73 protein-coding genes and 16 pseudogenes are annotated in these 88728 nt (G+C 68.6%); 42 read left to right on the forward strand and 47 right to left on the reverse strand.

Annotated features, from left to right (window positions below):
- From IE318_RS32200 to IE318_RS32210, 3 genes are all read right to left on the reverse strand, one after another.
- Nucleotides 1-81, reverse strand: an 81-nt coding sequence (locus IE318_RS32200; RefSeq protein ID WP_189906131.1) for a helix-turn-helix domain-containing protein, incomplete at its 3' end; no start/stop codon positions are given.
- A gap of 580 nt (nucleotides 82-661) precedes the next feature.
- Nucleotides 662-1105 (reverse strand): Rrf2 family transcriptional regulator, encoded by a 444-nt coding sequence (locus tag IE318_RS32205; RefSeq protein ID WP_189906027.1) that lies wholly within the window; start codon nucleotides 1103-1105, stop codon nucleotides 662-664.
- Between the two features lie 268 nt (nucleotides 1106-1373).
- A complete protein-coding gene (locus tag IE318_RS32210; protein ID WP_189906029.1) occupies nucleotides 1374-2288 on the reverse strand; it encodes an MBL fold metallo-hydrolase in 915 nt (304 codons plus the stop codon).
- Nucleotides 2289-2447: 159 nt separating this feature from the next.
- On the opposite strand from IE318_RS32210, the gene IE318_RS32215 reads away from it, so the two are divergent.
- The 3 genes from IE318_RS32215 to IE318_RS32225 all read left to right on the forward strand — a co-directional run bounded on the left by IE318_RS32215 (nucleotide 2448) and on the right by IE318_RS32225 (nucleotide 4898).
- The gene (locus tag IE318_RS32215; RefSeq protein WP_189906031.1) at nucleotides 2448-2657 is read left to right on the forward strand and encodes a hypothetical protein; all 210 of its coding nucleotides are present in this window, start codon (nucleotides 2448-2450) and stop codon (nucleotides 2655-2657) included.
- Nucleotides 2644-4035, forward strand: a complete 1392-nt coding sequence (locus IE318_RS32220) for an amidase (RefSeq protein ID WP_189906033.1) — start codon at nucleotides 2644-2646, stop codon at nucleotides 4033-4035. Before IE318_RS32215 ends, IE318_RS32220 begins: the two co-directional genes overlap by 14 nt.
- 299 nt (nucleotides 4036-4334) lie before the next feature.
- Nucleotides 4335-4898, forward strand: coding sequence for a TetR/AcrR family transcriptional regulator (locus IE318_RS32225; RefSeq protein ID WP_189906035.1), 564 nt, complete (start codon nucleotides 4335-4337; stop codon nucleotides 4896-4898).
- Between the two features lie 21 nt (nucleotides 4899-4919).
- On the opposite strand, the gene IE318_RS32230 is transcribed toward IE318_RS32225, so the two are convergent.
- Nucleotides 4920-5153 (reverse strand): hypothetical protein, encoded by a 234-nt coding sequence (locus IE318_RS32230; RefSeq protein WP_229903881.1) that lies wholly within the window; start codon nucleotides 5151-5153, stop codon nucleotides 4920-4922.
- Nucleotides 5137-5748, reverse strand: a complete 612-nt coding sequence (locus IE318_RS32235) for a TetR/AcrR family transcriptional regulator (RefSeq protein WP_189906133.1) — start codon at nucleotides 5746-5748, stop codon at nucleotides 5137-5139. The genes IE318_RS32230 and IE318_RS32235 overlap by 17 nt, the downstream gene beginning before the upstream one ends.
- A gap of 136 nt (nucleotides 5749-5884) precedes the next feature.
- On the opposite strand from IE318_RS32235, the gene IE318_RS32240 reads away from it, so the two are divergent.
- The 4 genes from IE318_RS32240 to IE318_RS32255 all read left to right on the forward strand — a co-directional run bounded on the left by IE318_RS32240 (nucleotide 5885) and on the right by IE318_RS32255 (nucleotide 8676).
- Entirely contained in the window at nucleotides 5885-6208 is a 324-nt protein-coding gene (locus tag IE318_RS32240; protein WP_189906037.1) for a hypothetical protein, read from the forward strand.
- Nucleotides 6209-6281: 73 nt separating this feature from the next.
- Nucleotides 6282-7238: an alpha/beta fold hydrolase gene (locus IE318_RS32245; RefSeq protein ID WP_189906039.1), complete on the forward strand. Its 957-nt coding sequence runs from the start codon at nucleotides 6282-6284 to the stop codon at nucleotides 7236-7238.
- Nucleotides 7239-7559: 321 nt separating this feature from the next.
- Entirely contained in the window at nucleotides 7560-7880 is a 321-nt protein-coding gene (locus IE318_RS46660) for a SpoIIE family protein phosphatase (RefSeq protein ID WP_189906041.1), read from the forward strand.
- Between the two features lie 451 nt (nucleotides 7881-8331).
- Nucleotides 8332-8676, forward strand: a complete 345-nt coding sequence (locus IE318_RS32255) for a DUF3040 domain-containing protein (RefSeq protein WP_229903883.1) — start codon at nucleotides 8332-8334, stop codon at nucleotides 8674-8676.
- 72 nt (nucleotides 8677-8748) lie between these two features.
- Here the strand turns inward: IE318_RS32255 and IE318_RS32260 are convergent, their stop codons facing one another.
- The 3 genes from IE318_RS32260 to IE318_RS32270 form a co-directional block, all read right to left on the reverse strand.
- Nucleotides 8749-10008, reverse strand: coding sequence for a cation:proton antiporter (locus tag IE318_RS32260; RefSeq protein WP_229903884.1), 1260 nt, complete (start codon nucleotides 10006-10008; stop codon nucleotides 8749-8751).
- 5 nt (nucleotides 10009-10013) lie between these two features.
- Nucleotides 10014-10484, reverse strand: coding sequence for a cation:proton antiporter regulatory subunit (locus IE318_RS32265; RefSeq protein WP_189906043.1), 471 nt, complete (start codon nucleotides 10482-10484; stop codon nucleotides 10014-10016).
- Between the two features lie 494 nt (nucleotides 10485-10978).
- Nucleotides 10979-11575: a TetR/AcrR family transcriptional regulator gene (locus tag IE318_RS32270; RefSeq protein WP_189906045.1), complete on the reverse strand. Its 597-nt coding sequence runs from the start codon at nucleotides 11573-11575 to the stop codon at nucleotides 10979-10981.
- Nucleotides 11576-11715: 140 nt separating this feature from the next.
- Between IE318_RS32270 and IE318_RS32275 the strand changes: the two genes are divergently transcribed.
- On the forward strand, nucleotides 11716-12768 hold the full coding sequence (locus IE318_RS32275) for a zinc-binding alcohol dehydrogenase family protein (protein ID WP_229903885.1): 1053 nt from the start codon (nucleotides 11716-11718) through the stop codon (nucleotides 12766-12768).
- Between the two features lie 100 nt (nucleotides 12769-12868).
- Here IE318_RS32275 and IE318_RS32280 read toward each other — a convergent pair.
- The 3 genes and pseudogenes from IE318_RS32280 to IE318_RS32290 form a co-directional block, all read right to left on the reverse strand.
- Nucleotides 12869-13615: pseudogene (locus tag IE318_RS32280) on the reverse strand (class I SAM-dependent methyltransferase); the annotation flags it as partial.
- A 72-nt stretch (nucleotides 13616-13687) separates the two neighbouring features.
- Nucleotides 13688-14131, reverse strand: coding sequence for a hypothetical protein (locus tag IE318_RS32285; protein ID WP_229903887.1), 444 nt, complete (start codon nucleotides 14129-14131; stop codon nucleotides 13688-13690).
- Nucleotides 14132-14755: 624 nt separating this feature from the next.
- A pseudogene (locus IE318_RS32290) lies at nucleotides 14756-14944 on the reverse strand (hypothetical protein); the annotation flags it as partial.
- A 440-nt stretch (nucleotides 14945-15384) separates the two neighbouring features.
- Between IE318_RS32290 and IE318_RS32295 the strand changes: the two are divergent.
- Together IE318_RS32295 and IE318_RS32300 are read left to right on the forward strand one after the other, a co-directional pair.
- Nucleotides 15385-15783 carry a MarR family winged helix-turn-helix transcriptional regulator gene (locus tag IE318_RS32295; protein ID WP_229903888.1) on the forward strand — a complete coding sequence of 133 codons (399 nt, stop codon included), beginning with the start codon at nucleotides 15385-15387 and terminating at the stop codon, nucleotides 15781-15783.
- Nucleotides 15784-15832: 49 nt separating this feature from the next.
- Complete coding sequence (locus IE318_RS32300) at nucleotides 15833-17254, forward strand: MFS transporter (protein ID WP_189906049.1); 1422 nt, start codon at nucleotides 15833-15835, stop codon at nucleotides 17252-17254.
- 22 nt (nucleotides 17255-17276) lie between these two features.
- Here the strand turns inward: IE318_RS32300 and IE318_RS45430 are convergent.
- The 5 genes and pseudogenes from IE318_RS45430 to IE318_RS32330 form a co-directional block, all read right to left on the reverse strand.
- Nucleotides 17277-18000 (reverse strand): annotated as a pseudogene (locus IE318_RS45430) (helix-turn-helix domain-containing protein); the annotation flags it as partial.
- Nucleotides 18000-18959 (reverse strand): annotated as a pseudogene (locus tag IE318_RS46880) (IS481 family transposase). The pseudogenes IE318_RS45430 and IE318_RS46880, both read right to left, overlap by 1 nt.
- Before the next feature lie 617 nt (nucleotides 18960-19576).
- Nucleotides 19577-19976 (reverse strand): annotated as a pseudogene (locus tag IE318_RS32320) (transposase); the annotation flags it as partial.
- Between the two features lie 80 nt (nucleotides 19977-20056).
- Nucleotides 20057-21622, reverse strand: a complete 1566-nt coding sequence (locus tag IE318_RS32325; RefSeq protein ID WP_189906052.1) for an amidase — start codon at nucleotides 21620-21622, stop codon at nucleotides 20057-20059.
- Entirely contained in the window at nucleotides 21622-21903 is a 282-nt protein-coding gene (locus IE318_RS32330) for a hypothetical protein (protein WP_189906054.1), read from the reverse strand. The genes IE318_RS32325 and IE318_RS32330 overlap by 1 nt, the downstream gene beginning before the upstream one ends.
- A gap of 595 nt (nucleotides 21904-22498) precedes the next feature.
- Here IE318_RS32330 and IE318_RS46670 point away from each other — a divergent pair.
- The 3 genes and pseudogenes from IE318_RS46670 to IE318_RS32345 form a co-directional block, all read left to right on the forward strand.
- Nucleotides 22499-22663: pseudogene (locus IE318_RS46670) on the forward strand (transposase); the annotation flags it as partial.
- 11 nt (nucleotides 22664-22674) lie between these two features.
- Nucleotides 22675-23175: pseudogene (locus IE318_RS32340) on the forward strand (transposase); the annotation flags it as partial.
- Between the two features lie 264 nt (nucleotides 23176-23439).
- On the forward strand, nucleotides 23440-24285 hold the full coding sequence (locus tag IE318_RS32345) for a menaquinone biosynthetic enzyme MqnA/MqnD family protein (RefSeq protein ID WP_189906058.1): 846 nt from the start codon (nucleotides 23440-23442) through the stop codon (nucleotides 24283-24285).
- Nucleotides 24286-24748: 463 nt separating this feature from the next.
- Here the strand turns inward: IE318_RS32345 and IE318_RS46675 are convergent.
- From IE318_RS46675 to IE318_RS46680, 3 genes and pseudogenes are all read right to left on the reverse strand, one after another.
- Nucleotides 24749-24835 (reverse strand): annotated as a pseudogene (locus IE318_RS46675) (IS5/IS1182 family transposase); the annotation flags it as partial.
- Between the two features lie 92 nt (nucleotides 24836-24927).
- On the reverse strand, nucleotides 24928-26109 hold the full coding sequence (locus IE318_RS32350; protein ID WP_189906060.1) for a PucR family transcriptional regulator: 1182 nt from the start codon (nucleotides 26107-26109) through the stop codon (nucleotides 24928-24930).
- A 58-nt stretch (nucleotides 26110-26167) separates the two neighbouring features.
- The gene (locus IE318_RS46680) at nucleotides 26168-26476 is read right to left on the reverse strand and encodes a hypothetical protein (RefSeq protein ID WP_189906062.1); all 309 of its coding nucleotides are present in this window, start codon (nucleotides 26474-26476) and stop codon (nucleotides 26168-26170) included.
- Nucleotides 26477-26780: 304 nt separating this feature from the next.
- Between IE318_RS46680 and IE318_RS32360 the strand changes: the two genes are divergently transcribed.
- Nucleotides 26781-27563, forward strand: a complete 783-nt coding sequence (locus IE318_RS32360) for a FadR/GntR family transcriptional regulator (RefSeq protein ID WP_030181674.1) — start codon at nucleotides 26781-26783, stop codon at nucleotides 27561-27563.
- Here the strand turns inward: IE318_RS32360 and IE318_RS32365 are convergent.
- The 8 genes from IE318_RS32365 to IE318_RS32400 all read right to left on the reverse strand — a co-directional run bounded on the left by IE318_RS32365 (nucleotide 27548) and on the right by IE318_RS32400 (nucleotide 35882).
- Complete coding sequence (locus tag IE318_RS32365; RefSeq protein WP_189906064.1) at nucleotides 27548-28384, reverse strand: amidohydrolase family protein; 837 nt, start codon at nucleotides 28382-28384, stop codon at nucleotides 27548-27550. The two genes, IE318_RS32360 and IE318_RS32365, sit on opposite strands and share 16 nt — an antisense overlap.
- Entirely contained in the window at nucleotides 28381-28719 is a 339-nt protein-coding gene (locus tag IE318_RS32370) for an L-rhamnose mutarotase (protein WP_189906065.1), read from the reverse strand. The genes IE318_RS32365 and IE318_RS32370 overlap by 4 nt, the downstream gene beginning before the upstream one ends.
- On the reverse strand, nucleotides 28716-29897 hold the full coding sequence (locus IE318_RS32375) for a mandelate racemase/muconate lactonizing enzyme family protein (RefSeq protein WP_189906067.1): 1182 nt from the start codon (nucleotides 29895-29897) through the stop codon (nucleotides 28716-28718). Before IE318_RS32375 ends, IE318_RS32370 begins: the two co-directional genes overlap by 4 nt.
- A gap of 31 nt (nucleotides 29898-29928) precedes the next feature.
- Entirely contained in the window at nucleotides 29929-30831 is a 903-nt protein-coding gene (locus IE318_RS32380; protein WP_229903890.1) for a carbohydrate ABC transporter permease, read from the reverse strand.
- A gap of 2 nt (nucleotides 30832-30833) precedes the next feature.
- Nucleotides 30834-31787 carry a carbohydrate ABC transporter permease gene (locus tag IE318_RS32385; RefSeq protein ID WP_189906071.1) on the reverse strand — a complete coding sequence of 318 codons (954 nt, stop codon included), beginning with the start codon at nucleotides 31785-31787 and terminating at the stop codon, nucleotides 30834-30836.
- 1 nt (nucleotide 31788) lies between these two features.
- The gene (locus IE318_RS32390) at nucleotides 31789-33159 is read right to left on the reverse strand and encodes an ABC transporter substrate-binding protein (RefSeq protein WP_189906073.1); all 1371 of its coding nucleotides are present in this window, start codon (nucleotides 33157-33159) and stop codon (nucleotides 31789-31791) included.
- Nucleotides 33160-34104: 945 nt separating this feature from the next.
- The gene (locus IE318_RS32395) at nucleotides 34105-34866 is read right to left on the reverse strand and encodes an SDR family oxidoreductase (RefSeq protein WP_189906075.1); all 762 of its coding nucleotides are present in this window, start codon (nucleotides 34864-34866) and stop codon (nucleotides 34105-34107) included.
- Nucleotides 34863-35882, reverse strand: coding sequence for a (R,R)-butanediol dehydrogenase (locus tag IE318_RS32400; protein WP_030181650.1), 1020 nt, complete (start codon nucleotides 35880-35882; stop codon nucleotides 34863-34865). Before IE318_RS32400 ends, IE318_RS32395 begins: the two co-directional genes overlap by 4 nt.
- A gap of 141 nt (nucleotides 35883-36023) precedes the next feature.
- Here IE318_RS32400 and IE318_RS32405 point away from each other — a divergent pair, with 141 nt between their 5' ends.
- From IE318_RS32405 to tpg, 3 genes and pseudogenes are all read left to right on the forward strand, one after another.
- Nucleotides 36024-37019, forward strand: a complete 996-nt coding sequence (locus IE318_RS32405) for an aldo/keto reductase (RefSeq protein ID WP_189906143.1) — start codon at nucleotides 36024-36026, stop codon at nucleotides 37017-37019.
- A gap of 356 nt (nucleotides 37020-37375) precedes the next feature.
- The gene (locus tag IE318_RS32410) at nucleotides 37376-39787 is read left to right on the forward strand and encodes a right-handed parallel beta-helix repeat-containing protein (protein ID WP_189906077.1); all 2412 of its coding nucleotides are present in this window, start codon (nucleotides 37376-37378) and stop codon (nucleotides 39785-39787) included.
- A gap of 231 nt (nucleotides 39788-40018) precedes the next feature.
- A pseudogene (gene tpg / locus IE318_RS32415) lies at nucleotides 40019-40381 on the forward strand (telomere-protecting terminal protein Tpg); the annotation flags it as partial.
- Between the two features lie 376 nt (nucleotides 40382-40757).
- On the opposite strand, the gene IE318_RS32420 reads toward tpg, so the two are convergent.
- The gene (locus IE318_RS32420; protein ID WP_189906079.1) at nucleotides 40758-41306 is read right to left on the reverse strand and encodes a GNAT family N-acetyltransferase; all 549 of its coding nucleotides are present in this window, start codon (nucleotides 41304-41306) and stop codon (nucleotides 40758-40760) included.
- Nucleotides 41307-41364: 58 nt separating this feature from the next.
- On the opposite strand from IE318_RS32420, the gene IE318_RS32425 reads away from it, so the two are divergent.
- On the forward strand, nucleotides 41365-41508 hold the full coding sequence (locus tag IE318_RS32425; RefSeq protein WP_189906081.1) for a hypothetical protein: 144 nt from the start codon (nucleotides 41365-41367) through the stop codon (nucleotides 41506-41508).
- Nucleotides 41509-41598: 90 nt separating this feature from the next.
- On the opposite strand, the gene IE318_RS32430 is transcribed toward IE318_RS32425, so the two are convergent.
- Both IE318_RS32430 and IE318_RS32435 read right to left on the reverse strand, forming a co-directional pair.
- Complete coding sequence (locus IE318_RS32430; protein ID WP_229903892.1) at nucleotides 41599-42300, reverse strand: hypothetical protein; 702 nt, start codon at nucleotides 42298-42300, stop codon at nucleotides 41599-41601.
- Between the two features lie 449 nt (nucleotides 42301-42749).
- A complete protein-coding gene (locus tag IE318_RS32435) occupies nucleotides 42750-43388 on the reverse strand; it encodes a hypothetical protein (RefSeq protein ID WP_189906083.1) in 639 nt (212 codons plus the stop codon).
- Nucleotides 43389-43974: 586 nt separating this feature from the next.
- Here IE318_RS32435 and IE318_RS32440 point away from each other — a divergent pair.
- The 4 genes and pseudogenes from IE318_RS32440 to IE318_RS32455 all read left to right on the forward strand — a co-directional run bounded on the left by IE318_RS32440 (nucleotide 43975) and on the right by IE318_RS32455 (nucleotide 47074).
- Nucleotides 43975-44331 carry a hypothetical protein gene (locus IE318_RS32440; protein WP_189906084.1) on the forward strand — a complete coding sequence of 119 codons (357 nt, stop codon included), beginning with the start codon at nucleotides 43975-43977 and terminating at the stop codon, nucleotides 44329-44331.
- A gap of 675 nt (nucleotides 44332-45006) precedes the next feature.
- Complete coding sequence (locus IE318_RS32445; RefSeq protein ID WP_189906086.1) at nucleotides 45007-45759, forward strand: PLP-dependent aminotransferase family protein; 753 nt, start codon at nucleotides 45007-45009, stop codon at nucleotides 45757-45759.
- Nucleotides 45747-46148, forward strand: coding sequence for a pyridoxal-dependent decarboxylase (locus IE318_RS32450; RefSeq protein ID WP_189906088.1), 402 nt, complete (start codon nucleotides 45747-45749; stop codon nucleotides 46146-46148). Before IE318_RS32445 ends, IE318_RS32450 begins: the two co-directional genes overlap by 13 nt.
- Before the next feature lie 102 nt (nucleotides 46149-46250).
- Nucleotides 46251-47074 (forward strand): annotated as a pseudogene (locus IE318_RS32455) (HARBI1 family protein).
- 696 nt (nucleotides 47075-47770) lie between these two features.
- Here the strand turns inward: IE318_RS32455 and IE318_RS32460 are convergent.
- Complete coding sequence (locus IE318_RS32460; protein ID WP_229903894.1) at nucleotides 47771-47941, reverse strand: integrase core domain-containing protein; 171 nt, start codon at nucleotides 47939-47941, stop codon at nucleotides 47771-47773.
- A 467-nt stretch (nucleotides 47942-48408) separates the two neighbouring features.
- On the opposite strand from IE318_RS32460, the gene IE318_RS32465 reads away from it, so the two are divergent.
- From IE318_RS32465 to IE318_RS32475, 3 genes are all read left to right on the forward strand, one after another.
- Nucleotides 48409-52182 (forward strand): S8 family peptidase, encoded by a 3774-nt coding sequence (locus IE318_RS32465; RefSeq protein ID WP_189906090.1) that lies wholly within the window; start codon nucleotides 48409-48411, stop codon nucleotides 52180-52182.
- Between the two features lie 108 nt (nucleotides 52183-52290).
- Nucleotides 52291-53295, forward strand: a complete 1005-nt coding sequence (locus tag IE318_RS32470) for a helix-turn-helix transcriptional regulator (RefSeq protein WP_189906092.1) — start codon at nucleotides 52291-52293, stop codon at nucleotides 53293-53295.
- A 410-nt stretch (nucleotides 53296-53705) separates the two neighbouring features.
- Nucleotides 53706-57413, forward strand: coding sequence for a S8 family peptidase (locus IE318_RS32475; protein ID WP_229903895.1), 3708 nt, complete (start codon nucleotides 53706-53708; stop codon nucleotides 57411-57413).
- Between the two features lie 116 nt (nucleotides 57414-57529).
- Here the strand turns inward: IE318_RS32475 and IE318_RS32480 are convergent, their stop codons facing one another.
- Nucleotides 57530-57862 carry a nitronate monooxygenase family protein gene (locus IE318_RS32480; RefSeq protein ID WP_229903896.1) on the reverse strand — a complete coding sequence of 111 codons (333 nt, stop codon included), beginning with the start codon at nucleotides 57860-57862 and terminating at the stop codon, nucleotides 57530-57532.
- Between the two features lie 366 nt (nucleotides 57863-58228).
- On the opposite strand from IE318_RS32480, the gene IE318_RS45460 reads away from it, so the two are divergent.
- From IE318_RS45460 to IE318_RS32500, 4 genes are all read left to right on the forward strand, one after another.
- Complete coding sequence (locus IE318_RS45460; RefSeq protein WP_229903897.1) at nucleotides 58229-58471, forward strand: hypothetical protein; 243 nt, start codon at nucleotides 58229-58231, stop codon at nucleotides 58469-58471.
- A 561-nt stretch (nucleotides 58472-59032) separates the two neighbouring features.
- Nucleotides 59033-59677, forward strand: a complete 645-nt coding sequence (locus IE318_RS32490; protein ID WP_189906095.1) for a GntR family transcriptional regulator — start codon at nucleotides 59033-59035, stop codon at nucleotides 59675-59677.
- Nucleotides 59678-59727: 50 nt separating this feature from the next.
- The gene (locus IE318_RS32495) at nucleotides 59728-60627 is read left to right on the forward strand and encodes an isocitrate lyase/PEP mutase family protein (RefSeq protein WP_229903898.1); all 900 of its coding nucleotides are present in this window, start codon (nucleotides 59728-59730) and stop codon (nucleotides 60625-60627) included.
- 36 nt (nucleotides 60628-60663) lie between these two features.
- The gene (locus IE318_RS32500; RefSeq protein ID WP_229903899.1) at nucleotides 60664-62040 is read left to right on the forward strand and encodes an amidohydrolase family protein; all 1377 of its coding nucleotides are present in this window, start codon (nucleotides 60664-60666) and stop codon (nucleotides 62038-62040) included.
- A gap of 72 nt (nucleotides 62041-62112) precedes the next feature.
- On the opposite strand, the gene IE318_RS32505 is transcribed toward IE318_RS32500, so the two are convergent.
- The 3 genes from IE318_RS32505 to IE318_RS32510 all read right to left on the reverse strand — a co-directional run bounded on the left by IE318_RS32505 (nucleotide 62113) and on the right by IE318_RS32510 (nucleotide 64272).
- Entirely contained in the window at nucleotides 62113-63102 is a 990-nt protein-coding gene (locus IE318_RS32505) for an MFS transporter (RefSeq protein ID WP_268256764.1), read from the reverse strand.
- Nucleotides 62997-63341 carry an MFS transporter gene (locus IE318_RS46190; RefSeq protein ID WP_268256765.1) on the reverse strand — a complete coding sequence of 115 codons (345 nt, stop codon included), beginning with the start codon at nucleotides 63339-63341 and terminating at the stop codon, nucleotides 62997-62999. The genes IE318_RS32505 and IE318_RS46190 overlap by 106 nt, the downstream gene beginning before the upstream one ends.
- Nucleotides 63342-63459: 118 nt before the next feature.
- A complete protein-coding gene (locus tag IE318_RS32510) occupies nucleotides 63460-64272 on the reverse strand; it encodes an AraC family transcriptional regulator (protein ID WP_189906155.1) in 813 nt (270 codons plus the stop codon).
- Nucleotides 64273-64527: 255 nt separating this feature from the next.
- Between IE318_RS32510 and IE318_RS32515 the strand changes: the two genes are divergently transcribed.
- The 4 genes from IE318_RS32515 to IE318_RS32530 all read left to right on the forward strand — a co-directional run bounded on the left by IE318_RS32515 (nucleotide 64528) and on the right by IE318_RS32530 (nucleotide 68788).
- Nucleotides 64528-65610, forward strand: coding sequence for an aldo/keto reductase (locus IE318_RS32515; RefSeq protein ID WP_189906097.1), 1083 nt, complete (start codon nucleotides 64528-64530; stop codon nucleotides 65608-65610).
- Nucleotides 65611-66236: 626 nt separating this feature from the next.
- The gene (locus tag IE318_RS32520) at nucleotides 66237-67592 is read left to right on the forward strand and encodes a mycothione reductase (protein ID WP_189906099.1); all 1356 of its coding nucleotides are present in this window, start codon (nucleotides 66237-66239) and stop codon (nucleotides 67590-67592) included.
- Nucleotides 67593-67706: 114 nt separating this feature from the next.
- A complete protein-coding gene (locus tag IE318_RS32525; RefSeq protein WP_189906101.1) occupies nucleotides 67707-68144 on the forward strand; it encodes a hypothetical protein in 438 nt (145 codons plus the stop codon).
- 308 nt (nucleotides 68145-68452) lie between these two features.
- Nucleotides 68453-68788, forward strand: a complete 336-nt coding sequence (locus IE318_RS32530; protein WP_189906103.1) for an adenine nucleotide alpha hydrolase family protein — start codon at nucleotides 68453-68455, stop codon at nucleotides 68786-68788.
- A 203-nt stretch (nucleotides 68789-68991) separates the two neighbouring features.
- Here the strand turns inward: IE318_RS32530 and IE318_RS32535 are convergent, their stop codons facing one another.
- A complete protein-coding gene (locus IE318_RS32535) occupies nucleotides 68992-69687 on the reverse strand; it encodes a hypothetical protein (protein ID WP_229903901.1) in 696 nt (231 codons plus the stop codon).
- 170 nt (nucleotides 69688-69857) lie between these two features.
- On the opposite strand from IE318_RS32535, the pseudogene IE318_RS32540 reads away from it, so the two are divergent.
- From IE318_RS32540 to IE318_RS32555, 4 genes and pseudogenes are all read left to right on the forward strand, one after another.
- Nucleotides 69858-71081, forward strand: a pseudogene (locus tag IE318_RS32540) (IS701 family transposase).
- 45 nt (nucleotides 71082-71126) lie between these two features.
- Nucleotides 71127-72071, forward strand: a complete 945-nt coding sequence (locus IE318_RS32545; protein WP_189906105.1) for a restriction endonuclease fold toxin-2 domain-containing protein — start codon at nucleotides 71127-71129, stop codon at nucleotides 72069-72071.
- Between the two features lie 11 nt (nucleotides 72072-72082).
- Nucleotides 72083-72538 carry a hypothetical protein gene (locus tag IE318_RS32550; RefSeq protein ID WP_189906107.1) on the forward strand — a complete coding sequence of 152 codons (456 nt, stop codon included), beginning with the start codon at nucleotides 72083-72085 and terminating at the stop codon, nucleotides 72536-72538.
- 155 nt (nucleotides 72539-72693) lie between these two features.
- Nucleotides 72694-72849, forward strand: a complete 156-nt coding sequence (locus IE318_RS32555; RefSeq protein WP_189906109.1) for a hypothetical protein — start codon at nucleotides 72694-72696, stop codon at nucleotides 72847-72849.
- Between the two features lie 72 nt (nucleotides 72850-72921).
- On the opposite strand, the gene IE318_RS32560 is transcribed toward IE318_RS32555, so the two are convergent.
- The 3 genes from IE318_RS32560 to mmsA all read right to left on the reverse strand — a co-directional run bounded on the left by IE318_RS32560 (nucleotide 72922) and on the right by mmsA (nucleotide 77066).
- Nucleotides 72922-74031, reverse strand: a complete 1110-nt coding sequence (locus IE318_RS32560) for a substrate-binding domain-containing protein (RefSeq protein WP_189906111.1) — start codon at nucleotides 74029-74031, stop codon at nucleotides 72922-72924.
- Between the two features lie 189 nt (nucleotides 74032-74220).
- Nucleotides 74221-75519: a multiple monosaccharide ABC transporter permease gene (gene mmsB, locus IE318_RS32565; RefSeq protein WP_189906113.1), complete on the reverse strand. Its 1299-nt coding sequence runs from the start codon at nucleotides 75517-75519 to the stop codon at nucleotides 74221-74223.
- Entirely contained in the window at nucleotides 75516-77066 is a 1551-nt protein-coding gene (gene mmsA / locus IE318_RS32570) for a multiple monosaccharide ABC transporter ATP-binding protein (RefSeq protein ID WP_189906116.1), read from the reverse strand. The genes mmsB and mmsA overlap by 4 nt, the downstream gene beginning before the upstream one ends.
- Nucleotides 77067-77279: 213 nt before the next feature.
- On the opposite strand from mmsA, the gene IE318_RS32575 reads away from it, so the two are divergent.
- The gene (locus tag IE318_RS32575; RefSeq protein WP_189906117.1) at nucleotides 77280-78548 is read left to right on the forward strand and encodes an ROK family transcriptional regulator; all 1269 of its coding nucleotides are present in this window, start codon (nucleotides 77280-77282) and stop codon (nucleotides 78546-78548) included.
- A 1579-nt stretch (nucleotides 78549-80127) separates the two neighbouring features.
- On the opposite strand, the gene IE318_RS32580 is transcribed toward IE318_RS32575, so the two are convergent.
- Nucleotides 80128-80889 (reverse strand): globin domain-containing protein, encoded by a 762-nt coding sequence (locus tag IE318_RS32580; protein WP_189906119.1) that lies wholly within the window; start codon nucleotides 80887-80889, stop codon nucleotides 80128-80130.
- A 73-nt stretch (nucleotides 80890-80962) separates the two neighbouring features.
- Here IE318_RS32580 and IE318_RS32585 point away from each other — a divergent pair, with 73 nt between their 5' ends.
- Entirely contained in the window at nucleotides 80963-81328 is a 366-nt protein-coding gene (locus IE318_RS32585; RefSeq protein WP_030187041.1) for a winged helix-turn-helix transcriptional regulator, read from the forward strand.
- Between the two features lie 569 nt (nucleotides 81329-81897).
- A pseudogene (locus IE318_RS32590) lies at nucleotides 81898-82086 on the forward strand (transcriptional regulator); the annotation flags it as partial.
- Here the strand turns inward: IE318_RS32590 and IE318_RS32595 are convergent.
- The 6 genes and pseudogenes from IE318_RS32595 to IE318_RS32615 all read right to left on the reverse strand — a co-directional run bounded on the left by IE318_RS32595 (nucleotide 82076) and on the right by IE318_RS32615 (nucleotide 86231).
- Nucleotides 82076-82495: a hypothetical protein gene (locus IE318_RS32595; RefSeq protein ID WP_189906121.1), complete on the reverse strand. Its 420-nt coding sequence runs from the start codon at nucleotides 82493-82495 to the stop codon at nucleotides 82076-82078. The pseudogene IE318_RS32590 and the gene IE318_RS32595 overlap by 11 nt on opposite strands.
- A gap of 145 nt (nucleotides 82496-82640) precedes the next feature.
- Nucleotides 82641-83035, reverse strand: a pseudogene (locus tag IE318_RS32600) (transposase family protein); the annotation flags it as partial.
- 208 nt (nucleotides 83036-83243) lie between these two features.
- Nucleotides 83244-83461, reverse strand: a pseudogene (locus tag IE318_RS46685) (IS5/IS1182 family transposase); the annotation flags it as partial.
- Nucleotides 83462-83502: 41 nt separating this feature from the next.
- Nucleotides 83503-84141 (reverse strand): HAD family hydrolase, encoded by a 639-nt coding sequence (locus tag IE318_RS32605; protein ID WP_189906123.1) that lies wholly within the window; start codon nucleotides 84139-84141, stop codon nucleotides 83503-83505.
- Between the two features lie 141 nt (nucleotides 84142-84282).
- Nucleotides 84283-85183 (reverse strand): annotated as a pseudogene (locus IE318_RS32610) (GNAT family N-acetyltransferase).
- 592 nt (nucleotides 85184-85775) lie between these two features.
- Nucleotides 85776-86231: an Lrp/AsnC family transcriptional regulator gene (locus IE318_RS32615; RefSeq protein WP_189906125.1), complete on the reverse strand. Its 456-nt coding sequence runs from the start codon at nucleotides 86229-86231 to the stop codon at nucleotides 85776-85778.
- 123 nt (nucleotides 86232-86354) lie between these two features.
- Between IE318_RS32615 and IE318_RS32620 the strand changes: the two are divergent.
- Nucleotides 86355-86903 (forward strand): annotated as a pseudogene (locus IE318_RS32620) (RBBP9/YdeN family alpha/beta hydrolase).
- Between the two features lie 466 nt (nucleotides 86904-87369).
- Here the strand turns inward: IE318_RS32620 and IE318_RS32625 are convergent.
- Nucleotides 87370-88023, reverse strand: coding sequence for a helix-turn-helix domain-containing protein (locus IE318_RS32625; protein WP_189906127.1), 654 nt, complete (start codon nucleotides 88021-88023; stop codon nucleotides 87370-87372).
- Between the two features lie 140 nt (nucleotides 88024-88163).
- Between IE318_RS32625 and IE318_RS32630 the strand changes: the two genes are divergently transcribed.
- Nucleotides 88164-88728: alpha/beta fold hydrolase (locus IE318_RS32630; RefSeq protein WP_189906129.1), on the forward strand; the 565-nt coding region annotated here is incomplete at its 3' end.

Below are 88728 nucleotides of genomic sequence, written 5' to 3' on the forward strand. Positions count from 1 at the left end.
GAACGTGCGCGACAGCTCGGCTGCCTGCGCATCGGTCGGATAGAAGCGGTACTTGAACGCCCGCTTCACGCCAGTGGCCATGGCTCACACACTAGTACAGCAACTTGTGACCATGCTCAGGTAGTTGATGGTGCCGCCGATCCGCCCGGAGGGCGAATCGGCTTTCCCTGCCCTGCTCCGCAGGAGTCCGTTTCCTCCCCCGCCTGAAGGCGGGGGTATCCACGGAGGAATTCCGATGAGTGTCGATCAGGCCCGGCATGACCCATCCTTCGGCCGCATCCACCTCTTGTCTGCCCCTGAGCGGCCCGGCCGAGACGGACGCGATCTGTCCGCCGCTGATGGCGACGTCGTACAGACCGGCGAGCGCCTGGCGGCCGTCGAAGACATGTGCGCGCCTGATCACGAGGTCGTAGGTCGCAGGGCCGCGAGCCTGGGTGCTCGCAGTTGTCTCGGATTCCTGGGACACCGCTCTCACTCCTGGTGCCGTTCTGGGTAGGTGTTCGGGCCGTGGTGCACGGGGCTGGATCGTGGGGCCCCGGACATCGGGAGCCGGGTGGGTCCGGAGTTTCCACCCCAGACCCCCGCGGAACTGACTGTAACTGAGCCAGTTACAGTTAAGTTGTGCGTCATTGACGCCGGGTGGGCATCCGGCACCGCTTGATCAGTGAATCCTCGGCTCGCCGTCGGAGGCCAGTATCCGCTGCAGCAGGTCGGCGATCGTCGTCCTGCCGAGCTGTTCCTCCAGAGCTCGTTCCGCGCTCCGGAACTCCGCGTCGAGCAGGTCGCCGATGTTGCGTCCGACCTCGCACGCCCGGCTGGGCGGATGGGTGTGCCGCGAGAAGACCTGGCCCTCCTCGACGGCGGCGTACGCGTCATAGAGCGTGATGTCCCGCGGGCTGCGAGCGAGGGACCAGCCGCCCCCCCGACCCTCGGTGGACCAGATCAGGTGAGCGTCTCGCAAGTGTCCGAGGATGCGCCGCACGAGGACTGGATTGCTGTCAAGGCTGTCCGCGATCTCCGTGGAAGTCAACGGGCCCCCACGCCGGTGCGCCAGCATCGCAAGCGCGTGAATCGCCACCGCGCTCCTGCTGCTGAGCCCCGCCAACTCCTGCTCCTGCCGTCGCCGCCGATGAACTGAAACCAGGCTAGTTGCAGTTTAATCGATGGTCAACCGAGCTGTCGTAGACCTCAGTTCGAGCAGGTCGGATGCGGGGTGACGACGGCCTGGGCCTGTGCGGTCGCGGTGTGGTGCAGGCCGGGGCGCAGGAAGCGGAGCCCTGTCAGGGACGGTTCGGCCCGGACCCGGTACGACTGGGCCGGAGGTTCGGGTCGACACGGAAGCGCCGTCCTGGCACGGCTCTGACGGTCGCCGGTCAGTGCGAGTCGGCGGGGACGGGTGAAAGCCGGTAGGCGTCGTGATCGGTGACGACGCGGCCGGCCGTGGGCGGTGCGAAGTGGGTGCCCAGGACGAGCGTGTCCGTGTCGGCGAGTGAGCTGAGGAGCGTGCGGCGCGTGGTCTCGGACTGTTCGGGGTCGATGTCGACGCAGGCGCCGATGGCGGGGTGAGCGAGCTGGACGGGGTGGTGGATGCAGTCGCCGGTGATCAGTGCCGTCCGGCCGTGGCTGGTCAGCTTGACGGCGACGTGGCCGGGGGTGTGGCCGGGGGTGGGGAGCAGGCGTAGGCCCGGGGCGACGTCGACGCCCTCGGCGGGGACGTCGACGAGGTCGAGCAGCCCCGCCTGCTCGACGGGGATCACGGAGTCCCGGAACATCTGCTCGCGTGCCTCTTCCATGTCGTACCCGGCCCAGAATTCCCGCTCGGTTCGGGAGGTCAGGTAACGGGCGTGGGGGAAGGTGGGTACCCAGTCGCCGTCCGTCTTCCGTGTGTTCCAGCCGACGTGGTCGGCGTGCAGGTGGGTGAGGATCACCAGGTCGACCGAGTCCTGGGGGAATCCGGCGGCGGTGAGGTCCCGGAGGTAGTCGGTGTCCAGGTCGTGCCAGGCGGGGTTGGCGCGTTCCTTGGCGTTGCCGATGCCGGTGTCGACCAGGATGCGCAGGCCGCCGAGGGTGAACGCGAAGCTGTGGCTGTCGATGCGGAGGGTGCCCTGCTCGTCGGCGAAGTGGGGGTGCAGCCAGTCGTGTGCGGCGACGAGGTCCGGGGTGGCGTCGGGCAGCAGCCACGGTCCGGTGGCGGGCGGCAGGAGGGTCTCGTCGATGCGGTGGACGGTGACGTCGCCCACGGTCCAGGAGTGAGCGGCGGTCGGGTCGGTGGCCGGCGTAGTGCTCATGATCGTTCTGTCCTTCTGGTCTCGTCACGGAAGGTCGTCGTGTGCCTAAAGCTATTGGTTTGCTTTAAAGCACCGTAGGCGCCTACAGTGAATTAACGCAAACCCTTAGCTTTTGTGCGCGTGTGCTTCGCCGCTCCCGCCCGAGAAGAAGGAAGTCCCATGTCCGCCGAAGAGCTCACCCCGTCCGAAGCGGCCCGCTGGGCCGCCCGTGGCGGGCTCCTGCTGCCGGCCGACCGCCACGCCGCGATCGCGGCCACCGCCAACCACATCCATTCCGTCGTCGCGGTCCTGCGGGAGCTGAACCTGGGGGACACCCCGCCCGCCCCCGCCTACCGCGCGAGCCAGGAGAGGCGCGATGCAACCGTATGAACTGTCCCTGACCGAAGCCGCCGACGCGATCCGGGCCCGGCAGCTGTCTCCCGTCGAGCTGGCGGACTCCGTCCTTGAGCGCATCGCACAGACGGAGCCGCACCTTCATGCCTACGCCACCGTCACCGCCGAGCGCACCCGCAGGGCCGCGCGTGAAGGCGAACACGACATCGCGGCCGGCCGCTATCGCGGTCCGCTGCACGGCATTCCCATGGGCGTCAAAGATCTGATCGACGTCGCCGGCGTGGCGACAACGGCCGGCTCCCGGGTCCGCGCCGACCATCGCGCGCAGACCGACAGCACGGTCGCCGCGCGGCTGACGCGGGCCGGTGCGGTCCTGCTGGGCAAGACGCATACGCACGAGTTCGCCTATGGCCTGACCACCCCGCAGACCCGCAACGCCTGGGACACGGGCCGGGTCGCCGGCGGCTCCAGCGGCGGATCCGCCGTCGCCGTCGCAGCGGGCATGGCCACCTTCGCCCTGGGCACCGACACCGGCGGATCCATCAGGGTGCCCTCCGCGCTCAACGGGGTGGTCGGCCTCAAGCCGACCTACGGCCTCCTCCCGCGCCACGGCGTCACGTCCCTGTCCTGGTCACTGGACCACGTCGGCCCGATCACCCGCACCGTGGAGGACGCGGCCCTGGTCCTGACCGCCCTGGCCGGACACGACCCCCGCGATCCCGCCTCCCTGACCGCACCCGCCATCGACTACCGGCCGCCCGCGGCCGTGGACCTGAAGGGGCTGCGGATCGGCGTGCCGCGCAACTACTACTTCGACCACATCGCCCCCGAGATCGAAGCCGCGGTCCGGCATGCCATCGACCAGCTTCAAGCCCTCGGCGCACGGCTCGTCGAGGTCGAGATCCCCATGACGCGCTACGTCCAGGCCACCCAGTGGGGTCTGATGGTGCCCGAGGCCACCGCCTACCACGCGGACACCCTGCGCACGGTCCCCGAGCTCTACGAGGCCGATGTTCGTATCCTCCTCGAGGCCGGCGAACTGATGACCGCCGGGGACTACCTGCGCGCCCAGCGCTCCCGGACCCTCATGCGCCAGGAATGGGCCCGCATGCTCGAGGACGTCGACTTGATCGCCGCCCCCACCGTCCCGGCCACCGCCGTCAGGGTCGGCCAGGAGACGATCACGTGGGCCGACGGCTCTGTCGAGGGCGTCTCCGACGCCTACGTACGCCTGTCGGCCCCCGCCAACATCACCGGGGTACCGTCCCTCTCCCTGCCCGTCGGTCACGACACGGCGGGCCTGCCGATCGGCATGCAACTGCTCGGGCGACCGCTCGAAGAGAGCGTGCTCCTGCGGGTCGGCCACGCCTATGAGCAGACCCAGCCCGTCCGTGACCTCGCACGCGCGACGTGAGCGAATGACGTACCCGGCAGCGCCGCTCCGGCAGGGTCGATGCCTGACGGCTCGGACGCAGCCGTCGGGCACTCGCCCGCTCCCGATGACAGAGCCTGTGCGGGCGTTCCCCAAGGGTGCCCGAGCCGTGACGGGGTCAGGGGCGATGGAGCCGACAGAGGCCTTGCCCGTTGCCGGCGTGCACCGAGGCGGCGCCGAAGCAAACGACGCGCGGCGAGAAGGCCATCGGAGGGCGGCCCGTTGGTCGCACAGCAGCGTACGGCCGCCAGACGCAATGATTTCGCTTTAAGATGGGCTCCATGAGCAGGCAGATGGTACGCCCCGGGGGTCGCAGCGCCCGGGTGCAGGCGTCGGTGCACGCCGCCGTACGCGAACTCGCCTCGGAGGTGGGCCGGGACGCGCTGACGGTGCCGATGATCGCCTTGCGCGCAGGCGTGACACCATCGACCATCTACCGCCGCTGGGGGGATCTGCAGGAGCTGTTGTCGGACGTGGCGGTCGAGCGTCTGCGCCCTGAGACCGCGCCCAGGGATCACGGCGCTCTGCCACTCGACCTGATGGTCTGGGCCGAGCAGTTCCTCGACGAAATGTCCTCTCCCACCGGCCGCGCCTACGTCCGTGACGCCCTGCTCGGCGACCCTGACGGTGGCAACGCCGGCCAGTGCTCCGCCTACGCCGCCGAACAGATCGACGTCATCCTCACCCGCGCGACCGGACGCGGGGAGAAGACACCCGACGTCGAGACGGTCATGGACCACGTCGTCGCCCCCCTGATGTACCGCATCCTCTTCCGCCCGGACGGACTTGACGCCGCGTACGCGCGTCGGCTCGTGACAGCGCTCCTCGGCGCGACCGGCCGATGACGGGGGAGGGGCAGTACGGAGTCAGCGGCGGTCGGCCGTAACGTCGACGGAGGCGATGCGCGCCAGGGGGTGTCGCTTGCCGGTCAGCATCGCGTCGAACCGCTTGTCGCCGGTGAGGTGGCGCCGGAAGACGGCGTCGATGTAGGCCGTGGCTACCTGGCGTTGGCCGGCTTCGGTCACCACCCACCGCTGGGACAATCGCCCAAACCAGGCCCCCTTGCGGCGGAGCCGGTGCCCGTCAGCCTCGGGCTGCATCCACCGATGCTGCCCGGGTGAGGGTGTCCGCCACCGTCGTGCATGCGAGCCGGGCCACGGAGCGCAGTTCGGCGTCCGAAGTACCGGCGCGGCTCAGTACGGCCAGCGACTGGTTGACGGCGACGACGAATGTGGCGAGTTCGTCGAGCGTTCGGGTGTCGGCCGAGGAGTCCGCCAGTGCCGTGCGGATCCGTTGGCGCTGCAGGTCGAGCAGGCCTCGCACCTGAGTGCTGTTTTCCTCCCTCAGAGTCGGTGACTGCGCCGCGGACTGTGCGATGAGGCATCCCACAGGGACCGACGGGTCGGCGATGCGGCTCAGGACGACGTCGAAGAATGCCTCGACCGCACGTACCGGATCACCGGCGTGTGCCGTCAGTGCCTGCTCGTACTGCGCGCCGTAGATCGACGCGTAGCGATCGAGGCACCGGCGGAAGAGGGCGTCCTTGTTGCCGAAGGCGCCGTAGAGGGAGCCGCGGCCGAGACCGGTGGCGGAGCCGAGGGCATCGAGGGAGGCGTCCGCGTATCCACGCTGCCAGAACACTCGCATGGCCTGGTCCACGGCCGCATCGACGTCGAACTGCTTCCGGCCGGACATGGCGTGCACCTCCAGTTTCATGACCCCGCTGTGAGCCTACCTGCATCTTGGATCGATCGGTCAGATTATCTTTGACCGATCGATCCAAGATGGCTAGCGTGAGGGACGTCGGTTCGCCCACACGAAAGGCCGCACGATGATCAACGACATCGCCCCGGACGGCCGCACGCATGTCGTCCCGCCCGTCGACGGGCGCCGGGCGCGCGCAGGGTTCTGGCTCGTGGCCGCGGTGTACACCCTCGGCGGCGTCGGGGTCGCCCAGCGGCTCGCCGATCCGCGGCGCAGGGCGGATCTGCTCTCCACGTACTTCCTGTTCGCCTACACGGGCACGATCGTGCCCACGCTGGCCCTCGGGCTCCTCGACCAGATGATCAACCAGGACGTCGCAACCCTGCTCCTCGCCGTCACCGTCGTAGCGACAACCCTCGCCGGCGCACTGAGCCGCCCCGCCACCACCTGAGCGAGAGCCGTGTCGCGTGGCTGCGCTCCCTCCTGCCCACTCCATGAAATCCCGTCAACCACTGCCGCAAAGGATGATCGTGAGTCTGTCGTCAACCCACCTGCCCACGCCCGAAGGCCCCGGTTCCGTCTCCGGAGCGCCCGGCCTCCCGGCCCGATTCACCGACAGCTTCACCAGCCAGTACATCGATACCGGCGAGCTGCGCCTGCACGCCGTGACCGGCGGCGAAGGACCCGCGTTGTTGTTGCTGGCCGGCTGGCCTCAGACGTGGTACGCCTGGCGCCTGCTGATGCCCGCGCTGGCCCGGGACTTCACCGTCGTCGCGGTCGATCCGCGCGGTGTCGGGCTGTCCGACAAACCCCTGGACGGGTACGACACCGGCACGCTCGCAGGCGACATGGTGGCGCTGATGGACGCGCTCGGGCATCAGCGCTTCGCCATGGTCGGTCATGACGTCGGGATGTGGACCGGCTATGCCCTGGCCGCTGATCATCCTGACCGGTTGGTCCGCCTGGCCGTCGCCGAGGCCGCGATCCCGGGACTTTCCCCGACACCGCCTCTTTTCGGCAGCCAGGAGGCCAATGACCGCCTCTGGCACTTCGCCTTCAACCGCCTCACCGGCGTCAACGAGCAATTGGTCAGCGGACGGGAACGTCTCTACTTCGGCCATCAGTTCGCCACGAAATCCGCGAAGGCACTGCCCGACTACGCCGTCCAGCACTACGTCGACATCATCGCCGCCGACCCGGAAGCCCTGCGATCCAGCTTCGAGTTCTACCGCGCACTCGATACGACCATCGCGCAGAACCACAAGCGCAAGACCCGACGGCTGTCCCTGCCCGTTCTGGCGATCGGGGGAGCGGAGAACCTGGGCGCATCGGTCGGCGCAACGATGAAGCTTGCCGCCGACGATGTGGAGAGCGTTGTCCTCCCCGAGTGCGGCCACTACCCCGCCGAGGAAGCCCCAGATGCGATGCTGTCGGCGCTTACCGCGTTCCTGGCGCCCTACCGTGATAAGCCGACCGCATAGGTGGGTGCTCAACTGTTGAGCGGATGCGCCTGTCCGATCAGTGATCACTGATGCCATGTGGGACCGGATCCCGCCGCTGATGCCGGCCGATCCGGTCCTGGGCGCCGGGCTCGGCCTGTTCCCGACTGCCCGCGAACTGAGGCCCTGAAACAGCAGCTGGGCCGCGCGTACGGGCGTCCCGGAGCTCACCAGTTGACGTCGCCCCGACCCCGGAACCGACGCTCCTGGCGTACCGAACCCCTACATGCCGAAAACGAGCTCAGCCGTGGGGTGACTGATGTTCGTGCGCTGCACGTCGCTCAGCGGCGCCGACTTGGGGAAGTGGAGTGTGCCTTTGCTGTCTGCTCGTGGGGCGGTCTTGCTGCGCAACGGCCACGTCCGCACCCTGGAAGCGAGCAGTCCCGGAATCCCGCTGGGCATCACCGCACCTCGGAGGACCAGTACAGGGTCGAGACCTTCGTCTTCGAAACCGGCGACATCCTGCTCCTCTACACCGGCGGCGTCATAGAGCCTCCCGACCCGCACGGTACCTTCTACCCGCTCACCAAATGGATCGCGGCCTGGGACGGCGCAGGCGGCCCCGAACACCTCGTCCGCTGCGACGGGCCCGCACCCGGCACGACCGGGGAGCCGGTGTCGTGAGCCGGCCCCTGTCTGTCCGCCTCGAGCACGGCCGCCTGCGGATCCGCCGACACTGACGCGGCAGCCGCACCCAGCACCACGCTTGCGCACAGCGTCCTGTGCAGGGTCACATCCCCCGCAGTCGCCTCCGGCGAGTCCAGCCCGTCCTGTCTCCGGCCGTACGCACCCTGGTCGAGCCGGTGACCCACTGCGGCATGACAGCCCGGCCGTCGCGTACGAGCGCGCCCGACCGTCCCGAGCGACCCCGGTCAACCCGCCGGTCCCACAGGCGCAGGGACCAGGGTTCGCCCGGCGCCGAGACTGGACGACCGGGGGACCGCACGAGCTTGCGACGAGCAGCGCTACGGGGATGCCACCTACATGGCCAAGGATGAAGTGTTCGACACCTACGCCGACTGCAATGAACTGGGTTACTTGACGTCGACTTCCATGTCTTCCGGCGGGAAATGACGTGCCTGACCCTGGACGACTACGCCCCGCCGCCGCGTGCGGAGAGGAGCGCGCCACGCCCACAACCGATGACAACCTGCTCGGCGCGATCGCGGCTCGCGTGTACCAGGACGATCCCCGGTTCGCCCGCGCCCTCCGGGTCCGCCGCTCCTGCCCGTCACGCGAATACCGGCGCACCGGGCCCTGGCTGGTGCTCGCCCTCGTCCTTGGTGCGCTGGGCACCGGTGCCACCCGGGCCCACAGGCTGCCGATCGTCACCGGTATGGTCCTGGCGGGTATGGCGGGGGAGCGGTGCGTTCCCCAGCGCACCGCGCGCAGACAGCGGGTTCGCCCGCCCCGTTCCTGATCTCGACGGTCCACCGGGCGGCCGCGGCGCGGTGGACGGCCAGCCGTCCCAATCATGCCCGGCCGACCGCACTCATTTCCGGCTGACCGTGTCCTGGCCGACCGCCGTCTCCTGCGGTCCGGAGTTCCGTGCCGCGCCCTCGGCCGGTGCGCCGCCGGTCGGGGCGGCCTTGCCGAACAGGCCCGTCAGGCGGCGGGCCACCGGTTCGGTGAAGCGGGCGGTGAGCGGGCCGAGGATGACGAGGATCAGCACGTACGCCGTGGCCAGCGGGCCCAGGGACGGCTCGATCCCGGCGGTGACGGCGAGCCCGGCGATGACGATGGAGAACTCGCCCCGGGCCACCAGCGTGCCGCCCGCACGCCAGCGTCCCCTGACGGAGATACCGGCCCGCCCGGCAGCCCAGTACCCGGTGGCGATCTTGGTCAGCGCGGTGACGACGGCCAGGGCGAGCGCGGGCAGCAGCACCGGCGGAATGCTCTGCGGGTCGGTGTGCAGTCCGAAGAACACGAAGAACACCGCGGCGAACAGGTCACGCAGCGGAGCCAGCAGATTGTGCGCGCCCTCAGCCACCTCGCCCGACAGGGCGATGCCGACCAGGAACGCGCCCACGGCCGCCGAGACCTGCAACTGCTGCGCGAGCCCCGCGACCAGCAGGGTCAGGCCCAGGACTACCAGCAGCAGCTTCTCGGGATCGTCGCTGGAGACGAAGCGCGAGATGTGCCGGCCGAACCGCACCGCCACCAGCAGCACCAGCGCGGCGACCCCCAGGGCGATGGCCAGCGTGACACTGCCGGCTGCCAGCCCCGCGCCGGCCAGCAGCGCAGTGATGATCGGCAGGTACACGGCCATGGACAGGTCCTCGAGGACGAGAATGCTGAGGATCACCGGCGTCTCCCGGTTGCCCAGCCGCCCCAGATCGCCCAGGACCTTGGCGATCACACCGGACGAGGAGATCCAGGTCACCCCTGCCAGGACGACCGCCGCCACGGGCCCCCAGCCGAGCAGCAGCGCCATCGCGGCGCCGGGCAGGGCGTTGAGCGCGGCGTCGACGAGCCCCGCCGGGTACTGGGTCTTGAGGTTGGAGACCAGGTCACTGGCGGTGTACTCCAGCCCCAGCATGAGCAGCAGCAGGATCACGCCGATCTCGGCGCCGATGGCGACGAACTCCTCACTGGTGTTCAGCGGGAGCAGTCCGCCCTGACCGAAGGCGAGTCCGGCCAGGAGATACAGAGGGATGGGTGAGAACTGGAAGCGCCCGGCGAACCGGCCCAGCAGCCCCAGGCCGAGGATGATCGCACCGAACTCGATCAGGAAGACCGCAGACGAATGCACGCGTATCACTCCCGTCCGAGTATCGCCGCGGCGGCATCGGCGCCCTCGCGCGTGCCGATCACGATCAGCGTGTCCCCGCCGGCCAGCCGGAGGTCGGGGCCGGGCGACGGGATCGCCTCGGCACGCCGCAGCACCGCCACGATCGACACACCGGTCTCAGTGCGCATCCGGGTCTCGCCCAGGAGCCGCCCGTTCCAGTACGAGGTCGCCGACAGTTCGATGCGTTCCGCCACCAGCCCCAACTCGGTCGTCGACAGCAGGTTGGGGCTGTGATGGGCCGGCATGAGCGCGTCGATGACCGCAGCCGCCTCCCCGGCGGTCAGGCGCACCGACAAGGCGCAGGCGTCCGGATCGTCCACGCGGTACGCGCTCAGGGTCCGCGATCCGTCCCGGTGCGCGACCACGGACAGACGGCGCTGTTCTCGCGTGCTGAGGTCGTAGCGGACCCCGATTCCCGGCAACGGCGTACCACTCATGCGCGCAGCGCCCACGGCTGTTCTCCCTGTCCGACTTGACGGTTTCTTTACGCAACGTTTAATGGCACCCTATCGAGTTGTGCGGACCCGCATGCACTTGGGACGGTGTCAGCTCCGTCTCAGTGCCTGACGCGGCTGGGGGACACGGCCACCCGACCGTGAGCGACGCCCGCCGTGTACGGGCGCGCCATCTGACGCCGCACGTTGTGCTCGATCATCCGGTTGCTCTGCAGGCACCGGCGATACCGCTCAGCGCCTTCCCACGGAAACTCGTTCCGGCTCGGCGTGTGCACCAATCTGCTCCACGGCGGTCTGGGTAGCGGAGTCGTACGTCATCGAGGCGGTCAGGGGATGGCACCCGCTGTCACAGACGGCGAGCGAGCAGTCCTCGCCGACCTGCATCGGCGTGGTGATGTCCTTCAGAGCGGCCTCCAGCGGTCCGCGGCCCCCCGCCTCCTCAATGCCCGATGCGGTGTCAGGTGAAGCGAACGCAGCTAGCGTTCGGCCGAAGCTCCGGAGAGGAAGAGGGTGATCGCGTCGTCGATGAGCGCCTCGCTCTGGGGCGTTGTGATCCGCCGGGACGTGACGAGCGCCGCGATGCCCTGAACGGTCGCGGACAGCAGCAGGGTGAGCCGTCCCACGTCGCATGCGTCGTACGCGCCCGCTTCGACACCAGCGTTCATGATCTCGGCCATGGTGGCGAACAGGCGCTCGGAGGCGCTTCGTACGGCCTCCGAGGGCCCGTCCTCGACCTTCGCCGTGAACATCAGGTCGAGCAAGGCCGGCTCGCGTACGGCGAACCGCACGTAGGCGGAGGCCGCCGCGCGCAGGGTGCGCGCGTGGTCTTCCCGCGCACGGGAAGCGGCCTCGCGGATCTCGTCGGCGAGCCGGACGAAGCCCCGCTCCGCCAGCGCGTCGAGCAGAGCGTTGCGGTCGGCGAAGTGACTGCGAGGGGCTCCATGGCTGACACCCGCCTCGCGCGCCAGTTCGCGCAGGGACAACGCGTCGATGCCACGCTCCCGAAGCACCGCCTCCGCTCGTTCGAGCAGCACGGCACGGAGATTGCCGTGATGGAAAGGCCGATGAGACATGACTTCATCCTACCTGGAACTAGACGTTGACTAGTTTCTAGACACTGCCTAGTCTCTGGATGTCGGACACGTTCGATTCCACGGCTGCGGCGTGTGCGACCAGCCAGCGATCTCGACATGCAAGGGAGAGAGGCTCGTAGATGATGTCCCGTCAGAACACCGCACTTTGGCTGCCGAAGCCAGGCGCCCGCTTCGAGGTGGGGCCCGCGCCCTACACGTCCCCGGCGGCGAACGAGGTCGTCGTTCGAGTGCGGGCGGTCGCCGTGAATCCCATCGACGGCTTACCGGGCTTCCTGTACCGCCTGGCCCTGCCCTGGCTGACCTTTCCGGCCGTCGTGGGATCGGACGTCGCCGGAGAGGTCGTCGAGGTGGGTGCGGACGTAACCCGGCTGCAACCGGGCGATCGCGTCCTCGGGCACGCGTTCGGGGTCGACAAGTCCCAGAATCGAGCTGCTGAGAGCGCCTTCCAGCATTACGTCGTGCTCATGCAGCACATGGTCTCCCCCCTCCCCGACTCGCTGACCTTCGCTGAGGCGGCCGTGCTCCCGCTGGCGCTGTCGACCGCCGCGACCGGCATGTTCCAGCAGGACCATCTCGGCCTTGCGATGCCCGGCGCCGAGCCCGCCGACCGCGGGGAGACGGTGCTCGTATGGGGTGGCTCGACGAGCGTCGGAAGCAACGCTATCCAACTCGCCCGCAACGCCGACTACCAGGTCGTGGCCACCGCGTCACCGCACAACTTCGACCATGTCCGCTCGCTGGGCGCAGTCCATGTCGTCGACCGCAGCAGTCCCACCGTCGTCGAGGAGATCCTGGAACGGATCGCCGGCAGTCCGCTCGCGGGCACACTCGCGATCGGATCCGGGTCGCTCCTGAAGGCGATCGCGATCGCGGCTCGCACACCGGGCGGCAAGCGGATCGCCTCCACACAGCCCGCGCTGTTCACGCACATCATGCGACGGCGCGCGCGGCGGCACGGCGTACGGGTGAGCAGCATCTGGGGCGGCACCCTGAAGGACAACGAGGTCGGACCGGCGATCTACACCGGCTTCCTGCCGACTGCACTCGCCACCGGCGCCTACCGGCCCGCACCGGAGGCGACCATCATCGGCCACGGCCTCGCCCACATCCCCGACGCCCTGCGGGAACTCAAAAGCGGCGTCTCCGCCAAGAAGCTGGTCGTCACCCTCTGAGTCCTGGTACCCACCCGGTGACACCGAGGGCCAGGCTGAGTCCACGAGGTGCTCCGGCAGTACCGCGGCGCCGTTCGGTCCGCATCGGTGCCGGCAGCGGTCAGCCCGGCGAGTACCACCGGCTGACCGCCACTTCGACCTGGACCATCACCTGGCAGGTCACCGGCGCTTGTGCCGACTCGGGCAGTTCACCGAGACCCGCGTCGGCACCGTGGGCGTGCGGGTGGGTGGAGCCCAGGCCCTCGACGGACCCCGGCGTTCTGATCTCCGCGATCACCGATGGGCTCTGGCTCGTCACGATCTGGCCGATCGTCGCCACTTCGGCGGCCGGTCCGCTCCGCCACTCCTCAAGCGTCGTCCGATGACCCCAGGACAGGGTGTCGCAGATGACTTCCTTCAGACCCGCCTCACTGGGCAACGCGGCGAGGCCCTGTTGAATACGCGGGAAGTCGTCTTCGGGAGCGAGAGCGGGCAGGTGAACGGGACGGGTGACGCCCGCCGCCTGGACGGCCCTGCCCAACAGGGCCTGCCCGGGGGCCGCGGGAACCGTCCAGATGGTGACGGCTGTCCACCCGCCAGGACGTGTGACGCGCCGCATCTCTCGCAGGGCATCCCGGGGCTGTCCGACATGGTTGAGAACGAAGTTGCCGCCAACGGCATCGAACTGCTCGTCGGCGAAGGGCAGGCGGAGCAGAGCGGCAGGCCGTACGTCAGCTTCCGGAGCCGCCAGCGCGGCCCGGGCGACCATGCCGGGTGCGGCATCCACCGCCGTCACCTTCACTCCCCGCTCACAGGCAACTGCGGCGGCAGTGCCGGTGCTCGTCCCCACGTCGAGGATCCGCGTACTTTCTTTATGCCGGGCCTCCCCCCAATCGACCGACGACCTGACGGTCGCCGGGCCCTCGGCAAACCGCCCTTGTCAGGCAGACGGCACGGCCGTCTCGGGCTTGTCGGCCATCCCGGCGACCGCGCGATGCAAGGGGAGCACGGACGCGACGACGAACACTCCGAAGATCGTGAGGGGCACCAGCCGCATCAGCTGCGAGGGATCGTCGTGAAGCCAGTGCCGGTTGCCCCACCAGTTACCGCACATGTCCAGCACCATCACGGCACCCGCCAGCCAGATCCCTTCTCGCCGCGCGAGTCCCACCAGCACGATGACCAGCGGATCGAGGACCACCAGGCTGACGAAGAACACCTGCAAGGGCACCTGCGGGAACATCGCATAGGCGTGGACACCGTCACGGGCCACATCGAGAACGTGGGTGCGAGTCCCCACAAGAAAACCGATCAAGTACACCGCGAGAGCCCACCTCGCCCACACCGGCTGCCTGCCCCACCGTTCCCGCAGCTTGACCCCCACCGGGCCAGCCTAGACGAGCCCGCGCATCTCGAAGGCAGAGACGGACAGCATCGGCGCAATCAAAGATCCACGGCCGGGTCTCACGCATGCTCGTGCTCGTCACTTTTGGCTCTGTCCGCAGTTCCGTGAATCTCCAGGTCCGCGAGGGGAACGAGGGATCGTTTCGGCAGAGTGTCTCCTGCCATGGCGAGCAAGACGGTCGAGGCTGTGCTGTTTCCCGGGATCGATGTGCGAGTGGAGCGCGTCAGCGACTCCTCCGACGTCCTGGTGGTGGAGGCGGTGTCCACCGCTCACCCGGGCCGATGCCCGGACTGCCGGAAACAGGCGAGGCGCGTACACAGCACATATCAACGTGCCCTAGATGAAAGGCCGTTGGGATCCCGTCGGGCCATGGTCCGGCTGCGGGTCCACCGGTACTTCTGCGACCGGAAGAGCTGTTCCCGCAAGACGTTCGTCGAGCAGGTGCCGGGCCTGTCCGAGCGGCACCGCCGTTCCAGCACCGGGCTGACAGGATGGCTGCGGTCGATCGCGATCGAACTCGGCGGACGTCCGGCCGCGCGGTTGTGCCGCCGCCTGCGGCTGGTCGCGGGCCGGACCCGGCTGCTCAGGCTGCGTACTGGGTGTGACCGCGGCCTGGACGTCGCGGGCGAGGTCACGCCAGGCACGCCACGCGGTCTCGTACGTTTCGTTCTGCTGCTCGCTCCATGGCTCGCGGGTGGGCGGCCCGTACTGGTCGCGGAGCTGCTCGACCTTCGCCTGCGCTGCGTCTGCTGCCCTTTGCATCTCCACGAGTTCGTCGAAGGTGTGTGCCACCCGCGGATCTCAAGCGGGCGGCCCGACGAGCCGACCATCCGAGTTACCGTCCGATCGGGCAGAGCCGCTGACCGTCTCGGGTGAGTCGTCGACCAGGGCCGATACGAAGATCACGACTGTGGTCCCTGCAAGACGGACACCGGGGTCACCGCCGGCGACAGGAACTGACCGGCCCGGCCCTGCTCGCCGCCGGTGCCCAGGCGAAGTCCTGGCCGGCCGTCTCCGCCTCCTGAGCCCGCAGGTGACCTGGGTGGTCGGTGAGTACACAGCGCCCTGGCCCACCCGACCACCCGCTCGGCGGCGACGCCGCCTTCTACTGGAAGGCTAGCCTTGCAAACCTCATCTTACAAGGTTAACCTTCCAATATGGCTTCACGAGCATCGGACGACCGCACCGAAACCCTTGAGCCGCACCCCGCACTGATCGGGGTTGCCACGCGGTTGCGGATCAGCATCGGCACGTTCAGGCGCCGCAGCCACGAAGCGCTCAGCGAGGGAGATTTGACGGGCCCGCAGCTGACGGCCCTCTCGCGGCTCGAGCGGCTGGGTGCGGTCACCACTGCGGAACTGGCCAGGCGTGAGCAGATCACTCCCCAGGCGATGGGCGCCACCGTCGCGGTCCTGGAAGGCCGTGGGCTGGTGGCCCGTACCGCTGATCCCGCTGACGGGCGTCGCTGGCTGCTCACGGTCACCGACGCCGGCCGGTCCGTGCTGAGTTCCGAACGCAGCGCCGTCGCCGACCGGATGGTTGCGGCGATGGCGACGTCCTTCACGTCCGAAGAGATCGCGACTCTCGACGCGGCGGCGCCGCTGATCGAGCGGCTGGCCGACCTGTTCTGACCAGCGCCCGTGATCATCGAGCCTCACCCCGAGGAGCAAGGGGCGTGCCATGAATGAGCCGGAGTCCGACGTCGTCGCAAGCGCCCGGAGCGAGGCGGGCGGTGCCGCGCGTCCATTCTCCTGGCGGTTCACTGCGCCGTTGTTGATCGGCTCTGCGCTGAACCCGATCAACAGCTCACTGATCGCTACCGCGCTGGTACCGATCGCCGCCGGCCTGCACGTCCGCGTCGGGCAGACCACAGCCCTGGTGACCGCACTGTATCTGGCCAGCGCCATCGCCCAGCCCACGGCCGGCAAGGCCGCCCAGGTGTTCGGTCCGCGACGGGTCTTTCTGACCGGGAGCGTGCTGGTGGCAGCCGGCGGCACGGTGGGCGGCCTCGCGCAGGATCTGATCACCCTGCTCATCAGCAGAGTCCTGATCGGTCTCGGTACCTCCTGCGCATACCCGACAGCGATGCTGCTAATCCGCCGCCGAGCCCACGACGCCGGTCTCGACGAACCGCCCGGCAACGTCCTCGGCGCACTACAGATAGCCGGCACCGCCACAGCGTCGCTGGGACTGCCCGTCGGCGGCGTCCTGGTCGGCGCCCTGACCTGGCGATCGGTGTTCTTCCTGAACGTGCCGGTAGCACTGATCGCCCTCACCGCGACACTGGCCTGGATCCCCCGTGACAACCCCGTCGGCCGCGACCACACCTTCCGTGGCATCGCCTCCGCCCTCGACGTGACGGGCATCCTCGGTTTCGGCACGACGATGACCGCGCTGCTGGTGTTCCTCTACGACCTGCCCGTCGAGCACTGGTACCTGCTGGGCATCGCGGCGGCAGCGGGAGCGGCGCTCGCCCTCTGGGAGTTGCGTGCAGCCGCCCCATTCCTCGACGTGCGCCTGCTCGCGGCCAACCGGGCTCTGACCCGCACCTATCTGCGTTTCGGCCTGGCGATGCTGTGCGTCTACATCGTGCTCTACGGGCTCACGCAATGGGCAGAGGCCGCACGTGGCCTGTCCGAGAGCGCATCCGGGCTGCTCCTGCTGCCCATGACCCTGGTGTCCGCGGTGGTCATCTCGCCGGTGTCGCGGCGCAATCTCATACGAGGACCACTGATCGCCGCCGCGCTGATGTGCGTGGCGGGTTCGGCGGGCGTTCTCCTGTTGACCTCGTCGACCTGGATCGGCCTGTTCGTCGCCATCACCGTTGTGTTCGGCATCTCGATGGGCGCCGCTTCAGCCGGCAACCAGACCGCCCTGTACGACCAGGCTCCCGCTCAACAACTCGGCAGCGCCTCGGGTCTGCTGCGCACCTTCGTGTACATGGGCTCGATCGCCTCCTCGGCCATCACCGGCATCGTGTTCCACACCCACGTCACCGACCACGGCCTCCACCAGATCGCCTGGATCATGGTCGGCATCAGCGCCGCCCTGATCATCATGACGATTGCCGATCGCTCGCTATCCCTGCGCCCCCGACGCTGACACCGGCCACTTACGGGCTTTTGGTGGGTGGGCGCGGCTTGGTCAGCCGCTGGGTGATGCCGTTCTCCCGGCAGATGCGCTCGAAGAGCACCTCCACCGGCTGGGGGCGAGTATGCCGGCCGGTGAACTGCTTGCCGTTGTCCGTCAGCACCTCGAAGGGCACCCCGTAGCGGCGCATCGCGGCGGTGAAGGCCGAGCACACCGCGCGGGCACTGGGCACGGCCACGACGGAAGCGATCACGATGAACCGGGAGTGGTCGTCGATGCCGGTGACCATCTTGCACTCCCGCCCGTCGGCCAGCGGAACCCCGCCGACCAGGTCCATCTGCCACAGGTGCATGGGCGCCTCACGCTGCCACCAGCGGTACTTGCGCGGATGCTGCTGTTCCTGGGCGCGGACCAGGCCGTTGCGGGACAGCACCCGGTGGACCGTGGCCCGTGACGGCGCCGACTCCATCCCGCGGCCGGCGAGTTCGTGGGCGATCCGGCGGGCACCCACCGCGGATGGCGGCGGCGCAGCTCGCAGATCTCGGCCTGTACCTCGGGGACAGGCGCGTGGGGCTGTTCCGGGGGCGTCGGGAGCGGTCCAGCAGACCGGGCATGCCCTCCTGCTCGAACCTCCTTCGCCAGCTGTGCAGGGTCTGACGCGAGGTGCCGTACCGGGCGGCGACCTCACCGATCGGAAACCCGCCGAGCACCTCGCGGACGGCCCGGTAGCGGTACTTGTGCCACTGACGATCACCGATTACGCCTGGGCCGCGGTCTTCTGCTTGAGGCGTTCGTAGGGCGTCTGGCCGCCGAGGCCGCCGTGGGGGCGATGGTAGTTGTAGTAGTCCTCCCACTCGCGCAACTTGTCGTTGAAGACCTCGGCATCGTCGATGATGACGCCGTCGAGGAGCCGTAGAACTCCTCAGCGTCGATGCGGTGGGAGCGTTCGACTTTCCCGTTCAGCCGCGGTGTGCGGGGCTTGATGTACGTGTGGGCGATGCCCTTGTCGAGCACGTGCCAATGGAAGGCGGATTGGAATTCGGCGCCGCTATCGGTCTGGATGACCTCGACCTGAAACGGCAGGCGCTGCAGCACGTAGTCGAGGAACTGGATGGCGGTGGCCTGGTTGAGCGTCGGGTAGATCCGTAGGACGCGTAGGCGGGTGCAGTCGTCGATCGCGGTGAACTGGAAGTACTTGTTGCGGCCGCCGCGTCGGCCTTGGGGCATCGAGGCGAGCGGCTCGATGAACCCCACGTCGATCTGCACCCGGTGCCCGGGCAGCTGCTTCTCGTACCGCTTCCATCTGCGGTCGTGGCGCTTGTAGCGCTGCGAGGCCGGCAGGCGGCCCATGTCCAGGCGATTCAGGATGCGCCAGACGCCCGACTTGCTGATGGTGACGTCGTGCTACCGCTTGAGGTACATGGCGATCTTCTCGGGGCCGAAGTGGTAGTTCTGCCGGAGGTAGATGATCTTCCCGACTATTTCGACGTGGGTCTCGTTCGGGGAGGTCTTCGGTGCCTTGGACCGGGTGCGCAGTCCCTCAACACCCTCGGCCTGGTAGCGGCGGTACCAGGTGTAGTACGCCTGCCGGCTGATCCCGAAGTACCGGCAGGACATTGCGACGTTCCACGGTGACCTTTTCGACGTGGCGTATGACGGCCAGGCGCCGCTTGGCCTCACGGTCAAGCGGCGGGGTGGTGGGAGTGGACTTCGGCATGTGGATCTCCGTAGTGATCGGAGACCCAGGTGTCAACGATGATCGTCAGTTTTAGACCGACAATGGGAGACCCGACCGCCCGGCTCGGGACGCACACGAGCGGGCCGTACAGCCTCCCCCCGGTAGAGGCCCGAAACCCATGATCGCGCGCAAGATGAAAGGGCACGTCACGGGCCATGCGAACCGAATGCGTCACCCGCGTCACGTGGCTTGTCGGACCGAAATCCAAGATCGCGCGAAACGAACACTATCGTTGCAGCTCACGGGGCCATCAGAGGTGGTAAGGTCCGAGCCCAACGCCCGACCCTGAGGGCATAGCAACAACGTGCCGAAGCACTCAGGCATGTTGTGGTTTTCGTCCGAGCCCAACGCCCGACCCTTGAGAGCATAGCAACGACCTCGCGACTCCTCCCTCCGCGCATTCGGCCGAGGCCAAGGCCCGATCACGAGGCCGTAGCAACGGGGTCGGTGCAGGAGCGACCAGCTGCTTGGCCAAGCGCACGGCGGAGTCGCTTGCTGTTGTCTGCGGCGAATTTCACTCCGCCGCCGGAGGTTGCGCATGGGCTGTCTGCTCTACCGCGCCGCGGATGAGGCCGCGCTGCTCGCTCTCGCCGTGGGGTCAGGCCTTTCGCGGACAGGGACAGCACCATCTCGTCGACGCCAGCGAGACGCTTCTGGCGCGCTTCTTGACCATCATCGGCTCGAAGGTCCGGCCCGGTCCCGGGGCACCTCGGTCTCGACGGTGCCGATGTCGGTGGTCACGGTCTTGGCCCGGTGGCCGTTGCGGTAGTTCTCCCGCCGCCCGTCCTCGGCACGCTCGCCGTTCTCGTGGCCCAGGTGGTCGGTGATCTCGCCCTCCAGGGCGGACTCCAGCAGCTTCTTGGTCAGCTGCTGCAGCAGACCGCCCTCACCGGCCAGCTTCATCCCGCCGTCCTTCGCGCGGGCCACCAGCTGCTGGATCAGGGCGTCGTCCACGGGCACCTCCTGGGCCTGGGTGTCACTCCCCACGTCATTCATCAACTGTCGCTCGGGAGTTACACCAGTCACCGTACAGACCCCCTCGCGGAAGAGGACGCATCGTGGAGTCGGCGGCCGGCTCACGAGGAGGCGGCCGCCGCCTCCTCGGCCGAGAGCCGAGGGCGCTCGATCCCTGCCGACTTCAACAAGGACCGCGCGGTCGTCGGATCGTCCGGTCGCCGCGTGTGCCAGTCGGTGACCGCTTGATACGCGGCGGCCACCTCCAGCAGCCGGTCCTCCTCGTACGGTTGGCCGCCCAGGATCGTCCCGACGGGCACCCCCTCCGCGTCGAAGCCGATGGGGAAGGCGATCTCGGGTAGGCCGAGGATGTCGAACGGCACCGGACCGGTCTGCAACAGAACGTCGCAGCGGCCCATGACGACGTCCAGGACCTCGCGCAGCAGATGGTTCTTGGCACGCTGGGCCGTGATCCACTCGTCGCCGGAGAGCATCAGGCCCTGAAGCCAGCTCAGCAGCGACACACCGAATTTTGTCGGGTCGGTGCGCAACCAGTGCCGGAACGGCTCAGTGCGTTCGGCGAGTCGCGCGGCGTTGAACGTGCCGGTCAGCAGGGTCCAGTCGTCGGGATACGTGATGTCCACGAGCGTGACGCCCGGGATCGCGTCGAGCCGGCCCAGCAGGGCGGTGCGCAGGGCCTTCTGCGCGGCCAGGAAGTCGGACGGTACACCGATCCGGGTGGCCCGGCGCATCCGGACCGCCCCGCCGCGCGACACGACGGGCGTCGCGGCCCGGACGAGATCGGGCACCGCGGGAAGTCCCAGCGTGCGCGGGTCGCGCAGGTCGGGACCGGCCATGACCTGGAGCATGAGGGCCGCGTCCATGGCGTCGCGGGCGAGCGGACCGGAGTGGTCACGTGTGAAGGAGAGCGGGATGACACCGTGGATGGAGACCCGGCCCATGGTCGGCTTCAACCCGGTCAGGTTCTGCTGGTTGGAGGGCAGCACGATGGAGCCACCGGTCTGGGTTCCGATCGAGGAGGCCGCCATGCGCGCGGCCACCGAGCAGGCGGGACCCGTCGAGGAGCCGCCCGGGTCGACGCTCGGGTCCTGGGGCGTCCAGGCGTTGACCGTGGTCACGGTCCCGTTGGGCTTCGTGGCCCGAGTGGTGGCGAGCGGCCCCATCTGCCCCTTGCCCAGCACGATCCCGCCGGCCGCCTTCAGCCGGGCGACGGCGGTGGCGTCCTCGTTCGGGACGAAGTCCTCGAAGATGAGGGAGTTGCAGCGCGTCGGTACGTCCTGGGTGAAGTAGTTGTCCTTGATGCAGAGGGGGATGCCGCGCAGTACTCCGCGCGCTCCCTGGCCACGGTCCGACTTCCGTGCCGCCACGAGCGCCGCCTCGCCGGTCACCTCCGCATACGCCTGATACGTGCCGTCGTACCGCTCGATCCGGTCAAGGTACGCCTCCGTGAGGGTGGTCGAGGTGAGCTTTCCGCGCCGCATCAGCACGACGGCCTCGGCGAGGGTGGCCTCGGAGGGGTCGTCCAGGGCTGCCTGGCGTACGTCGATGTCCGGCACGCGGGGTGCCGACGTCGACGCGCTCGCGGGGGTCGCCATCGGCAGGGCGACGCCGCTCGCTACCGCCGCCGAACTCGCCAAAAACACACGTCGGTTGAGAGATCTGCTCATCAGGCGTCCGCCTTCCCCGTCCACGCCTCCGTGATGGAGGGGTACATGAGAGGAGGCGAAGCCTGTTGTGCGTCGGCGGGAGTCTCTGCGGGCGGAGCCCACCCGGATATCGCTCCCGGCGTGGATGCCACGAACGACCTCAGGGAGACGACCACTTGGCTCCTCGTGGGCACACCGGTGTCGGCGTCGAACACTTCCGGCAGCAGGGAGAGATCGAAACCCGCCAAGGCAAGGCGAGTCATTACGTACGCGTCCAGTTGCTCGGCGGTGGGCTCGCTCAAGAAGGCCTCCATGATCGGAAGACGGGGCACGTGGGACTTCATCACCCGGACGTGAAACTCCCATTGCGGCCGTGCTTCACTGGAGTTACCGCACCAAGCTCCGCCGAGACCTGCCACCGGATTGTCGCGCGTGGGCCCGTGACTGAGACGCCTCGGGCTGCTCGTGCGGACGTTCTGAGCCGCCCCGAGTTCGACAGGGATCCCTGGCGAGGCAGCCCGCGGTGGGAGACCGGCCTGGGCGGGACAGGCAAATCCCGCCTCGTCGCCGAGGTCCTGCACCGCCTCACCACAGACCCCGGCAACCAGCGGCCGTGGAGCGGAGGCTTCCTCGCCGACCACCCCAGCCACACCAACTACCAGGTCGGGCGACGAGCCGGTCACGGACGACGAGGCAGTTATCCGTCGTCGCGGAAGAGTCGGGTCAGGCCACTTGGATGGAAGCAGAGTCTGGTTGGGGCAAGCCCTCGACCCAATTCGCGTGAGCCGGTAGCCGGGCTGGCCACGCCGGGCGGAGGGGGGCGAGGCGCTTGACCCCGGATCTTGGACACCCGAGACACTTGGATCTTGAGTTCAAGAGAACGGATGTCCCGTGGTCATGAAGCACTATCCGCCGGAGTTCAAGGCGGACGCGGTCGCGTTGTACGAGTCGCGGCCGGAGACGACGATCAGGTCGGTCGCCGCTGATCTGGGGGTGAACCCGGAGACGTTGCGGAACTGGGTCCGGGCGGCCGGAGCGAGCCGGCCACGGGGACGCCGGGCGGAGGCGCCTGCCGAGCCGCCCACGCCGCTGGAGGCGGAGAACGCGGCCCTGCGCAAGAAGGCAACGGCCGCAAGCGGCACCTGGTCGTGGACACCAAGGGCCTGCCGCTGTTCGTCATGGTCACCCCGGCCGACATGACCGACCGCAACGCGGCCAAGGAAGTGCTGTTCCGGCTGCGGCTGATGCACCCCGAGTTCACTATCGTCTGGGCAGACCCCGCTTATGCCGGACAGCTCGTGACCTGGGCGAAGACTTACCTGAACCTGACGCTCAAGACCGTCAGCCGCCTCAAGGACGCCTCCGGGTTCGTCGTGCTGCCCCGGCGCTGGGTCGTCGAACGCTCCCACGCCTGGGTCATGCACGCCTGCCGGCACGCACGCGACTACGAACGGCTCATCCAGCACTCGGAATCACCCATCACCTGGGCGGCCATCACCCTGATGACCAGGCGGATCACCCGGCGATCCTCCCGCAGGAACGGACAATCCGCCTCCCGCGAAGCTAGCCGGGACTGATCATTTCCATGGGCAGGAGCATCACCTCCGCTCTGCCGCGGCCCGGGACGCCAACTGTCCCACCGCTGGCCACGGACTGTTTGCGGCGTCACCTGTCCGGAACGCCCCCTCCCCCAGGAATGCCACGATCAGGCGGGCGTCGCCCTGCCCACAGCGCTGCGGCCCTCGGCCACACGACGGTCCAGCACGTGCGGGGCACTGGCAGCCGGGGGGCAGGAAGACGGCCGCGGGGCGTTCAGAGCGGGACTTAAGATGATCTGCATGACGTCCTCCAGCCAGATCCGTCAACCGACGAGGCGACCGCGGGTCGGGCGCAGTGCATTCCTGACATGCACCCCCCTGTACTGGGGCTTGGCGCGGAGCACCGCCCTGTTGGACATCGACCTTGTCCAGGACACACCCGACCGGCTGACGGGACGGTTGCTCTCCGGCGACCTGGACGTCACCTCGATCTCATTGGTCGAGTATCTGCGGCACAGCGATGACCTCGTGATGCTGCCCGACATCGCCGTCGGAAGTGACGGGCCGATCCAGTCCTGCGCGATCGTCACGAAAGTGCCGCTGAGCGCGCTGGATTGCCGCACGGTCGCACTCGCAACGACCAGTCCCACCTCCGCACAGATGGCCCGGCTGCTGTTGGAGCAGCACTACGGGGTCACTCCGAGGTATGTGACGCGGCCGCCTGATCTTGAGGTCATGCTGGATTCTGCCGATGCCGCCGTTGTGACCGGGGACGCCGCCCTGGCGGCGACGATGAACCGGCCCGTCTCTCCCGGTGTTCGGGCGTACGACCTGGGTGAGCTGTGGAGACGCTGGTCAGGGCTGCCTTTCGTACTGGCCGTGTGGGCGGTACGGAAGGAGACAGCGGGGCGGCAGCCGGACATCGTCGGCATGGTGCACCGCAGTCTGCTGGCCGCGCGCGGCCTCGCGCGGAGTGAGTCCCGCGAGCTTGCCGACCGGGCGGCCGTCTGGGAGCCCTTCACCGCCCCGATGCTGCAGGACTTCTTCACCCGGACTCTCGCCTTCTCCCTCGGGAAGCGCGAACGGCTGGGGCTGAGCGAATTCGCGCGCCGTTCGGGATATGTCACGGCTACTCTCCCCTCTTAGCTCAGCCTGGGCCTCGGAAAGCATTCCAAGGGCAGGAGCATCACCTCGGCCCTGCCGCGGCACGGGAGACCGAGGCAGGGCGTCAACTGCTGGAGCGGGTGGCCCCCGGCCATGTCGAGACCGTATGACAAGCGGTCTTCGACGCTTGACGCCCGATCAAGTGCGCCAGTTCGCGGAGGTCGGCGAGGCGATCAACATCTGCCGACATTCACATATCTGCCGTCGCCGTGGACCTCTGACGTCGTGCAGCTTCATTGGACACCAGTATCACCACGTGTCGCCGGGGAAGATGTGCCGACGGCAGGGCGGGAAACGCAGCCACATCGTCTGCCGGACAGTCGGCGTGGTGAAGTGAGGGGCTCCTCGGAAGGGGGACTTGGTGTCCAGGTGTGTCCCTTCGGCGGCCTCAGCCCCTGGCCTGCCTCGTCCTCGAAGCAGATGTGGATGGCGTCCCTTGACGTGTGACATGCTCGACCAGCTCATGCGGGACGTCGGGCGTGGCACGATACGGGACCGAGCGAGGCTCCTCGGACGAAGCTGGTGCGTAGAGAACACCACCGCAACGACCAGGAGCCTCGCCTCGTCACACCACCCCGCTGACCTGCACCATCACCCGTGCAGGGCAGGATGAAAACGGTTCACTCAGAGCGTCGGCAGGCCGAGCGCGATGATGGTGGACGACAGTCCTTGCCAGGTGCGTACGTCCCAATCGGTGATTTGCTGCCAGCGCTGCAGGCGGTACTTCACGGTGTTCGGATGCACGTGCAGGACGCGGGCGGTCGCGGTGAGTGAGAAGCCGTTCTCGGCGAACTTGAGCACTGTCTCTGCCAGGTCAGGGTGTTGTTGCGCGGCCTGTCGGCGCGGCTCGAGCAGCACCGCGAAGCGCTGTGCGGTGGGCGCCAAGGTGGCGAGCAGCCAGTGGTCGGCAAAGGATTTCACCTGTCCCGGATCCGCTAGCGACAGCGCCGCTCTCGCGTCCGCCATGCTCATCGCGGCGCCGGCGAGCCCGGTCCGCGGCAGGCCGATGCCGAAGCTCGCATCAGGGTTCTGCCGCTGGGCCGCTTCGACCACGGCCTGCGACGAGATGCCCTGGACCAGGGCGATCATGAGGTTGCCGCGGGTCGCGCAGCGCAGCGTGCCCGGCCATCGGTGGTGCCGCAGATCCATCATGCGCTCGTCGGGCCAGTCCTCGGCCGGTGAGCACAGCGCCTGGAACTCGCCGGCCGGGTCGAAGGTGAGGGCGGCAGCCAGTTGCTCGAGGTCGACACCTGCGGGCGCGGCGGAGGCAAGGCCGTCGAGGAACTGGTGGGTCAGCCGCAGGAGCGTGGCATCGGCGGCGCGGACGGCGACGCCGTACGCCTCGGCGGCCGCGCTGCTGGAATGCTGCACCCACGTCCAGACCATCCCGACGATCGAGACGAGTTGCGCGCCGGCCCGGGTGTCGTGCGACTGCGCGCGGGCGAGCAGTACGTTCCACATCTCGCGATAGCCGACGTGGTAGGCCTCGACGAGGGCGTGCAGCGGCAAGCCGGTGGCCGCGCGTTCGGCTCCGAGGGCAAGCGCGGCCTCGACCTCTTCGCGGGTGGGCGAGCGGCGTGCGGCCAAGCCGGTCAGCAGTCCCTGGTAGTGGCGGGTGACGTCGCGTTCCTGCTGCTCGCGGTCCACGATCTGATAGCTCGGGACCTCGAGCCGTATGCGGTTCACGATCTTCGGGATCACCGTGGGCAGTTCTGCGGCGAGTGATTCGCAGAGTTCGACGACGGGCTGCCACACCGCGTCGGTGTCGGCCTGCGCCCCGCCCCCTTCGGTCACGGACTCCACCATCGCCCCTCCCGATGTGGCGCGCCAACGCGGGCGGGCCTAGTCGGTGACCTTGAGTCGGTCACCCGGGAAGGTACGTCATCCGTATTCCGCGAGGCACCCCGCCCCAGGCCGATCGACAGGTCTTGAGCATTGCTCGGCATCCAACTGGGCCAAGCCGTACCCGGGTCGCGGCGTCGAGGGCGACCACGCGGTTCTGGCCGTTGACGGCGGCGTACATGGTGGAGCCGTCGGCCGAGAAGCCGGCCGCGACCGACAGCGCCTGGTGGCCGCCGCTCGCCGCGATCGTGATGTCCTGCGGGTTGGACAGCGTGCCGTCCGCGTTCACGGCGAACTTGGTGCAGCCGTTGCCCCGGCCCAGCCAGAGCACTTGCCGTCGGGCGAGTACACGGGACCTTCCTGGCCCACGTCGCGGCGCTGATTCTCAGCTCGTCGGCCGCGTTGGTGCCGATGCGCTGGACCACCTTCGAGGACTTCAGGCCCACGATGACAAGCGCCGCGTCACCGTCGGTGACCGAGGCCGCCATGAAGGCGCCGTCGGGGCTGTCCGTGGACGACATGATCTTGCCGTTGTCGATGACCCGGCGGTCACCTGTATGGGGCGAGCGTCGACGACGTGTCGTGAGCCAGGAACCTCTTCGACAGCGGATTGCTTGCGCGATAAGGTCATACGTATGGCAACCGAGTCGCAATCCGCAACCCGTCTGATCCCGCGACGCCTGCCTGCCAGCCGTTTGGGTGTTGCAGTCGTTTCCGAGCTCGTCGACCTCATTGTGACGGGCCAGTTGAAGGAAGGCGAGTTGCTGCCCCCGGAGGGTCCGCTGAGCGAACACTTCGGCGTGAGTCGCACGGTGCTGCGTGAATCGGTGAAGCGGCTCGAGGAGAAGGGCCTTGTGATCGTTTCCCAGGGTCGAGGCACCCAGGTGCGGGCGCCGGGCTACTGGAACATGCTCGATCCGGTGGTGCTGTCCGCGTTGATCGACAACGATGAGACGCTCGGTGTCCTTGACGAGCTGACGATCGTGCGGGCGAGCCTCGAGTCGGCGATGGCGGGCGCGGTTGCCGGTTCTCGCAGCGCAGATGAGTTGAGGAGGCTGGAGAACGCGTTGACCGCGATGCGTGAAAGCGAGTCCGAGACGGACTCCTTCCGGCAGGCGGATGTGGTGTTCCACTACGCGCTCATGGAGATCTCCGGCAACCGGCTGGCGGAGAACATCGCCAAGCATCTGTACAAGCGGGCCGTGGAGTCCAGCCGCTACCAGGGCATCAACCCCCCTGACGCGGTCGAGCTGACGCTGCAGGAACACGCGGCGATCCTGGATGCCATCTCCAGGAAGGACGTCGCCGCCGCTCAGAAGGCGATGCACGATCACATCCACGTCTCGTGGGAGCGCCGCCGGCTGCCCGACCACGCGCCGAGGGCGCGCGGCCGGGCGCTCGATCAGGACAGCGAGTAGACGTCGGCGGCGTTGCCGCCGAACACCCGCGCGCGTTCCGAGGGGGAAAGCCCCTCCAGCAGCGTCTCCAGAGCGGACTTCCAGGGCGCCGCTCCGCCGCCCAGTTCGGCCAGCGGCCAGTCGGAGCCGTAGAGCAGACGGTCGGCGCCGAAGTGTCCCAGAGCGATCATCACCGGGGCGGCGAGATCGTCCGCGCGCCATGATCCGGGGGCGAGGCCCGACGTGAGTCCCGAGACCTTCGCGACGACATTCGGCTGCCGCGCGAGCTCCCGCAGTCGCGCCGTCCATGTTGTCCTGTCTTGCCCGGGTCCGGGCGGACCGCCCAGGTGATCGAGCACGAAGCGGAGGCCGCTGTGGCGCGCGGCCAGACGCGTCGCCTGCGGGAGCTGCCACTCACGCACGACGAGGTCGAAGCAGAGGCCCTCCCGCTCGAGGACGGCGAGGCCCGCACCGATCTCCTTGCGCGTCATCCACTCCGGGTCCGGGTCGATGTGGACCAGATGCCGCACCCCGACGACGGGGACAGCGGCGTTCTCGCGGATCCGGTCGAGCTGGGGTCCGACCTCCGCCGCGAGATCGACCCACGCGACGAGGCCGGCGACGGCTGGCGAGTCCAGCCCGGCGAGCCGGATGCTCTCGTCGAGGCTGTTGCTCGACTGCACCACCACGGCACCGTCGAGACCGGTCGAGTCCAGCATCGCGCTCAGATCGGGGGCGCCGAAGTCGCGGGCGATCGGCGCCATGGTCTCCGGGTCGATCCAGTCCTGCGGGTCCACGGCCCGGTTCCACAGGTGCACGTGGGCGTCGATGCCGGCATTCATGCGAGGTGCCACACTTCGTCGATGGGCTGCCACAGCGCCCCGGGATCACGCTCCTCCGCGATTCTCACCTGGCACGGGTCGGTGTGCGTCCACCATTCCTGCGAATCCGGGTCCTCGGCGATCCGCCGCATGTCCGCCTCGTGATCGTCGCCGACGTACTCGTAGTAGGCGAAAAGGATGTCGCCGAAGATGAAGATGCTGTAGTTGCGCACGTTGCACTCGGTGAGCTTGCGCTCGACGCTCGGCCAGACGGCACGGTGCAGCGCCAGGTACTCCTCGCGCTTGTCGGGCCGCACACCTACGACGAAGGCCCTGCGCTCGGGTCGACGGGTCATCGGGTTCGGCCTCCGCGGTGCGTCGGGTCGTCGATCACGTCTGGTTCGGCCACCAGCCGCAGGGCGGCGCGTTCGGGCCGGATGTGCGGTCCGGTCGCCGCGGGCCGGGGCGCAGCGGCGTCGGCCGGTGACATCTGGGACTCGTCGACGACGATCCCGATGCCTGGGCGATCGCCCAGGACGATGCCTCCGTCGTCGAACTGCTGGTCGACGTCGAGACCGACGGGGAAGTGAAGGTCCTGGACTTCGAAGGTCAGCAGGTTCGGTACGGCGGCGGCGGCGTGCGCCACCGGGTTCGCGTTGTACGCCACGGGGCTCACCGGCAGGTCGTGGGCGTGCGCGAGCGTCGCGACGCGGAGGAGGTGGGTGATCCCCCACACGTTGCCGACCTGCACGATGTCGACCGCGTTGGCGTCGAGCAGAGGGCGGTACTGCTCCAGCCCGGTCAGGTTCTCGCCGCTTGCGATCGCCGCCCGCACCTTCCCGCGCAGCGCGGCCATTCCGGCCGCATCCCATCGGCGCAGCGGTTCCTCCACCCAGGTGAGGTCCATGCGCTCTTCGATGGCCGCGACATACCGGGCCGCCTGGGCGTGGTTCCACGACTCGTTGGCGTCGAACATGAGCGCCGGCCGGCGGGAGTTGCGGCTGAGGACGTCGCGCATGATCTCCAGCCGGGGCAGGTCGCGGTCGAGGTCGCGGCCGCCCTTGAGCTTGCCGGCCTTGAACCCTCGGTCCGCGAACCGGCCGTAGAGGACGGCGAGGTCCTCGTCGGTCAGGCCGTACTCGAGACCGGACGCATACCCAGGGACGAAGCGCTCGCGGGCCCCGAGGGTCCGCCAGAGCGGCTCGTCGGCAGCCTTGGCCTTGATGTCCCAGAGGGCCATGTCGACGGCGCCGATGGTGCCGAAGGTGGATCCCGAGTGACCGGCCTTGAACACCCAGTCGAGCATGCGGTCGTAGAGCGCCATGACCGAGCGCGGGTCGTCGCCCTCGATCGCGGGGAAGACACGGGCGATGTCGGCATGGGCCCCGAGGCCCACTCCCTCGATTCCGCTGTCGGTCTCGATGATGAGGACAGGGACCGGCGTGGCGTGGCCGGGCTGGACGCCGTTGACGTCCCCGGTGATTCTGCCCCAGTCGTGAACGGTGTTCAGACTGCGGTACCCGGTGATCTTCATCGGCGATGGTTCTCCTTGCAAGTGCGAGTGGTCATTCCTTGGTTCCTCCGGCTGTCATGCCTGCGACCAGGAATCGCTGGGAGAACAGGAAGACGACCAGGACGGGCAGGATCGACACGATCGTCCCCAGCGCCAAGGTGGGCAGCTGGACGGAGTCGGATCCCGCGGAGCTGGGATTGAAGGCCGGGGTTGACGCCAGGAGCGAGGTGAGCCCGACCTGGATCGGATAGCCGTCGCTCGAAGGCAGCATCACGAACGGGAGGAAGAAGTTGTTCCAGTTCTGTACGAAGCTGAAGAACGCCACCAGGGCGACGATCGGGGCGGCCAGCGGAAGGGCGACCCGGGTGAAGACCTGGAACCCGTTGCAGCCGTCGATGCGCGCGGCGGCGAGGATGTCGCGAGGGATGCTGGTCGAGAAGTAGATGTAGGTGAGATAGACGCCGAACGGGAAGAACGACATGGGCAGGATCACCGACAGCGGGCTCCCGATCAGGCCGACGCTGTTCAGTTCGAGGAAGATGGGCAGCACCAGTGCGGTGTTGGGGATCAGCATGACGACGAGCGTCAGCACCAGCAGCGCCTGCCGAAGCCTGAACTCCGTGAGCGCGAGGGCGTAGCCGGCGGGGATGCTCACGACAAGCGTGATCACCAGAGCGCCGATCGCGTACAGCGCGGAGTTCCCGATCCAGGTCGTCACCGCACCGTCCTGGAAGTCGAACAGCTGGTGCCAGTTGGCGACGAGGTCCGACCACGACCCGAGCGAGAACGGGTCCGCGACGACGAGAGACTTCGAGGACTTCCCGACCGCGAGGAGCAGCCAGACGATCGGGACGGCGAAGAACAGGACGAAGACGGCGAGGAGGACGCCTACGATGGACCGGCCGCTCCACCCGCTGAGGCTCGGCCGGCGGCGTGCGGCGGAGAGTGCTGCCATGGTCATTCCTTCTCGAACAGGCCGCCGCGGGTCACGAACACCCAGGACAGCAGGAGTGCGACGACCAGCAGGATCAGCGAGATCGCGGCCGCGCCGTTGAAGTCGTTCTGCTGGAAGGCGTACTGGTAGGCCAACTGGTTGAGCGAGTAGTCGTTCGGCACCACCGCGTTGCTGGCCTGGCTGAGCAGTTGCGGTTCGACGAACAGCTGGGTGCCGGCCGCAAGTGACATGACGCCCATGTATGCGACCCACTTGCGCAGCATCGGAAGCTGGATCCGCAGCGCGATCTGGACGGCGTTCGCACCGTCGATGCGTGCGGCCTCGATCACCTCGGTGCTGATGTTGTTGAGGGCGCCGTGCATGATGAGGATCCATCCGCCGGCTCCGGTCCAGAACGCGATGATCGCGAAGATCGCCGGAAGGTGGCCGGGCTGGATCACCTGCACGAAGCTGTCGAACCCCATGGCCTTGAGCAGACCGCTGACCGGGCTCGCTGTCGGATCGAGGACGAAGAGCCACAACAGGACGCTGGACGCGCCCGCGAGCGCGCCGGGCAGGTAGTAGACGAAGCGCAGGGTCGTGCTCACCCATCGCACGCCGATGGCGTGGACCACCAGAGCCAGGCCGACGACGAACACGACCAGGCCGAGGAGCCAGATGATGAGATAGGTGGTCACGTGGAACACGGCCGGCCAGAACCGGAAGTCGCCGACGACCGTGGTGAAGTTGTCGATGCCCGCGAATCCGCCGTCGGCGTTCGTGAAGGCCAGGACCACGGCGTAGAGCGACGGCGCGATCCCGAAGACGACGGTGAGCAACGTGTAGGGCGAGACGAAGAGATAGCCGATCGGACTGCGAGCGGAGGCGCGGCCGGCCGCCCGGCCGCTGCCCCGGCCCGGCCGCCGACGCCCGGAGGCGTCAGCGGCCGGCCGGCCACTCGGAGGAGCCAGGGTCATGTCAGTTCACCTTGTATCCGTTGACCTTGGCCTGGTTCTCGATGGCCGTCTGCCAGGTCGGCAGCAGGTCCACGATCGACTTGCCGCCGGTGATCCCCGGGGTGATGGTCTTGGCCCAGATCGCCTCCTGGCTGAACATGGGGTAGCCCCAGCCGTCCCAGACCTGCGACGCCGCGGTCACCACCGGCTGCAGCGAGGTGGCGTAGTACTTGCTCGCCTCCTGCTTGGCGACCCACTTCTGTGCGGCGGGCGCGTACGCCGGGTAACCCGGTGCGACGTCGACCTGGTACTCGTCGGCGGTGGTGACGAACTGGACGAACTTCTCAGCGGCCTTCAGGTTCTTCGAATGGCTGGAGACGAACCAGGTTCCGCCACCCACGTTGCCCGTCACCGGCCCGCTCTCGCCCTTCCACGGCAGCGGCGCGGCGACGCCGAGCTGGCCGGCCGGCACGTTGAGCGACTGGGGGTTGTTGAAGATCGCGCCGGCGTACCAGGCCGGACCCGGCATCATCAGCACCTTGCCCGAGTACTTCTTCAGGAACTCGGGGGTGAACACGCTGACCGTCGGAACGGTTCCGTTGTCACGGAGGGCGTCGAGCAGCGAGGCCGCCCGCTTGCACTCGGTCGAGTCGGTCTTCACGGTGAGGGACTTGGGGCCGGGCACGTCATTGGCCTGGCACTTGCTCCCCCACATGAACACCTCGGGCGTCCAGGCGTCGCCGGCCGTTCCGATGATGTAGCCGGGGTGCTCCTTGGCGACCTTCTCCCCGAGCGCCTGGTACTCCTCCCACGTGGTGGGGACGGCGTAGCCGAACTTGTCCAGCAGGGACTTGTTGTACCAGAGCACCGCCTGGGCGAGGTCGTTGCGCAGGCAGTACACGTGGCCGTCCACCGTGCAGGGGTTGAGCGAGCCTTCGGTGAAGTTGCCGAGCGTGTCCTTGGGGACGAGGCCCTTGTCCAGCACGGCCGCGAACGCCTGCTTGCCGCCGCTCTTCTGGCTGGCCCATGCCGCGTCGTTGTTCTGGCTGGAGAAGACGACGTCGGGCCAGCCGCTGCCGGCGCGGTCGAAGAGCTGCATCTTCGTCCGGAAGGAGTTGGACCCGTTGGCCGACCCGTCGTAGGTGACGACCTTGATCTTGGTGTTCGGGTTCGCCCTCTGGAACGCCTTCGCGGCGGCCTGCCGGTCCGCGTCCACCCAGACGGTGATCGTCGAGGAGGCCTCCTGCTTGGCCTCGGGAAAGCCGTACGCGCCGTTCGCCGCGGTGCCCCCGCCGCCGCAACCGGAGAGGGCGAGGAGCGCCGTCGCGGCGCCTATGACGGCGGCGGTCGACGTTTTACGGCGCGAGCGCACCGCAGTGTGGATTCCGGCCATGAGATGTCCTTGTCTTGTCGACTTCGTTGACGACTCCGCGCCAGGACTGTAGGGCATACGTATGATGTTTGTCATCACCTTGAGTGGCCGTTGCTGTTCCGATTTGACGGGTACGTCGAACGGCGGGCCGGTGCGGGTGGTCGCCGTCGCCCGCGGGCGTGAGGGTAGGGTCCATTGGCAGTTGGGGGCGTGAGCCGACTTGGCTCCAGGAGACCCTCTCGCCGCGTCCTACGTGCTCACAGCGGTGGAGCTCAACTCGGCCGCGTCGAAGGGGTGGTTCAGTCGCCCCCTGTCCGGGACGCGGCCCCGGGCCTGCGGACCGCGTCCGCCGGTCCGCCTCGGGCAGGCGGGCGGGGGACCGGCCGGTGTCCGCCCGGTTGCACGATCAGGGCGGGGCAGCGGAGGCCCGCTCCCACCGGGCGATGCCGGGCGCGATCCGCACAGCGGCGTCAAGTGCGGGCGGCACCCGTCGATTTTCGGCCGTAGGGCGGGGTCTGGGTGTTCCTCCGCGGCGGCCACCGGGTGACCGAGGAGTTTTACGACTGGGCTGCGCGCAGCGATCCGCGCGGGCGTGTCAGCCTCTTTGTCCGCCTGACGCCGACGGCGGTCCCGCCGGCGAAGCCCTGCGCGAGCGTGGGCCGGCCCGGCACGACGTCCGTGCCGAACACGGCGAACCGGATCCGGTGACGTGGCGCTTCCAGAGCGGTGGAACCTCGCTCTCGTGGTGTGGGGTGCGCAACGAGCCGCCGCCCGGGGCCGTCGGCTCCGACGCGTCCTGCCCCGGCCGCCTCGATGCCGAGGCGGCCGGGACCCAGGTCAACGGTGCTGTCCGTGCACCGGCCGCACCGCCGGCGTCGGCCGACTCGTGGAGGTCGCCGACGCCGGCGGCGCGAACCGGTCCCGTCGACCCCGGGGGTTGGCACGTGCCCGTCCGTCAGGCAGCCCTCATCGGCCGAGCCAGCCACCGTCGACGGGCAGAACCGTTCCGGAGACATAGCGCGCGGCGTCCGACGCCAGGAAGACGGCAGCTCCCGCGATGTCCTCCGCCGTTCCCCACCGCCCTGCCGGTATCCGCTCGAGGATCGCGCGGGACCGGTCGGGGTCGTCCTGGAGGGCCTGGGTGTTGTCCGTCGCGATGTAGCCCGGGGCGATGCCGTTCACCGTCACGCCGTGTCCGGCCCACTCGTTCGACAGTGCGCGGACCAGGCCCGCCACGCCGGACTTGGCGGCCGCGTAGCCGGGCACGTTGATCCCGCCCTGGAACGACAGCAGGGAGGCGGTGAAGACGATGCGTCCGTGCCGTGCCTCCAGCATCCGTCGCCCGAGAACCTGGCTGAGCACGAACGTGCTCGTGAGGTCGACTTCGAGCACCTCGTCGAACCACTCCACGGGGTGCTCGGCGGCCGGAGCGCGGCGGATGGTCCCGGCGTTGTTGACCAGGATGTCCACCGGGCGGTCGCCCGCGGCGAGTTGCTCGGCGAACCGGGTCACCTGCCCCCGGTCCGCGAAGTCGACGCGGTGTCCCGAGAACGCGCGGCCGAGCCGGCGCACGCGGTCGCCGATCGCCGATGACTCCGGATCGAGGGTGGCGGAGACCCCGACGATGTCGGCACCGGCAGCGGCCAGGGCCTCGGCTACGGCGAATCCGATGCCGCGCTTGGCGCCCGTCACGACAGCGAGGCGCCCGGTCAGGTCGAACGGGTTCATGACGCGCTCACCTCGACGAGCAGCTTCATCGCCTGCCCGGCCTCGAGGACGCCGAAGGCCGACTGGACCTCGGTCAGGGGCACGATGCGCGTGATGAGCTTCTCGGCCGGGATGGCGCCCTCGGCCAGGAGCTCGATGGCGCGCTCGAAGTCGTGGCGCTGGTAGACCCGTGCACCGAGCAACCTCAGCTCCCGCCAGAACACGCGGTGCAGGTCGACGGGGCGCGGTTGCGGGTGGATGGCCACCACCACGAGGGTGCCGCGGACCCTGGCCAGGCTGGTCGCGCCGAGCACGGCGGCGGCCGAGCCGGAGACCTCGAACACGACGTCCGCTCCGGCGCCGTCCGTCCACTCCGCCACCCAGGCAACCTGGTCGACCGACGAGGGGTCCAGGGTCGTCAGCCCCATCTCCTCGGCGGCGGCCCGCCGGGTGGGGTCGATCTCGGCGACCACGACCTCGGCACCGGACGCGGCGGCGACGGTGGCGATGAGAACACCGATGGGGCCCGCACCGATGACGACCGCCTTGTCGCCCGCGGCAAGTTCGGAACGCCGTACGTCGTGAACCGCCACCGCGACGGGCTCCACCAGCGCGGCGTCCCGCAGCGGGATCTCCGAGGGCAGCCGCACGAGTGTCCACGCCGGTACGTTCCAGAACTCCTGAAGGGCTCCGGGGCTGTCGATGCCGATGAAGTCCAGGTTCTGGCAGATGTGCTCGTTCCCCGCACGGCAGGCCGGACACGTGCCGTCCCAGGCCAGCGGCATGACGGTCACGGCGTCACCCACCGACCAGCCCTCCACGCCGGCGCCCAGGGCGACGACCGTGCCCGACATCTCGTGCCCGATCGTCGCCGGCTTGCTGACCCGGCCGTCCATGTCCCCATGGAACACGTGGAGATCTGTGCCGCAGATGCCGACGTAGGCCACGGCGACCCGGACCTCGCCCGGACCCGGCTCGGCCGGTTCCCGCTCCTCTACCGCCATTGTGCGCGCGCCTGTGTAACTTGCCGCCAACATACCGATCGGCTCCTCCTCGCTATGTCGCGGGCCGTTCCGGCCCACAGCCCGCGCAGCCTAGCAGCAAACATCATACGTATGCTCTAGTGATTACACTCCTCCCTCGTGACCAGCAATCCACCGCCACGCGACCACACATCCATGGAACGGACGCTGCCGACCCGGGGACTGCGCACCGGGCACCAGCTCACGGAGTTGGGCCTGGGCGCCGCCCAGTTCGGCAACCTGTTCACCGAGACGACCGACGACGAGTCGTGTCGCGCCGTCAGGGCGGCGGCCGAGGAGGGGATCCGCTACTTCGACACCGCGCCGCACTACGGCCTCGGGCTGTCCGAACGCCGCCTGGGGGACGCCCTTGGCGCGACCGCCCTGCGAGGTGCGGTCCTCTCCTCGAAGGCCGGGCGCCTGCTCGTGGACAGCCCGCAGACGAGTCACCTGCTCGACGACGACGGGTTCGTCGTGCCGGCCGCGAAGAGACGGGTCTGGGACTTCAGCCGCGACGGGATCCTCCGTTCCGTGGAGGAGTCGCTGGAGCGGCTCGGGACGGACCGGCTCGACATCGCCTATCTGCACGATCCGGACGACCACTGGGGGCCGGCGTCGTCGAGCGGGATCGCCGCCCTGGCCGAACTCCGGGACCAGGGCGTCGTCGGCGCCATCGGCGCCGGCATGAACCAGGCGGCGATGCTCGCCGAGTTCGTGAGGCGCACCGACGTCGATGTGGTGATGGTCGCGGGGCGGTTCACCCTTCTCGATCAGTCGGCGCTGGACGAACTGCTGCCCGTCGCCGCCGCCCGCGGTGTCGGCGTCGTCGCCGCGGCGGTCTACAACTCCGGCTTGCTGAGCACCAGGTCCGTGGACGGCTCGGCGACCTACGACTACGGGGCGGCGCCGCGGGCCGTCGTCGAACGCGCCGCCCGCATCGCCGCCGTCTGCGAGCGGCACGGCGTCGAGCTCCCCGCCGCCGCCGTCCAGTACCCGTTGCGCCATCCCGCGGTCGCCTCGGTGGTGACGGGGATGCGCACCGAGGAGCACGTGCGCAGCAATGTCGCTCGGTACCGGGCGGAGATCCCGGCGGCGCTGTGGGAGGAGCTGCACGTCACAGGTCTCGTCCCGGACCCGGTCCGGACGGTCTAGTCCTCCGGGATTCCAAGTCATACGTCACATGAATCTTGTCGCAAACATCATACGTATGCTAACCCTGTGTCGGGCATCAACGCCCCTATCACAGGAAGCGATCGAACATGACATCGACGTCAGACTCGACACGCTCGGTGAGCAGACGACGGAGGCTCAGAGCCGGCGCCCTCGCGGCGCTCGGCGCCTGCGCCGTCGTCGCATCAGCGCTCACTCCCCTGCAGGCGCAAGCCGCGCCTCGGACGGTGTACTTCGCGGCCCCGGACGGTAAGGACTCCGGACACTGCAGTCAGTCGCAGCCGTGCTCGCTCGAGCGGGCTCAGCATGTTGTCGGCCCGGCCGCCAAGCATGGTGACGTGACCGTTCAGCTCGCCGACGGCACCTACCGCCTTTCCGAGCCCCTGCGGTTCGGATCCGGCGACGGCGGCGGCGACCACACCGTCGAGTGGACCGCCGCCCCGGGCGCCCACCCCGTGGTCACCGGCGCCTCGAAGGTCACCGGCTGGTCCAAGTCGGCGGCGGGGTCGGGCATCTGGGAGGCGGACACCCCCAGCGGCCTCGACACCCGCCAGCTCTACGTGAACGGCGTGATCGCCCCCCGTGCCGCCATCCGCCTGGCCAACTCGGACGTCACTCCCACCGCCACCGGTCTCACCATCAAGAACCCCGCGCTGAGCTACCTCGCCACGCTCCCCGACCAGGGGCGCATCGAGTTCGAGTCGCTCGGCGACTTCACGAACCGCTACTCGCCGGTCAAGAGCATCAGTGCCACCGAGATCACCATGGCCCAGCCGGCGTGGGACAACAACACGTGGGGCTGGGACACCGTCCAGAACTCCTTCCTGGCCGGTCCGAGCTGGTACCTCGACAACTCACTGAGCTTCCTCACCCAGGTCGGCCAATGGTACATAGATCCGGGCGCCGGGAAGCTCTACTACAAGCCGGCGAGCGGGGTCGACCCCAACCAGCTCGACATCGAGCTGCCCCGCCTGCAGACACTGATCAGCATCGGCGGGACCTACGACGAGCCGGTGACCGGTCTTGCCTTCGAGGGCATCCAGTTCTCCGGAACCTCCTGGCTCGGCCCCTCGACCGACGGGTACGCGGACCAGCAGAACGGCCTCTTCATCAAGGGCGCCTACGACTACCGTCCCGCCGATGCCTTCACCAGTTGCTCGCGCGGCTGCGAGATGTTCGAACGAGCGCGCACCAGCTGGTACCAGGAGCCCGCCGCCGTGCAGGTCTCCGCCGCGAGCCGCATCTCGTTCACCGGCAACACGTTCACCAACCTCGGCCAGTCGGCGCTGGGCATCGGAAACGACGCCAACGCCACGACGACCGGCGTCGGGCTGGGCGCCAGCGACATCGACGTGGTAGGCAACCGGTTCATGGAGGACAGTGGGCACGGCGTCGCGGTCGGCGGCGTACTGCCTGACGCGCACCACCCCAGTGACCCGAGGATGACCAACCAGAACATCCTGATCGCCAACAACACGATCAATCGCGTGGCGGTGGACTACAAGGACAACAGCGGCATCCTCAGCACCTATGTCACCAACGCCCGCATCCTGCACAATGAGGTCTCCAACGTCCCCTATGACGGCATCGACACCGGCTACGGTTGGGGCATCAACGATGCCGGGGGGTCGAACGACTACGTCGACCGCGGCTACTACAAGTGGAACACGCTCTACACGACGCCGACTACGCTCAAGGACAACCGCGTCGAGGGCAACCTCGTGCACAACACGAAGGCACGCTTCGCCGACGGCGGATCGGTCTACAACCTCTCCGCCAGCCCGGGAACCGTGGTCGCCAAGAACTACCTGTTCAACATCTCGGGAGTCGGCCTGTACCTCGACGAGGGCTCGCGCTCGATGACGTATGAGAACAACGTGGTCCAGGGCGGTTCCTTCCTCTTCACCAACGCGTACAGCCTCCGCAACAACACCAGCGACAACGTCATCCAGAACAACTGGTACAACTCGGGCGGAGCCTCGACGCCGAACGCCGCGGCACACAACAACCAGCTGATCAACAACGTGAAGGTCACCGGCGCCAACTGGCCTGCGGACGCACGAGACGTGATCTGCCAGGCGGGTGTCGCGCCGCAGTACCGGACGTCGCTCAACGCGAACCAGTTCGGCTTCAGCGGGTGCGCGGTTGACGCGCCGGTCGCAGCCGGCCTCGCCACCGCCGGAGGTTCGGCCGTCAGCTCGTACTTCGGCCAGAGCGACGATGGCTTCGGGATTGCGGCGGCCGGCGCCGATGTGTGGGGCGCCGGCGGTCAACACGACGACCAGTTCGGCTCGATCTACCAGGCCGGCTCGTTCAACGCCGACTCGAGCGTGTCCACCCGGGTCGTGTCGGTCAACGACGCCAACGCCTGGGCCAAGTCCGGGGTCATGGTCCGCAACGACATGACCAAGGCGGGAGGGTCGGCTGGGTATGCCGTCGTCGCGGTCACCGCACGCAACGGCGTCGTGTTCGAGTGGGACGCAAACGGCGACGGGTACCTGGACACCGACGCCCGCGCCACCGTCGACATCTACCGTCCCATCTGGGTGAAGCTCACCCGATCGGGCACCTCGTTCAACGCCTCATACTCCTACGACGGTGCCAACTACGTCCCGATCGGTCAGCCCGTGACGTTGGCCTCGGCTGCAGCCAAGCAGGATGCGGGCATCTTCTCCACCTCCCACGACGCCACCCAGTCAGCGATCAACCAGTTTGACTCCGGCACCGTCACGACCGTGACGAAGTCGTAGGTGCCGCTCACGGTGGGTCGACGATTGGCGCGGCGAGGTCTTCTGGATCGCGCCGGCAGGCTGACGGTTCAGGTTTACGGACTCTGGTGTGCGCATGAGATGACCAGAGCACCAAGCGTGACCTGTCGTCGACCTCCCGGCCGTGCGGGTCGGGCGTACGCCCGACCCGCACGGCCTTGTGGCCCCGTGCGGTGGGCCGCATTCAATCGGTGTTCGCTACCTATGTGTTCCGACCTCGCCGCGCGTCTGAAGCACGAGGTGAAGAAGCGGTGGCAGCCTCAGATCCGCGCCAAGGCCCGTCAGAAGGCAGCGACAACCGACGGCATCGTCATCGACACCCGCGCCCGCATCGGCTACACCGCGCCGATCGGCTCCACGGACGAGGACCGGCTCCGCCATCTCACAGTGGCGCTGCCGCCGCAGTACGCCGCCCGCCTCTTCAACGCCCAGGAGCAGGGCGCCACCGATCAGGAACTGCGGGAGATCGCTGCCGAGGCTCTCAAGGAGGTGTACTTCCAGGACAACGGCCGCCGCGCAGGCCAGCTGGAGGAGGTGCGCATCACCGACATCGAGCACCTCCAGTTCGAGCTGTAGGCGCCCCGTGCATCCGCGCGCCCCGGACCAGCAGGTGAGCCGAGGCACCAACTCTTATTCCTTGGCGACCACCGTGGACCGGAGGGTATGTTCATCAAAGGCGGGGTCGTAGCGCTGGCTGACCGCGACCATGGCAGGTGGCAAGTAACGCTCTCCCCGCCCCGGGCCTCGCGGAGCGCGGACTGCCGCGCAGCCTCCCATGCCGTGGCGAGTTCGGCGAAGAACTCGCCGGAATGTGCGCGTGAGACGCCGGACAGGGCAGGATGGGAACAGGCCGTACGGGCCCAGGTCAGCTTCACAACTCACCCAACCCGTGTGGCCCTTCTCATGTCACGGCCCGACCGGGACGATCACCATGTCCGCCGAGACCGTAAAACTACCCGGCCTGAATGGCGTCTGCCGGGACCTCGAAGATGATCGTGAGTCCGTCGCGCTCGTCCCCCTGCTCGCCGATGCGCGTGAAGCCGAAGCCCTCGATGCACGCCAGGGAGGCGGTGTTGTCGGATCCGATCCTGGCGCGCACGGTCCTGACGTCGGGGTCGGCCGCGGCCCTGACGAGCAACGCCCTCAGCATGGCGCGGGCATAGCCCTGGCGGCGGTACCCGGGCACGACTGTATAGCCAACCTCGACCATGCCGGCCTCATCCGGCGGCCCGTGGAACCCGGCGTCGCCAACGACGACCCCGTCCGGCTCGGACACCGCGGCACGCGTGATCCAGGGCGCGGCAGAGGGGTCCTTGGCGAGCTGGTCGGCGCGGTAGCCAAAGATCCAGCGGGCTCGCTCACCGACGAAGTGTTCGTCAAGGGCGACCCCGGCCTCGGCGCTGCCGCCAGCGAGGTCACCGTCGGCAAGCGCCCGCAGTGCCTTTGCACTGAGCTCGACGAAACGGACGCGTTTGGGGGCGGAGAGAGGTTCGTAGTTCATCGCGGTGATGCTCACCCAGAACCGGAGAGCTGTCCACCGGTTTACGGCCTTGGCGGACATGGAGACGGCCACACGGACGTGCGACACCCACGCCGAGACCCATCTCGCGATCGCCTCACTCGTCTCCGACCGATCCGCGCAGCGGGCCACCCACCGCCGGACGAGCACCGAACTCGTCCTCGTCCGCGACACCACCCGCTGATCACCCACCAGCCCAGCACGCCCGAAGCTCAATTTCACCCAGGCCCGTTGCTTCCCACGCCCGTCCGGGCCGACACATCCATCTCCGTGTTCACCGCTCCTGCGGTGGCGGGGGCTGTCCTGGATTCGGAGTGACGAACACTGCGAGGCAGCGGAACTCGCCTCCTGGGCCATCCAGCAGCGTGTATGGGCGCCAGGCGAGCGTGTAGGCGCCGCGCAGCACTCGGGTATTGGCCGGGAAGGTGCCGCCTGCCCACAGCAACGTTCCGCTCAGCTCGCGGCCGTGGTGGATGCGGAACTCCTCGTCCCTGGTGGGCGTCCTGCGCTGCCTGGGGCGCCAGAGGGACGCCTCGTTTGTGATGAGCACGGCCAGCCCGTTCTGGTCCGCACGGTCGCAGAAGCGTTCCAGCCTTCCTACGTCCCGCAGGAACTCCCTGCGCGCGACGTCCGGCGCGTTGTGCCCACGCAAGGCGTACTCCTCGGGAGGCGTCCCTGCTGTGCCCGCCCACTGCCGGGTCACGTACTTGAACTCGACTGCCGTACGGCCCGCCGGCCCCAGGCACAGCAGGTCCAGGTACTCCGACGCGTCACTCCCGCGCACCGGTACCTCCAGCCGGCATCGGACCTCCTGCGCGACCTCGCCCACCGCGAGCGCGAAGCTGTGCTGGAGATCGGCCTCGGAGTGGAACACCGGCCGCCGCGCGCTCAGACACGCCAGGACTTCCTCCAGCGCAGCGCTACCCGCGATCATCTCCAGGTCGGCGGGCGGGGTTGTTGGTATCGGCGTGGCCATGGCGCCATTGAAGCCTGTGCGGCCTGCCCACGTCAGCCGAAGGCCGATCACCGTCGGCACAAGATCGGCCGGCATCCCTGCGCGGTGGGCGGAGCCGCGCCCGTCCCACCACGGCTTGCCCAGCTAAACGAACGCGGATCCAACCGTCGGCCTCTTCAAGCTACCCTCCGCGACGTTGCCGCACGTGCCCAAGGCACTGGAATAGCCCGTCGTCCCTGTGACCTTCACAACTTGGCATGGACGGGGCCCAGGATGTCCCCTGGGCCCCGTCAGGACTCGGCCTTCTGCCATGCCCGCGCGCCCAACCGCAGAGGAAGAAGTACCTCGTCCGTGATCACCTCGCCGCCCGCTTCACCGCAGTCGGGACCCGGCATGCCAGGTGATGGGGAGCGTCCCACGGGGTAGTGGAACGAGACCCCGTGGACGCCGATGCCGGCGCCTGCCTTGTGTCAGGCGGGCTGCTCCTGGCTGTTCTTTCCGGCTGCGGAGGCCTTCGCTACCTCAGGTGCCGTGTAGAAGACGGAGGAGCCCTGCTTGCTGCGTTGGGCCTGGTTCTTGGCCACCAGCCCTTCGAGTGTCGTGCGCACGACGGTGCTCTTGATGTCGCGCTCCGGGTGCTGCTGCCCCAGCGCGGTGGTGATCTCGGCTGCGGAGCGGGGCTCCTTCTGTGCGGTCAGGTGCTCGCGGACGATCTCAACGAGGGTGCGCTGCGCGGCCGGCGTCGTCTTGTCCGCAGCGCTCTTCGTGACGCTCTTCTTGGCAGCCGACTTCTGGGAAGTGGCGGCAGACTTCTTGGCCTGCGCCCGCTTGCCTTGGACCGGTCCGACGGTGGCCTTCTTGCGGGGTGCGGGCACAGCGCTGGCAGTACGACGGGCCGCGGACGTCTGAGATGCCGATGTCACACCCAGCGCCTGCTGGATGCTGACCAACACGGCGTGCTCCTGCTGGAGGGTGGCCAACTGCTCCTGCAGCGCGGCGAGCTCACCGCTCACACGCTCTTGCTCCTTGAGGTTGTTCTCAAGGTCAGTGGCCACCTGCGAGGCGTACTGAGTTGACAGGCCGGTAGCCGGGGTCTCGGTCTTGGACATGAGGGTTGTCGCTCCTTCAAGGTCGGCAGCCTGTTTGCTGCAAGCCACGGATGTATGCGAATCCGAACGCACGTGCCATTTGAGGTGGTGCATGGGTGCTGTTGCAGTTACTACTGCAAGCTGTTTCCCAGTGATAGTACGGAACAAAGACATGTGTTGCTCCTTTCCCGAAAGCACAAGCATCAACTGGCGAGCTGGTCGCGGTGCTTATTGCCGGGCGCAGGCAAGCATGCAGCACACCTCACCGCGTCGCCGTTCACTGCCTTTCGTTGCCAAGACTGCCGCCCGCAATAGTTGAGCGCCTGTTTCCTGCTGATCGGAGGGGCCACACGCGTCCCACCCGACTTGACCGTTGCCTTTGTCCGCAGTCCCTGCATCCACTGCGCTGAGGCCCTCCAGCCGGGGCATGCCCGGTGACCGGCCACGACGGTCATACATACGTCCGCTGCCGCAGCCGTGTCCCATGCCCGATCGGCTCGTCCGGCCGAGACCACCCTCCACTCTTCCGGCCCGCGCCGCCCCTCACTGGTTTCAGCGCGCCGCGAACGGGCGAGTTCGTGACTTGCGCCAACCTCAGGAGATCGCCATGCACCCTGGATCCGGCCTCTTCCCCATCACCAGCGAACTGTCCAACCCGTCCTTCTACAAAGCGACCGAGGCCGAGCGCGGGTTGACGATGCTCGCGCACTACGCGCACATCACCAACGGCCACCGCTACGCGGACGCTCAGGGATGGCACCCCTTCAACGAGACCGCACCGCGCTGGGCCGGTGAACTCGTCCGTGACGTCCTGTCGTATGTGCTCAGCCACGCTGGAGGCGTCGATGCAGTGTGGCGGGCCATCGAGGTACTGACGGAACTGGCCGCCACGGACGCCGGAGTCTCCGACGAGGAGGGGGCATCGCCACGGTGTTGCAGGGGACGCGGCTTGCCGCACGACTGAGCCGGATTGAGGGCGACTTCTCCAAGCACCGCGCGTTGCTCGTTCGGTTGGCCGAGCACCTTGATATGACCTCGCGCAGTTGACGACCTGCACCTGGCCAGCGGCGCCAGTGCCCTGCCCACAGATCCGTAGCACCGAGCGCTGTGGGCCGTGGCCTCGGGGTACCTCTCACCGACGCGGGTCCTGCTGCATCCGAGCGCGCGCGCTCTCAGCTACGCGGGACGGATCAATCGCGCAGCCACCTATGCCGGGTGACCGGGACACGGCACGGATGGCCCGACACGAAGAAGCCCTGGGATCAGCCCCGTGTCCGACTTTCACTGACGCGCTCAAGGTGTGCTCCCGTTCTACGGGAGCACACCGCGAGACAGCGATCCAACGGCTGGGATGTGACGGGCTGCCGCCCGCTGACGGTGGATTCCCGGTGCTTGTGTGGCGCCATGAGAGCTACATCCGTGGGGGGCGACGAGAGCCCATCCCAAAACCATCGCACGGAATCGCCGGCCGCGCGCCGTCGCACCGGCCGTCGCGGAACTGCGCCACCGCCAGGCTCGGACTGGCCACCTTCCACTACCAGGAGGATGCCGTAGACCTCGCCCGCCGTCTGTCCTGGGGGGTCTCCACACAAGCGACCGCCCTGGGCACGGCAGCCGCCAGGGCGACGGTGATGTCGGCATGACAATGGGCCAGACGCTCAGCAACTCGTCATCCTCCGGCGCACCCGAATTGACGCCCGGTGTGCTGGACGTCGACCCGGTACTGGCCATAGGCCAGGAACCGGTGGACGCGGACGCCGACCTGAAGGACCTGCTGCGATGGGCGAGCGACCTGCAGCAGGAGCAGCCCATGGTCCTTGGCTATCCCGAGGCCCTGGACTTTCGCGACCAGGACCTGGCTCCGTTGCTCGACGTCCTCGCGAACAACGTGGGCGATCCCGGGAGCCGGGATGCGAGCGGAGTTTCCGCCAAGGCGCATGAGCTCGCTGTGATCCAGTTCATGGCGGCGACGGCAGGTACCACGGTCGACGAGGTCTATGGCTACGTCACCACCGGCGGCCTGGAAGGAATCGAGCGAGGCCTGGAGCTGGCACGCGAGCGGCTGCCGCACGCCGCGGTGTACGCGTCCGACCAGGCCCACTACGGCGTCCGCAAGGCCGCTCGCCGGCTCGGCATGCGGGTGGTGTCCGTGCCGTCCCGTCCGGACGGGTCCATGGACCCAGACGAGCTGCGGCTGCGGATCGCAGTCCGCGACTACGTTCCCCTGGGCACGAGGGGGGCTCGTCGGCAGACGCCGCCCCGGCGCCATCCTGATGGCGACCTGCGGCACTACCTTCCGCGGCGCCTACGACGACGTGGCGACCCCGCGTCGTCATGCAGCCGCCGGGAGGTGAGGTCCACGTGCACGTGGAGGCTGCCATGGGCGGAGTGATCGCCGCGCACGCCCCTTCGGAACTGTCGTGGTCGATCGCCGACGGAGCCGACTCCCTCTCGATGTCCGGCCACAAGGTGATCGGCGCACCCGTGCCCTGCGGGGTTTTCCTTGCCCGCCGCGACCTCGTCGGCGGTGGGGAAGTGGGCGCAGAGTACGTGGGGGCAACCGACCGGACGTGGGGCTGCTCGCGGTCCGGCCTGGCCGTGCTGCTCCTTTGGCGTCGGCTGCGGGCCTGGGGACACCAGGGACTGCGCCACCGGGTCCAGTCCTGTCTGGACACCGCGGCGTACGCCGCCGAGACGCTCGCAACCGTGCCGCAGGCCGCTGTGGACCGCGTGCCGAACACAGTGAAGTCTTCTCGGCAACGTGACGGCTGCGGTGTGTGATCAAGCCGAGCGGCGGGATGGCGACTTGGTGTCAGACATGACTGGAACCCCTGGTAGGAACGGGTCTGCGAAGATCACGTTCCGTACAACCAGAGGCTCCACGTGGCGTCCAGCATCACCTTCACCGCCGTGCTCGATGTCCGCAGGGCGACCGCCGAGTCTCGCGAGGCTGCTGCGCGGGCACCGCGAGCAGCTCGGGACCCGCAAGGGCACCCGCGCGCTGGGCGTCTTCAAGCAGGCGGTGCTCGTGCTGCGCTGGTTCGTCGACGGTACCCGGCTGGTCCAGCTAGCCCGGGACAACGGCATCTCGGTCCCGACCGCCTACCGCTACCTGCACGAAGGGCTGACGGTGCTCGCCGACCACGCGCCCGATCTGTCCACCGCGCTGGAGCGGGCGGTGGCGGCCGGGTACACCCACCTCAACCTGGACGGCACGGTCATCCGCACCGACCGCGTGGCCGCGGCCGGCCCCAACGGCGCGGACCTGTGGTGGTCCGGCAAGCACAAGCACCACGGAGGAAACGTGCAGGTCACCGCAGCCCCGGACGGCTGGCCTCTCGGTTTCCCCCGTCCGCCCGGGCCGTGAGCACGACACCACCTGCGCACGGGCCCACGGCCTGGTCGACGCCCTGAACCGGCTCGCCGCCACCCTGGGCGTCCCCACCCTGACCGACCTCGGCTACGAGAACGCCGGGCCCGGCTTCCGCCACCCGGTCAAGAAGCCCAAGGGCGGTGAACTCGCCGAGCCCGAGCAGGCGTTCAACGCCGTGTTCCGGGGCGTCCATGCGGTCACCGAACGTGCCAACGCCCTGCTGAAGGTGACTTTCAAGGCCCTGCGCAGGGTCAGCCTCGACCCCGCAGCCATCACCCGTATCGCCCGAGCCGCCCTCGTCCTACTCCAGCTCGAGCACGGCCGCACAGCCTGAACGAAGATCACGAAACGTCACGAGACGTTACCCACGAAGATCCAATCGCTGAGCGGCGAACAGTTCCAGGTGCGCGCAGTTCGGGCAGCGAAAGGCATCGATCTGCCATTGCGGCAGGCCCCGCGTCTTGGCTATGCCCATCATGCCCCGCTCAAGGAGGCTTCCGAACCATCGCGCGTACCCGCGGGCCCCTTGGCCACTGTCACTGACAAAGCCCTGCTCAAGCCCGACCTGACCGCATTGGGTGCACCGCACGTTGTCCATCCGGGGAGTGTAAGTGGGGCCGGGAGTTGATACCGGCGAGTTTCTGTATTCGACTGTCGCGACCTCCCCAGGTCGCAGCGTTCATGAGCTGCAGGGAGTGACGTTCGTTCTTGGTCGGCGGGGACACCGGCGACGGATAAGCATGCGCGAGCTCCCCAGCCTCCGTAATGGTGAGACGCTCGGACCGACGAGCTCCCCGACGGAGATGTGGGGCAGGCGCCACTGCTCGCGACGTGCTCGGCGGTCTCCCAACGGGCATTGAGCACCGCGGCGTTGGTGACATTGGTCAACGCATGAAGCCTCTGATGCTCGGGAACGTGATCTTCGCCGACCTGCTCCTACCAAGAGCTTCACTCATGCCTGACGCCGGGTCAACGTGTCGCTGTCCAGCGGGCCGTCACGCACTGCAACCATCAGGTTGCAGAGAAGACCTCAGTGGGTCTTGAGCTTTCTGTCGTAGGCGTTCGCAGGGGTCTGGCCGGCGAGGGCGCCGTGGGGGCGATGGTAGTTGTAGTAGTCCTCCCACTCCTGGAGTTTGCTGTTGAAGAGGTTGACGTCGTCGATCCTGCAGGCTCGACAGCTCCCGCGTCGGCCGCAGCACACGGCGACCACCCTGACGCCGATCCGCCCACGATCGTCCGGCTCGCCAAAAGCCCCCAGGCTCCTATATCTGCATGAGCGTCCTGCATTGGTGGACAGGACGAGTTCGGGCCGGGCGCGCGAGAGGGACGTTCCGCCGTGGCAGTGGCGTGAGGAAACGGGTCAAGTGGCCCCCGCTGTTCCCCCGAGTCACCGCGTGTTCGAGCACGTTCACGAAGGCCCGCGGGCCTGGGAGATCAGCGAGGCCACGGGAGAGGGCCGAAGCACCCGGGCCGGGAGCGAGCCGGCATGGAAGCCGAGGGGCAGGGGGCGCCGTTGGTGCGCGCGTCCCTCCGATCGGCGCTGCTTGGTGTCGCTGTTGCGACATGTCCCATCCGTGCCAGCCGAATCGAATGACACCCCGTCCGGTGCCAGCTGATTCTGTCCAGCGTGTGAACACCACATCGCGGACGAGGGAAGGCACGACACTGATGAGACGGATCCGCCTTGCGGCGGCGATATCAGCGGGCTTCGCGCTGGCTGCCGGTGCCATGGCACCCTTCTCCGCGGGCGCCAGCGGCCTGCGCGAGGGCGCCGTGGCGAACGCGCCGGCCGGCGGCACGGCGACAGTGCAGTTGATCACGGGTGACAGTGTGACCGTCACCAAGGCTCCGGGAGGCCGGCAGACAGCCTCCGTCACCCCGGGGACCGGCCGGCGGGGCATCGTCTTCCGGACGCTGGAGGAGGACGGGCACCTGACGGTGCTCCCCTCGGACGCGGGACCCCTGGTGGCCGCGGGCCGCCTCGACCGGCAACTCTTCGACGTGACCGCGCTCGTAGCGCAGGGGTACGACAAGGCTCACACCGACACGCTCCCCCTCATCGTGGCGGGCCCCGCGAAGGTGGCGGCTTCGGCCATGCGCGGCCTGACCGCCCTCGCAGCGGGCGACGCACCCGTCCGCAAGCTCGACAGCATCGACGCACAGGCGATGCGCGTGACCAATTCCGACCTCGGCCGCTTTTGGCGTCAACTCGTTCCCGACGCCGAAAAGTTGAGGGCGTCCGAGGTCGCGGCCACACCCCGGGTCTGGCTGGACGGCCGGGTGGGCGCCGCCCTGGACCGCAGCACGGCTCAGATCGGTGCCCCGGACGTGTGGCAGGCCGGTTACCGGGGCGACGGCGTCAAGGTCGCCGTCCTCGACACCGGTGTGGATCAGACGCATCCTGATCTGGCCGGGCGGGTCGCCGAGGCGAAGGACTTCTCCGGCAGTTCCGGTACCGGGGACGTCTTCGGGCACGGTACCCATGTCGCCTCCATCGTCGGTGGCAGCGGTGCCGCGTCCGGTGGCAGGTACAAAGGCGTCGCGCCGGCCGCGCAGTTGCTGGTGGGCAAGGTCCTCGGCGACGACGGCTACGGCAGCGAGTCGCAGGTGATCGCCGGTATGGAGTGGGCCGCGTCGCAGGGTGCCAAGGTCGTCAACATGAGCCTCGGTTCCGAGGAGGCCACCGACGGCACCGATCCCATGAGCCAGGCGCTGAACGACCTCAGCCGGAGCACCGGCACCCTGTTCGTCGTGGCCGCCGGCAACAGCGGGGAACAGGGGGCGACCACCGTCGGCTCGCCCGGTGCGGCCGATGACGCCCTCACCGTCGGCGCCGTCGACCGCGACGACTCGCTCGCCCCGTTCTCCAGCCGCGGGCCGCGCCTCGGGGACGACGCGGCTAAACCGGATGTGACCGCGCCCGGTGTCGGCATCGTGGCGGCCCGCGCCGCGGGGACCACCATGGGCGATCCGGTGGACGAGCACTATGTCGCCGCCTCCGGCACCTCCATGGCTACCCCGCACGTGGCCGGCGCCGCAGCCCTGCTCGCCCAGCGTCACCCCGACTGGACCGGCGCGCAGTTGAAGGACGCGCTGATCAGCACGGCCCACACCGTCCCCGGCCAGCAGGCCACGGAAGAGGGCGGCGGCCGGATCGACGTGCGCGCCGCGGCCCTGGGGACGGTCACTGCCACCGGTAGCCTCGCCCTGGGCCCGTTCTCGACCAGCGCCGCTGCCCCGGCCACGTCCCGGCTGCGATACACGAACACCTCCGACGAGGACCTCACCCTCTCACTCGGTGTCAAGCTGACCACCACCGGTGGCCGCGCTCCTGCCGACGGCGCGGTACGGCTCGGTTCCGACTCGGTGCGCGTGCCGGCCGGAGCGACGACCGAGGTCCCGCTGACCGTCGACCCGGCTCGTGCGGGGAAGGGCAAGTTCTACGGTTATGTGACCGCGACATCCGCCGACGGGAAGACCACCGTGCACACCACGCTCAGTCTCGTGGTGCACGGGCCCGTCCACCGAATCACCGTGGAGACGTACGACAGGACCGGCACGCGCGTCCCGGCTCTGCCGACCATCTGGGGACCCGACGGATTCGTGGACTACACGAGCACCGAACCCGCCGTCGCCGAGGTCGAGGAGGGCACCTACCAGGTGGACAACACCTGGCTGGACACGGTGGGCGACGGTCAGGAACTGCGCGATGTGGTGCTGCCCGAGGTGAAGGTCACCAGGGACATGACCGTCACCGTGGACGCCCGCAAGACGGTGCCGGTCGACATCCGCACGCCTCGGCCCGCGGAACAGCGAGGCGTCCTCAGCTATCAGACGTACCGGGAGATCGACGGCCACAGCCTGACCCAGGGCACCATGTACTTCGACAGCGCCAAGCGTCTGTACGTCAGCCCCACGGCGCGCGTCACCGACGGCGCCTTCGAGTTCGCCTCCCGCTGGCAGCTCGTCGCTCCGCTCCTGCGGGCGAAGGTGGCGGGCAGCGGCCTCGACCTGAACGCCTACTACATGCCCGCCTCGCCGCTCTTCTCAGACCACGGGGCGACCCTGACCGCGGTGGACGCCGGTGACGCCGCCACCGCCGACTTCAGCCACGCACGCGGCCGGGTGGCGGTTGTGAAGGACCCGACCGGCGCGTACGAGAAGGACCTCGTCGCGCGGGCGGCCTCGGCCGGTGTTCGTGCCGTCATGCTCGTCCACTTCAGCGACATCGGATGGACTCGGTGGGACCCGCAGGGCGAGCGCTGGGCCGTACCGACGGTGCGTATCGGCTCCCGCGCGGGTGCCGATCTCCTGGCGCGGATCGCGCACCGCTCCACCTCGGTCACGTTCTCGGGCACCGCCCGCAGCCCGTACCTGTACGACGTGATGCAGGTGTCCGCGCAGCAGATTCCCGAACACGTCGTGTACACCGTCTCCGAGCGCGACAGCGCGGTGGTGCGGAGCACGTACGCGGACAACGGCGGTAGCGGCTGGGCGAGCGAACAGCGCTTCGGCTGGCGACCGTACCAGAACACGGCCTGGCTGCAGTACACCCGGTTCGTTCCTACCGGCTTCACCCGGACCGAGTACATCAGTGCCGGGGACACCACGTGGCAGCACCTGGTGCACCGCACTACGACGTTCGACGTCGACATGCCACTCGCCGTCGGCATGCGCGACGTCCCCCGGGCGTACCGGCCCGGGGCGCAGCCCGCCGAGACCTGGCAGGGCGCCGTCGTACGGCCGTCCATCCCGATCGGCACCACCACTCCGACGGTGCGCGTGGGCAACGTGCTGAGGCTGAGGATCCCCGAGTTCACGGACTCGCAGTCCGGACACTGGTCGCGGGCCGAGGCAGGCGACGGCGGCGGTGTCGGCGCGTCGAGCGCCGACCGGGCCGGCGACGCCACGAGCGCCGTGCTCTACCGTGACGGCCGCGAGCTCACCGACTCGGACAGTGCCTGGACGGACATGGCAGTGCCCGCCGATGCCGCTCAGTACCGGCTGGACCTGACCACGTCGCGGAACTCGCCGGACTGGAAGGACGCCGTCGCCACCACCACCTCGTGGTCCTTCCGGTCGGCCCGGACGGACACGGCCACGCCGTTGTCTCTACTCCAACTGGACTACGCGGTGCCGCTCGACGCGCACAACGTGCTGCATGCCGGTCACACACACGTCATCGGCGTCCGGGTCCGCGTCCAGGACGGGCTGCCCGCCCCGAGCGGAGTGACCGTTCAGGTCGAGGCCTCCTACGACGACGGCCGCACCTGGAGCACGGCCAAGGTGACCGACCGCGGCCACAACGCCTTCCAGGCCAGGGTCGACGGGCCCTCGAAGGCTGCCGTCGGCGCCTGGGTGACCCTGCGCGTCACGGCTCGCGACGCCGCCGGGAACACGGTCCGCCAGACGGTGCAGCGCGCCTACGCCCTGCAGCGGTAGGTGAGCCCTCCGGGGGGGCGCGTGTTCCGACGTGCGCCCCCCTTGCTCCACGCCTCCCATGTAGTACGGTATTCAACCGTCGAAGCGCACGACCCCGGGAGGACGTCAGTGGTGCTGGAGGTCGCCGGCGTCTCCGACGAGGAGGAGTCCCTCTACCGGCTGCTCGTCGCGTACGGCCGGGCCACCCCGGCGGACCTGGCCCAGCGTGCCGGTCTGTCCGACGCGGACGCCGTGCGTGTCCTCGACTCGCTGGCCTCCAAGGGCCTGGCAAGTCATACGGACGGCACTCCCCGGGCGTTCCGAGCCACGCCCCCGGACGTGGCGCTGCTGCCCCGGCTCAAGCGCAGCGCCGACGCTCTGGAGCTGGCCCGGATCGAGGCCGCCCGTCTGGTCGAGTCCTACCGGGACACGATTCGCAGGCACGACGCCGGCCAGTTGCTCGAGGTCATCACCGGGGCGGAAGCCCTGCGCCAGCACCTGAGGCAAATCCAGACCAGCGCGCAGACCGAAATGCTCTGGTTCTGCAAGGCCCAGTACGTGGCCATGCCGTCAGGCAGCAATGCCGAGGAGTTCGAGGCGCTGGCCCGGGGCGTGCGCTATCGGGTGCTGTACGAGAAGGCGTTCTTCGACGACGAAGGAGCCATGGACAACGTGGTGGCGGGCGTACGGGCCGGCGAGGTCGCCCGGGCCGCGCCGAACCTGCCGCTGCGCCTGGCGATCGCCGACCGCTCCGTCGCCATCTTCCCCCTCGTGGCCGGTGGGCCGCACGGCAGCCCCGAGGAGCCGACCACCGCACTGGTCAGGGACAGCAATCTGCTCGCGGCCCTGATGGCTCTGTTCGAGCGCTACTGGGAGGACGCCGTCCCCCTGAACGTCGACGACGCCGGCGCCATCGAAGGGACGGACGCAGTCGGGCAGCCCGATGTGCTCTCCCCCACCGACCGCAAACTCCTGGCCCTGCTGGTGGCCGGAGTCGCCGACAAGGCGATCGCCTCGCAGATGGGGCTGAGCCGCCGGACTGTCCAGCGCCGGATCCAGAGCATGATGGAGCGCGCCGGCGCGGCGACACGCATGCAACTCGCCTGGCAGGCCGCACGCCGCGGATGGCTGTGAGCCGAGAGTCTGCGGCTGTCGTCCCCTCCGGCTGACCGTACGACCCCCGAAGAGGGCGTCACCCCTCGACATCGGCGGGGCCGTTGCCGGGGGAACATCGTCGCCGGCGCCTGCGGCGGCGTGAGCGGTGCGGAGCAACGTTGCGATCCAGTCCGCCTCAGGTGAGGCACCCAAGCCGCCCCCGGTGTCATCCCCACCGCGGCACTGGGCTCCGGTCACCGTCGTCTGCCGTCTCGACGCACGCTGTGAGCCGACCATGCCGACCGCCCGCGTTCTTGTCATGAACCAAGGCCGAAGGTAGCGCAGTTGCGCCATGGCACAGGTGCGCCAGCGACATCCGTTGCTGGAAACCGAAGGTGCCCCCCATGCTCCAAGCCGTCCACCGTTCTTCGATTCCCTTGAGGTTTTCCTTGTTCGAAAAGCCCATTTTCAGACGGGGGTTGCTGGCCCTCGGCGTGGTCGCCGCCCTGTCGCTGGGGGTCCTGCCAGCCACGGCCGCCCCGCCCGCGCACCCCGTCACGCCCGTGCCCGCCGAAGCGGCACAGCGCTCACCTGGCGGCGACGTACACACCGTCACGCTGATCACCGGTGACAAGGTGACCATCGGTACCACGGCCGACGGCGCCGTCGTCCGGTCCTTCGAACCGGCGAACGGCGCCACCCCGGGCTTCCACCGCGCCGTCATCGACGGCGCCACCTATGTGTATCCGGACGCCGTCCTGCCCTACGTCGGCGCCGGAAAACTGGACAAGCAGTTGTTCAACGTGACCGAGCTGATCGCCGACGGCTACGACGACGCACACGCCTCCCGGCTGCCGCTCATCGTCAAGTACACCGATGCTGCCGCCAGGTCCCGGACCCAGCCGAAGGTGGCCGGTTCAGACCTCGTCCGCCGATTGGACAGCATCCAGGGTGCTGCCCTCGCGCAGACGCGCACACGGGCCCCAGCGTTCTGGTCCGCGCTCACTGGCGATTCCGGCGCAGCGGCCCGCTCGGCGAAGCCGGCCTTCCTGGGGGGCATCGCGAAGGTCTGGCTCGACGCCAAGGTGAAGGCCGACCTGGCCGACTCCACCGCCCAGATCGGCGCGCAGCAGGTCTGGGCGGAGGGGATCACGGGCAAGGGCGTGAAGGTCGCGGTGCTCGACAGCGGGGTTGACGCCGAACACCCTGACCTGGCCGGGCAGATCGACACCAGCGCCAGTTTCGTCCCGCGTGAGGAAGACGTCACCGACTACAACGGCCACGGCACCCACGTGGCCTCAACGATCGCGGGCACCGGCAGCGCCTCCGACGGCAAGGAGCGAGGCGTCGCCTCCGGTGCCCGGCTGGCCATCGGCAAGGTGCTGGACTCCGATGGCAGCGGCCAGGAGTCCTGGATCATCGCAGGCATGGAGTGGGCCGCCCGAGACCAACACGCCAGGATCATCAGCATGAGTCTGGGCGGGGGCGGCGACGCCACCGACCCGATGAGCCAGACCGTCGACCAGCTCAGCCACGACACCGGTGCGCTGTTCGTCGTCGCGGCGGGCAACGGCGGTCCCCACTCCATCAGCAGCCCCGGCACCGCGGACGCCGCGCTGACCGTCGGCGCCGTGGATGCCAAGGACCAGTTGGCCGACTTCTCCAGCCAGGGCCCGCGTGACGGTGACGCAGGGCTGAAGCCCGAACTCACCGCACCCGGCGTCGACATCGTCGCGGCGCGCTCACACTACAAGCGGGGCTCCGGTTACTACACGACGATGAGCGGCACTTCGATGGCCACGCCGCACGTCGCCGGAGCCGCCGCGCTGCTGGCCTCCGAGCACCCCGACTGGACCGGCTCGCGGCTGAAGGAGGCACTGATCAGCAGTGCAAAGGCCACCCCGTCGTACACGCCGTACCAGGCGGGCGCCGGTCGGCTGGACGCGCTCGCGGCGGCGCACGCCTCGGTCTTCGCCACCGCCGACGCCTACTCCGGCTTCCACACCTGGCCCCCGAAGCCGGGAGAGACGGACGTCCAGAAGGTGACGTACACGAACGTCGGTGACACCCCGGCCGACCTGGTCCTGGCGATCGACGGCACCGTCCCGGCAGGGTTGTTCACGCTCTCCGAGGACCGGATCTCCGTTCCCGCGCACGGCACGGTCTCGGTCGACCTGACCGCGCACCTGGACCATCTGCCGGCCGACCAGCCCGTCAGCGCCATGGTCACCGGTACGGACGGCGCCGGTGCGGTCCGGGCCCGAACCCTGATCGGCGCCGCCAGAGAAGGTCAGCGGCAGAATCTGACCGTCGTCGCCAAGGACCGGTCGGGCCGACCGCTGTCCGGCAGGGTCATCCTCACCGCTGAGCACCTCTTCACGATCATGGACCTCGACACATCCGGCACCGGCACGATGCGGCTGCCGGTCGGTGACTACAGCGGATGGCTCACCGCCGACGTGCAGGGCGCCAACGGGCCGCGCTCTCTGGGCATGGCGCTGCTCGCCTTCAACGACGTGCGGCTGGACCAGGACCGCACCGTCACCCTGGACGGTCGCAAGGCCCGCCGGATCCTGGCACGCGTACCGAAGCAGACCACCGCTGTCGCACCGCGCCTGGACGTCCATCGGTCGTTCACCGACAGCCTGGTCGAGTCGTCCATGCTCCCCAACGAGACCTACGACAGCATCTGGGCACTGCCCACCGGCAAGAAGGTCACCACCGGCGAGTTCGAGTTCGGGGCCCGCTTCCGCCTCGAGGAACCGGCACTGACCGTGGGCACAACATCGAAGAACTATGCCGACCCATTGGTCAAGCGGGCGGCCGAGCCCCTGCCGGCCGGCACCCGGACGCTCACAGCGCTCTACGCCGGCGAGGGCACGGCACAGGAGCTGGACGGCATGGACGTTCGCGGCAAGGCCGTGGTGGTTCAGAGCAGCGACCCGGCCCAAATCATGCAACAGGCAGAGGCCGCGGCGGCCGCGGGCGCCCGGCTGCTCCTGGTCGTCAACAAGGGCATCGGCCGACTGCAGCCCTGGGACGAGACTCCCTGGAGCCCCGAGAGCCCGGCCCCGCTGACAGTGGCGACCCTCGACACCGACCAGGGTGCGGACCTGATCGGCTCGCTCCGGCACGGAGCGGTCAAGCTGAAGATCACCTCCCACCCCACCACCGACTACCTCTACGACGTGGTGCACCACTGGTCCGGCGCGGTCCCGGCGAACCCGACCTGGCGTGAGGAGCCCAAGGACCTCGGCCGGGTGGACGTCTCGTTCCGCAACTACCGGCCGGGCAAGGCGATGGAGTTCCGTCCCGACGTCTGGCGGGGCTGGGCCGTCGGCAACCAGCTCACCGCACCCGCCCAGGGCGAACGGACCGACTGGGTCACCTCCGGCGCCGCATGGCTGGACGACGCCTTCATCGCAGGTGAGACCGGGCAGCACTCCATCGACGTCCTCCACTACCTGGCGCGGAAGGCTGGCAAGGTCAACTGGTTCGGGCCGATCCAGCGGCCCCGGATGGGACCGCTGGGCTACCAGCCGGTGCGCTACCTCGACACCATGTACATCACCGCACCCGGGTGGGGCGACTCCGGGGCCGGACACGTGGGCGAAGCCGGCGCCAACTTCCACGTCGAGGACTGGATGGCGCTCTACCAGGGCGACCAGCAGCTCGACTGGGGCAATGCCGAGTGGCTGCCGGTCCCCGCGCTCGCTCCGGAGCGGCTCCCCTACCGGCTGGTCGTCGACAACGACCGGGGAACCTGGGCCGATCCCTACTCGACGCACACCCTCACCGAGTGGGACTTCACCTCCGCGGCCACACGGAGCGAATCGACCGAGTCCCTGCCGCTGATCCAACTCGACTACGGTGTGGACACCGACACAGCCGGCCGAGCCGGGCGCCACGCCGCCCTGACGGTGACGGCCTCGCACCTGCCCGGCACCACCGCCGCCATCGAGATGCCCTCTGTGGAGGTCTCCTACGACGACGGCAAGAGCTGGCACCCGAGCGACCTGACCCGCGCCGCAGACGGATGGCGGACCAACTTGAGCGCGCCGAAGACGGCGGACTTCGCCACCCTCCGGGTCACCGCCCGGGACAGCGCCGGGAACGCCGTCTCCCAGACGATCACCCGGGCCTTCGGACTGCGCTGACATACCTGCGGTGATGAACCGGGTGGGGTCCCGTCGGGGCCCCGCCCGGCCGCACGCACCCCGGCTCGCGATCGATCCGAACTCGATCGTGCGCGCCTGGGCGCGGTCCGAACCGGTCAGCCCGCCGCGTCCGGGGCTACGCCGACTGCCGGGGCAAGCTGCCGATGAAGGCGCCCACGGATGATGCTCTCGGCGTGCGCCACGATCGTGCGGACCACCGTTTCGCAGCTCTCCACGCTGCCGATCAGGCCCTGGGCCTCACCGGCCCACCACATCCCACCGTCGACATCGCCCTCACGGAGCACCCGTTGCCTGCGGCGTCTGCCCGAGGCGCGCTCGGCGACGTCGGCACGCGGCCCGGGCTGTGCACCAGTGCGGGCGATGTCCTCCGAGACCGTGTTCCGCGCCACCCGGGCGGTGTCGCCGGCCGAAGGCACCGGGACTCCCACCGCGTTCCTCCATGCGCTGGACTCCCGTGTCCCCCACGTTTCGGCCACCACCCTCCAGCCCCCGGCCCTTGCACCGCAAGGATCGATACAACCCCCGAGCTCCGGCACGCCTCAATCCCAGGGCCATCAACACGACCGAAACACATGTGTCTGAAATGCAGGCTGACTCGTTGAGCCGCAGGAGCAGCCGCACAACCGAGGGGGGACCACGTTGACTTCGGCCATGATGCAAGTACCGCTGACCCCCGCACCACCCTGGGCTCGCCCTGTCGCACTTCGGTCGCTCGGGCCCCGGGGTGCTGACGCTTGCTCTGGCTGACCCGGCCCGCCTCCAGGCATGGTCGGGCCAGCGGCCCGGAGGGAGCGGTGACCACCCGTCCCGCTCCTTCGGGCCGCTTCAGCCCGGGCAGCGCCCGGTACGGCCGACACGCGCTCTCCCCGCAGGACTCCATGAAGGTGACATCCAGCGGGTACGTCCTCGAATTCCCGCACGTCCTGGAGGGGCTGCGAGCCACAGCAGCCCAGTGCAAGAACCCGGCACACCTCGACTTCGTGACCACCGCGATCACCGCGCTCGAGGAGGAGGGCCGGACGCCGTACACCTCCTGAACGGCTGCCCCCCGCGCGCCGCCCAGCTGATCTTCGAGGAAGTCACCGAGGCCTAGATCACAGCCGAGCAAGCCACTGGCATCCAGAACCGAAACAGCACCCTGGTCCGGGACTTCCGCTCCTCTGCACCAGCCACCGCCGCGCCCAGGCCCGCCGGACGGAGCACAAGCGGCACGTCCGCAACGCCACCCGCCTGGATCCGTTGCGCCACCTGCTGACCATCCCGGGCAGCTGACCACCCCGCACCCACTCTCACCGTCCCCGAACCTCCGGCACCCGACCCGGGGTCAGGGCTGCCCGCGCTCGGCTGCCCGCCGGGCCTTGCGCGGCTTGGTCCCCGTCGGCGCAGTGTCGGGAAGGCCCGGAAGGGATGCTCCCACACCGCTCCCTCCATGCGCGGTCGAGCCACCGGCCGCCGGGATCAGAGATTGGCGACAATCTGTGGTTTGATTGTCGCCAATCTATCCGTAGATTGTCGCCATCGCGGTTGACAATCACGTCGGCGCGGTCCTAGCGTCGATGAAGCGTGGCCGTACCACGCAGGAGGAATGGGGTTCTGCCGTGAAGCGTCACAACGTCGAGTCCGAGCTGCGTGAGCGGATCCTGCGTGGAGACCTGGCCCCGGGTGATCGACTGCCGGAGGTGCAGATCGCCGAGGAACTGGGCACCACGCGGTTCGCGGTCAGGTCGGCGCTGCAGGCCCTGGAGTCCCGCAAACTCGTCGAGCGTGTTCCCAACGCCGGCGTGGTGGTGGCCCGCCCCGACTACGACCGTTTGCAGGAGATCTACGACGTTCTCGAGCTCCTGGAAGGTCTGGCGGCACGGCTCGCCGCGGAGAGGTCCACGCCGCGCGACTGGGCCGAACTCCAGGAGCTGTTCGCCGAGGGCGGGCGCCTGGACGAGGCCGCCGAGAACGGCGACATCGACGTGTTCCTCGCCGCGATCGATCGCTACCGCGACACCGTCATCGAACTGGCCGACCAGGCGTTCCTCGCCGAGATGCTGGCCGGCGTACGCGACCAGTCACATCTGCTCCGCCGGCGCATCCTGATGACACCCGGACGTATGCAGGAGAGCCTCGCCGAACACCGCATGGTGATCGACGCGCTCGTGCGCGGCGACGCGGAGGGCGCCGAGCAGCTCAAGCGCCACAACATGCAGACCGCTCGGAAACGGCTCAGCCGGTACCGGGACTTCCTCGTCTGACGACGGCACGGCCGCGCGTGCCTTCCCGCAACCTCTCGGAAAGAACCATCGTGTCCCACACGCACGCTGCGCGCAGGAAGGCCCTGAAGGCCCTCCTCGCCGCTGACCAGCCACTGATCCTGCCCGGCGCCTACGACGCCCTCAGCGCGCAACTCGCCGAGCGCGCGGGATTCGACGCCACGTACACAGGGAGCTTCGCCGCTGCCGCCTCGGGATTCGGGATGCCGGACGTCGGACTGCTCACCCTGAACGACATGGTGGACCAGACCCGTCGCATCGTCGAAGCCACGTCCGTACCCGTCCTCGCCGACGCGGAGAACGGGTTCTACGACGCCCCCAACATCTGGCGCACGATTCAGGCCTTCGAAGCCACCGGCGTCTGCGGTGTCCACATCGAGGACAACCTCGGCGGCAAGCACACCGCCACACCGGCCGGACTGCTGTCCCCGCACCGGATGGCACAGAAGATCCGCGCCGCCGTCGACGCCCGCACCGACCCAGACTTCCTGGTCATCGCACGCTCCGACGCGGCATGGGTCAACCACGACGCCGACGAGTGCATCGACAGGCTGGAGACCTACATCGCCGCGGGAGCCGACATGGTCTTCGCGCCGGCACTCCCCGCCGACGCCCTCGCCCGGGCCCGCAAGCGCCTCGCCGTTCCCGTCATGGTCGCCGGTGACCTGCTCGACGTCCCCGGCTCCGACGTTCCCGCGCACACCATCGAGGACTACGGCCGGGCGGGCGCCGACGTCATCCTGCTCTGGTACACGCTGATCGGTGCCGCGACGAAGAACGTGACCGAGGTGCTCGACAGGCTGCGGACCCGCAACGACGTCGCCGCGGTCAAGGAGCTCGTGACGGACCAACGCGCCTTCGAGGGGCTCATGGGCTACGACCGGTTCGAACAGCGCAGTGCCCGCTACGCCGCGGCCCCGGCGTCGTCGTAGCCCGCCCGCTCGCATCCCGAAACGAATGGAAGCGCCATGAGCGTCATGTCAGAAGACTCCGCGGACCGGGCGTCCTGCGAGCAGGAACAAACCGGTGCCGTCCTCTTCGAGGGCGCACGGGTGATCGTGGGCGACGGCGAGCGTGTCATCGACGACTGCGCAGTCGTCGTCCGGGAGGGCCTGATCGAGGAGATCGGCCCCCGGGACGCCGTCATCCCCGATCCCGCGTGGCGGACGGTGTCCCTGCACGGGAAGACCGTCATGCCGGCCCTCGTCAATCCGCACGGGCACATCGGCTACTGGAAGGGCGCGGGAGCAGACGCCGTGAACTTCTCCGCCGACAACATCATCGACCACCTGCGCCGTCTCGCCTACTACGGTGTGAGCGTGTTCCAGTCCCTGGGCACCGACCGGGACGACACGGAGATCCGCGTACGCGACCTTCAGCGCAGGGGCGAGCTCGGCGACGAGGACCTCGCTGTCCTCTACTCCGCCGGGTCCGGCATCGTCGCCCCCACGCCGGGCTCCGACAACGGCGGTCCGTTCTTCGCCGTCGACGCGGTCCATGAGGCGACGAGCCCGGAGGACGCCCGCCGACATGTGCGCGCGCTGGCCGCGAAGAACGTCGACGCCGTCAAGTTCTGGCTCGACGACCGGCACGGCAGCAAGGCGCGGCTGCACCCGGATGTGTACCGGGCGATCGTCGACGAGGCGCACACGCACGGACTGAAGGCCGCCGCTCACATCTACACGGTCGACGACGCCAAGGAGGCGATCCGCGCGGGCGCGGACATCCTGGCCCACCTGCCGCGGACTCCCGCCCCTGACGAGGAGCTCATCGAGCTTCTCACCTCCCGCGACGTCGCGGTCTTCACCTCGATGAGCATTCAGCGGCCCGACGGCGACGGCTGGCTCGACGACCCGGCCCTGGCCGAACTGGTGCCCGCCGAGGCGATCGCGGACCTGCGCGCCCGGATCCGGAACAACTCGCCCCAGCCGCTGTTCGACACGGTGGACGCCTACCAGCGGATGGAGAGCACGCTGCGGACCTTCGTCGATGCGGGGGTGCGGGTCGTCTTCTCCGCGGACACCGGTCTGCTGACCCAGTTCCCGGGCTTCGCCGAGCATCGCGAGCTGGAAGCCCTCGCAGCGGCGGGGCTGCAGCCGCTCGCGGTCATCCGGACCGCCACGCAGCGCTCCGCGGCCCTGCTCGGGCTCACCGACCGCGGCACGCTGGAGGCGGGCAAGCGGGCCGACTTCATCGTCCTGGACGCGGATCCGCTGCAGGACATGACGCACACGCGCAGGATCGACTCCGTCTGGTTCAAGGGGCGGCGGATCGACCGGCGCGGTGTCCGCGACCGGGTGTGGAAGGCCGCCGAGCAGGCCGGCGCCCGGCGTCCCGGCGCTTGATCAACGAGCCGTTCGCTCCTGTCCTGGCATCGGGGCCCTGCCCTTGCATCGGCAGGGCCCCGAAACCAGGTTTCACGGCCTGCCCGGACGCGGCTCGACTCCCGCGGTGTCCGGACGTCCTGCGGACGAACTCACCCGCGCTTCTTCGGCGCCACCCGGCAGTGCGCCCGCAGAGACGGTGAGCAGGGCGGTGAACGTGATCGCGGAGGCGATCACGATGTAGGCGGAGATCGACCAGGAGCCTCCTGTTCCGGCGAAGAGGGCGGCCGCGACGAAGGGCGCCGGACCACTCGTGATCATGCCGCCGACCTGGTACGCCACGGAGGCGCCTGTGCAGCGGAAACGGGCCTCGAACAGTTCGGCCAGGAAACTGGACACCGCGCTGTAGGTGAGCGCGTGCCCGACGGCCATCATGAGGATCATCGCGACCAGGATGAGCCAGGGGGATCCGCTGTCGACGAGCCAGAAGAACAGGAAGGCCATCGCGGCCATGTAGACGGAGCCGACGAGCAGGGTGTTCCGCTTGCCGAACCTGTCAGACAGGATCGCGACGGCGGGCACGGTGAAGATGTCCAGAACGCAGGCGGCGATCAGGCACAGCAGGAACGTCTCGGTGGAGACACCGACTTCCTTGGGGCCGTACGGGAGAACGAACATGGAGACCACGTAGAACGGGATGTTCGTCGCGGCCTGCGTCAGGATGCCGATCACCAGCGGCTTCTTGGCATGGCGCAGTGCGTCGACGAACGGGAAGGAAGACGTGGCCCGGTGGGCGCGCACTTCCTGGAAGTCCGGGGACTCGACCACCTGGAGCAGGATGTACAGGCCCAGCATCACCAGCACGATGCTGGCGAGGAACGGCAGCCGCCAGCCCCAGGTGGTGAGGGCTCCGCGGGGAACTTCTCCACGGCGAAGAAGGCACCGGCCTACAGCACCAGGCCGGCCGGCACACCGGCCTACAGCACCAGGCCGGCCGGCACACCGGCCTGCGGCCAACTGCCGTAGAACGCGCGTCGCTGCGGGGGAGCGTGCTCCACGGCCATGAGGACCGCGCCGCCCCACTCGCCGCCCACCGCGAGACCCTGGACGAAGCGCGCCACGACGAGGAGGGCCGGCGCACCGACGCCGATCTGGTGGTATGTGGGCAGCAGGCCGATGACGACCGTGCCGAGACCCATCATCACCAATGAGATGACGAGCATCTTCATGCCGCCGACCCGGTCACCGAAATGCCCGAAGACGATGCCGCCGAGCGAGCGGGCGGCGAAGGCGACGCTGAAGGTCGCGAACGATGCGAGCACCCCGGCCGCCGGGCTGAGCGAGTTCGGCCAGACCGCAACTCCAGCCGTGCATTGGCCGATAAATTGGCCGACACGCTGAAGGCCCGTTGAGGAGGGGGGAGGCAGCACAGCCGGGCGTCTACTCCTGGACGATCGCTGCGGTCTGGAGGCGTGCTGCGTCTTGACCCGGCGGGGCTCCGAACATACGCCGGTATTCGCGGCTGAACTGCGACGGGCTGTCGTACCCAACGGCGTGTCCGATCGCGGCCACGTCGTACGGCGCTGCGATGAGTTGCATGCGAGCCTTCTGCAGGCGGAGTTGTTTCTGGTATTGCAGCGGACTCATAGCGGTCACCGCACGGAAGTGCCGGTTGAGTGAGGAGACACTCATGCCGACTTCGTCGGCGAGGTCGCCGATGCGAATCACCTGGTCATAATGGGTCTTGATCCACTCAATTGCGCGGGCGACGAGGGTTATGCGGCTGTCAGCAAGGCCAATCTGTCTGACCAGGGCCGCCTGGGGCCCGTTCAGCAGCCGCCAATGGATCTCACGTCGCACGCTGGGTGCCAGTACCGGGAGGTCACGTGGCTCGTCCAGCAAGCGCAGCAGCCGGACGACCGCGTCGAGCAGCTTGTCGTCGGCGTCGCTGGTGGCGATGCCCGGTCCATCATGAGGGCGGACCACCGTGGGAGGGGCTTCCAGCAGCAGTTGCGCGATGATCGCTGGCTGCAATGGAAGCCCGAAAGCCAGAAACTCCTCGCCGGGCGCGGCCTGGGTGATCTGTGAGACCAGGGGAAGGTCGACAGTCGCGACGAGGTACTGGCCCGAGTGGTACTCGAAGATGTGGTCATTGAGGACGGTGCGCTTCGCTCCCTGGGCTATGAGAGCGATCACGGGTTCGGTGACGGTGCCCAGCGGTTCGGTCACATACTGTGTCGAAAACACCGACATTCCCTCGATCCACAGCGGACGTGGGCTGCCTGCGGCCAGTCGCGCGATCCGGGTACGCAGTTCATCCAGGTGATCCACCTCCCCAGTGGACCACGAGCTTGGGCGCGAGGCAATCATGATCTGGGCAAGCTTGAGCGGATCGTGCAACGATCCGCGCGCATCGGTCTAGGAGATCACCACGCAGAGAGGTCGAATGGAGGCACACCGAGGGACGGCCGCCGTCCCTGAGCACCTTCCGACCAGGAGCCCTCTGTCATGCCACTCGATTCCTACGTCACGCTCGGCCGCTCGGGACTGCGAGTCAGCCCTTTCACACTCGGCACGATGACCTTCGGTGAGGATCACGGTTGGGGGAGCAGCCCGGAGGAGTCCAAAGACATCCTCGCGGCCTACCTGGATCGGGGTGGCAACTCGATCGACACGGCCAACATTTACACAAACGGTCACTCCGAGAAAATCATCGGAGACTACTTCGCCGGCCAGCCCATGCGGCGTGATCGGGTCGTGATTGGCACGAAGTTCTTCGGCAACCTGTACGAGGACGACCCCAACGGCGGCGGACCCAGCCGCAAGGCGATCGTGCAACAGCTGGAGAACTCGCTGCGGCGTCTGCGCACCGACTACGTCGACATCTACTGGTTGCACAATTTCGACCCGTCCACACCCCTCGAGGAGACCCTCCGCGCGCTGGATGACCTGGTCAGCGACGGCAAGGTCCGCTACGTCGGGTTCTCCGACGTGCCGGCGTGGGCGACGGCCGAGGCAGCCACCATCGCGCGCTTCCGCGGATGGGCTCCGATCATCGCACTGCAGTTGGAGTACTCCCTTCTCGAGCGAACCTCGGAAGGGGAGCTGATCCCCATGGCTCAGGCCATGGGCATGGGAGTAATGCCATGGGGGCCGCTGAAGAGCGGGTTTTTGTCGGGCAAGTACTCCAGCGCCACCAACGGCCCGGTTGACACCACGCGCACCCAGCTGGTCGGCGCCCCGAGCGAGGCCGACTATGCCGTGATCGACGCACTCAACGCCGTCGCGGGCGAGGTGGGCGTCAGCCCCGCCGCAGTCGCCCTGGCCTGGGTGCAGGGCCGCCCAGGGATCACCTCCACCTTGATCGGCGCGCGCCGCATGGACCAGTTCGAGGCCAACTTGCGCGCCCTGGACGTGACTCTCACCGAAGTCCAGCGCGGTGTGCTGGATGATGTCTCCACCCCCACGCTGAACTTCCCGGCCGACAACAACAGGACGTTGGCCCCGATGATCCAGTTCGCCGGAACCACGGTGGACGGACGCCCGTCGATGTCGTCCCCGCTCCTCCAGGCCAGCAGCTCACGCTACTGAGCACCACACCTGGCAACGAAGACGTAAAGGATGAACATGTCACAGCAGTTCGCCGGCAAGACGGCCCCGATCTCGGGGGGCGGATCCGGTATCGGGCGAGCGACGGCCCTGGCGCTCGCGGCCGAGGGCGCGCTGGCAACGAACTCGGGGTGTTGGACCGGATGATCGCCGTCAACGTGCGCGGCGCGTTCCTGCGACCGGCGGGCCGCGTCCGCCCGGCAAGACCTGGAGCGTAACGCTGGGTAGTGGGACGACTTCGACCTCAACGGGATGCTCGTGCCCCAGGACTCCACTCTCGTAATGGGCGACCAGCTCGAGCAGCCTGGTCACCGTGCTTGCGACCCTTCTGGTTCTTTCCGGGCGCATGCTCGACCTGAGCGGGATGGTGCAGGGGCAACCTGCGTCACCCACGGGGAGGGCGCGTCTGCCGCGTGACTGCGGCCGCCCCAGCCTGGCTGGCTGGTTCTCCCTACCCACCGCAGGCTGCGCGCCGGGCCCGGCCTTCGTGCTGTTGGTGGATGGAGGACTGGTCAGAGAGACTGGTGATCGGTGGGACTGCACTGTCATGACTGAACTCTCACGACCGAGCACCGGGTGTGTGCCTGGCCGGTGAAAGGTGGACGGGCATGCGGCACTACGACCTCATCGTCCTCGGAGCAGGCAGCGGCAACATGCTGCTCACCGAGGAATTGGGCCATTTTCGGACTGCCATCGTCGAACCGGACCTTTTCGGCGGCACGTGCCTCAACCGCGGGTGCATCCCGAGCAAGATGTTCGTCCTCGCGGCGGACGCGGCCGAGGACGCCAGGGCGGCGAAACGCCTCGGCGTGCACGCGAGCATCGCGCCCGTCGACTGGAAGACCGTCCGCGACCGAGTGTTCAGCCGCATCGATCCGCTGCATGGCAGTGCGGTGGACTACCGCAGGAAGAACAGCATCGACGTGTATACCGAGGAGGCGTACTTCATCGCCCCCAAAGTGGTCCAGGTCGGTGACGAGCGGATCACCGCCGACACGTTCGTTGTCGCCGTCGGGTCGCGGCCGGCGGTGCCGCATATCCCCGGCTTGGACAGCGTGCCTTACCACACTTCGGACACCATCATGCGGATCGATGAGCTGCCCACGTCCATGATCGTGCTCGGAGGCGGCTTCATCGCCGCCGAGTTCGGCCACGTCTTCGGCGCCTTCGGCACGGATGTCACCATCGTGCAGCGCGGGCCGCGTTTGCTGATGACGGAGGACAAGCAGGTCTCGGCACGCTTCACCGAACTCGCCTCGCGACGGCACCGGGTGTTGCTCGGTGCCCGGGCCACCAGCGTCCAACCCCGCGGGGGCAGCGTGGCCGTCACTGTGAGGGGCCGGCACGGCGAGCAGATCCTCGAGGCCGACTTGCTGCTGGTCTGCACTGGACGCCGGCCCAACACCGACCGGCTGCAGGCCCTCACAGGAGGACTCGAACTCGACGAGCACGGCCACATCGCCACCGACAACGCCTACCGCACGTCCGTGCCGGGTGTATGGGCGCTCGAGGACGCGGCGAACCACTTCCAGCTCAAACACATGGCGAACGCGGAGACGCGACTGGTACGGCACAACATTCTGCATCCCGAGGACGTACGAACGCTCACCAACAAGGTGGCGCCGCATGCGGTGTTCACCAGCCCGCAGATCGCCAGTGTCGGCCTGACCGAACAGCACGCACGCCGACACGGGATCGACTACCGCGTGGGTGTGCGTGCCTACGCCGATACCGCGTACGGATGGGCCCTGGAGGACACCACAAGCTTCGTCAAAATCCTGGGCGACCCGGCCGAGCGCGCGATCCTCGGTGCCCACATCATCGGCCCCCAGGCAGCGACGCTCATCCAGCCACTTATCCAGGCCATGACCATGGGGCTGACCGCCGACCAGGTGGGGCGAGACGTGCTATACATCCACCCGGCTCTGACCGAAGTCGTCGAACAGGCCCTGCTGGCGCTTTGACACCCTGCTCGGCCCGGAGAAGTGCTCCCGCCGCCGGGTGGCCGACGCCATCCGCTACATCACCGACAGCGCGGCGAAGTGGCGGGCGCCGCCCGCCGACTTCGGCTGGGGCCCGTGGGACACCATCAGCGCACCCGGGCGACGGCCGAAAAGACCGCTTCCGACCTCACCACCAGCCACGTCGGCCGCCACCTCATCCAACCCGACGCCGACGGCCACTACCGGATCGGCGGCCTGTGGCCGTGGGAAGAGTGGCCCACCGAAGAGAACGACACCGACGGCTCCCCTGCCACCACCGCCAGCAGTGACGTCCCGTGGCAGAACCTGGCGGACGCGCTGAACGCCCTCGTCGACGCTGGACAGTTCCCCCACTTTCACGACCTGTACGGGGCACGCAACGACTGGCAGCACCAGCCGTGCGCCAACGCCGGCGCGCACGGGGACACCCCGTGGGTGGTCTTCGACCTGGCCACCCGGCAGTTCACCGTGTCCAGCCGGGAGCGGGCCCTCAGCGGCGACCACTTCCGGCAGCCCCGGCCTCCGCGCGGCTGACTCCCCGCACGAAGCCGGGCCCCCGTCTCGCCGCGCCCCACCCGCGTCCTGCCGTGCCGCCGCGCCCGCGTGCCCGGGGATGGGGCGTGCCCTTGCGTGGCCAGCCGCTCGCCGTCTCGCGGTCGTCCCCGTCAACCAGCCACACACCGACGGGAGTTCCTGCCGTGACGACCGCCGTGTCCCGCCCACACACCGTCTCCGCCCGTATCCACGCCCCCGACCGCGCCCCCTTCCATGGTCGTTCCTGCCAGGCCCACGGCAGTCTTGCGCCCCTCCCAATCCGGTTCCCCCCAACGGACAGATCCCACATGTATCCCGCCGCATCGACCTGCGGCGACGAAACTGACCAGGAACTCACGCTCTTCCCCGCCCCGCCGCCCGTCCAATACCAGGCCCCGGAACAGCACGTCGTCCAGTTCAGCGGCGGCGTCGGCTCGGCACTCGTCGCCCTGACCATCGCGCAGCGCGTCGACCCCAGACGCATTACTCTGCTGATCGCCAACCCACAGGTCGAAGACCCCGACCTATGGCGATTCGCCAACGACCTCGCGCGCCACATCGACGTTCCGCTGGTCATTGTTGAAGACGGCCGGGACCCCTGGCAGCTGTTCACCGACGTTGGCTTCCTGGTACTCCAGCCGTAGATCGTGATCTTACTGGTTGGGGCGGCTGAGAGACGGGTACGGCCACCGCTGATCATTGGTGTGTGAAGACTAGCGATCTTGCCGTGACCGCAGGTCATAGCCCAGTGCTGTCCCGCAAATGATCTCCGGAGCGGTGGCTTCCTGCTCGCGGTGGTGGTTACTGGGCACCGCTGACATGGGATAGGGGCGGTGATGCTGACGCGTCAGTGCTGGTTGACCGGCCAGACGGCCGCCGGATCGCAGCGGGCCGGGCACGCCAGCAGGTAGACCTCGTTGCCGAGGAAAAGCCAGTAGGTGTCGGCCCTGACGCTATAGGGCTGTTCTGGCTGGCCGGGGTAGACAGCGAAGTCCATACCCTCGGGAACCTGGCAGACATACACCAAGTCCGCGCCGCATGCGCACCTGTAGTACTCGGGATCCTGCGCCCAGGACGGGGTACCGCCCACCTTGAAAGTCTGAGCCCCGACGGGGGTATCCACGAAAGGCCGCAGAGCCAGCGGCAGCGCGCACAAGGACGGTTCGGCTTCCGGGGCTGGCAGCGCCCCGCGGCTCTGAATCAGTACACGCCAGAACGGAGCCGGGTACGGCGGCTGCGGAGCGTCCCAGTACTTCGGTACGAGCCGGCCATCAGCAAGCTGGGGGTCGGACGCGTCGTTGTGCGCACGGCAGTGAAAGACAAGGAGGTGGTTTCCGCCGAAAGGCTCCAGGTCCCAGGGGATGTCGAACTGGAAGAACAGAGCCATCCGCTCACCACAGAAGCACTCGGGCCAGTCCTGGGCCTGGTCGAGGAAGGGCCAGCCTCCCACCGAATTCCGCGCCGGACGGACCAGCGGTTCGGTTCCAACCTCGACCGTGTAAGCAGGCAGCACCCGCATCCTCCTCGTATTGCGTTCGAACATCCGCTCAACCTAATAATCCAGCTGCAGATAGTGATCTTGCTGGTGAGAGCCGGCGCGGGGACGGGTACGGCCACCGTTGATCATCGTGAGTTGTGTGGACAAACGACGAGACGGTGGCCGCAGGTCACAGCATAGATCCCGCCCGTTGGCGGGAGGCGTTCGAGGTGGCCATGGGACGGATCTCGGGGCGGTTCGCCCGGTACGAACCCCGCCTGCGGGCCGGGCGGTTGGTACTGGGTCTGCTGTCGGACCTGCCGCGCAAGAATTACTGGACCATCGCGGAGTGGGCTGGAGAGACCAGCCCGCACGGCATGCAGCATCTGCTGTCCCGGGCCGTCTGGGACGCCGATGCCGTCCGCGATGACGTGCGCGAATACGTCGTCGAGCACCTCCGCGACGACGCTGCGGTGCTGGTCGTCGACGACCGGCGACGTGAAGAAGGGCACTCACACCGTCGCCGTTCAGCGCCAGTACACCGGCACTGCCGGCAGGATCGAGAACTCCCAGGTCGCGGTCTACCTCGTCTATGCAGGCGTGCGTGGACACGCGGCGGTGGACCGGGAGCTGTACATCCCGCGCTCCTGGACCTGCGACCCGCGCCGCTGCCGGGCCGCAGGACTCGGCGAGGACACCGTCTTCGCGACCAAGCCGGAACTGGCCCGCACGATGATCGAACGGTTCCTGGACGCCGGGCACCACGTCGGCTGGGTCACGGGTGACGAGGTCTACGGCGGCAACCCGAAACTGCGGGCGGCTTTGGAGGAGCGCGGCATCGGCTACGTCCTCGCGGTGGCCTGCTCGGCCGAAATGGTCACCGGCGCAGGGAAGTTCCGCGCGGATGCTCTGGCAGCGAAGCTGCCGAAGCGGGCCTGGCAGAAGCTCTCGGCTGGACGGGGCGCGAAGGGGCGCCGCTTCTACGACTGGGCGGTCATCGACCTGGCCGACCCTGGCCCGGGCCACCAACTGCTGATCCGCCGCAACCGCGCCACAGGCGAACTCGCCTACTACCTTTGCTTCTCACCCCGGCCGGTGCCGCTGACCGAGTTGGTGCGGGTCGCCGGATCCAGATGGCGTGTGGCAGACCGAGAAAGGGCTGGCCGGGCTGGATGAGCACCAGGTCCGCCCGCTACCCCTCCTGGATTCGCTGGGTCACCCTCGCCATGCTCGCCCACGCCTTCCTCACCGTCGTCCGTGCCGACGAACACACCCGCCGTCCCGGACCGGCCGACCTGGTCCCGCTGTCCTGCAACGAGATCCAGCGCCTGTTCATCACGCTCGTCGTCCGGCCGGTCCACGACGCATCCCATCGGCTCGGCTGGTCCGACTGGCGACGCCGCCATCAAGCCCGGTCCCGCACCAGCCATTACCGGCGACAAGCCACATCCCAGACATGATGATCACGATCTACAGCTGGAGTACTAGTCGGTGCATGCACGCAATTGGCAAAGGCCTGCGACCGGTACGCCGACCACGTCGAGGACGCGAAGGAGAAGATCGTCCGTCACCGCGTCGACCCGTTCGCGAACGACATGCCCTGGGACTCCCCGATGTTCGGCGGCAACGGCTACGACGGCGGTCTGAAGGACGCCGTCCTCTCCGATCCGTACATCCGCGCACTGGGCGACATCGCCCATGCCCTGGACTCGTCCCAGAAGCGGGTGAAGCTGCCCCCGGGCAGCAAGCCGGACAGCCCCCTGCTGCCGGGAATACCACTGCTTCCCATCCCCGGCCGCGTTCCTGTTCCAGTGCTGATCGCCTCCTACCACGGCCAGGCTCCCAACCTGCTGCCGATGGCGAGTCGATACGACCCGACGCTCGACCGGGACCCGCTCCCGCCGGAGCCCGGATCCACTCGCATCCTGAGCCTGCCCGAACAGCAGCGATTCGAGAGCTGGGTGCACACCCTGCCCGTCGGCGGCTTCGCCGGCGGCGGCGGAGCCACGAGCCCGGACAACGCCTACCAGCTCCGTGTCGCCGGCTACCCCGAGCGCGAGGTACCCCTTCCTCCCGGCGTCGGGAAGAGCAACAGAGGCCTCATGATGGACGGGATGCGCAAGGACGACGGCTACGCCATCGACGCCAAATACATACGTAAACCGGACGAGTGCAAGTCTTTCCGCAGCATCAGCAAGGTCAACCAGACCCTCGGTACGCCACCGGAGATCGATCCGGACACCGGGAAGATCAAGTTCGATCCGCACCGCGACGGCATGCACTTCACGGACGCCACCGAGATGAACCGGTACAGGGCAGCCCTCGACGACCCCCGCAACGACGAGATCCGCGGTTTTGAGATCATCACGAACGACAAGCAGGCGGTGCCCTACTGGGAAAGCATGATGGCCATGAGCGGCGTCAACGGCACCGCCCGCTACGTTCCCTAGCGAAGGCAGACATGACGGAAACCGACGCCCGACGCACGACGTTCAGCTTCGCACCTCCCGTGGACGACGCCGCCGCCTGGGACATCGAGCTGAACGACTTCGCCGACCGCCTGATGCAAGGCTTTCCCGGCACGGAAACCTGGCTGCTGGGAGCCCAGGCACCCCACCCCCAGGAAGGCCTCGGATTTGACATGCCCCTCGGGGGAGGCGCCCGCATGGAGGGACTCGTCAATACGCCCTACCCAAAGGTCGGCGCCGTCATGGCCCTGAACGCCACCGCCGACGAGGCAGCCGTCCTGGCACGCTGGCTCAGGGACCACTACGCGCCCGCACCTGACCTCGTGCACTTCACCAGCGAGAGAGCTCTGGAACTGGGCGTCACCGAATACGGACGGATTCCGGCAACCGGCGATGTACACGAGATCTCCCGCGTCCTGCGCGAGCACCTCGACGAAGTGGACGCCTGAGGCCTCGGCAGCGGCCGAAGACCACCGCCGAGTGAGTCCCGTCTGCACGCCGCTTCCAGCCCTGTCCCCAGCTATGCCTCGTGATCAGATCGTGGCACTGTCTCGCCCCGGGCTGCTAAAAGAGCGACGGTTTTCCGACCGGCCTCTGGTGACGCGTGCATGCCAAGGCTGGTGACAACATCCACAGGATCGCCTCGGTGTCGATGACGGTGAGTGGCTCACTGACCCAGTGGCGCGAGTGGACCGGTCTGCCGTTCGACGGCGATGGTGACATCGACGTACGGCACGACGTGGAGCCGCGCACTATCTGACCGACGCGCCGAGTGAGCAGGCCTTCACCCGCCCCGGGAGCCTGACGGGGCGGGCGAAGACGGCTGCTGTTGCTACTTGGTGAGCGGGGCCAGCTTGGGGTCGTTGGCGTAGGCCTCGGCCGCGTTCTTCTTCGTCACGATGACGGGCGGCAGGAGGTAGGCGGGGACGACCTTGACGCCGTTGTTGTACGACTTGGTGTCGTTGACGGTTGGCTTGTCACCCTTCTGCAGCGACTTGATCATGTTGACGGTCTCCGCGACGAGCTTGCGGGTGTCCTTGTTGATCGTCGAGTACTGCACGCCGGCCATGATGGACTTGACCGACTCGACCTCGGAGTCCTGACCGGTGACGATCGGGACCGGCTTGCCGGCGCCCTTAACGGAGGTGAGGATCGCGCGGGCCAGGGTGTCGTTGGGGGACAGGACGCCGTCGAGCGTCTTCTTGCCGCTGTACGCCGAGGTCAGCAGGGAGTCCATGCGCTGCTGGGCGTTCTCGGCCTTCCAGCCCTGCGTCGCCGTCTGCTTGATGTCCTTCTGCCCCGACCCGACAACGATGTCACCCTTGTCGATCAAAGGCTTGAGGACCTGCATCGCGCCGTCGAAGAACACCTTGGAGTTGTTGTCGTCCGGCGAGCCGGAGAACAGCTCGATCGTCCACGGGCCCTTGGGCTTCTTGGCCTTCATGCCGTCGATGAGGGCCTGGCCCTGGAGCTGTCCGACCTTGAAGTTGTCGAAGGCGATGTAGTAGTCGATGTCCGGGGTGTTGGTGATGAGCCGGTCGTAGGCGATGACCGTGGCGCCCTCGTCCTTGGCCTGCTTGACCTGCGTGGTCAACTGTGAGGCGTCGGTCGCGCCGATGACGATGACCTTCGCCCCCTTGGTGACCATGGAGGAGATCTGCGCCTGCTGGTCGGCGACGGTGGTCGAGGCGCCCGCGTACTGGACGTCGGCCTTGAAGCCCGCGTTCTTCAGCCCGTTGGTGAACAGGTCGCCCGCGAGCACCCAGTTCTCGGAGGTCTTGGCGGGCAGGGCGACGCCGATCAGGGAGTCCTTGGAGAAGCCCTTGGAGCCGGCGCTGTCGCTGCTGGAGGAGCCTTCGCGTTCGTTGGAGCAGGCCGTGCTCAGGGTGAGGAGTGCGGCGGCGCCGACGGCGGTGATGCTTCTGAGGAGGAGTTTGCGCATGGCGAAGTGGAACCTTTCGTGGGTGCTGGTTGCGGTAGTGCGGTATGCCGTCGAGCGTGGCTGGATGGCGCGGTCCGGCCGCCGGATGGTGTGCCGGTGGCGGGTGGTGCAGGTGGGGGAGCCGGACACCCGGTGGTCAGGAGACCAGGTGTCCGGCCGTCAGCGGGTGGTGGTGAGCGGACCGTGCGGTCATCCCGCGACCTTGGTCTTGTCCACGTCGGAGGCCGCTGCGGGTGGTGCGGCCGTGTCTGCCGGGTCGTCGCGCCGGAAGGGGCGGGTCAGGGTTCCGATGATGGAGAAACGGCCCTGCTTTTTGTTGTAGACGTCGAAGGCGACGGCGAGCAGAAGTACCAGGCCCTTGATGATCTGGACCATGTCCGAGCCGACGCCCTGCAGTTGGAGGCCGTTGTTGAGCAGGGCCATGACCAGGCCGCCGACGATCGAGCCGCTGACGGTGCCCAGGCCGCCGGACACGGCAGCCCCGCCGATGAAAACGGCCGCGATGGCGTCCAGTTCCCAACTCAGACCGTCCTGCGGGCCGGAGGCCGCGGAACGGGCCACGAAGATCATGCCGGCGAGGGCGGCCAGGATCGACATGTTCATCATGACGGCGAAGTTGACCCGCTTGAGCTTCACGCCGGACAGTTCGGCGGCGCGTGCGTTGCCGCCGACGGCGTAGATGTGCCGACCGCCGATGGTGTTGCGGGTGTAGTGCGAGTACGCCAGGACCAGGACGATCAGGATGATGCCGGAGATCGGCAGGCTGGTGCCGACCCGCCCGCCGGCGAAGCGCAGTGTGGCGAAGACGATGACGGCGACCATGACGGCCAGACGGACGCCGATGACCCACAGCGGAGCGAGGTCCGCCTTCATCTCGCGTCGGGTCTGACGCGCCTTCCACTCGCGCCAGACGACGCCCGCGCAGGCGGCGAGGCCGAGGAGAAGGGTCAGGTTGTTGTAGCCGGTGTCCGGTCCGACCTCGGGCAGGAAGCCGGCGCCGATCTTGCGGAAGCCTTCGGGCACCGGAACGGTGTCGGCGTTGCCGATGTACTGGTTGGCGCCGCGGAACAGCATCATTCCGGCGAGGGTCACGATGAACGCCGGCACCCCGATGTAGGCGACCCAGAAGCCCTGCCAGGCGCCGATGGCCGCGCCGACGAGCAGGCCGAGCAGGATGCCCAGGGGCCAGGGCAACGAGTGCTCCTGCATGGCCTTGGCGACGACGATGCCGGTGAAGGCCGCGACGGAGCCGACCGACAGGTCGATGTGCCCGGCGACGATCACCATCAGCATGCCGACGGCCAGGATCAGGATGTAGGAGTACTGGCTGACGACGGCGATGAGGTTGCCGGAGGTCAGCGTCAGCCCGTCGGTCCAGATCTGGAACAGCACGACGATGGCCACCAGGGTGGAGATCATGCCGAACTGTCGGGCGTTGGAGGTCGTGCCCCCGAAGAGGTTCTTCTGCAGGTCAGTTATGCGGCTCATGGAGTGGGGCTCTTCTTGGTAGCGGTCATCTGCTTCATCAGGACTTCCGGATCCGCGTCCGCGCGCGCCACCTCACCGGTGATGGCGCCTTCGAACACCGTGTAGATGCGGTCGCACAGGCCGATCAGCTCGGGCAACTCGGAGGAGATGACGACGACGCCCTTGCCCTGGGCGACGAGCCGCTGGATGATCCCGTAGATCTCGAACTTGGCGCCCACGTCGATCCCTCGCGTCGGCTCGTCGAGGATCAGCAGGTCGGGGTCGGTGAACATCCACTTGGCGAGGACGACCTTCTGCTGGTTGCCGCCGGAGAGCTTGACGACGCCCTCGTCGACACTGGGCGTCTTGATCCGCAGGCCGGCTCGGTAGTCCTCGGCGATGCGGTGCTCGCGCACCGGGTCGATGACGCGGCGGCGGGCGATCTTCGACAGCTTGGCGGCCACCATCGAGGTCTTGACGTCGTCCAGGAGGTTGAGGCCGATCGACTTGCGGTCCTCGCTGACGTAGGCCAGTCCGTGTCCGATGGCGTCCGCCACGGTCTTCAGCCGGATCTCCTTGCCGTCCTTGAAGACCCGCCCGGACAGCCAGGTCCCGTAGGAGCGGCCGAAGAGGCTCATGGCGAGCTCGGTGCGGCCCGCGCCCATGAGACCGGCGAAGCCGACGATCTCCCCGCGGCGGACGTTGAAGGTGGAGCCCTTGCACACCATGCGCTCGTCCGAGGCCGGGTGCCGCACCGTCCAGTCGCGGACCTCGAAGAAGACCTCGCCGATGTCGGGGGTCCGGTCGGGGAAGCGGCTGTCGAGCTCGCGGCCGACCATGCCCCGCACGATGCGGTCCTCGTTGACGCCGTCGGCCTTGACGTCGAGGCTCTCGATGCTGCGGCCGTCGCGCAGGATCGTGATGGTGTCGGCGACCGCCTCGATCTCGTTCAGCTTGTGCGAGATCATGATCGAGGTGATGCCCCGCTCACGGAAGCCGCGCAGCAGGTCCAGCAGGTGCTGGGAGTCGGCCTCGTTGAGGGCCGCGGTGGGCTCGTCGAGAATCAGCAGCTTGACGTCCTTCGCGAACGCCTTGGCGATCTCGACGAGTTGCTGCTTGCCGACGCCGATGTCCTTGATCAGGGTGTCGGGGTCCTCGCGGAGCCCGACCTGCTCCATCAGTTCCAGGGCCCGGCGCTGGGCGCTCTTCCAGTCGATCGAGCCGCGGCGGCGCGGCTCGTTGCCGAGGAAGAGGTTCTCGGTGATCGACATCCCGGGCACCAGGGCCAGTTCCTGGTGGATGATGACGATGCCGGCCTGTTCGCTGGCCCGGATGCCGTCGAACCGGGCCTTCTTGCCCTGGTAGACGATGTCGCCGGTGTAACTGCCGTGCGGGTGGACCCCGCTGAGCACCTTCATCAGCGTGGACTTGCCAGCGCCGTTCTCGCCGCAGATCGCGTGGATCTCACCTTCCCGCACGACGAGGCTGACACCGGCCAGCGCGGTGACTCCGGGGAAGGACTTGGTGATCGACCGCATCTCCAGCAGGTTCGGGGCGGTGTCGGTCATGAGCGTCGCTCCTGTCCTCCGCGAACGCGCGGAGGCGTCCCCGAGCCTTGGGGCCTGCGGCATTGCATGGACATCAACTTGCCTCCGATGGCACTGCCCTGTGCCGTCGTGTCCGAGATCTCGTCTGCGCATCGGACACTAAATCCATTTGTTTTACTAAGTCAATGGGCCGCGAGAGATAGATTGACGAGGGGCAGCGAGAGAGGACCGCGCGTGCGACAGGCAGGAACGAACCTTCCCAAGGTCGGGCGATACAACAGGGCCGTCGTCCTGGACCAGATCCAGCTCGCCGACGGCATCAGCCGCGTCGAGATCGCCCAGCACACCGGACTCACCCCGCAGACGGTGTCAGGCATCGTGCGCCGACTGCTCGACGAGGCCATCGTCCGCGAGGACGGCGCGAGCAGGGTCTCCAGCGGCGGCAAGCCCCGCACCACACTGCGCATCAACGCCGACGCGGGCAGCGCGGTCGGCCTGCACTTCGACCCCGTCCAGCTCAGCTGCACCGTGGTCGACCTGCTCGGCCGCCCGCTGGTCGTCAAGAAGCGCCCCACGCATCCTGGCGACGACCCGGCCGAGGTCGTCAAGGCCATGGCGGAGCTTGTCGCCGACGTCCTGGCCGAGTCAGGTGTCGACCGCGGCAAGGTCCTCGGGCTGGGCCTGGCCACCCCCGGACCGATCGACCTCGAGCAGGGCGCGATCGTCGGCGCGCCCCAGCTCGCCCGCTGGACGCGGGTGCCCGTCCAGCACATGCTCAGCGAGGCGACCGGCCTGCCGGTGACCCTCGACAACGACGCCACCGCCGCCGCGGTCGGCGAGCGCTGGTCCGGCGCGGGCAGGGGAGTGGCGGACTTCGCCTACTTCTTCTTCGGTACCGGCGTCGGCGGCGGCCTCATTCTCAGCCACCAGGTGTACAGGGGCGGTTCACTCAACGCGGGCGAGTTCGGGCACTCCTCCGTGCTGCCCGACGGCCCGGAGTGCTACTGCGGCAATCGCGGCTGCCTCGAACGCCTCGTCAACCCGACCGCCATCGTCGCCCAGGTGCACCGCAGGCTCGTCGAAGAGCCCCGCCCGGAAAGCGAGTTGGCGCGGGCCTTCGCCCAGGACCCCGAAAGCGTCGATCACGATGCCATCGGGCGGGCCGCGGCAGCCGGTGACCCCGTTGCGGCGGCGGTCATCGACGAGACCGCCGAGCACGTGGCCTCGGTCGCGGTCGACATCGTGAACTTCATCGACGTGGACCTGATCGTCCTGGGTGGACACGGCATCCAGCACGTGGAGCAACGGTACGTCGAGGTCGTCGCCGCAGCGCTGGCGAGCCGCCCGCTCTCCCGCCACGTGCGGGTCGTCGACGTGGAGGCGTCCTGGCTCGGCACGGACGCGGCGGTCGTGGGCAGCGCGGCGCTCGTCCTGCACGCCACGTACTCCCCGCAGCTGTCGGCCCTGCTGGGCACTGGCGTGGCTCCCGGCGGGAGGCGCTGACCGGATGGCGGCGAGCGACCGCACGAGGATGGCGCGCTCTCGGCGGCGGTGACTGACCGCACACCAATCCTTTTGCGTGACGGCCCAGTTCACGCCCTAGCGTGCCAGCGCAGGGAACCGCGCCAGGGGAGCGCGCCGCACCGATGAGGAGTAACCGTTTGAGAAGCCGGGTGAGCGGTTCGAGCGAGGAGGCCAGGCTGTTTGTGCCGGTCAGGTGGTTTGCCAGGTCGGTGGGTGCGGTTAGCGGCCTCGGGTGGGGCGGTGGTGATTTTCGGCGAGGTGGTCGAGGCGGATGGCCTCGAATGTGGGTCGACGACGATCGTCTCGGGCACCACGACCGGCCGGGCGGCTGACCTTCGGCATGCCCAGGCGAACGAGGACCTCGCCTTCGTCGCCCCAGCCGACCTGGGCCTGAGCCCACGACCTCGAAGCGGCGGTGCATGCCCGCCAGCTCCATCGGTGCGATGCCCAGTTCCTCCGCGATCCGAGGGCGGACTTCCTGCAGATAAAGTTTCCCACGCTGGTAGTTGATGGTGGAGCCGTAGTCCTCACCAGCCGCTCGTGCACCATCGCACCCTTGATGAGGATCTCCGCTCTCAGCATCGCGTCGATCACCGGGGCGACCTCGTTCACCGCGTTCTTGCGCGGCCAGCCGTTCGACACCCTCCTCGGCGGGGGGCCCTTTTCACTCGTACGTGACTGTCCGCGTTTACGGCCCTGGCAAGATTTCCATGAAGCTGGCGTGTGCCACCGTGCGCCGGTGACGCTCCGTCACGAGTAGCGGCGCTGGCCGACGTGAGCCGCACCCCGCTGGTCCGGGTCAAGCTTCCCAGCCGGGTGCCGTTCGGCTTCCACGGAAGCTGGGCCGAACACGACGTTCTGGACCGTGCCATCGCAGCGAAAGGCGACGACAGGTAGCGGGCGTTGCTTCGGATCAGGTCCTCGGTGCCGCTGCGCTGTCCGGCCGGCTGTGGTGGCACTTCCTGGTCCGGTCCGGCCGCACGCCGGCGCCCGGACAGAGGTGGGCCACCAGGCCCCGCAACGCCCTGCAGCAGCAGCGGTGAACCGGCGCCCGGACCACCTCACCTGCGGTCTCGGCCACTGACCGGCCACTGACCGGCACTGGCAGGGCTCAACTGGCTGCCAACCGCTGTGACCAGCTATGGCCGGACCTGTGGCGCCGGTGGTCCGCAGCGGCGACGCGAGGGTCAGCAGGGGCCGCGTCCAGCGTTTCCAAGCCCGGGGAGTGGCTCAGTTGACGTAGCCGCCGGATCCCTGACCGGGCGCCACACGGGCTCAGCAGGGGCCAGCCTTGAGCACGTCGACCAGCGGCGCCACCGGCACGGCAGACGTGACGCAGGAAGCCGGCCGGCCCCTGGCCCGCGGTGGCCGCGTGCAGGGCTTGTACGGGTCCCGATGCCGGTGGCGCCGGTGCTGTCCAGGACGAACAGCAGCCGTGGGAAGGGTCGGGTAGTGCCGCCTCCATGCCTCCTGCAGCGGCTCCGCGCCGGCCAACCGCTGCCGCTGCCGGGCGCAGGCGCACGCATGTTGCGGTCAGGGGGATGGCTGTCCTCCATGCTCAGCCCCGGTATGGCGGCGTGATACCCCAGTCCCAGCGGGGCATTGGGGATTCGGGCAGCGGGGGAGGGTTGGGGCCTGAGTAGATCAGTGCCATTCGTGTGCCCCACTCCAGGTAGTACGCGAAGACGGCGCGGAATTCAGGGTCGTCCGGCAGGCCGACCTCTTGGACGGTGTCCATCAGCAGAGCAACCCACCGACGGCGTTGCTCTTCGGTGAGTCCGCGCCCCACGTGACGGGACGCCATGTGACGGTGGCCACCGCGCTCGCTGCTGTACCGTGCCGGACCGCCGAAGACTTCGCCGAGCCAGGCCGCGACGTGCTCGGCGTGGTGCGGGTCCATCCCGGCGAAGACCGGGGCCAGGAGGTCGTCCTCGGCGACCCGCTCGTAGAACCGGTCGAAGAGCCGCTCGAAGGCCCTCGCCCCGCCGGCCCACTCGTACAGGGTCGGAACCGCCCCGCCCCGGCCCACGACATCGGTGACCTCGTAGTGGCGCATCTCCTCGATCGACTCCACATACGCCTTGATCTCGGCGAAGAAAGCCGCGAAGTGCTCATCCCTGCGGAAGCCTTCGAGGTGGTCCTCGGCCGAGGTCCAGTGGATACGCAGGATGTAGGAGCCCGAATCCTCGGTGCATCGGGCCAGTTCGTAGTCCACGCACTGCTCGGCCTGGCCGAGCAGCACGGCGGCCCGTCGGTACGCCTCCTCGAATTCCGCCCGTTGCCGTTCGGTGATCCGGTATCGGATGTACTCCACAATCATGCCAGGACTGAACAGCACCCCCGGGCCTCTGGCAAGGACTGACCCGGCGGTAAGCACCCGGAACAGGACAGCGATGCCGACGCCAACACCCACGCCCGAGAACGACCAACTCTTCCACTGCCCCGTCGAGTTGACCTTGGAGGTGCTCGGCGGGAAGTGGGCCACGGTCGTCCTGGCACACCTGAAGGAGGGCGCGCACCGATACGGCGCTCTCCGCCGGCGGATACCCGAGGTCAGCGAAAAGGTACTGGTCCAGCGGCTGCGCGGGCTCGAGGCCAAGGGGCTGATCGAGCGATGGTCCGACGGCGCAAGCCCACCGAGCGTCGAGTACCGGCTGACCGAGGAGGGGCTCAGTTTGGTGCCCGTACTGGAGGCGCTGTATGCCTGGGGTGAGCAACGCGCGGCACGCACCGGTGTCCGGATCGCGCCCCCGGAATGACCGCATCCGATGGCAGTGAGCGTTTTCCATCCTCAGTTTGGGCAGGTCAGCGACCCAGCGCACCTTCGGTGCGCGCCGGGGGTGTGTAAATGAAGTTGCGCGCGCCGCGGGTGCTTCTATCTGCCCTGACGCGGGCTGATACCGGTCCGGGACGCTAGAGGAGTTCGTTCCGGCCGAGACCGATTGCTCTGTGATGCCGGTGAACTCGCAGGTCAGCGTGGTACTGAGGGCCTTCCACGGGAACCGTGGAGTGTTGCTGTGAGCACGTGCGTCAGAATTTCTGATTCACCCTGGCCCTCCCGGACCGGCAGACAACGGGTCCGTCTGGCAGGAGCAAGGGCTGTGGACGTGTTGCACGAACGCTGTGCCGGCCTCGACACCAGCAAGAAGGGCGCCAATGTATGTGTTCGGACCCCGAGTGCGAAACGGCGGGGGTCGTTCACGAACCAGACCACGACGGGGGCCCACAACGAACGCAGTCTTGGAGCTGCGGGAGCATCTGCTCGCCGCGAACGTGTCGCTGGTGGTGATCGAGGCCACCTCGGACTACCGGGGACCACAGCAGCCACCCGGAGGAGTCCGTTCCGTACTTCGCCCTGCCGCTGCAGCTCGAGCACAACGGCCGGACTCTGTCCTTCATCTCGTCCATCCCGACCTTCAACACTCCGATGGACGTGACAGTCGCCGAGCTGGCCATCGAGACGTTTCTCCCGGCCGACTCGGCGACAGTCGAATATCTGCAGTCCCTCAGGCCGTAGTGGCACGCAGCGAGAGGAACTGGAGCACACCGAAACCGGCGACGGTCACGGCCTGCACGGGGATCCAGACGGCACCCGCGGTCGTCGGAGAGAACCAGACGAGCAGCGCGACGATGCTGAGCACGGCCCACAGCGCGTTGGCGTCGATGACCGCCTTCACGGCAAGGGCCGGCGGCTGCTTCCGCGTGGCGAGGTAGCCGACCGCCGCACCGTACACCACCAGGAAGATGCCGAGCTCGAACAGCAGACCGGATCCGACGCCGAGCAGCTCGCCGACCGGCTTGGAGTCGATCGCGTAGACCAGACCGTTGGCACCGGTGACGATGGCGTCGAGGGCAAGGAAGCGGCGCAGCATGGTCTGCGGGCGGTCGGTGCGGGAGAGAGTGCCGAGCATGGTGGTGGCAGACATGCCGATCAGCCTCCGTCGAGGTCGAAAACGCTGGTCAGGGGAGCCGTGGACCGGGCGGAGTGCGCCGCCCGGGCCCCGGTGACTCCAACCTTGCCCGGTTCGGCACGGAGGGTCGATTACCGCAGAGGTAATGCCGGTCCGGTGTTTCTGCGCAGGTCAGGTGCAGGGTGAGGACGGCCTGAACAAGGCTGGTGATGCGGGTGGTTGAGCATCGCAGTTTGCGCAGGAGCCGCCAGGTTTTGAGGGTGGCGACGGCTTGCTCGACACGAGCGCAGATCTTCGCATGGGACCGGTTGACGGCCTTCTGACCTTCGGGAACTCCCAGCGTCCCCAGCAAGGAGTGCGGACCGTGCCGTCGGCTCCTCGATACGCCTTGTCCGCCCAGCAGTTGATGCCGGCCTCGGCAAGGACATCGACGATGCCGTGCTCGCGGGCTGCGCGGTTGTCGTGGACGGCGCCCAGCAGGGCTGATGATGCCCACAGCAGCCGACCGAAGGGATCCGCGATGACCTGCATGTTCATCCCGTGTTTCTTGTGTTTGATGCCCCTATGTTCGTCAAGCTGCGGTTGTGAGAGTCGCTGGATCATCAGGCCGCTGGTGGCATGTGACCATGTCGGCGCGTATCAGGGCATAAAAGCCGGTACGGCAACTCTCTCACGCCGTCGGAATGCGCAGCACATCCTCGGTCGCCTATCAGCTGGCCCACCTGAAACGGGCGGGTTCGCTGATACGCGACGACCGCGGCTGGAACACCTGCCCCCTGGGTCGATCTATCAAGTTGGTGCGCCAGTAGGTGGCAACCAGCAGCACTCGGCCCCTCCAGAGGCAGGCTCCACGGCCTCCCCGACGTGCCTCGTCCACGCCTTCGCGTCACAACCCGGTGATCAGTTTGCTGAAGCACGCGGGCTCACCCGGGTGAAGTGGGCTGTCGAAGACGACTTGGACGCCGTGACCACACCAGCCACACGAAGATCATCCCAGCCATGCCCAGGGTCGGCGGACGGGTTCAGGCTGCGATGTCCCCGCCAGGCCCGGACGCGAAGGCCAGGATGTGCGGAACCGCCTCGCGTAGACTGACAAAGTGGCGATGTACGCCGTCCACCGCGACGGTGGTGTTCACCCCCCACACCGTCATCCCGGCGCGCAGGCCGGACCGCACTCCGGACGGGGCGTCCTCGATGACCAGGCAGTCTCCCGGCTCGGCTCCGAGCTGCTCAGCGGCTCGCAGATAGGGGACGGGAGAAGGCTTGCCCTCCTCGACAGCGGCCGCATCCACGATCACGCCCGGCAACGGCAAACCGGTTCGCAGGAAACGGCCGCGCACTCGGTGCTCGTAGTTCGAGGTCACCAGCGCCCAGGACCCCAGTGGCAGGCCCTGCAGCAGCTCCGTCGCGCCATCGAAAGCCGCATAGACGCCGGAGCGGACGTCCTCGTCCTCCAGCTCGTGCAGCGTGGCCAGGCACTGGCGTGGATCGCGGTCCGCGGCGACCTGGGCGAAGGTCTCCATCGGCCGTGTCCGCAGAGCTACCTGGTAGACCTTTTCCGCTTCCAGCCCGTACCGCTCCGCCCAGGTTCCCCAGACCCGACGCTGATTGCTCACCGCGTCGATCAGCGTGCCGTCGACGTCGAACAGGACGTACTTCATGCGGGCCGGCCGCCCAGGTTCAATGGTCACGCTTCGATCATGCCAGGCAGCGGGCGGGCGATCACGAGCCCTTGGTCGTGTATCGAGAGCGCCGACGGGCCGGGCGAGGTGGAGGACCGGGTCCGGCCCGTCGGTTCGTCGCTAGAGGTCGAGTTGGTGCTGGTGTGTCGAGTGCGTGGGTGCGTAGCCGAGACTGTCGTTGATGTGTCTCATGTGCGTGTTGCTGTGGGCGGTGTCGGTCAGGAGGCCACCGAGTTCGGGATAGCGCCTGAGGGCCTGGCGGATCGACGCGGCCTTCATCCATCGGCCGAGGCCGTGTCCCCGGTGTTCGGGCAGCACGCCGGTGCCGTAGTGCTGGCCATCACCTGTGTCGTTATCGGGGATGACGAGTTCGGTGAACCCGGCGATCGAGCCGTCGGAGGCATCGATGGCGACGACTGTGTGCAGGTGGTCTCCGCGCTGGTCCACGGCTTTCGCCGCGCCCCGGACCCGGTCCACGTCCCAGGTCACGATGCCGTAGTCGGTGTCGTCCATGGGCATGTCGTCCATGGCACGGCGTGAGGCGGCGAACGTCTGGGCGAGGCCGTCGGGGACGGTTCCCTGCCACGACGCCAGCCGGTAGCCGGGAGGAGGACGCTCAATGATCTCGGTGAGGGTGGCGGCGTCCACGTCGGCCAGTGGCAAACGCGCATACCTCAGGGTGAGGACCTTACGGAAACCGTGCGCCGCCAGAAAGCGGTCGCCGGGCGACCCGGCCTCGGCCTGCGCGATGACGCGGCGTCGGGCGTTGATCCGGGCGGTGGCCACGGCAGCGTCGAGGAGCCGGGAACCGACGTCCTTGCCGCTCTGCGGGCTGGACAGCGAGGGTCAGTTCGGCCAGGTGCTCCTGTCCGTGATCGGTGAACAGGCGCAGAAAGGCCGTCCCGACGGGGATGGAATTGGTGTCGGACGCCAGTCAGGCAAGACGCCGGTTGTGTGACTCGTGAGCGGGGTCGGTCAATGGGTTGACGAATGGCCGGTACGGGCGTGTGGTTCCGGCCATGCGTTGATGGTCGCCACCAGCACGGCCGTCTCGTAGCGGACCGCGTATGTGCCATACCGAGTCGCCGCAACCCGGTGCCTCTTCAACCGGCTGATGCCGCATTCGACCGCGGCGCTCACTGCAGTTGTCGGGTGCGAAGCTCGCCCTGGCCTGCGGCCTGGACGAGGACGACCATGCCTGCCGGGACTTGGCGGCAGGCCGCCACCTGAAGATCCCGGACTGCTGCGAGGAAACCCACCCTGAAGCCCGTCTGCTCCGGGTGCAGACGGCGTTCCTGCAGTACATGGTTGTAGCCGCTGACACCCGCTGCATGCGGTCCTGCCACCTCATGTCGAGGGCGTCGAGGTTGGCGCGTCGTTGCGGGCTCAGTGCCGCGGCGCGCAGGGGGGGTTGTTCGCGAACTGGCCCAGTCCGGCTGCCTCTCCGTTGACGTTCTCGACGTGCTTGCGCGGCACCATGAGGTGCCCCTGACGGGCGTGGTATTGCCGGGCTGCGGTGGCGTTGCGTGCCGGGGCGGCGCTCGGGGAACGCCGTGTGGGCCGTTGTCCTCGCCTGCAGGCTCGAACCGAGTGTGTTCTCCAACTGTTGTGCGTCATGACGCTGTTGGCGTGGCGTCGGTCAGCGGCTTCTGGGGGTAGGTGCGGAGCACGAGGGATGTGGTGACAGGGCCGTAACGGGCAAGTGCGTCGACAACTTCTTCGAGTCGTCCTGCCTGCGGGCAGTAGACGTCGAAGATGAGGCAGTCTTCCCCGGTGACTCTGAGAGTGGAGGCGATCTCGGGGGTTCGGGAGGCGAAGTCCAGGGCGCGTGAGAGCTGGGCGTGCGTGGTGCGCAGCCGGATGACGGCGTGAATGTTCAGACCGAGGGTTGCCGGGTCGACCACGGCTCGGTAGCCGGTGATGACGCCGTTCTTCTCCAGCCGTTGGATGCGCGCGCTGGCCGCGGGCTGCGAGAGTCCGACGCGGCGCCCTACCTCCGCGCCGGTCAGCCGGCCGTCGGTCTGGAGCAGGGCGAGGATGTCTCGGTCTATCCGGTCGAGTGATTCCATTGTTGTCCGCACCATTTTCTTTGAGATCACTTGTGCCACCGCCGCTGCTCTGATGCATCCAACAGAATCTGCGCCAGGCGCTCCCGTGATCCTAGGGAGCGACGAGTGAAACGGTGGTGGGCAGTGGTCGCTTACGTCGTCATCCCGGGTATCGACGGCTCGGACGGGCAGCACTGGCAGACCTTGTGGGAGCGGCAGTGGGGAGCCTCAGCGGTGAGGATCTCCCCTGCCTCGTGATCCATGCCCGATCTGGATGACTGGGTCGAGGCTGTCCAGGAGGCACACGACGAGGCTTCCCAGCAGGACAGCCATGTTGTGTTGGTGGCCCACAGCCTGGGCTGCTGGGCTGCGTCCGCCTGGCTGAACAAGAACCCCTCGAGCCCGACAGGCGGCGCATTCCTGGTCGCGCCGCCCGACCCGCAAGGGCCGGCGTTCCCACGCCAGGCGGCCGCGACCTTCATCGAGGTGTCGGCACAACCGTTGCCATGCCCGGCCCTGGTGGTGGGCAGCACCAATGACCCGTACTGCACCCCCGGGGCAGCCGCCGGGTTCGCGGCGCGGTGGGAGGCGCGATGGCACCTGGCGGGCGCGTGCGGACACATCAACTCCGCCAGCGGCCTGGGCTCGTGGCAGCATGGCCGTGAACTCCTGGACTCGCTGACCCAGCAGTGACCAACCACCGCATGGGACGCATAGCCACCAGGCACCGCCCTGCGGTTCCCCTTCGCGAAGCAAGTCCGGCCGTTGACGCATTGACGCACAAGCATGCGCCGCTGTCCGTCGAAGGTCGCCGCCGGCTCGTCGGACGGTGCCGGACGCGGTCATGGCCGCCCGTCGCCACGGCGGGCCGCACCGATCAAAGGAGCCCGGCTCTCTTCATGCCGGGGACGACGCCGCGGGCCCGGCCAAGGAGGACGATGTGGACGGCGGAGGCGGCGAAAGCGGCGCCGGACCGCTACTGGAAGTGTGCGGATCGCCCCCCGCACAGCCCCGTCTGGACGGCGGCTTCCATGTCGTCGCGGGGACCTGACAGGCCCGAACCCTGTGGCGCGAGAGTTCCAGGAATCGGGGCAGCCCTTGGCCGCGAACCTACGTGCAGGTCGTGATGTCGCTGTCTCGTCGGGGCGGGTTCCAGGGTTTATGGGTGTTTTTCTGGGCGGGTGTGGGGGTGGTGCTTGGGCTGGGGGCTATGGCGGCCAGCGGCTGGAGGGGTGCGGGGCCGTAGGCGCTCGCCCTGCGGTCCGAACATGATCAGGTACTCGACCGGACTGCCGGGGCTGGTGTTCGCCACCCCGTGCGGGGTGCGGGTGTCGAACTCGGCGACGTCCCCGGGGGTCAGGATGAGGTCTTGGTCGCCGAGCGCGAGCCATAGCCGCCCGTACAGGACGCACAGCCACTCGTAGCCGTCGTGGGAGGCCTGACGGGGCCGGGCGGGCGGGTCCTCGATGGCGGGCAGGACGTGCTTGTGGGCGTGCAGGCCGCCGACGTACCGGGTCAACGGCAGCACCACCTTGTGGTCGCCGAAGCTCAGCGGCGCCGTGGCGCGCGGCTCGGCCGAGGGGGCGGGTGCCGTGCCGGCCAGGTCGTCCAGGGAGACGCCGTACTCCTTCGACAGCTGCAGCAGCACCTCCAGGGTGGGTTTGCGCCGGCCGGTCTCGATCCGGGACAGCGTGCTGGTCGAGATGCCGGTCACGCAGCTGACACCGGCGAGCGTCGCGCCGTGCCGCTCGCGCGCGGCCCGCAACCGGGGCCCCATCGCGGCCAGTGTGCCGTCCACGTCGTTGACTGCCACCTTTCCCGTTCCTCCCTGCCGTGCCGCTCCACCGTCCTGTCCTGCGAGTTTGCCAGACTGGCAAGGCTGTTCGCGTCGGGCGGGCGCCGCGCCGCATGATCGATGGGCTGCCGCGTCCGCCGCGAACCGAGGAGAAGCCCATGCAGCCCGAACCGACCGCCGAGCTCCGCCACCGCACCGTCGAGGCCCCGGCCGGGCGCCTGCACCTGGTCGAGCAGGGCACCGGCCCGCTGGTCCTGCTCGTGCACGGCTTTCCCGAGTCCTGGTACTCCTGGCGCCGTCAGCTCCCGGCCCTCGCCGCGGCCGGCCACCGGGCGGTGGCGATCGACGTGCGTGGTTACGGCCGCTCCTCCAAGCCGGAGGCGACCGACGCCTACCGGATGCTCGACCTGGTGGAGGACAACGTCGCCGTCGTGCGCGCCCTCGGCGAGGAGAACGCGGTGGTCGTCGGTCACGACTGGGGCTCCAACATCGCCGCCGCCTCCGCCCTGCTCCACCCCGAGGTCTTCCGCGCCGTCGGCCTGCTGAGCGTCCCCTACGCGCCGCCCGGCGGCCCCCGCCCCACCGACATCTTCGGCCAGATCGGCGGCCCCGAGCAGGAGTTCTACGTCTCCTACTTCCAGGAGGCCGGCCGCGTGGAGGCGGAGATCGAGCCCGATGTGCGGGGCTGGCTCGCGGGCTTCTACGCGGCTCTGTCCGCCGACA

The sequence above is a fragment of the Streptomyces spiralis genome, assembly GCF_014654675.1.
GTDB lineage: Bacteria > Actinomycetota > Actinomycetes > Streptomycetales > Streptomycetaceae > Streptomyces > Streptomyces spiralis.

Coding starts and splice junctions, on each gene's coding strand:
- IE318_RS32210 (WP_189906029.1), bottom strand. CDS start 2,288: ATGAGCACTACGCCGGCCACCGACCCGACCGCCGCTCACTCCTGGACC.
- IE318_RS32215 (WP_189906031.1), top strand. CDS start 2,448: ATGTCCGCCGAAGAGCTCACCCCGTCCGAAGCGGCCCGCTGGGCCGCC.
- IE318_RS32220 (WP_189906033.1), top strand. CDS start 2,644: ATGCAACCGTATGAACTGTCCCTGACCGAAGCCGCCGACGCGATCCGG.
- IE318_RS32225 (WP_189906035.1), top strand. CDS start 4,335: ATGAGCAGGCAGATGGTACGCCCCGGGGGTCGCAGCGCCCGGGTGCAG.
- IE318_RS32230 (WP_229903881.1), bottom strand. CDS start 5,153: ATGCAGCCCGAGGCTGACGGGCACCGGCTCCGCCGCAAGGGGGCCTGG.
- IE318_RS32235 (WP_189906133.1), bottom strand. CDS start 5,748: ATGTCCGGCCGGAAGCAGTTCGACGTCGATGCGGCCGTGGACCAGGCC.
- IE318_RS32240 (WP_189906037.1), top strand. CDS start 5,885: ATGATCAACGACATCGCCCCGGACGGCCGCACGCATGTCGTCCCGCCC.
- IE318_RS32245 (WP_189906039.1), top strand. CDS start 6,282: ATGATCGTGAGTCTGTCGTCAACCCACCTGCCCACGCCCGAAGGCCCC.
- IE318_RS32265 (WP_189906043.1), bottom strand. CDS start 10,484: ATGAGTGGTACGCCGTTGCCGGGAATCGGGGTCCGCTACGACCTCAGC.
- IE318_RS32270 (WP_189906045.1), bottom strand. CDS start 11,575: ATGTCTCATCGGCCTTTCCATCACGGCAATCTCCGTGCCGTGCTGCTC.
- IE318_RS32275 (WP_229903885.1), top strand. CDS start 11,716: ATGATGTCCCGTCAGAACACCGCACTTTGGCTGCCGAAGCCAGGCGCC.
- IE318_RS32300 (WP_189906049.1), top strand. CDS start 15,833: ATGAATGAGCCGGAGTCCGACGTCGTCGCAAGCGCCCGGAGCGAGGCG.
- IE318_RS32325 (WP_189906052.1), bottom strand. CDS start 21,622: ATGAGCAGATCTCTCAACCGACGTGTGTTTTTGGCGAGTTCGGCGGCG.
- IE318_RS32345 (WP_189906058.1), top strand. CDS start 23,440: ATGACGTCCTCCAGCCAGATCCGTCAACCGACGAGGCGACCGCGGGTC.
- IE318_RS32350 (WP_189906060.1), bottom strand. CDS start 26,109: ATGGTGGAGTCCGTGACCGAAGGGGGCGGGGCGCAGGCCGACACCGAC.
- IE318_RS32360 (WP_030181674.1), top strand. CDS start 26,781: ATGGCAACCGAGTCGCAATCCGCAACCCGTCTGATCCCGCGACGCCTG.
- IE318_RS32365 (WP_189906064.1), bottom strand. CDS start 28,384: ATGAATGCCGGCATCGACGCCCACGTGCACCTGTGGAACCGGGCCGTG.
- IE318_RS32370 (WP_189906065.1), bottom strand. CDS start 28,719: ATGACCCGTCGACCCGAGCGCAGGGCCTTCGTCGTAGGTGTGCGGCCC.
- IE318_RS32375 (WP_189906067.1), bottom strand. CDS start 29,897: ATGAAGATCACCGGGTACCGCAGTCTGAACACCGTTCACGACTGGGGC.
- IE318_RS32380 (WP_229903890.1), bottom strand. CDS start 30,831: ATGGCAGCACTCTCCGCCGCACGCCGCCGGCCGAGCCTCAGCGGGTGG.
- IE318_RS32385 (WP_189906071.1), bottom strand. CDS start 31,787: ATGACCCTGGCTCCTCCGAGTGGCCGGCCGGCCGCTGACGCCTCCGGG.
- IE318_RS32390 (WP_189906073.1), bottom strand. CDS start 33,159: ATGGCCGGAATCCACACTGCGGTGCGCTCGCGCCGTAAAACGTCGACC.
- IE318_RS32395 (WP_189906075.1), bottom strand. CDS start 34,866: ATGAACCCGTTCGACCTGACCGGGCGCCTCGCTGTCGTGACGGGCGCC.
- IE318_RS32400 (WP_030181650.1), bottom strand. CDS start 35,882: ATGTTGGCGGCAAGTTACACAGGCGCGCGCACAATGGCGGTAGAGGAG.
- IE318_RS32405 (WP_189906143.1), top strand. CDS start 36,024: ATGGAACGGACGCTGCCGACCCGGGGACTGCGCACCGGGCACCAGCTC.
- IE318_RS32420 (WP_189906079.1), bottom strand. CDS start 41,306: ATGAACTACGAACCTCTCTCCGCCCCCAAACGCGTCCGTTTCGTCGAG.
- IE318_RS32425 (WP_189906081.1), top strand. CDS start 41,365: ATGGAGACGGCCACACGGACGTGCGACACCCACGCCGAGACCCATCTC.
- IE318_RS32430 (WP_229903892.1), bottom strand. CDS start 42,300: ATGGCCACGCCGATACCAACAACCCCGCCCGCCGACCTGGAGATGATC.
- IE318_RS32435 (WP_189906083.1), bottom strand. CDS start 43,388: ATGTCCAAGACCGAGACCCCGGCTACCGGCCTGTCAACTCAGTACGCC.
- IE318_RS32440 (WP_189906084.1), top strand. CDS start 43,975: ATGCACCCTGGATCCGGCCTCTTCCCCATCACCAGCGAACTGTCCAAC.
- IE318_RS32445 (WP_189906086.1), top strand. CDS start 45,007: ATGACAATGGGCCAGACGCTCAGCAACTCGTCATCCTCCGGCGCACCC.
- IE318_RS32450 (WP_189906088.1), top strand. CDS start 45,747: ATGGGCGGAGTGATCGCCGCGCACGCCCCTTCGGAACTGTCGTGGTCG.
- IE318_RS32465 (WP_189906090.1), top strand. CDS start 48,409: ATGAGACGGATCCGCCTTGCGGCGGCGATATCAGCGGGCTTCGCGCTG.
- IE318_RS32500 (WP_229903899.1), top strand. CDS start 60,664: ATGAGCGTCATGTCAGAAGACTCCGCGGACCGGGCGTCCTGCGAGCAG.
- IE318_RS32510 (WP_189906155.1), bottom strand. CDS start 64,272: ATGTCGGTGTTTTCGACACAGTATGTGACCGAACCGCTGGGCACCGTC.
- IE318_RS32515 (WP_189906097.1), top strand. CDS start 64,528: ATGCCACTCGATTCCTACGTCACGCTCGGCCGCTCGGGACTGCGAGTC.
- IE318_RS32520 (WP_189906099.1), top strand. CDS start 66,237: ATGCGGCACTACGACCTCATCGTCCTCGGAGCAGGCAGCGGCAACATG.
- IE318_RS32530 (WP_189906103.1), top strand. CDS start 68,453: ATGTATCCCGCCGCATCGACCTGCGGCGACGAAACTGACCAGGAACTC.
- IE318_RS32535 (WP_229903901.1), bottom strand. CDS start 69,687: ATGTTCGAACGCAATACGAGGAGGATGCGGGTGCTGCCTGCTTACACG.
- IE318_RS32550 (WP_189906107.1), top strand. CDS start 72,083: ATGACGGAAACCGACGCCCGACGCACGACGTTCAGCTTCGCACCTCCC.
- IE318_RS32560 (WP_189906111.1), bottom strand. CDS start 74,031: ATGCGCAAACTCCTCCTCAGAAGCATCACCGCCGTCGGCGCCGCCGCA.
- mmsB (WP_189906113.1), bottom strand. CDS start 75,519: ATGAGCCGCATAACTGACCTGCAGAAGAACCTCTTCGGGGGCACGACC.
- mmsA (WP_189906116.1), bottom strand. CDS start 77,066: ATGACCGACACCGCCCCGAACCTGCTGGAGATGCGGTCGATCACCAAG.
- IE318_RS32580 (WP_189906119.1), bottom strand. CDS start 80,889: ATGATTGTGGAGTACATCCGATACCGGATCACCGAACGGCAACGGGCG.
- IE318_RS32585 (WP_030187041.1), top strand. CDS start 80,963: ATGCCGACGCCAACACCCACGCCCGAGAACGACCAACTCTTCCACTGC.
- IE318_RS32595 (WP_189906121.1), bottom strand. CDS start 82,495: ATGTCTGCCACCACCATGCTCGGCACTCTCTCCCGCACCGACCGCCCG.
- IE318_RS32605 (WP_189906123.1), bottom strand. CDS start 84,141: ATGAAGTACGTCCTGTTCGACGTCGACGGCACGCTGATCGACGCGGTG.
- IE318_RS32615 (WP_189906125.1), bottom strand. CDS start 86,231: ATGGAATCACTCGACCGGATAGACCGAGACATCCTCGCCCTGCTCCAG.